111 protein-coding genes, 1 tRNA gene and 1 pseudogene (1 of these 113 running past the window's edge) are annotated in these 110984 nt (G+C 70.6%); 59 read left to right on the top strand and 54 right to left on the bottom strand.

Annotation, left to right across the window (positions count from 1 at the left end):
• The 3 genes from L107_RS03080 to L107_RS03070 all read left to right on the top strand — a co-directional run.
• Window positions 1-1286 carry the 3' portion of a copper-translocating P-type ATPase gene (locus L107_RS03080; RefSeq protein ID WP_159816397.1) on the top strand. It extends 817 nt beyond the left edge of the window, so only the last 1286 of its 2103 coding nucleotides appear in the window; its start codon lies off the left edge, out of view; it ends in the stop codon at window positions 1284-1286.
• Window positions 1283-1708, top strand: a complete 426-nt coding sequence (locus L107_RS03075) for a cupredoxin domain-containing protein (protein WP_159816396.1) — start codon at window positions 1283-1285, stop codon at window positions 1706-1708. The genes L107_RS03080 and L107_RS03075 overlap by 4 nt, the downstream gene beginning before the upstream one ends.
• A gap of 154 nt (window positions 1709-1862) precedes the next feature.
• On the top strand, window positions 1863-2888 hold the full coding sequence (locus L107_RS03070; protein ID WP_159816395.1) for a hypothetical protein: 1026 nt from the start codon (window positions 1863-1865) through the stop codon (window positions 2886-2888).
• 27 nt (window positions 2889-2915) lie between these two features.
• On the opposite strand, the gene L107_RS03065 is transcribed toward L107_RS03070, so the two are convergent.
• Entirely contained in the window at window positions 2916-3434 is a 519-nt protein-coding gene (locus L107_RS03065) for a hypothetical protein (protein WP_159816394.1), read from the bottom strand.
• Between the two features lie 60 nt (window positions 3435-3494).
• Window positions 3495-12017, bottom strand: a complete 8523-nt coding sequence (locus L107_RS03060; RefSeq protein ID WP_159816393.1) for a cadherin-like domain-containing protein — start codon at window positions 12015-12017, stop codon at window positions 3495-3497.
• Between the two features lie 632 nt (window positions 12018-12649).
• Here L107_RS03060 and L107_RS03055 point away from each other — a divergent pair.
• Window positions 12650-13816 (top strand): hypothetical protein, encoded by a 1167-nt coding sequence (locus L107_RS03055; protein WP_159816392.1) that lies wholly within the window; start codon window positions 12650-12652, stop codon window positions 13814-13816.
• 38 nt (window positions 13817-13854) lie between these two features.
• Here the strand turns inward: L107_RS03055 and L107_RS03050 are convergent, their stop codons facing one another.
• Genes L107_RS03050 through L107_RS03040 form a run of 3 tightly spaced genes read right to left on the bottom strand, consistent with a single transcriptional unit; the run spans window position 13855 to window position 16314 of the window.
• Window positions 13855-14526, bottom strand: a complete 672-nt coding sequence (locus L107_RS03050; RefSeq protein ID WP_236550475.1) for a DoxX family protein — start codon at window positions 14524-14526, stop codon at window positions 13855-13857.
• A 32-nt stretch (window positions 14527-14558) separates the two neighbouring features.
• Complete coding sequence (locus tag L107_RS03045) at window positions 14559-16154, bottom strand: FAD-binding domain-containing protein (protein WP_159816391.1); 1596 nt, start codon at window positions 16152-16154, stop codon at window positions 14559-14561.
• Between the two features lie 22 nt (window positions 16155-16176).
• A complete protein-coding gene (locus tag L107_RS03040) occupies window positions 16177-16314 on the bottom strand; it encodes a hypothetical protein (RefSeq protein ID WP_015108499.1) in 138 nt (45 codons plus the stop codon).
• Between the two features lie 200 nt (window positions 16315-16514).
• Here L107_RS03040 and L107_RS03035 point away from each other — a divergent pair, with 200 nt between their 5' ends.
• From L107_RS03035 to L107_RS03025, 3 genes are all read left to right on the top strand, one after another.
• A complete protein-coding gene (locus L107_RS03035; RefSeq protein ID WP_159816390.1) occupies window positions 16515-16787 on the top strand; it encodes a hypothetical protein in 273 nt (90 codons plus the stop codon).
• A gap of 61 nt (window positions 16788-16848) precedes the next feature.
• Entirely contained in the window at window positions 16849-16992 is a 144-nt protein-coding gene (locus L107_RS03030; RefSeq protein WP_015108497.1) for a chlorophyll a/b-binding protein, read from the top strand.
• 84 nt (window positions 16993-17076) lie between these two features.
• Window positions 17077-17856 (top strand): hypothetical protein, encoded by a 780-nt coding sequence (locus tag L107_RS03025; RefSeq protein WP_159816389.1) that lies wholly within the window; start codon window positions 17077-17079, stop codon window positions 17854-17856.
• A gap of 9 nt (window positions 17857-17865) precedes the next feature.
• On the opposite strand, the gene L107_RS03020 is transcribed toward L107_RS03025, so the two are convergent.
• From L107_RS03020 to L107_RS03010, 3 genes are all read right to left on the bottom strand, one after another.
• Window positions 17866-18048 carry a hypothetical protein gene (locus L107_RS03020; protein WP_236550474.1) on the bottom strand — a complete coding sequence of 61 codons (183 nt, stop codon included), beginning with the start codon at window positions 18046-18048 and terminating at the stop codon, window positions 17866-17868.
• Window positions 18049-18187: 139 nt separating this feature from the next.
• The gene (locus L107_RS03015) at window positions 18188-18781 is read right to left on the bottom strand and encodes a pyridoxamine 5'-phosphate oxidase (protein ID WP_159816388.1); all 594 of its coding nucleotides are present in this window, start codon (window positions 18779-18781) and stop codon (window positions 18188-18190) included.
• Window positions 18782-18790: 9 nt separating this feature from the next.
• A complete protein-coding gene (locus L107_RS03010; RefSeq protein WP_159816387.1) occupies window positions 18791-19444 on the bottom strand; it encodes a methyltransferase domain-containing protein in 654 nt (217 codons plus the stop codon).
• 133 nt (window positions 19445-19577) lie between these two features.
• Between L107_RS03010 and L107_RS03005 the strand changes: the two genes are divergently transcribed.
• A complete protein-coding gene (locus L107_RS03005; protein ID WP_159816386.1) occupies window positions 19578-19970 on the top strand; it encodes a VOC family protein in 393 nt (130 codons plus the stop codon).
• Here the strand turns inward: L107_RS03005 and L107_RS03000 are convergent.
• The 5 genes from L107_RS03000 to L107_RS02980 are packed head-to-tail and all read right to left on the bottom strand — an operon-like array spanning window position 19957 to window position 23790.
• On the bottom strand, window positions 19957-20832 hold the full coding sequence (locus L107_RS03000; protein WP_159816385.1) for a PfkB family carbohydrate kinase: 876 nt from the start codon (window positions 20830-20832) through the stop codon (window positions 19957-19959). The two genes, L107_RS03005 and L107_RS03000, sit on opposite strands and share 14 nt — an antisense overlap.
• The gene (locus tag L107_RS02995) at window positions 20833-21621 is read right to left on the bottom strand and encodes an ABC transporter permease (RefSeq protein WP_159816384.1); all 789 of its coding nucleotides are present in this window, start codon (window positions 21619-21621) and stop codon (window positions 20833-20835) included.
• Window positions 21621-22451: an ABC-2 family transporter protein gene (locus L107_RS02990; protein ID WP_159816383.1), complete on the bottom strand. Its 831-nt coding sequence runs from the start codon at window positions 22449-22451 to the stop codon at window positions 21621-21623. Before L107_RS02990 ends, L107_RS02995 begins: the two co-directional genes overlap by 1 nt.
• Entirely contained in the window at window positions 22448-23446 is a 999-nt protein-coding gene (locus L107_RS02985) for an ATP-binding cassette domain-containing protein (protein ID WP_236550473.1), read from the bottom strand. Before L107_RS02985 ends, L107_RS02990 begins: the two co-directional genes overlap by 4 nt.
• 59 nt (window positions 23447-23505) lie before the next feature.
• The gene (locus L107_RS02980) at window positions 23506-23790 is read right to left on the bottom strand and encodes a galactose oxidase (RefSeq protein WP_159816382.1); all 285 of its coding nucleotides are present in this window, start codon (window positions 23788-23790) and stop codon (window positions 23506-23508) included.
• Window positions 23791-23891: 101 nt separating this feature from the next.
• Between L107_RS02980 and L107_RS02975 the strand changes: the two genes are divergently transcribed.
• From L107_RS02975 to L107_RS02945, 7 genes are all read left to right on the top strand, one after another.
• Complete coding sequence (locus tag L107_RS02975) at window positions 23892-24899, top strand: transglutaminase family protein (protein ID WP_236550472.1); 1008 nt, start codon at window positions 23892-23894, stop codon at window positions 24897-24899.
• Window positions 24900-25566: 667 nt separating this feature from the next.
• Window positions 25567-26334: a phycobilisome rod-core linker polypeptide gene (locus tag L107_RS02970; protein ID WP_159816381.1), complete on the top strand. Its 768-nt coding sequence runs from the start codon at window positions 25567-25569 to the stop codon at window positions 26332-26334.
• Window positions 26335-26525: 191 nt separating this feature from the next.
• Window positions 26526-27482: an orange carotenoid-binding protein gene (locus L107_RS02965; protein ID WP_159816380.1), complete on the top strand. Its 957-nt coding sequence runs from the start codon at window positions 26526-26528 to the stop codon at window positions 27480-27482.
• 50 nt (window positions 27483-27532) lie between these two features.
• Complete coding sequence (locus L107_RS02960) at window positions 27533-28378, top strand: fatty acid desaturase (RefSeq protein ID WP_159816379.1); 846 nt, start codon at window positions 27533-27535, stop codon at window positions 28376-28378.
• Window positions 28379-28403: 25 nt separating this feature from the next.
• A complete protein-coding gene (locus L107_RS02955; RefSeq protein ID WP_159816378.1) occupies window positions 28404-28730 on the top strand; it encodes a hypothetical protein in 327 nt (108 codons plus the stop codon).
• A gap of 222 nt (window positions 28731-28952) precedes the next feature.
• Window positions 28953-29291, top strand: coding sequence for an RNA-binding protein (locus L107_RS02950; RefSeq protein ID WP_015108480.1), 339 nt, complete (start codon window positions 28953-28955; stop codon window positions 29289-29291).
• Between the two features lie 207 nt (window positions 29292-29498).
• Window positions 29499-29711, top strand: a complete 213-nt coding sequence (locus L107_RS02945; protein ID WP_159816377.1) for a hypothetical protein — start codon at window positions 29499-29501, stop codon at window positions 29709-29711.
• Here L107_RS02945 and L107_RS02940 read toward each other — a convergent pair.
• Window positions 29690-30583 (bottom strand): transglutaminase family protein, encoded by an 894-nt coding sequence (locus L107_RS02940; RefSeq protein WP_159816376.1) that lies wholly within the window; start codon window positions 30581-30583, stop codon window positions 29690-29692. The two genes, L107_RS02945 and L107_RS02940, sit on opposite strands and share 22 nt — an antisense overlap.
• A 3-nt stretch (window positions 30584-30586) precedes the next feature.
• Window positions 30587-30961, bottom strand: a complete 375-nt coding sequence (locus L107_RS02935) for a hypothetical protein (protein ID WP_159816375.1) — start codon at window positions 30959-30961, stop codon at window positions 30587-30589.
• 278 nt (window positions 30962-31239) lie between these two features.
• On the opposite strand from L107_RS02935, the gene L107_RS02930 reads away from it, so the two are divergent.
• A complete protein-coding gene (locus tag L107_RS02930) occupies window positions 31240-31707 on the top strand; it encodes a hypothetical protein (RefSeq protein ID WP_236550470.1) in 468 nt (155 codons plus the stop codon).
• On the top strand, window positions 31704-32648 hold the full coding sequence (locus tag L107_RS16870) for a hypothetical protein (RefSeq protein WP_159816373.1): 945 nt from the start codon (window positions 31704-31706) through the stop codon (window positions 32646-32648). The genes L107_RS02930 and L107_RS16870 overlap by 4 nt, the downstream gene beginning before the upstream one ends.
• 9 nt (window positions 32649-32657) lie before the next feature.
• Here L107_RS16870 and L107_RS02920 read toward each other — a convergent pair whose 3' ends face one another.
• Window positions 32658-33110: a hypothetical protein gene (locus L107_RS02920; protein ID WP_159816372.1), complete on the bottom strand. Its 453-nt coding sequence runs from the start codon at window positions 33108-33110 to the stop codon at window positions 32658-32660.
• 227 nt (window positions 33111-33337) lie between these two features.
• Between L107_RS02920 and L107_RS02915 the strand changes: the two genes are divergently transcribed.
• Window positions 33338-33562: a Nif11-like leader peptide family natural product precursor gene (locus L107_RS02915; RefSeq protein WP_159816371.1), complete on the top strand. Its 225-nt coding sequence runs from the start codon at window positions 33338-33340 to the stop codon at window positions 33560-33562.
• Here the strand turns inward: L107_RS02915 and L107_RS02910 are convergent.
• The 3 genes from L107_RS02910 to L107_RS02900 are packed head-to-tail and all read right to left on the bottom strand — an operon-like array spanning window position 33465 to window position 38943.
• A complete protein-coding gene (locus tag L107_RS02910; RefSeq protein ID WP_159816370.1) occupies window positions 33465-36362 on the bottom strand; it encodes a bifunctional acetate--CoA ligase family protein/GNAT family N-acetyltransferase in 2898 nt (965 codons plus the stop codon). The genes L107_RS02915 and L107_RS02910 overlap by 98 nt on opposite strands.
• On the bottom strand, window positions 36359-36805 hold the full coding sequence (locus L107_RS02905; protein ID WP_159816369.1) for a universal stress protein: 447 nt from the start codon (window positions 36803-36805) through the stop codon (window positions 36359-36361). The genes L107_RS02910 and L107_RS02905 overlap by 4 nt, the downstream gene beginning before the upstream one ends.
• 53 nt (window positions 36806-36858) lie before the next feature.
• On the bottom strand, window positions 36859-38943 hold the full coding sequence (locus L107_RS02900) for a cation:proton antiporter (RefSeq protein ID WP_159816368.1): 2085 nt from the start codon (window positions 38941-38943) through the stop codon (window positions 36859-36861).
• A gap of 127 nt (window positions 38944-39070) precedes the next feature.
• Here L107_RS02900 and L107_RS02895 point away from each other — a divergent pair, with 127 nt between their 5' ends.
• Entirely contained in the window at window positions 39071-40378 is a 1308-nt protein-coding gene (locus tag L107_RS02895; RefSeq protein WP_159816367.1) for a Rieske 2Fe-2S domain-containing protein, read from the top strand.
• 19 nt (window positions 40379-40397) lie between these two features.
• Here the strand turns inward: L107_RS02895 and L107_RS02890 are convergent, their stop codons facing one another.
• Window positions 40398-41048, bottom strand: coding sequence for a ParB-like protein (locus tag L107_RS02890; protein WP_159816366.1), 651 nt, complete (start codon window positions 41046-41048; stop codon window positions 40398-40400).
• 97 nt (window positions 41049-41145) lie between these two features.
• Between L107_RS02890 and L107_RS02885 the strand changes: the two genes are divergently transcribed.
• Complete coding sequence (locus L107_RS02885) at window positions 41146-42264, top strand: sirohydrochlorin chelatase (RefSeq protein WP_159816365.1); 1119 nt, start codon at window positions 41146-41148, stop codon at window positions 42262-42264.
• Between the two features lie 396 nt (window positions 42265-42660).
• Window positions 42661-42894, top strand: coding sequence for a DUF2811 domain-containing protein (locus tag L107_RS02880; RefSeq protein ID WP_106222696.1), 234 nt, complete (start codon window positions 42661-42663; stop codon window positions 42892-42894).
• 233 nt (window positions 42895-43127) lie between these two features.
• Here L107_RS02880 and L107_RS02875 read toward each other — a convergent pair whose 3' ends face one another.
• The 7 genes from L107_RS02875 to L107_RS02845 form a co-directional block, all read right to left on the bottom strand.
• Window positions 43128-44798: a GMC oxidoreductase gene (locus L107_RS02875; protein WP_159816364.1), complete on the bottom strand. Its 1671-nt coding sequence runs from the start codon at window positions 44796-44798 to the stop codon at window positions 43128-43130.
• Window positions 44799-44868: 70 nt separating this feature from the next.
• A complete protein-coding gene (locus L107_RS02870; protein ID WP_159816363.1) occupies window positions 44869-45570 on the bottom strand; it encodes a hypothetical protein in 702 nt (233 codons plus the stop codon).
• A 559-nt stretch (window positions 45571-46129) separates the two neighbouring features.
• A tRNA-Met gene (locus L107_RS02865) sits at window positions 46130-46206 on the bottom strand.
• Window positions 46207-46270: 64 nt separating this feature from the next.
• The gene (locus L107_RS02860) at window positions 46271-47254 is read right to left on the bottom strand and encodes an asparaginase (RefSeq protein WP_159816362.1); all 984 of its coding nucleotides are present in this window, start codon (window positions 47252-47254) and stop codon (window positions 46271-46273) included.
• Window positions 47255-47285: 31 nt separating this feature from the next.
• The gene (locus L107_RS02855; RefSeq protein WP_159816361.1) at window positions 47286-47804 is read right to left on the bottom strand and encodes a CGLD27 family protein; all 519 of its coding nucleotides are present in this window, start codon (window positions 47802-47804) and stop codon (window positions 47286-47288) included.
• Window positions 47805-47815: 11 nt separating this feature from the next.
• A complete protein-coding gene (gene rsfS / locus L107_RS02850; RefSeq protein ID WP_015108461.1) occupies window positions 47816-48202 on the bottom strand; it encodes a ribosome silencing factor in 387 nt (128 codons plus the stop codon).
• Window positions 48195-48830: a DUF3318 domain-containing protein gene (locus L107_RS02845; RefSeq protein ID WP_015108460.1), complete on the bottom strand. Its 636-nt coding sequence runs from the start codon at window positions 48828-48830 to the stop codon at window positions 48195-48197. Before L107_RS02845 ends, rsfS begins: the two co-directional genes overlap by 8 nt.
• A gap of 122 nt (window positions 48831-48952) precedes the next feature.
• On the opposite strand from L107_RS02845, the gene carB reads away from it, so the two are divergent.
• Window positions 48953-52276, top strand: a complete 3324-nt coding sequence (gene carB / locus L107_RS02840; protein WP_159816360.1) for a carbamoyl-phosphate synthase large subunit — start codon at window positions 48953-48955, stop codon at window positions 52274-52276.
• 22 nt (window positions 52277-52298) lie between these two features.
• Window positions 52299-52976: a DUF3386 domain-containing protein gene (locus tag L107_RS02835; protein ID WP_159816359.1), complete on the top strand. Its 678-nt coding sequence runs from the start codon at window positions 52299-52301 to the stop codon at window positions 52974-52976.
• A 12-nt stretch (window positions 52977-52988) separates the two neighbouring features.
• Here L107_RS02835 and L107_RS02830 read toward each other — a convergent pair whose 3' ends face one another.
• Both L107_RS02830 and L107_RS02825 read right to left on the bottom strand, forming a co-directional pair.
• Window positions 52989-53219, bottom strand: a complete 231-nt coding sequence (locus L107_RS02830) for a DUF6447 family protein (RefSeq protein ID WP_015108457.1) — start codon at window positions 53217-53219, stop codon at window positions 52989-52991.
• Between the two features lie 39 nt (window positions 53220-53258).
• Complete coding sequence (locus tag L107_RS02825) at window positions 53259-54998, bottom strand: ABC transporter ATP-binding protein (protein ID WP_159816358.1); 1740 nt, start codon at window positions 54996-54998, stop codon at window positions 53259-53261.
• A 40-nt stretch (window positions 54999-55038) separates the two neighbouring features.
• On the opposite strand from L107_RS02825, the gene L107_RS02820 reads away from it, so the two are divergent.
• The 3 genes from L107_RS02820 to folP are packed head-to-tail and all read left to right on the top strand — an operon-like array spanning window position 55039 to window position 56913.
• On the top strand, window positions 55039-55257 hold the full coding sequence (locus L107_RS02820; RefSeq protein WP_159816357.1) for an RNA-binding S4 domain-containing protein: 219 nt from the start codon (window positions 55039-55041) through the stop codon (window positions 55255-55257).
• 10 nt (window positions 55258-55267) lie between these two features.
• A complete protein-coding gene (tpiA, locus tag L107_RS02815) occupies window positions 55268-56029 on the top strand; it encodes a triose-phosphate isomerase (RefSeq protein WP_159816356.1) in 762 nt (253 codons plus the stop codon).
• A gap of 20 nt (window positions 56030-56049) precedes the next feature.
• Window positions 56050-56913, top strand: a complete 864-nt coding sequence (gene folP, locus L107_RS02810; protein ID WP_159816355.1) for a dihydropteroate synthase — start codon at window positions 56050-56052, stop codon at window positions 56911-56913.
• Between the two features lie 25 nt (window positions 56914-56938).
• Here the strand turns inward: folP and L107_RS02805 are convergent, their stop codons facing one another.
• On the bottom strand, window positions 56939-57220 hold the full coding sequence (locus tag L107_RS02805; protein ID WP_159816354.1) for a hypothetical protein: 282 nt from the start codon (window positions 57218-57220) through the stop codon (window positions 56939-56941).
• A gap of 149 nt (window positions 57221-57369) precedes the next feature.
• Here L107_RS02805 and L107_RS02800 point away from each other — a divergent pair, with 149 nt between their 5' ends.
• On the top strand, window positions 57370-57573 hold the full coding sequence (locus L107_RS02800; protein WP_159816353.1) for a hypothetical protein: 204 nt from the start codon (window positions 57370-57372) through the stop codon (window positions 57571-57573).
• Here the strand turns inward: L107_RS02800 and L107_RS02795 are convergent.
• Entirely contained in the window at window positions 57567-58058 is a 492-nt protein-coding gene (locus L107_RS02795; protein ID WP_106222708.1) for a LexA family transcriptional regulator, read from the bottom strand. The two genes, L107_RS02800 and L107_RS02795, sit on opposite strands and share 7 nt — an antisense overlap.
• Window positions 58059-58150: 92 nt before the next feature.
• Between L107_RS02795 and L107_RS02790 the strand changes: the two genes are divergently transcribed.
• The 8 genes from L107_RS02790 (at window position 58151) to L107_RS02755 (ending at window position 64073) form a co-directional block, all read left to right on the top strand.
• Window positions 58151-58681 (top strand): cupin domain-containing protein, encoded by a 531-nt coding sequence (locus L107_RS02790; RefSeq protein ID WP_159816352.1) that lies wholly within the window; start codon window positions 58151-58153, stop codon window positions 58679-58681.
• Between the two features lie 41 nt (window positions 58682-58722).
• A complete protein-coding gene (locus L107_RS16310) occupies window positions 58723-59067 on the top strand; it encodes a hypothetical protein (RefSeq protein WP_236550468.1) in 345 nt (114 codons plus the stop codon).
• 61 nt (window positions 59068-59128) lie between these two features.
• A complete protein-coding gene (locus L107_RS02780; protein WP_159816351.1) occupies window positions 59129-60256 on the top strand; it encodes a DUF4912 domain-containing protein in 1128 nt (375 codons plus the stop codon).
• Window positions 60256-60465, top strand: coding sequence for a hypothetical protein (locus L107_RS02775; protein WP_159816350.1), 210 nt, complete (start codon window positions 60256-60258; stop codon window positions 60463-60465). The genes L107_RS02780 and L107_RS02775 overlap by 1 nt, the downstream gene beginning before the upstream one ends.
• A gap of 197 nt (window positions 60466-60662) precedes the next feature.
• Entirely contained in the window at window positions 60663-62039 is a 1377-nt protein-coding gene (locus tag L107_RS02770) for a phospholipase D-like domain-containing protein (RefSeq protein ID WP_159816418.1), read from the top strand.
• A 17-nt stretch (window positions 62040-62056) separates the two neighbouring features.
• Window positions 62057-62329 carry a hypothetical protein gene (locus L107_RS02765; RefSeq protein WP_159816349.1) on the top strand — a complete coding sequence of 91 codons (273 nt, stop codon included), beginning with the start codon at window positions 62057-62059 and terminating at the stop codon, window positions 62327-62329.
• A 35-nt stretch (window positions 62330-62364) separates the two neighbouring features.
• Window positions 62365-63594, top strand: a complete 1230-nt coding sequence (locus L107_RS02760) for an FAD-dependent monooxygenase (protein ID WP_370515344.1) — start codon at window positions 62365-62367, stop codon at window positions 63592-63594.
• 14 nt (window positions 63595-63608) lie between these two features.
• Window positions 63609-64073 carry a hypothetical protein gene (locus tag L107_RS02755; protein WP_201295784.1) on the top strand — a complete coding sequence of 155 codons (465 nt, stop codon included), beginning with the start codon at window positions 63609-63611 and terminating at the stop codon, window positions 64071-64073.
• Here L107_RS02755 and L107_RS02750 read toward each other — a convergent pair.
• The gene (locus tag L107_RS02750) at window positions 64054-64296 is read right to left on the bottom strand and encodes a hypothetical protein (protein WP_159816348.1); all 243 of its coding nucleotides are present in this window, start codon (window positions 64294-64296) and stop codon (window positions 64054-64056) included. The two genes, L107_RS02755 and L107_RS02750, sit on opposite strands and share 20 nt — an antisense overlap.
• Window positions 64297-64308: 12 nt before the next feature.
• The gene (locus L107_RS02745) at window positions 64309-64740 is read right to left on the bottom strand and encodes a hypothetical protein (protein ID WP_159816347.1); all 432 of its coding nucleotides are present in this window, start codon (window positions 64738-64740) and stop codon (window positions 64309-64311) included.
• Window positions 64741-64876: 136 nt separating this feature from the next.
• Here L107_RS02745 and L107_RS02740 point away from each other — a divergent pair, with 136 nt between their 5' ends.
• Window positions 64877-66523 (top strand): alpha-D-glucose phosphate-specific phosphoglucomutase, encoded by a 1647-nt coding sequence (locus tag L107_RS02740; RefSeq protein WP_370515336.1) that lies wholly within the window; start codon window positions 64877-64879, stop codon window positions 66521-66523.
• Between the two features lie 13 nt (window positions 66524-66536).
• The gene (locus tag L107_RS02735) at window positions 66537-67892 is read left to right on the top strand and encodes a carbohydrate porin (protein ID WP_159816346.1); all 1356 of its coding nucleotides are present in this window, start codon (window positions 66537-66539) and stop codon (window positions 67890-67892) included.
• A gap of 42 nt (window positions 67893-67934) precedes the next feature.
• Here L107_RS02735 and gltS read toward each other — a convergent pair whose 3' ends face one another.
• From gltS to L107_RS02675, 12 genes are all read right to left on the bottom strand, one after another.
• Window positions 67935-69152 carry a sodium/glutamate symporter gene (gltS, locus tag L107_RS02730; RefSeq protein WP_159816345.1) on the bottom strand — a complete coding sequence of 406 codons (1218 nt, stop codon included), beginning with the start codon at window positions 69150-69152 and terminating at the stop codon, window positions 67935-67937.
• Between the two features lie 25 nt (window positions 69153-69177).
• Complete coding sequence (locus L107_RS02725) at window positions 69178-69675, bottom strand: hypothetical protein (protein ID WP_236550466.1); 498 nt, start codon at window positions 69673-69675, stop codon at window positions 69178-69180.
• A 41-nt stretch (window positions 69676-69716) separates the two neighbouring features.
• The gene (locus tag L107_RS02720) at window positions 69717-70727 is read right to left on the bottom strand and encodes an AI-2E family transporter (RefSeq protein ID WP_159816344.1); all 1011 of its coding nucleotides are present in this window, start codon (window positions 70725-70727) and stop codon (window positions 69717-69719) included.
• Between the two features lie 83 nt (window positions 70728-70810).
• On the bottom strand, window positions 70811-71797 hold the full coding sequence (glsA, locus tag L107_RS02715) for a glutaminase A (RefSeq protein WP_159816343.1): 987 nt from the start codon (window positions 71795-71797) through the stop codon (window positions 70811-70813).
• A gap of 57 nt (window positions 71798-71854) precedes the next feature.
• Complete coding sequence (locus tag L107_RS02710; RefSeq protein ID WP_236550465.1) at window positions 71855-72517, bottom strand: 20S proteasome subunit A/B; 663 nt, start codon at window positions 72515-72517, stop codon at window positions 71855-71857.
• A 208-nt stretch (window positions 72518-72725) separates the two neighbouring features.
• Complete coding sequence (locus tag L107_RS02705; protein ID WP_236550464.1) at window positions 72726-73679, bottom strand: LysM domain-containing protein; 954 nt, start codon at window positions 73677-73679, stop codon at window positions 72726-72728.
• A gap of 276 nt (window positions 73680-73955) precedes the next feature.
• Window positions 73956-74456, bottom strand: a complete 501-nt coding sequence (locus tag L107_RS02700; protein WP_159816340.1) for a hypothetical protein — start codon at window positions 74454-74456, stop codon at window positions 73956-73958.
• An 84-nt stretch (window positions 74457-74540) separates the two neighbouring features.
• Window positions 74541-77846 (bottom strand): efflux RND transporter permease subunit, encoded by a 3306-nt coding sequence (locus tag L107_RS02695; RefSeq protein ID WP_159816339.1) that lies wholly within the window; start codon window positions 77844-77846, stop codon window positions 74541-74543.
• Between the two features lie 6 nt (window positions 77847-77852).
• Window positions 77853-79016, bottom strand: coding sequence for an efflux RND transporter periplasmic adaptor subunit (locus tag L107_RS02690; protein WP_236550463.1), 1164 nt, complete (start codon window positions 79014-79016; stop codon window positions 77853-77855).
• A gap of 76 nt (window positions 79017-79092) precedes the next feature.
• The gene (locus L107_RS02685) at window positions 79093-79377 is read right to left on the bottom strand and encodes a hypothetical protein (RefSeq protein WP_106222971.1); all 285 of its coding nucleotides are present in this window, start codon (window positions 79375-79377) and stop codon (window positions 79093-79095) included.
• Complete coding sequence (locus L107_RS02680) at window positions 79377-82787, bottom strand: efflux RND transporter permease subunit (protein ID WP_159816337.1); 3411 nt, start codon at window positions 82785-82787, stop codon at window positions 79377-79379. Before L107_RS02680 ends, L107_RS02685 begins: the two co-directional genes overlap by 1 nt.
• A gap of 10 nt (window positions 82788-82797) precedes the next feature.
• A complete protein-coding gene (locus tag L107_RS02675) occupies window positions 82798-83964 on the bottom strand; it encodes an efflux RND transporter periplasmic adaptor subunit (RefSeq protein WP_236550462.1) in 1167 nt (388 codons plus the stop codon).
• Between the two features lie 54 nt (window positions 83965-84018).
• On the opposite strand from L107_RS02675, the gene L107_RS02670 reads away from it, so the two are divergent.
• Window positions 84019-86253: an AAA family ATPase gene (locus tag L107_RS02670; protein WP_159816336.1), complete on the top strand. Its 2235-nt coding sequence runs from the start codon at window positions 84019-84021 to the stop codon at window positions 86251-86253.
• Between the two features lie 63 nt (window positions 86254-86316).
• On the opposite strand, the gene L107_RS02665 is transcribed toward L107_RS02670, so the two are convergent.
• On the bottom strand, window positions 86317-87027 hold the full coding sequence (locus L107_RS02665) for an alpha/beta hydrolase (RefSeq protein ID WP_159816335.1): 711 nt from the start codon (window positions 87025-87027) through the stop codon (window positions 86317-86319).
• 186 nt (window positions 87028-87213) lie between these two features.
• Here L107_RS02665 and bcp point away from each other — a divergent pair, with 186 nt between their 5' ends.
• Window positions 87214-87681 (top strand): thioredoxin-dependent thiol peroxidase, encoded by a 468-nt coding sequence (bcp, locus tag L107_RS02660; protein ID WP_159816334.1) that lies wholly within the window; start codon window positions 87214-87216, stop codon window positions 87679-87681.
• On the opposite strand, the gene L107_RS02655 is transcribed toward bcp, so the two are convergent.
• Both L107_RS02655 and L107_RS02650 read right to left on the bottom strand, forming a co-directional pair.
• Window positions 87651-88415: a type III pantothenate kinase gene (locus L107_RS02655; protein ID WP_159816333.1), complete on the bottom strand. Its 765-nt coding sequence runs from the start codon at window positions 88413-88415 to the stop codon at window positions 87651-87653. The two genes, bcp and L107_RS02655, sit on opposite strands and share 31 nt — an antisense overlap.
• Window position 88416: 1 nt before the next feature.
• On the bottom strand, window positions 88417-89238 hold the full coding sequence (locus L107_RS02650; protein ID WP_159816332.1) for a phosphoadenylyl-sulfate reductase: 822 nt from the start codon (window positions 89236-89238) through the stop codon (window positions 88417-88419).
• A 51-nt stretch (window positions 89239-89289) separates the two neighbouring features.
• On the opposite strand from L107_RS02650, the gene L107_RS02645 reads away from it, so the two are divergent.
• From L107_RS02645 to L107_RS02620, 7 genes and pseudogenes are all read left to right on the top strand, one after another.
• Window positions 89290-90531, top strand: a complete 1242-nt coding sequence (locus tag L107_RS02645) for an NAD(P)/FAD-dependent oxidoreductase (RefSeq protein ID WP_159816331.1) — start codon at window positions 89290-89292, stop codon at window positions 90529-90531.
• Window positions 90528-91178 carry an HAD-IA family hydrolase gene (locus L107_RS02640; RefSeq protein WP_201295783.1) on the top strand — a complete coding sequence of 217 codons (651 nt, stop codon included), beginning with the start codon at window positions 90528-90530 and terminating at the stop codon, window positions 91176-91178. The genes L107_RS02645 and L107_RS02640 overlap by 4 nt, the downstream gene beginning before the upstream one ends.
• A gap of 347 nt (window positions 91179-91525) precedes the next feature.
• Window positions 91526-92794 (top strand): annotated as a pseudogene (gene hflX, locus L107_RS16510) (GTPase HflX); the annotation flags it as partial.
• Between the two features lie 81 nt (window positions 92795-92875).
• Window positions 92876-93511 carry a peroxiredoxin gene (locus L107_RS16505; protein WP_236550480.1) on the top strand — a complete coding sequence of 212 codons (636 nt, stop codon included), beginning with the start codon at window positions 92876-92878 and terminating at the stop codon, window positions 93509-93511.
• Window positions 93508-94887: a potassium transporter TrkG gene (locus L107_RS02630; RefSeq protein WP_159816328.1), complete on the top strand. Its 1380-nt coding sequence runs from the start codon at window positions 93508-93510 to the stop codon at window positions 94885-94887. The genes L107_RS16505 and L107_RS02630 overlap by 4 nt, the downstream gene beginning before the upstream one ends.
• 67 nt (window positions 94888-94954) lie before the next feature.
• A complete protein-coding gene (locus tag L107_RS02625; RefSeq protein ID WP_159816327.1) occupies window positions 94955-95659 on the top strand; it encodes a TrkA family potassium uptake protein in 705 nt (234 codons plus the stop codon).
• 20 nt (window positions 95660-95679) lie between these two features.
• A complete protein-coding gene (locus tag L107_RS02620; protein ID WP_159816413.1) occupies window positions 95680-96825 on the top strand; it encodes an anhydro-N-acetylmuramic acid kinase in 1146 nt (381 codons plus the stop codon).
• Here the strand turns inward: L107_RS02620 and L107_RS02615 are convergent.
• Entirely contained in the window at window positions 96814-97146 is a 333-nt protein-coding gene (locus tag L107_RS02615; RefSeq protein WP_159816326.1) for a hypothetical protein, read from the bottom strand. The two genes, L107_RS02620 and L107_RS02615, sit on opposite strands and share 12 nt — an antisense overlap.
• Before the next feature lie 223 nt (window positions 97147-97369).
• Between L107_RS02615 and L107_RS02610 the strand changes: the two genes are divergently transcribed.
• From L107_RS02610 to L107_RS02595, 5 genes are all read left to right on the top strand, one after another.
• A complete protein-coding gene (locus L107_RS02610; RefSeq protein ID WP_106222956.1) occupies window positions 97370-97678 on the top strand; it encodes a hypothetical protein in 309 nt (102 codons plus the stop codon).
• An 89-nt stretch (window positions 97679-97767) separates the two neighbouring features.
• Entirely contained in the window at window positions 97768-98034 is a 267-nt protein-coding gene (locus L107_RS02605; RefSeq protein ID WP_159816325.1) for a hypothetical protein, read from the top strand.
• Between the two features lie 241 nt (window positions 98035-98275).
• Entirely contained in the window at window positions 98276-100033 is a 1758-nt protein-coding gene (locus L107_RS02600) for an ABC-F family ATP-binding cassette domain-containing protein (protein WP_159816324.1), read from the top strand.
• 125 nt (window positions 100034-100158) lie between these two features.
• A complete protein-coding gene (locus tag L107_RS16305; RefSeq protein WP_181280224.1) occupies window positions 100159-100323 on the top strand; it encodes a hypothetical protein in 165 nt (54 codons plus the stop codon).
• A 233-nt stretch (window positions 100324-100556) separates the two neighbouring features.
• Complete coding sequence (locus L107_RS02595) at window positions 100557-100826, top strand: hypothetical protein (protein WP_159816323.1); 270 nt, start codon at window positions 100557-100559, stop codon at window positions 100824-100826.
• A 46-nt stretch (window positions 100827-100872) separates the two neighbouring features.
• Here L107_RS02595 and L107_RS02590 read toward each other — a convergent pair whose 3' ends face one another.
• Window positions 100873-102030 (bottom strand): trypsin-like peptidase domain-containing protein, encoded by a 1158-nt coding sequence (locus L107_RS02590; protein WP_159816322.1) that lies wholly within the window; start codon window positions 102028-102030, stop codon window positions 100873-100875.
• 252 nt (window positions 102031-102282) lie between these two features.
• Here L107_RS02590 and L107_RS02585 point away from each other — a divergent pair, with 252 nt between their 5' ends.
• From L107_RS02585 to hrpB, 3 genes are all read left to right on the top strand, one after another.
• Window positions 102283-102573, top strand: a complete 291-nt coding sequence (locus L107_RS02585; RefSeq protein WP_106222952.1) for a DUF2973 domain-containing protein — start codon at window positions 102283-102285, stop codon at window positions 102571-102573.
• Between the two features lie 64 nt (window positions 102574-102637).
• Window positions 102638-103021, top strand: coding sequence for a hypothetical protein (locus L107_RS02580; RefSeq protein WP_094586552.1), 384 nt, complete (start codon window positions 102638-102640; stop codon window positions 103019-103021).
• Window positions 103018-105603 (top strand): ATP-dependent helicase HrpB, encoded by a 2586-nt coding sequence (hrpB, locus tag L107_RS02575; protein ID WP_159816412.1) that lies wholly within the window; start codon window positions 103018-103020, stop codon window positions 105601-105603. The genes L107_RS02580 and hrpB overlap by 4 nt, the downstream gene beginning before the upstream one ends.
• A gap of 11 nt (window positions 105604-105614) precedes the next feature.
• On the opposite strand, the gene L107_RS02570 is transcribed toward hrpB, so the two are convergent.
• Complete coding sequence (locus tag L107_RS02570; RefSeq protein ID WP_236550461.1) at window positions 105615-106532, bottom strand: HAD family hydrolase; 918 nt, start codon at window positions 106530-106532, stop codon at window positions 105615-105617.
• A 111-nt stretch (window positions 106533-106643) separates the two neighbouring features.
• Here L107_RS02570 and L107_RS02565 point away from each other — a divergent pair, with 111 nt between their 5' ends.
• From L107_RS02565 to L107_RS02545, 5 genes are all read left to right on the top strand, one after another.
• The gene (locus L107_RS02565; RefSeq protein ID WP_015109196.1) at window positions 106644-106790 is read left to right on the top strand and encodes a chlorophyll a/b-binding protein; all 147 of its coding nucleotides are present in this window, start codon (window positions 106644-106646) and stop codon (window positions 106788-106790) included.
• A gap of 145 nt (window positions 106791-106935) precedes the next feature.
• Window positions 106936-107130 (top strand): hypothetical protein, encoded by a 195-nt coding sequence (locus L107_RS02560; protein ID WP_159816321.1) that lies wholly within the window; start codon window positions 106936-106938, stop codon window positions 107128-107130.
• Between the two features lie 4 nt (window positions 107131-107134).
• The gene (gene xseA, locus L107_RS02555) at window positions 107135-108325 is read left to right on the top strand and encodes an exodeoxyribonuclease VII large subunit (RefSeq protein WP_159816320.1); all 1191 of its coding nucleotides are present in this window, start codon (window positions 107135-107137) and stop codon (window positions 108323-108325) included.
• A 90-nt stretch (window positions 108326-108415) separates the two neighbouring features.
• Window positions 108416-108769 carry an exodeoxyribonuclease VII small subunit gene (gene xseB / locus L107_RS16500; protein ID WP_236550460.1) on the top strand — a complete coding sequence of 118 codons (354 nt, stop codon included), beginning with the start codon at window positions 108416-108418 and terminating at the stop codon, window positions 108767-108769.
• Window positions 108766-109173: a DUF2834 domain-containing protein gene (locus L107_RS02545; RefSeq protein ID WP_159816319.1), complete on the top strand. Its 408-nt coding sequence runs from the start codon at window positions 108766-108768 to the stop codon at window positions 109171-109173. Before xseB ends, L107_RS02545 begins: the two co-directional genes overlap by 4 nt.
• Before the next feature lie 3 nt (window positions 109174-109176).
• Here L107_RS02545 and L107_RS02540 read toward each other — a convergent pair whose 3' ends face one another.
• From L107_RS02540 to L107_RS02530, 3 genes are read right to left on the bottom strand one after another with little or no spacing between them, the layout of a single operon-like run.
• A complete protein-coding gene (locus L107_RS02540; protein WP_159816318.1) occupies window positions 109177-109599 on the bottom strand; it encodes a hypothetical protein in 423 nt (140 codons plus the stop codon).
• On the bottom strand, window positions 109599-109835 hold the full coding sequence (locus L107_RS02535) for a hypothetical protein (protein ID WP_015109202.1): 237 nt from the start codon (window positions 109833-109835) through the stop codon (window positions 109599-109601). Before L107_RS02535 ends, L107_RS02540 begins: the two co-directional genes overlap by 1 nt.
• Window positions 109836-109884: 49 nt before the next feature.
• Window positions 109885-110790 carry a YihY/virulence factor BrkB family protein gene (locus tag L107_RS02530; protein ID WP_159816317.1) on the bottom strand — a complete coding sequence of 302 codons (906 nt, stop codon included), beginning with the start codon at window positions 110788-110790 and terminating at the stop codon, window positions 109885-109887.
• Window positions 110791-110984 lie beyond the last annotated feature (194 nt).

Genomic DNA, 110984 nt, shown 5'->3' with positions numbered 1-110984 from the left:
TGCGCCAGGCCCAGAGCTCCCGCACCCGGGTGCAGCGCCTGGCGGATCAGGTGGTGGGCTGGTTCGTGCCGGTGGTCATCGCCATCGCCATCGCCACCTTCGTGGTCTGGTTCCTGGTCAGCGGCAACGTGGTGCTCTCGACGCTGTTTCTGGTCAGCGTCCTGGTGATCGCCTGCCCCTGCGCCCTGGGTCTGGCCACCCCCACGGCGATCATGGTGGCCTCCGGCAAGGGGGCCGAGAACGGCCTGATCTTCCGCAGCGCCGAGGCCCTGGAAACCGCCGGTGGGCTGCGCACCATCGTGCTCGACAAGACCGGCACCCTGACCATGGGCCAGCCGGAGGTGACCGACTTCGAGCGGCTCCACGGCGGCCGGCATCCTGCCCAAAGTCTCCTGGCCCTGGTGGCGGCCGTCGAGTCACGCTCGGAGCATCCCCTGGCCGAGGCGATCGTCGCCTACGCCTCGGGCCGCTGCGGCGACGGCGATCTCCCCACGGTGCAGTTCTTCGAGGCCAGGACGGGGTCCGGCGTGCTGGCCGGCGTGGCCGGCCAGGAGGTGCGGGTGGGCAGCCCCCGCTGGCTGCAGCGTTCGGGCCTGGACACCACCAGCCTGGATCCGGTGGTGGCGCGGCTGGAGCGGGCCGCCCGCAGCGTGGCGGCCGTGGCGGTGGACGGCCGAATCGAGGCCTGCTTCGGCATCGCCGATCCGATCAAGCCCGAGGCCCATGCCGTCGTCGCCGCCCTGCGGCGCCTGGGGCTCGAGGTGGTGCTGCTCAGTGGCGATGCCCGCCGCACCAGCGAGGTGGTGGCGGCCGATGTGGGCATCGTGCGGGTGATCGCCGAAGTGCGCCCCGGCGACAAGGCGGCGGTGGTGCAGCGGCTGCAGGAGCAGGGGCAGGGGCCGGTGGCGATGGTGGGGGACGGCCTCAATGACGCCCCGGCCCTGGCCCGGGCGGATGTGGGCATCGCCATGGGCACGGGCACCGATGTGGCCATTGCCGCCAGCGACATCACCGTGCTCTCGGGTCACCTCGGTGGCGTGCCGGCCGCGATCGAGCTCAGCCGCCGCACCATGGCCATCATCCGCCAGAACCTCTTCTTCGCCTTCGCCTACAACGTGGCGGGGATCCCGATCGCCGCCGGTCTGCTGTTCCCGCTCACCGGCTGGCTGCTGAACCCGATGCTGGCGGGGGCGGCCATGGCCTTCAGTTCGGTGTCGGTGGTGAGCAACGCCCTGCGGCTGCGTCGCTTCCGGCCCCGCCTGCGTCCCTCGGGGGCCGGGGCATGACACCCCACGAGGCGGCCGCCCCGCTCTGGCGCACGATCCCCCAGCCACTGGCCCTGCAGGTGCTGGTGGCGGCGGCCGGGCTGGCCCTGATCGCGGCGGAGCTGTGGTGGTTCCTTGGCCCCCATGGCGCCGGGGTGGCGGCCGACGAAGGGGAGCAGGGAATGCAGGAGATCACGATCACGGTCCAGGGCGGCTACCTGCCCTCCCGCATCCGGGTGAGGGCGGGCCGGCCGGTGCGCCTGCTGTTCCACCGCACCGATCCCAGCGGCTGCGTGGCCCGGGTGATCTTCCCGGATTTCCAGCGCAGCCTCGACCTGCCCCTGGGGGCCACCACCTGCATCGAACTGCGGCCCGAGCGGCCGGGCTCCTACCCGTTTCACTGCGGCATGGCCATGGTGCGCGGCAGCTTGGAGGCGGAGTGATGGGGAAAGATGGAGAGCGGCTTTCGAGCTGGCTTGTGATCACCAACCTTGACAATTCCTCTGCTTGGATGCTGCAGATGGCCAGATAAAAAGGGTTCGAAAGACCAATCCTGGTATCGTTGATTCCAAGGCCCATGAGCGAGTTGCAGGTTTGATGAGCAGACGTTTCAGCGCCCATCTCAGCCAGGCCTCCCTGCTGTTCGTCGCGCTGGCCGTGGTGGCGCCGCAGGCCCGGGCCCAGGGCAACCCCTGGGGAACGCCGACCCAGCAGACCCCGGTGCAGACCACGCCCTGGGGCGGTGGGGGCGGCTCCGGGGGGCCCGGTTACGGCCAGCCCGGCAACAGGGCCCTGTCCTTTCCGGTGCAGGGGGTGATCTGCGACAGCTCCGTGAGCGTCTGCTTCAACGCCAGCGGTGCGGCCCTGGCCGAAACGGAACGGGAATTCGGACGCCGGGCGCGCCGCACCCTGGAGAACAATCTGGTCAGCAATCCCATCGTCGACGTCACCTTCGCCGATGGTCGCTACTGCAATTTCAACCTGCGCGGCTGCTGGACGAACCGTCAGCGCACCCGCTTCGACCCCCGGCTGAACCCCTGGGTGTTCGGCGCCGCCGCCGGCACCCCGGGCGGCCAGGGCACGGTGATCGGCGGGGCCGGCTCCACCTGGGGGCCGGGCGGCGCCACGACCAACGGCCAGTTCCCCACCGCCGGCTTCCAGCCGCCCTTCACCCGCACCCGCCAGAGCGGTACCTGCCCCGGGACGAACGCCGGCATCTCCATCTACAACGGCACCTGCCGTTACGAGATCGTCCAGAACAACACCAACGGCTCCAAGACCCTGGCCTTCACCTTCGACAGGCTGCCGGCTTCCAACCCGCTGCGCACGCTCCGGTTCACCGCCCAGGGCAACGGTCCGTGGAGCATCCAGATGCCCAACGGCTCGGCGGCGGCCGTCCAGTCCAGGGTCAACGCCGACCAGTACCGCTCCGACATCCAGATGGGCTGGGGCGGCGTCTTCACTCTGGGCTTCCGCAGCACGACGACGGCCACCACCGCCCAGCTCAACCAGGCCCTCCAGCCCGTGGATGCCAATGGGCAGGTGGTCCAGGGCGGCGACAGCGAAGCCCTGGGGCAGGCCCTTGGCGGGCTGCTGCTGCAGCTGTTCGGCGGCGGCCGCTGAGTCAGGGGGCAGTGAGGGAGGGGCCGATCAGCCCGCGACCGGTCCCAGACCTTCGCCGCCGTCGCTGAAGAACCGGCGCAGGTTCACTCCGGCCTCGTGGGCGGCGATCGTCACCTGCAGCTTCTGCTCGGCGTCGAGGCCATCCCAGAAGGCATGGAACAGGTCGAGGGAGGCCTTGGCCGTGCCCACCGCCCCCAGCACGGCCATCGGTGCCGCCAGCCAGGGGAAGACCAGCAGCACCACCGAGAGCACGGCCCCCACGGCCACTCCGGTGCGGGCGGATTCCAGGCTCGTGGCCAGCACCAGCCGTACCTGGGTGAGCCGGTCGATCTCGCCCCGCCGGCGCAGCGCTTCGGTGCGCAGGGCGCTCAGCAGGGCCTGGTAGGTGGCGTAGAGCAGGACCCCGCCGACGGTGGATTCCGAAACGAATTCACCGCCGCTGACGGCGCCGCCGTTGCAGTTCAGATCCACCGAGGCCAGCCCCGCCAGGGGGGCCGCTTCCCAGCCGGCGCGGGGAATGCGGAAGGGATCGTGCTCGCGGGTCATGGCCATCGGGACGAATGGCTTCCAGCCTGCCGTGCACGCCGGCAGCGGCGCAATGGCGCCTCACCCCGAGAGTTGCGGCAGCTGGCCGGAAGTGGAGAACTGGTAGTTCCAGCTGCGGCTGGCATCGAAGGTCTGGTTGGTGAACAGATCGGTGTAGATGGCGTTCCAGTTGGAGATCCCCCCATCGCCCATGCCGATCGCCAGCACGTTCACGTTGCTGGCACCCGCCCTGGCGGCCACGGTGTCCAGGGTGCTGTTGAGGGAGGCCTGGGCCTGGGCCCAGATGTCGACACCCGCGGCCGTCGGCACCCGGATCGGGGTGCCGCTGCTGGTGTAACGCAGCCCCGAGCTGAGGATCGGATCCCCATCCAGCCATGAACTGGTGGGCAGGGCGACGTTGGTGCCGGTCCAGCCCTGGCCGAGGTCGGGGCGGTTGTCCCACCAGGGGCGCCGTTCGGGCCGGCCGTCGGTGATCATCGCCACCGACACGAGCGTGTCGAGGGCGACGTTGGGCAGCTCCTTCACGAGCAGCCGGTCGAGGGCCACCAGCGCCCCGAGCATCTCGGTGCCGCTGTAGCGGTTGCCGCTGGTGCCGGGGGCGGTGTAGGCATCAAGGCTGTTCGGGGCCGGCAAGCCTCGGGCGATCCAGTCGGGGCTGGTGGTGGCCCCGTAGGTGATGTCGGGGGTCTGGGTGAGCAACACATCCCGGGCCAGCAGCTCGCCGAAGTCGGGATTGCTGCCGCTGAACGTGATTTCGCTGTGGGTGACGAGATAGCCGAAATCGACGGTGTGGATCGTGATCGACCTGGCATTGGTGCTGCTGCCGTCGGTGGGGTCGTCCACCAGTTCGTAGTTGAGGATTTCGGAGGCGAGGGTCTGGCTGCTCGTCAGGTTGGTGTCATCCAGGAAGGGCTGGAAGGTGCTGCTGCCCTTGAGGGAATAGCCGTAGCCGGCGGCGGCCAGGGCCGATTTGAGGGTTTCGAAGGCCAGCCGGTTCTGGGCCTCGATCCTGGAGACGCCGCTGGGGTCGCTGCCCTTCATCGAGGTGGAGTTGTCGAGCAGCAGGTACAAGTCGACGTGCCGTGGTTCCGGCCTCGGGGGGGTGGGAGTGATGGCCAGATTGTCGTAATCGATGGTCACCGCGGCCGGGTTGCTGAGCGCGCCCTGCAGGTCCCTGATCGTGTACTGGATCGGGGTGGGATCGCCGATGAAGCCGCCCTGGGGGGTGAAGCTGATCTCCTGGGTGGCGATGTTGATGCTCCACGTGCCTTCCCCGGCCACCTGCAGCGCCTGGCCGGGCCCTGCGCTGCCCACGATCGTGATCGAAGCCGGATCCAGGGGGGAATCGGGGTCGCTGTCGTTGTCGGCGACCTTGACCGTCGCGGTGGTGCCGGCAGTGGGCCGGACGGGTCCGCCGAAGACGTCGTCGGTGGCCACCGGCGGATCGTTGACCGGCGTGACGGTGATCGAAAGGGTGGAGCTGTCGTTGGCACCGGAGCCGTCGGTGGCGACGTAGGAGATCAGGGGAACGGGGCCGTTGTAGTTGGCGGCTGGGGAGAAGCTGTAGGTGCCGTTGGCGGCAATGGTGAGGCTGCCGACACCAGCGATCGAGACCGGAGAGCCGAGGGGGAAGGGTCCGCTCTGTCCGGCGATGGAGAACGAAGCGATCGAGACCGGGCCATCGGGGCTGGTGGTGCCGGCCAGGAGGTTGCCGGTGGTGGTGCCGCTGTCCTCGGCGATGGAGAGGGTCTCGCTGGCGTCGCTGAAATCGTCGTTGACCGGGGTGACGGTGATGGAAAGGGTGGAGCTGTCGTTGAGACCGGAGCCGTCGGTGACGACGTAGGAGATCAGGGGAACCGGGCCGTTGTAGTTGGCGGCTGGGGAGAAGCTGTAGGTGCCGTTGGCGGCGATGGTGAGGCTGCCGACACCAGCGACCGAGACCGGAGAGCCGAGGGGGAAGGGGCCGCTCTGGCCGGCGATGGAGAACGATGCGATCAAGACCGGGCCATCGGGGCTGGTGGTGCCGGCCAGCAGATTGCCGGTGGCGGTGCCGCTGTCCTCGGCGATGGAGCGGGTTTCGTTGGCGTCGGTGAAATCGTCGTTGACCGGCGTCACCGTGATCAGGAATGTCTGGATGGCGCTGGTGTCGACGCCGCCATTGGCGGTGCCGCCGCTGTCGCGAAAGCGCACGGAAACGGTGGCCGTGCCGCTGGCGTTGGCCGCCGGTGTGTAGGTGAGTCGCCCGCTGGCGTCGATGGTGGGTTGGACACTGAACAGGGCGCTGTTGTTGTTGGTGACCAGGAAGTTCAGGGCCTGGCCGGCTTCATCGCTGCCGCCGCCGCGGCTCAGGCCCGTGGCCCAGCCGACCACGCTTTGGGCGCCGGCGTCCTCCAGCAGCACCTGATCCGCCCCCTTGCTGAAGGCCGGCACGTCGTTGACGGGGGTGACGGTGGTGGCCAGGGACGTGGGGTCGGAGTAGTGGCCGGTGGGCCCCAGCAAGGCCGTGAGGTTGGTGGCGGCGCTGAAGGCCAGGGGGGTGTCGGCGACGCGGAGGGTGAGGCCGCCCGGGGTGCCGTTGACATCCGGGCTGCTGGGGAGGAAGCGGAGCGAGGCGGAGGTGGGCAGCAGCAGCGCGGCGCTGTCGGAGGGGGAGCCGATGGTGACCCAGCCGGAGCCGGTGTTGAGGTTGTACTGCCAGACGCCCTGGGAGGCGGCGGCGGCATTGCCGGTGATGGCGATGCCCCCGAGGGCCGTGGCGGCATTGGCGCCGCCGGTGACGGCGCGCTGGTCGTCGGCCGCATCCCTGAAACCGAAGCCGAGGGCGGCGATGGTGGCGCCGGGCGGGTTGGGGTTGTCCTCGGTGGTGGCGGCGAGGCTGGCGGCGGTGGCCGTGGGCCGGTCGTTGATGTTGGTGACGCTGGTTCCGATGGTGCGGTTGACGGCGCTCCAGGCACCGGTGCCGGTGGTGCCGCCGGCCGTGGCGAGGTTGAAGGTGCTGGTGGCCGAAACGCTGGTGGTGAGGGGGGCGCTGGCATCAGCAAGACGCACCAGGAGGCGGCCGGGGGTGCCGTGGAAGTTGGCGGCAGGCAGGAAGCGGACCCGGCTGGCGGCGCTGAAGACGAGGGCGGCGCTGGTGGAGAGACCGGAGCTGGGGAGGTTGATCCAGTCGCCGGGGACGGCGGGGTTGGGCGTGGCGGAGGTGGAGATCTGCCAGACCCCCTGGGAGGCGGTGTAGCTCGTGGAGCCGACGACGGCGAGGAAGGAGAAGGGGGTGGCGGTGTTGCCGCCGCCGTTGGCGGTCTGGTTGTCGGTGCCGTCGGTGTAGCCGAAGCCCAGGCTGCTGAGGGTGGTGCCGGCGATGGCGCCGGCGGCGACGTCTTCCGAAATGGCAGGCAGGACGACGTTGGTGCTGGCGACGGGCTGGTCGTTGAGCGGCGTCACCGTCAGGGCCACGGTCTTCGTGTCCTGCCGGGCGCCGCCGCTGCCGGTGCTGCCCTGGTCGTTGACGGTGACGGTGAGCGTGGCGCTGCCGTGGAAGTTGGCGGTGGGGGTGTAGGTGAGCGAGGCCAGGGCCGCGTTGAGGTTGGCCTTGGTGCCGGTGACGGTCAGCGATCGTGTGCCGTAGTTCCCCGCCGTCACGGTCAACCCCGTGCGGCTGACCAGGTTGATGCTGCCGCGGTTGACGCTGAGGGTGAGTCGCTCGAGGGCGCCGAAGTCGTCGGGGTCGGTGAAGCTGATCAGGTTGGCGCCGCTGAAGGCGTTGGCGGAGCTGTCCTCGACCACGGTGCGGGTGGCCGGTACCGTCAGCACAGGCGCCTCGTTGGTGGCCGACACGTTCACCGTGAAGGACGCGACGCTGGTGTTGTTGCCGGTCACCCCCACGCCCTCGGCCCCGTTGTCGCTGTCGAAGGCGGTGGCGGTGATCGTCACCACCCGATCCACGTTCGGATTGGCCGGGGTGTAACGGAGGGTGGTCAGGGCCGCCTGCACCTGGGCACGGGTCCCGCGCAGCTGCAGGCTGGCTGTGCCGTTGCTGGTGAGGGTGGCGCCGTTGGCGTTCTGGATCAGCAGGGTGCCGTAGGCGCTGCCGGCGTCGGTGGCGCTCAGGGTCACCCGGATGTCATCGGTGGCTCCCTGGCTGGTGTCCCTGGTGTCCTGGACGGCGAAGCCGCTGCTGATGTCGATGAAGGTGCCGCTGGCGATCACGGTGTTGGCGGGAACCGCCAGCACCGGCGCATCATTCACCGGCGTGATGCGCACGCCGTTGTCGACGGTCACCCGGTTGCCCGCCGGCACATTGGCGTGGCCGAAATCGGTGAGGCTGGTGCGCAGATACAGGTTCCCCAGGCCACCACCGGCACCGTTGAAGTCGGGGGCCCCCGCAAAGCGCAGCAGGTTGAGGGCGGTCTGCACCGCGCCCAGCGGTCCGGTGAGGGTGACCGTGTTGGTGCCGTCGCCGCTGGCGGTGCTCAGGCCGGCGATGGCGCCCAGCAGCAGCCGCCCTTCGCTGGTGGCATTGGCCAGAACCGTTCGCGCCGCATCGCGGAACAGCTGCACCTGCACGGTCACGTTGCGACCGAAGCTGTCGGCATCGGCCAGCACGAAGCCGCCCAGGGTGACGCTGGCGTCCTCGTTGACGCTGAACAGCGTGGGATTGGTGATTGTGGGCAGATCGTTGAGGTTTGAGGCCGTCAGCGCGATGTCGCGGCTGATCCGGTTGCTGGCGGCGCCGATGGGCACCGGATGACCGGCTGCATCGTTCTGGTTCACCGGCCCACCATTGGCCCCCACCCCCAGGACGCCAGCGGCGCTGTAGAGGCGGTCGTCGACGCTGACCCGCAACGTGAGGCTGCTGGCATCCAGGTCGGCGCCGAAGGCCACCGTGAGGCTGGTGAGCACCGCATGGATTTCGCTGCGGGTGCCCTGCACCACCAGGCTGTTGCTGCCCTTGCCGCTCAGGAACGCCCGCGGCGAGGCGGGGTTGGCGGAGGTGAAGGAGATCAGCCCGGAGGGCACCACCGCATTGGCCCCATCGAGCAGCTGGGCCTCGATCCGCAGCAGATCGGTTTCACCGGCCACGATCGTGTCCAGGTCGCTGTCGGCCGCCTGCAGCAGCCCGGCGGTGGCCACCGCCACCGGGGTGGTGCCGCTGCCGAACACCTCCAGGGAGACCGGGGCGCTCAGGGTGGGCAGGTCGTTGGCCTGGGTGACGCTGATGACGTAGGTGCCAGGAACGTTGTTGGTGGCTCCGCTGATCGGGTTGTCTCCCCCGCCGTCGCTCACCGTGAAGCTGAAGGCGTCGCTGCTGGTTTCCGTGCCGTCGTGCAGGTAGCTGATCAGGTTGGCGTCGAGGTCGGCCTGGGTGAACACGCTGTTCAGGCCGAGGGCACGGCCGTTGAGGAACAGCCGTCCGTTGCTGGTGAGCGAAGTGATCCGGTACTGGCGCTGGACGGGACTGTTGTCGGAATCGCCGTACACCAGCCGCGGTTCGTTGCCGGCGCTGCCGTTGCTGCCCCTGATCACGCCGCGGGAGCCTTCCACCAGGCTCAGGGGTGCGTTCTCGCTGGCGAGCGGCGGATCGTTCAGGGGTGCGATCGTCAGCGGCACCCTCACCGGGGCGCCCGGGGCGTCGAAGCGGTCGAAGGGGGTGAAGCTGAAGCTGTCGGCCAGGTCCGCCGGTCCGTCGTTGCCGTTGTGGCGGTAGCGCAGACGGCCTGCCGCCAGCTGGCTCTGGCTGATGCGCAGCGTGGCGCGGTTGAGGCTGCCGCCGCTGCCATCAGCGATCACGGTCCAGGCGCCGCCGCCGCTGACGTCGAACTCCAGCACGCCATCGCCCGGCAGGGTGTCGATCCGCCGCCGTCGCTGGTCGGCCGTGTCGGCCTGGGAGAAGCTGCCCGGATCCCAGAGGGCATCGGCGCCGGGGTTGGGGTTGCCGGGCGCGCCGGCAGACACCTGCTGCCCCGAACCATCGACATCGGCGATGGTGATGTCGCGGCGATCCGCCGCTCCCAGCAGGGGCCCGGGGTTGGCACTGTTGAAGGTGAAGGTGCCCCCCTCCACCAGCAGGGTCGGGCTGGCACTGACGCTGCCGCTGGGGGCATCGTTGACGGGGCTGACCCGCAGGGCGAAGCGGAAATCACCGGCCCCGTCGCCGACCACGGCGCGGCCATCGCTGATGGTGAAGCGGAAGCCGGCGTCGAAAACCTCCCCACCGTCGTGCACGAAGGTGAGACGTCCTTTATCGATGTCGTCCTGGGTGAAACCGTCCAGGGCGCTGAGGGCGACACCGTTGAGCCGCAGGCTGCCGCCCGTCGGGGCGCCGGCGAGCCGGAACACCCGCTCGGTCGGGCTGCTGTCGCTGTCGCTGATGGCCAGATCCGTGGCCCGGATCGTCACCGTGGCGCCTTCGCTGCTGCGCAGCAGGTTGTTGGTGGCCAGGGTGGGGGCGGCATTAGGCGGCAGGGTGGCGGGGGCGTTGCCGCCGCCGCCGCTGGGGCTGCCCAGGGGATTGAGGTAGGTGAGGCTGAAGTTGATCCGGGTCAGCGGATCCCCCGGCAGGGGCTGGGGGGCGCTGTCGGTGTGGATGCCGCCGTCGCGGGTCTGGGTGAAGCCGCCGGGCAGCAGGCCGATGGCGCCGTCCTGCACCGTGAAGCTGAAGCCCGCCGTGGTGCCTGACGGGGTGCCGTTGACGAAGTTGAAGCGCAACCGGCCGGCGTCGATGTCTTCCTGGCTGAAGCTGCCGCCGCCCTGCAGGCCCACCCAGGCACCGCCGCGGAACACCTGCAGCTGCCCCCGGGCCGGCTCCGGAGCCGCCGTGAGGGTGTAGGTGAGGTTGGGGGTGAGGGAATCGGCGTCGCTGACCCTCAGGGCGGCGGCGGTGATGACCGTGCTGCCGGTGGGGGTGACGATCGGGTTGTTGACGCCGAGGGTGGGGTCGTCGTTGACCCGCTGGATCGCCAGGGTGATGAGGGCGTTGCTGCTCAGCACCCCGCCGGCCCCCTGGCCGCCGCCGTCGTCGCTGACGCGGACGCCGAAGCTCTCGTTCGGAGGAAAGCCGCCGTTGAGGTCGTTGCCGTCGTGGTCGTAGGTGAGCCCTGCCAGGGAGGGAAGGGTGAACGGCGCCGTGATCGGCGTGCCGTTGTAGCGGAGCGTGCCGCGCAGGGGCCGGGAGGTGATGACCACCGTGGGGGGCACGCCCGAGGCCTGGTCGGCGTCGCTGATGGTCAGGGTGATGGGCACCCCCTGCTGACCCTCGAAGACCGGAATCGAACCGCTGACGACGGGCGCCTGGTTGATGGGGGTCAGGGTGATCGGCACCGTGGCCGAGGGAATCCGGCCACCGGCCCCGTCATCGACGGACACGGTGAAGGCATCACCGCCACTGCCGGGGAGCCCGCCGGGCAGCACCTGGGAGCCGTCGTGGGTGTAGGTGAAGCTGCCGACGAAGCTGCTGGAGAAGGTGGAGCCCACCACCAGGGGATTGCCGTTGAGCTTCAGCTGGCCCTTGCCCGGCAGGGAGGTGATCCGGTAGATCACCTGCTCGGGCAGGTTGTCCCCATCGGCGAGCTGGAAGTTCGCGGCCGTGAAGGTGGACGTGCCGCCTTCCACCACCACCAGGGGGCTGGTGCTCAGGCTGGGGGCATCGTTGACCGGGGTGACCTGGATCGGCCCGGTGGAGAGGCTGATGGGGCCGTCGCCGTTGGTGAGGTCGGTGGCCGTCAGGGTGAGGCTGGGCGCCACCGCGGTATTGACGCTGTTGGCATCGGCCGCCGGTGTGAACAGGACACTGGCGATCGCCGCATTGATGGCGGCCAGGCTGCCTTCCAGCGTGAATTCGGCGCTGCCGTTGCTGCCGCTGGTGATCAGGGCGGCACTGGCCAGGGTGGTCGTGCCCCCGGTGGTGGCGATCCGCAGCCGCAGCGTGATCGGCGCCACACCGTTGTCGCTGTCGGCCACACGCAAGCCGGTGATCGCCAGGGGCGTGTCTTCGGCGGTGGTGCGGGTGCCCACGAAGCTGTCGTTCAGTACCGGGGCACTGGAAAACTCCGCCGCCAGCCAGCGGCCATCGATCAGGAGCCGGTGCTGGTCGTCGTCGGCCAGGATCGCCGCACGCTGCGCTTCCCCCAGGGGCGCACCGGTGACCAGGGCGGCGAACAGGGCGCCCTCATCTCCTCGCGCATCGAGGGGGCCGTTGAGCCACTGGTCGATGGCGTGACCCGCTTCCTCCAGCAGGACGCGCTGGATGGCCTCCACGGAGGTGGCCTGGTACAGCCAGTCGGCATTGATGTAGATCCTCGGCCGCCCCTTGGCATCTTCGGCGGTGTAGGCAGCACGGGCGCCCGGGAGCTCCCCGCCGCTGAGCCGTTCAACCGCCAGCTGAAGGCCTGGCCCCCGCAACACCCGAGCGAGGGCCATCAGCCGGGACTGGAACAGCTCAGGATCGCTGCCGGCGCTGGCAAACGCATCACTCAGCAGATCCGCATAGTCATCCTGAAGGGGCAGCTCTTCAAGGATTCTGTTGACGTTCGACAGGGCGCTGGTCCAGAGCTGCTCGATGTCTTCCGGCAGGGTCAGATCGAACAATTGTTGCGGCACGAACTGTCGATACAGGGCCTCGCCCCAGGCCGCAGCGGAACGACTGGCTTGACCCGAAAGTCCTGCCAGGAGCTCAATCCTGAGGATGTTCATGCCTTGATCTGGCCAACTGTTCGCGTCGTCGGGATCTTATTCCACCGACCTCTCTTGCCAGGACCGCGAACAGGAGATGGGCTGTTTCGATGTCACGGCGAAGTCCTAGAATTCGCTGGTCAAGAACATTAAAGCTGTTGTAGAAAATCTTTATAGCGCCCCAAGAAAACGCGTTTTCCGTCACGGCATACGGGGTTTATCGCTAGGAAACCGAAAACAAAAGTGTGACCAGTCCCTTGCTTCGGTGTCTCCCTGGCCTTGAATCCCCGGTCCCGCCGCCCGCCGCTTCCGCCCGAACTTCGAAGTCCATCGGTGGCCCCTTCTCCCTCCTTCCCTGCTTCGTTCTGACAGCGGCCGTCGCCATCGGCCCGGCCCGGGCGGCGACCTGCCCCGATGGAACCGAGGCGGAGTTCTGCCTGCCCCCCGTCACCCCGCTGCCCCCGACGCCTTCGCCGTCCACCCCGACGCCTTCGCCGTCCACCCCGACGCCTTCGCCGTCCACCCCGTCGCCTTCCCCGGCAGCCTCGGTGGCGCCGGCCCCCGCCGCGCCGGTCCTCCCCCTGCTGGTCGATGTCTACCGGCTCGATGCACGGTTGCTTCCCCTGGGGGTCGGCATGGGCTGGCGCAGCTTCAGCCGTGATCTGCTGGAGCCCCTGCCCCAGAAGGTGCGTGAGTCCTCCCCCCTGGCCGCCCCGGAGGCCGGGGGACCTTCCGCATCGGCCTTCCGCTTCAGTATTCAGCCGGGTGGCTACTTCGGTGCGCGGGACGGCTGGCGGTTCCAGGTGTTCGGCAATGGCTTCGGCGGTCCACTCCTGGGTGGTGTCGCCGGCGGCCCCTCATCGGCCGGCGGGGCCCAGACGGGTCTGCGTCTCGACTACGCCCTCGGCGATCTGGTGATCGGCGCCTTCGGTCGCTTCGGATCGCTTCAGGCGGAGGGTGGCGCTGTCCATGATGTCGGAGTCCCCTTCGAAGGCCGCACCGCCAACGGCACCCTGGCGGGTGGCGGAGTGCTGTTGCACCTCTCCAAACCCCGTTGGTTCGTCGGGGCCGCCCTGGGAGGCGATGCTCTGACGACCGACCAACCGTTCGGCATCAGCACCTCCAACGCTATCGGCGCCCGCTACAGCGAGGTCTCGGTCGGTGGCCGTGCTTTCCACGTGGCCACCCATGTCGGTGGCCGGATACGGCTGTCCGACCTTCAGGTCCTCGAGCCCAGTGCCCTGCTCACCCTGACCAGCCTCTCGCTGGGTGGTGCCACTGTCTTCGATGGGTTCACCAACCGCTTCTGGACCGTGCCCGCCTCCAGCAGCACCGTCGGCACCGCCGACATCGGCGTCACCTGGAGGGCCCCCCTTCCACAGGGAAGACATCTGCTCACGCCCTCCCTGCGCCTGAGCTGGCTGGGGGCAGGCTTCCTCGGCCAGGTCCCACCTAATGGGGTCACGGACGGAACCGCCCAGACCACCACGCTGCCCGCGGGCCCCATCAGCCAGAGGGGTGGACTGGGGCTGCAGGCGGGCCTGGCCTACACCCTGATGGACAACACCACCTTCTTCATCCGAGGCGGCGCCGGGTTCTATGGCGCCGGCACCGCCTGGGACGTCGGGGGCGGAGTGCAGCTGCGCTGGGGGGGAGCACCCCGGGTGTCCGCAGGCAGGGCCGGTGGATCAGAGCCATCCGCGGCCGATCTCTGAACGCTCCCAACGGACCTGGTACGGCGGCTGGAAGGCCCTCAGGCCCCTCCCCCCATCAGCCCATAGGACGAGGTCCCTTCCGCCGCGACGCCCTCGACACCGCGGAAATCGTTGGTGTCCTTCAGCAGCCCTGCGACGATGCCGGCATCGAACGAGTAGCGGCCCGGGCCGATCAGCAGCAGGGCCAGGCTGCCGCCCAGATAGAGCACCACCAGCTCCAGCACGTAGATGTTGAAACCACTGGTGAGGATGTGGTGGTACGCGGCCACGGCCATCGTGCCGGTGAGCGCCAGGGCCCCCAGGGGGGACAGCAGACCGAGAATCAGCAGCCAGCTGCCGAAGATTTCCGAATAGCCCGCCACGTGGGCAAGGACCAGGGGGAACGGCAGGTGCAGGGGGACCACATAGTTGGTGGCGAATGCCTGCGGGTCGGCCAGCTTGTCCTGGCCGTGGTGAATCATCATCGTCCCGATCGCCAGACGAAGGATCAGCAGACCGAGGTTGGCCAGGCGCCCCTCCCGCAGGACGTAGGCCTTCAGGGCCTGGCGAACCGTGGCGGCGATGGGGGTGGCGGGGGCCGGATCCGCACGCTCATCCATGGTGCTGGGGACGAGGGCGGCGGCCGTCGGACGGTTGAGGGCCAGCACCCACAGGGCGATGAAGCCGGTGAAGAAGCCCGCGAAGAGCTCGAGCAGGAGTGTGGTGGTCATGGCACCGGGAGATTTATGAAGATTCTGGCGATTCAGGTAAAGGAACGTGAAGCGCCCTCCAGGCCCAGCCCCAGGTCCAGGCTGAGCTGACCCTCGGCCACCGGCGGCTGCCGGCGACGGCGGCCGCCGCTGCTCCGCCTGCCGGAGGGGGGTAGGCCCGAGCGGCGCGAGCCGTGCCGTTCCTGGATCGCATCGGCGGCGGCGGCGAAGCCGGGCTGGCGGCGCAGGCCCCAGAGCCGTTCGCGGGCCTCCCTGGCGGCGGCGGCCACCTCCACGATCGGGGCCGGGTAGTCGTGGCCGATGCGGCAGCCGCTGGCGGCCTGGGTGGCCGGATCCATCCGCCAAGGCTCGTGGCGCCAGATCGCCGGCACCCCGGCCAGTTCCGGCAGCCAGCGCCCCAGAAACTCCCCCTCGGGGTCGTGGTCGCGGCCCTGCTTGATCGGGTTGTAGATCCGGATCGTGTTGATGCCCGTGGTGCCGCTCTGCATCTGGCACTGGCTCCAGTGGATGCCGGGTTCGTAGTCGACGAACTGGCGGGCCAGGTGCAGGCCGCTGTCGCGCCAGTCGATCCAGAGGTGATGGCTGGCGAACGACAGCAGCATCGCCCGCATGCGGAAGTTGATCCAGCCGCTGGCCCGCAGGGCGCGCATGCAGGCATCCACGAACGGCACCCCGGTGCGCCCCTCGCTCCAGGCCGCCAGCCGCCCGGGGTCGGTGACGCGCAGGTGGCGGGTGGCGGGGTGGAGCTCGAGGTTCTCGATCGAGGGCTCGCTCTCCAGTTTCTGGATGAAGTGGCAGTGCCAGTGGAGGCGCGACAGGAAGGCGTCCAGGCCCCGGGGCCAGCCCATGGCGACCTCGGCAGGCACCGTCGCCAGGGCCGCCCGCCGGGCCCGGGTGGCCTGGGTCACCTCCCCCATCGACAGGGTGCCCCAGGCCAGGTGGGGCGAGAGACGCGAGCAGCCCTCGAAGGCCGTCAGGGGACTGGAGAGCCGGCGGTGGTAGCTCCGGCCCCGCTGGTGCAGGAAGCTCTCCAGCAGCTCCAGGCCGGCCCGCCGCCCCCCCCGCTGCCGCGCCGGGCAGGGGTCCGCCGCCAGGCCCAGATCGGCGGCGGTGGGCGGTTCACGGGGGGCGATCCCCTCCAGGGGGGGCAGGGCGACCGGAGCCTCCAGCAGGGGCTCGGCCATGCGTTGCTCCCAGTCCCGGGCCCAGCCGCGGCGATCGCGGCGTCCCCGGGTCACCCCGAAGCTGGCGACTTCCCGCCAGGGGATCCCCCGTTCGCGGGCCCAGGCGGCCACCCGCCGGTCCCGGGCATAGGTCCAGAGGTTGCCGGTCTCCTGGTGGCTCCAGAGCCCAGCGACGCCATGGCGACGGTGGGCGGCCTCCAGCACGGCCACCACCTCACCGACGCGCACCACCAGGGGCTGGCCAAGGCTTGCCAGCCCCTGTTGGAGCTCCTGGAGCGCCTCCCGGCAGAAGCCCCACTGCCGGGCCGAGCTGTCCGGTTGCCGCCACAGCTCCGGCTCGACCACGTAGAGGGGCAGCACCGGTCCGCGCCGGGCCGCCTCCACCAGGGGGCGGTGGTCGGCGAGGCGCAGATCGCGCTTGAACCAGACCACCTGAAGCGCCATCACCGCAGCCCAGGACTCCGCATCAGCGTTTCGGCAGGTCGCTGGGCCGCAGCACCACCACCACCACGCCCACGACCACCATCACGATCAGCACCGCCGCCCCGGCCAGGGGCAGCACCGTTTCCGTCTCCATCCGCCCGCCCGCCGACTGCCTCCCCATCCTGGTGGGGCCACCGGGGCAGCGCGGGCAAAAAAAAGGACGGGTCAGCCAGACCCGCCCCGAAGAACGTCTTAAGAAATGTAAAGGTTTTGCCATGTCGGTCGCGAGCGGGCCGCCAGCCGCTTCCTCCGGGCCTTTCCGTCGCGGTCCGCGGTTGCCCGGAAGCCGCGCCACAATCTTCATGTTCCGTTACATCAGCCATGACGGTCGGCGAGCTTTACCTCGAATCCCTGTCCACTGGCGTCATCACCCCCGCCGAACTGTCCTGGCTCACCCATGGCCAGGACCGATTCTCCCGGCTGGAGGAGGCCACGGCCCTGCGGCTGGGTCGCCTGCTTGACCAGGGGGACATCCAGCTCGGCTGTCGCCTGGCCCCCACGGCCGACCCCTCCGAAGCCATCGCCTCGCCGGCCCCGGCCGCCGGGGTGCTGGAGGAGTGGATCGAGCCCCTGGGTCGCCGACGGCATCGTTGACGACAGTCACAACGCTTCACGATCGTTTACACTCCCTTCAAGTTTCGCAACGAACCCACCCATGTCTGACTCCACCACCCGCTTCGGCTTCGTCGCCTTCGCTGAAACCTGGAACGGCCGCCTGGCCATGCTCGGTTTCGTGATCGGCCTCGGCACCGAAATCCTCACCGGCCAGGGCATCCTTGCCCAGATCGGCCTCGGCTGAGTCCGGCTCCTGCCTTCGTCCACATCGGCCCGGGTGGTTCTGCCATCCGGGCTTTGATGTCTGCGGCGTTCCCCCCGCTTCCCCATGGCGCACGCTCTCGTCTTCGTACTGGCTCCCGAGGGAGACCTTCCCGGTGACGGCGCCGCCTGGGAGGACCTCCTGGCGGCCCAGCGTCTCGGCATCCGCAGCGGCATTGCCCTGCGCATGTTCCGGGTGCCCGCCGAGACGTCCGTCAACCTGGACGACCTGGTGAGCGCCGGCCAGGCCAACGTCAGTGGCGCCGACCCCTTCGTGCCCCTGCGCCCCTCCCCCTGCCCCGAGGACCCGTCGGTCCCGCCCGCAGATCCGGCTCCGGCGCGGCGGCTGATCTGCGATGCGGTGGTGCCCCATCTCGAGCCCCGCGCCCTCTGGCTGGGCGCCTATGAGCTCAGCGGCCCGGAGCGGCCGCCGAGCGGAGGCCATCCGGCCGAGGCCTTGGCGATCGCCTTGGTCCGCTGTCTCGATCAGTTTTCCCTGAAGGAAGCGGACAACGAGACCTGCTGGTTCTACCCCACGGAGAACGGCGACTATCTCTGCTGGGAAAACCAGCGCGCCCTCGAGCTCCCCCCCGGCTACCCCGCCGATGCCTGCCTGCAGGAGGGGCCGGTCCCCTATCAGCGCAGCGACCTGCAGCTGCTCTGGTCCCTGATGGCCGACGACCAGGCTCTGACCTGTGTCGGACTCACCTATCAGAAGCGCCGCATCGAATGGCCGGTGGCCGCCAGTGATCCGGAACCCTTCGCCACCTGGACCGCGTTCCAGGTGGATGCCATGGCCGATGACACCTACCGGGAGATGGCGAACATCACCGTCTTCCCGGCCTGAGCGGCGGCCTCAGCCGGCCTGTTCGTAGAGCTTCTCCAGCCGCTCGCGGCTGAGGTCGACGTAGAGCACCTCCTCTCCCTGGGCGGGTGCTTCCGGGTGCCGCTGCCGTGGTGAGGGGGTGGAGGCGGCGCTGCGCAGGTTCTGGGTCATCAGGGCGAAGGCCCCGCCGGCGATCACTGCGAAGCTCACCATGTAAACGATGGGAAACAGGGCATCCAGCATGGGTCGCTCGCTTTTTCCCACCATAATGTAACGATCTGTTAACCGTGGCTGCCGCGGAGGCGCCGCAAGCCCATGTCCTCAGCGGAAGGACTCCCCTCCGCGCACCGGTTCAGGGGTTCAGCCACTCCTCCTGCCAGCCGTTGTCGGCGCGCCAGCGGCGGCGCCGGTGCGGGTGACCGCTCAGCTCCAGCAGCTCCACCCGCTGCAGCCGTACCCGCAGCAGCTCGAAGTGCTCCGGCCGCGTGGCCTCCTCCCCCAGTTCCCGGGGGAACGGCCCCTCGCTCTGGAGGGGTTCCCCCGGCGCCGGCCAGCCCCACAGGGCCCGGCCCCGGGGGGTGAGGGCCTGCCAGTGGAAGGTCAGGGCCCGTTGCTCCTCGTCGCCAGCGAGCGGCAGCCGGTGGCCCCTGAGCCGGAACTGGCTGCGCGCCCTGGGCAGCAGCCAGCAGAGCTCCAGGGGGGCTGTCCCGGTGAGTTCACCGCTCTTGGCGCTGCGGCGGTCGGTGAGCAGGTCGAGGCAGGCGGCCCCGGCCCAGCAGCGGAACACCAGGGTGCGCACCCGCGGGGTGCCGTCCGCCGCCACGGACGCCAGCTGCAACCAGCGGGCCTGGGGGGAGCGGCCCTGCCGCTCCAGGGCGCCGCGCACCAGGGCCCGCCAGGGGGGCAGCGGTTCCCCAGGGGTCGGCGACGGGAGGGATTCCGGCATCGGCAGGATCTAAGGGGTCGGTTTTTCGGCCACCACGGCGAAGAAGGGATCCCCCTGCCCCCCCAGCCAGCCCATGGGTCCCTCGGCCCGGGTCGGCTCGGCGATCAGCTGCGGCGCCGGCCAGCCCTGGGCCTGCAGCACCCGGCTCACATAGGCCAGATGGTCCCGATCGCTGCCGTCGGTCCAGACCTGGGGAGCCTTCTGGAAGAACATCCGGTTCGAGAAGGCCACGATCACCTGGCCGCCGGGGCGGACCACCCGCAGCAGTTCGGCCGCCACCGGCTCGGGGCGCTGCAGGTACTGCCAGCCCGCCACCATCAGCACCGCATCCACGCTGGCGTCCGCCAGGGGCAGGCGCTGGTCCTGGTTGAGGTTCTGCAGCCAGTGGCGGTCGAGGCGGGGATTGGCGGCCAGTTCGGCCGCGTTGAGGCCATGGCCGATCACCTCTTCATAGGTGATGTCCTCCGGCAGGTGACTCACCCAGCTGCTCATCAGATCCAGCACCACCGCGCAGGGGGGGATCCGCTCCCGGTAGAGCGCCGTCAGCCGGCGGCGGAAGGCAGCGTCGAGGTGCTGCACGAAGCGGGGTTCGGCATAGAACAGGGTGTCATCGGAGCTGTCCAGCTTGCGCCGCTCCGCCTCGTTCAGCACCAACACCGCCATGGTTCCCGGGAGCCCGTTCTGCCGCCATGGTGGCGAGCCACGGCACCGGAGTGAGAGCGCCGGCCAGACTCCGTCGGTGATGGGGGGTCCCCTGCCCCCACGATCCGCCGTGCCCGTGGCGGTTGCTCCTGCCATGACCTCCGCCGTCCCGTCGTCCTTCCTGGTGCTGGCCGCCGATGACCCCGGGCGGCTGGCCGCCTTCTACGGCGCCCTGCTGGAGACGGAGCCCCTGCGGGGATTCAGCTCCAGCCACTGGCGTCTGCTGGGGCCGGGGGATGGCCGGCTGGAGATCTACGCCCCCTCCCGGCGGCGTCCCCGCCCCCGCGGAGAGGGCCGGCTGGCCCTCTGTTTCTCCCGCCCGGCGGCTGAGGCTCCCCCCCTGCAGGTGCTCCACGACTGGATCGCCGTGGTGCTGGCCCTGGGGGCGGTGCCGGTGGAGCCGCCGCGTCAGGAACCCTTCGGGGCCGAGGCCTGGCTGGCCGATCCGGAGGGCAACCGCCTGCTGCTGCTGGTCAGCGGCGGCTGAGCTGGAGCTGGCTGGCGTAGGGCCCACGGCCGTCGAGGCAGGCGGTGCCGCAGTGGGCGCCGAGGCTGATCGCCTGCCGCAGGTCCCAGCCGGCGGCCAGGGCCGTGGTGACCCCGGCGGCGAAGCTGTCGCCGGCGCCGTAGGCATCCCGCACCGGCCCCGGGCGATCCACGGCGGCATAGCGGCCGCCGGGAACCAGCATCCCGCCCCGCTCGGCCTCGGTGCCGATGTAGAGCGAGGGGGCCGGCTCCAGATCCCCCGGCCGGTAGGCCTCGCCGGGGTCGGTGGCACTGCCGATCAGGGCGTCGAGGGTCACACCCGCCTCCTGCAGGGTCGGCAGCCGGACCCTCGGGGTGGCGGCCAGCACCCGGGCCCGCCGCGCCAGCTTCAGGCCGACGGCATCGGTGGCGGTGACGAACACCCCGTCGGTCTGAGCCAGCCGCTGCCACGGCAGCCCATCGGCGGCGGTGGGCATCAGCCGCTCGCCGATCACCGTGATCGTGCGCTCGCCGCCGGCGTCGATGAAGGTGATCCCCCGCCGTGTCGCGCCCTCCCGCCAGGCGATGTGCAGCTCCAGCCCCAGGGCCTCGAGCTCCTCGGCCGCCCGGCGCCCGAGGGCGTCGTCACCCAGGGCGGTGAAGAAGGGAACCTGCTCTCCCGTGAGACGGGCCATCTGCACGGCCACGACGGCACCGCCACCGGCGGGACGTTCACAGAAATCCTCGGCATGGAGGATCTCGCCGGCCGCCGGCAGATGGTCCACGCCGATGAAGCTCACCATCTCCACATGGCCCACCACCGCCAGGGCCAGCGGGGGCAGGGCCGGCAGCGCCGCCAGGGGCAGGGGGACGAGGGGCCCCATTCAGCTGGAGGCGGAGGTGTAGAAGCGCAGGGCGAACTGCCAGAAGCGCCGGCTCACCAGCACCGAAGCGATGGCCACCGCGCCGCCGGCCAGCAGCCAGGGACCGGAGGCCCGCCCCAGGATCGCCTCGGCCGGCACCGTGGTGAGGAAGGCCACCGGCACGATGAAGGTGAAGAAGGCCCGCAGGCCCGCCGGGAAGGCGCTCACCGGAAAGCGGCCCGCCACCAGCACGCTGCGCAGCACCTCGGTGGCATTCCAGATCTTCACGAACCAGATGCTGCTGGCCGCCAGCACGAACCAGAGGCTGTACAGGATCATCAGGCTGGCCACCAGCATCAGGGCCGCGCCCAGCAGGGTGAGGGGAGCCGGGGTGGCGCCGGCCTTCCAGGCGGCGTAGCCGATCAGGGCAGCCCCCAGGGCGATGCCGGGCAGCCCCCAGGGGGAGAAGGTGCGGGCAGAGAGCCAGAACTGGCTGTCGATCGGCTTGAGCAGGACGAAATCCAGGCTGCCGGTGCGGACGTGGGCCACGATCGTGCTGAGATTCGGCTGCAGCAGGGTGCTGGTGATCCCCTCCAGCAGGGTGTAGACCCCCAGCACCACCAGGGCCCCCTCCCAGCTCCAGCCCCCCAGGGACTGGCCGCGCCCGTAGAACAGCGACAGCACGAAGATGCTGCCCACCAGATTGCCGGCCGTGGCCACAAGCTCGATCAGGAAATTGGCCTGGTACTCCAGTTCGGCCGTCAGCGAGGCGATCCAGAACACCCGCAGGGTGGTGAGATAGCGGCCCATCACGCCCCCATGGCCGAATAGTGGCGCAGGCCCCGCCGCCACAGCAGCAGGTTGATCGGCAGCAGCAGGGCGGCCCAGGCGGCCATGGCCGCAAAGCTCTGGAGCACCGGCACGGGCTCACCGGCCAGGATCCTCGCAGGCACATCCACCATGTAGGGAAAGGGCGTCCAGAAGGCGAAGGTCCGCACACCCTCGGGATAGAGGGCCAGGGGCGCCACCAGGCCGGACAGATACAGGTAGGGCAGATAGAGGAGGCGCTCCAGGGCGCTGGCCTTCTCACTCCAGAAGCACACCATCGTCAGCGTGAACTGCATCAGGAAGCGCAGGGCGAAGGCCGCCAGGGTGGCCAGCAACGTCAGCAGCAGCGAGGGCAGCGAGGGCCACCAGAAGGCGGCGGGATAGAGGAGGAAGAACAGCCCCACCAGCAGCGCCACGAAGGGGAGTCGGGTGGCCTGCTCCGAGAGGTGGGCGGCCACGTAGCGCCACACCGGGGGCAGGGGCTGGAGCAGATAAGGGGACAGGCGGCCGTTGAGGTTGTCCTCCTCGAAGGTGTACATCACCCAGACGATCGTGAACTGACGCACCACGAACGCCGACAGGAAGTAGCGGGCCAGCTGCAGGGAGCTCATCCCCAGCCCGCCGCCGGCATCGACGGCGCTCCACAGGCCCAGCATGATGAAGGGCAGCACCCCCGAGAGCGCCCACAGCACGATCTCGGCCCGGTACTCGAGCATGTAGGCGTACTGGCTGGAGAGCAGCACGGCGGCAAGGCGGCGGGCGTGGGCCAGCCGCAGGCCCAGGGGGCGGCGCGGGCCAGGAACCTCCCTCATGCCAGGGCCCCCTGGTGGAACAGTCGGCCGATGATGTCCTCGATCGGTGGGTCGGACACCGACAGGTCGACCACGGCCAGATCGGCCAGCAGCCGTCCCACCTGCTCGGTGAGCCGCTCCCGCGGGATCAGCAGCCGCACCTCCCGGCCCTCGATGGCCTCCACCTCTCCGTAGCTGGCGAAGGCCTCGGCCCCCATGGGCGCATGCAGCTCCAGCCGCACCTCCCGGCAGGGCGCCAGCCGCTGGGTGAGGGTCTCGAGACTGCCGTCGTAGAAGAGGCGACCCTCGTGGATCAGCAGCACCCTGGGGCACAGGGCGGTGATGTCGGCCATGTAATGGCTGGTGAGCAGCACGGTGGCGCCGAAGCGGCGGTTGTAGTCGGCCAGAAAGGAGCGCACCCGGGCCTGGGCGTTCACATCCAGCCCCAGGGTGGGTTCGTCCAGGAACAGCACCGAAGGGCGGTGCAGCAGGGCCGCCAGCAGTTCCGCCTTCATCCGCTGGCCGAGGGAGAGCTTGCGCACCGGCCGGCGCAGTTCGTCCCCCAGTTCGAGCATCTCCGCCAGCTCGGTGATGCGGCGGCGGCTTTCCGCCGGCGGAATGCCGTAGACGGCGGCATTGACCCGCAGGGAATCGAGGGGGGGCAGATCCCAGATCAGCTGCTGCTTCTGGCCCATCACCAGGGTAATCTGACCCAGAAACGCCGCCTCGCGGCGGTGGGGCTGGCAGCCGGCCACCTCCACCGTGCCGGCGGTGGGGTGGATCAGCCCCGTGAGCATCTTGAGGGTGGTGGTCTTGCCGGCGCCGTTGGCCCCCAGGAAGCCGACGAACTCGCCCGGCTCGATGGCGAAACTGACGTCCTGCACGGCCGCGATCAGGCGCTCGCGGCGATTCAGGAAGTGACGCAGGGTGCCGGCCAGTCCGGGTTGCTTGTCGGCCACCCGGTAGGTCTTGCCGAGGCCCTGCGCGCGGACGATGGCCAGGCGGTCGGGGGCCATGCGGAGGGGGCGGGCAGGGCTCACCCTATCGAGGGCCCCGCCTCCTCCGGAGGATGGCGTCAGGCGGCCTCCGGGCACCAGCCGGAGCTCCGCTGCCGCGGCTCGAGCCAGCTTGGACAGCGCTGGGTGAGATGGTCGCCGTGGCAGATCAGGGCCTGATGCCACTGGCAGCTCAGCAGGGGGACGTCGTCGGCGCCGGCGTGGTGACGGAACCACTGGCAGGTGAGGCAGACCTGCCGGCTGCGGCTGGGGAGCAGGTGCTCGGGCCCCAGATAGGGCCAGGCGTCGCGGTGAGGAGCAGGCTGCGGTGCGGGATCTGGAGCGGGGGCTGGGCAGGAGGCCATGGCCGCGGGAAAAGTACATCCGTACTAGCAGGAATCGGTCCTGGCGGCCAGCGCCGGCGCGGGGGTGCGATTGTGCAGGGGCTGCGGCGCTGGGCGCCGCCGTGGCGCCGCAGTTCTCCCGCGCCGGCGCCGCCGTTCCGCTGCTGTTTCCTCCCCGGCGACGTCGCCACGGCCAGCGCACCGATCCGGGCCACCGATCCCGGCGGGGAGTGCCGCCACGGAACCCCGCCCGGGGGGCGACAATCGACCGCTGGGGCCGCCCCGTTCGCCACGCCTCCTCCATGCTGATCCGGCTCGGTTGCGAACTGACCCTCTCCTGCTGGGCGCCGACGCCGGTGCTGGCCCTGGTCCATCCCCATGGCAGCCGCCTGGACGACCGCCGCGGTCCCGAGCGGCTGCGGCTGAGCCCCGACCGGATCGCCGAGGTGCTCACCGATGCCGACGGCAACCGGGCCTGCCGCTTCGTGGCCTCCACCGGCAGCACCACCCTGGGATTCGAAGTGGTGGTGGCCGACCCCGGCCTGCCCGATCCGGTGGCGCCGGAGGTGGGGGAGTGCCCGGTGGGGGCCCTGCCGATCGTGACCTACCCCTACCTCAACCCCAGCCGTTACTGCGACACCGATCGCCTCGCCCAGGTCGCCTGGGGGCGCTTCGGTGGGGTCCGGCCCGGCTGGTCGCGGGTGCAGGCCATCTGCGACTGGGTGCACGAGCAGCTCCGCTTCGACTACGGCGCCGCCCGCAGCGACAAGACCGCCCACGACGCCCTGCGGGAGGGGCGCGGCGTCTGCCGCGATTTCGCCCATCTGGCCATCAGCCTCTGCCGCTGCCTCAACATTCCCGCCCGCTACTGCACCGGCTACCTGGGTTACACGGGCACCGCGCCCCTGCCCGAACCGGTGGACTACTCGGCCTGGTTCGAGGCGTTCCTCGAGGATCGCTGGCATGTCTTCGACCCCCGCCACAACCGGCCCCGCATCGGGCGGGTGCTGATCGCCCGGGGTCGGGATGCGGCGGATGTGCCCTTCCTGCGCTCCTTCGGCGACCACCAGCTCACGGGCTTCCGCGTCATCACCGAGGAGCTGGCCGATCCCGGGCCGCCCCGCCCCTGACCGCGGCGGCGCCGATCCGGCGGGGTCCGGTCGGCGGCCAAGTGTGGAGAATTCATGCGCTGGGCCAGCCTGGTGGGCTTCGGGGGCAGAATCCCCTGAGCTCAGGCGCCATCGAGCCCGTCGAACGGTTCCTGATCGCAACCCCTGACAACAGCCGGCCGGGGTCGCCTTCTGCCCCCGCAGCCCCTGGGGCCCGTCGATGGGGTCAGGGTTGGTGTCCCTGTTCAGCCTGACCACTTCAGCCTTGGGGTTGGCTCCCTGACTCCCGCGGATGAACCAATGGGTTTACGGATCGATGAAGCCACGTTTCTGGAGCGAGCCCGGTCCCGATTCGGCGGGAAATATGATTATTCACAGATCAACTACAAGAGCTACCGCAGCCCCGTCAAGATTCGTTGCCTGGAGCATCCTGTCCGGGAGATTGTGATCACACCGGAACGCCATCTCCAGACCACAGGCGGTTGCAAGTACTGCCTCAGAAACTATCGGAACCAGACCCTCGAGCGGGTCCTGAGGTTGGACTGCGAGCCCACCGAGCGCCCCGCGCCCCTGCGGGGATCTCCTGTGGCGGCCCCGAAAAGTAAAGCTGTGTGAGGGATCCGGCCGCTCGCCCAAGGCCACTTTTGTTCACGGTTATCTTTCCGGGTCATTCACTCTGAATCCCTCCATGGCCCTTCCTCTGCTCGCCGCCCGACCCTCGAGCCTCAATGCCAGGGTGCCGAGTTTCGCGATCGCCAGTGAGGAATCCCCCCGCCAGGCCGTCGCCACCCTGGAGACCCGCAAGGCCTCGGGAGACCGCCTCAGCCTCGATGTCCAGATCGAGCAGGCCTATCGCCAGATCTTCTTTCACGCCTTCAAGGTGGATCGTGAAGTGGTGCTGGAATCCCAGTTGCGCAGCGGACAGATCACCATGAGGGATTTCATCCGTGGTCTGCTGCTGTCCCGGCGATTCCGTGAAGGTTTCTATGAATGCAACAGCAACTATCGTCTGGTTGAACAGCTGGTGGGCAGGGTGCTGGGGCGGCCCGTGTATGGCGACCAGGAACGGATCCGCTACTCGATCCTGATCGCCGAGCACGGGCTCGTGGCCCTGGTCGATGCCCTGCTCGATTCGCCCGAGTATCTCGAGGCCTTCGGTTACGACACCGTTCCCTACCAGCGCTCGCGGGTGCTGCCCGGGCGGGCCCTGGGGGAGCGGCCCTTCAACCAGCAGGCACCCCGCTACGACGGCCGTTGGCGTGACGTCATCGCCAGCAGGGCTCCCCGCGGCTCCAGCCCCTGGTCCCCCGGCACGCCCCGCCCCGCCTGGCTCGGGGAGCAGCCCTCGCCCCTGGCCCGCCAGATCTGGCAGGGACTGGTCACCGCCGGTGGCTTCGCCATCACCGGGCTGGTGCTCTGGACGGCGGCCGCCATGCTCAGCACCGGGGCGCCCTGAGCGTCGCCCTCCGGGAGGGATCACCGGAGCGTTCCTTTCCGCAGCGCGGCGAGTTGGATGGATGTCTTGCTTGCTGTGCTGACGGACACAAAATCGTGCTTCCCTTGGTGTCAGACGGTGGCGGCACCCTCGCCGCCACCGCCATGCATTAGGATTTGTAAAGATTTCTTGACCTTCCGGAGGTGCCTGTCATGTTCACGCTCGAAAAAGCGACCCAGATCTTTCCGGACACCCTTTCGGCTGACGTGGTGCCGGCCCTCACCGCCCGCTTCAGCCTCCTGAGCGCCGAGGACCAGCTGGCCCTGATCTGGTTCGCCTACCTCGAGATGGGCAAGACCATCACCATCGCCGCCCCCGGCGCGGCCCGCATGCAGTTCGCCGAGCCGGTGCTCAACCGGATCAAGGCGATGAGCTTCGCCGAACAGAGCCAGGTGATGGTCGACCTGGCCAACCGCTCGGACACCGAGATCTGCCGCACCTACGCCATCTGGTCGGTCAACATCAAGCTCGGCTTCTGGTACCGCCTGGGTGAGTGGATGGAGGAGGGCATCGTCGCCCCCATCCCCGAGGGCTACCAGCTCTCCGCCAACGCCGCTGCGGTTCTGTCCTCCCTCAAGGGCATCGACGCAGGGCAGCAGATCACCGTGCTGCGCAACTTCGTCGTCGACATGGGCTTCGACCCCAGCAAGGTGGATGGCAGCGAGCGCATCGCCGAGCCGATCGTGCTGCCGACGGCGCCCGAGCAGCGCACCAAGGTCTCGATCGCCGGCGTCGACAACGCCACGATCCTCTCCTACATGGATCTGCTCAATGCCAACGACTTCGACCAGCTGATCCAGCTGTTCCTCCCCGATGGCGCCCTGCAGCCCCCCTTCCAGCGGCCCATCGTCGGTACTGACGCGATCCTGCGCTTCTTCCGCGAGGACTGCCAGAACCTCAAGCTGCTGCCCGAAACCGGCGTGAGCGAGCCCTCCGATGGCGGGTTCACCCAGATCAAGGTGACCGGAAAGGTGCAGACCCCCTGGTTCGGGGCTGGCGTCGGCATGAACGTGGCCTGGCGTTTCCTGCTCGATCCCGAGAACAAGATCTATTTCGTGGCGATCGACCTGCTGGCCTCCCCCGCCGAACTGCTCAAGTTCGCCCGCTGAGCCGTTCGTCCACTGCCCCCGCGCCGGCGGGTCCCATGACCGGGGAGGCGATGGCCTCTCCGGTCGCTCGTCCATGGGGGGGCACCGGTCTGCTGCTCGGCACCGGCATCTTCGCGGCCTGGCTGGCCACCCTGGTGCTGGCCCTGCTGGCCGATCCCTCGGGCTGGACGCCGGTGACGCTTGCGCTGGTCGTTGCCCTGCGCACGTACCTGCAGACGGGCCTGTTCATCCTCGGCCACGATGCGATGCACCGCACCCTGGTGCCCGGCCGTTCCCGGCTCAATGATGGACTGGGACGGCTGGCCCTGCTCCTCTACGCCGGTCTTCCCTATGGCCGCTGCCGCCGTCACCATCTGCGCCATCACCGGGTCCCCGGCAGCCGCCGCGACCCCGATTTCCGGCGGGCCAGCGGGGATGGGGCCCTGCGCTGGTACGCACGGTTCATGGGCAACTATCTGTCCCTTGGGCAGCTGGTGCTGCTGCTGGCCAGCTGGCTGGCCGTGGGCGGAGGCCTGATGCTGCTGGAACCCGGACGGGCTCTGGCGGTCCCCACCTTCTGGGTGCTGCCGCTGGTTCTCAGTTCGTTCCAGCTGTTTCTGTTCGGCACCTATCTTCCCCACCGCGGTGAGGGATGCACGGCGTCCGGGCGCCATGCCGTCCGGACGTTGGGGTATCCCCACCTGCTCTCGCTGCTCGCCTGTTATCACTTCGGGTACCACCGGGAGCACCACGCCCAGCCGACGGTGCCCTGGTTCCGACTGCCGGAGTTGCGGCAGCGGCTGTCCGATCGTCACCTCCCAGGTCACGGCCACGGTGATCACCAGGATGATGACCAGGGAGGCGGGCCTGGTCTCGGCCCCGGGGACGGCTCGCGAACGCTCCGGCCCGGGCGTTAAGGTCCGAATTCAGCTGTTGAGACCCATGGTGAGTGCGGTGCTGGAGTGGACGGATCAGGAGCAGCAGGTGGCACGCCGCGCCTTCGACAAGGCCCACTCCAGAGCCGCCATCGGCATCATCCGGGCCGTCCAGGCCCATGCCGACCGCATGGATTCCGTGGAGGACTGCTGGAAACTGCATGACTTCCTCAGTATTCAGCGCCATGAGATCGAAGGACGTTTTGATTTCCGCCTCCCTGGCCTGCTGTTCGTCTTTGCCAGCCTGGTGAAGGATGGCCTGCTGCAGGTCGAGGAACTGGAAGGACTCGAGCGGGACAAGCTCAACAAGATCGCGGCGATGTCCCGCATGTGAGGGGAGCGCTGCAGATCTGCTGCACCCCACGGGCGGGAGGCCAGTCACCGTCGCCCTGGTGCCGGTGCAAGCCTTTCCAGGTGGTTCTCCCGAACCGGGCCCCCCGGGGTCGGGGGCCGCGGGGGCTGTAGGGTAAGGAAGATTCCAAGATTTCTCTCCAGCAAGCTCATCACTTTCGAAAAGGGCTGTCGAAGGATCGGTTCATAGTTTTTTTTCAGGTTCATGACCATTTACATCGGAAATCTTTCCTTCGACGCCGAAGTGGAAGACGTGAAGAATCTTTTCGCACAGTACGGCGAACTTCGCCAGTGCACCCTGCCCCTTGATCGCGACACGGGTCGCAAGCGCGGTTTCGCGTTCGTCGAGATGACCAACGACGCCGACGAGACCAAGGCCATCGATGATCTCCAGGATGTCGAGTGGATGGGCCGCAGCATCCGGGTGAACAAGGCCGAGCCTCGCACCGGCGGCGGCGGTGGCGGTGGTCGCTCCGGTGGTGGCGGCGGTTACGGCGGTGGTGGCGGCGGCTATGGCGGCGGCGGTGGCCGCAGCCGCTACTGAGTCATCCCCGGCTGATCGGCCCCTTGCGGGGGGCCATTCCTTGCACCGCTCCCGGTTCTCCGGGGGCGGTTTTCTGTTTTCCGGGGTGGTTCCTGGCCCGTTCGTTCCCCCGCCCGCCGCCGCCGCCCCGTGTGGGGAGTCCGGCACGGATCGAAAGACACTCTGCTGCTGGGGCCGCTTGGGGTGGTCGGGGAGCAGATTGGGCCCATGAGTGATGCAAGCCCTCGCGGCCGTTACCGGGTCCGACCCGCTGACCAGAACGAGACCACCGTGCCCAGCGAGGTGACCGGCCCCACCTTCGACCACCGCGACGAGGCCGAGCGGTACGCCCAGAACCTGGTGCTCACCCACCAGGCGCCGGTGGTGGTCGAGAAGCTGGCGCCTGCCGGCTGCTGGCTTCAGCTCGGGATCATCGGCTGAGGCGGAACCCCCAGCGCCCCGAGCTCCTCGGCGGCCTGCAGACGGATCAGGTAGGCCAGGCTGGAGCCCACACCGGTGCCGCGGTAGCGACCGCTGACCGGCGCCGCCAGGTGATGATCGGGCGCGGCAGCCAGGATCACGTGGCCGTCGGCCACCGCCAGACCCAGGCTGGGGTCGAAGCCCCTCCACCCGCCTCCGGGCAGGTAGACCTCCGCCCAGGCGTGCAGTTCGTGCTCGCTCACCTCGGGGGGATGGTGCATGGAATAGCCGCTGACGAACCGGGCCGCCAGTCCCTGGCTGCGGCAGGCCGCCACGAAGAGCATGGCGGTGTCCCGGCAGGCTCCGGTGCGTGTGCGCAGGGTCTCGGCCGCATCGGTGGGTTCCCCTTCCAGCCGGCCGACATGGTGAAACCCGTGGTGGATCCCATCGGCGAGGGCGCTGAGGAAGGCGGTGGCCGACCGGTCGACACCGTCGGCGATGGCCTGGGCCCAGTCGCGCACGCTGGAGTCGGTCCGATCCTGCAGGCAGCCCGCCAGGGAGCAGGCCTCCGCCTCCGGGTAGGTCACCGGCAGCTGCTGGGCCCCACGGTGGGTCACGATCCAGTCGAAGGGGTTGCTGCGCAGGGTCTCCACCAGCATGTCCACCGTGATCGTGAGCTGGTCGCGCTCCTGCTGGAACCAGGCCACCATCGCGTCGGTGCCATCGGGCTCCAGCACCCGGCTCAGGCCCGCTGGAGCCTCCTCCAGCCGCAGGTGGTGCTCCAGGATCCTCTGGCTGCCGTCCTGCCGGGGGGTGAGCCGCAGGGCCATCGGCTCCAGAAAGACGGGCCGCTCGTAGGTGTAGCTGAGACGGTGGTGGATGCGGAAGAACATCGCTCAGCCCATGGCCTCGCGCAGGACGTCCTGGAGGTCGTCATCGATGACGTAGGCGTGCAGCGGCTCGGTGTCCAGGTCCTCGACGAGGGGGAAGAAGCGGACCGAAAACCAGGCCTCGAACAGTTCCAGGCTGCGGGGGTGGGGCCAGCGGCTGCGGTCGCGGCACCAGAGGTCGAGCTCGGCGGCGAAGATGTCCCCGTAGCTGTCGAGCAGGCGGTCCTGGGCCTCCAGCTCGCTGTCGTAGGTGGGGATCAGGTAGAGGCTGTGGTCCTCCCCCAGCCCTTCCATGTCCTCCCGGGTCCAGAAGGGCCGGGTCCAGTCCACCATCGGCTGCCGGGGGGCCACCGCGATCGCGCAGCGGTTGAGAACGGCCATCGATGGGTTGTCTGTGGCTGCTTCAACGCTAGCGAGGTCGGGCCTGGCGAGCAGCGACCATCGATCGGGCATCGATCCGGCCTCCGCCAGGTATCGATGGTTGCCAGTCCCGACCCCCCATGGCCACGATGTGTTCATCGCTACCCAGCCATCGGCGCCTGCCGCTGCCCGCCCGTCCCATGCCTCTCCGCCGGAACCGCCTTCGCCCCAGCGCCCACCCCACAGGCCGCCGAGCCCGGTGCCCGATCCCCGCGGGGGTCAACCCTGCGGCCGGCCTGATGGCCGCAGGGCTGCTGGCTGCGGCGCCGGCGAGCCTGGCCCAGCAGGATCCCGCCGCCACGGTGCTCTACAGGCTGGCGACCCAGTGCGCGCTGAAGGGCGCGGCCCCTGTGCCCTGCACCGTGGAGGCGGTGGACAGCGGCGGCGCCACCCTCTACCGCCATCGCATCGGCACCGGCGTCGAAACCGTCCGCATCACCTCGGAGCCGGTGACCATGGCGATCTGGGCCCATGACGCCCGCAGCTGGCGGCCCCTGCGGGGGGCCTCGGCCCGTTTCTCCACCAACACGGTCTGCTTCAACGGCCAGGACCTCTGCGTGGTCAACCCCAACTACCTCAACAGCGTCCGGCAGGATCGCGCCAACACCCGCCTCCAGGGCCGTGATCTGGTGATGGTGCATTTCGGCTCCGACGGCCGGGTGGACGCCAGCTGCTACGACGACGCCTGCGCCCTGTTGCTGAAATGAAGAACCTCAGCGGACTCGCCCTGTTGATGGCCGGAGTGATCGCCTCCCCGGTCGGGGCTGGCCTGGCCCGGGAGCTGTCCTCCCCCCACGGCGGTGAGTTGATCGCCCGCGGCGGCGGCGGTGGCGCCCGCGGCGGTGGTGGCGCCCGGATGGGCGGCGGTGGCGGCGCCAGGGTTGGGGGTGGCGGCGGCGGTGGCCTCGGTCGGGCCGGTGGTGGCGGATCCCTGGGCCGCAGCGGCTTCCAGGGATCCGGCGGGGCCGGCGGACTGAACCGGGGCGTCACCCGGCCCGCCGGAGGCTGGAGCAGCGGCGTCGCCGGCGGTGGCCTGGGCGGCCCCTCGTTGAATCGTCCTGCGGCCCGCCCCGGCGGCGTGGTCGGCAACCCGGGCCTCAACAGGCCCACCGGAACCGGAACCCTCAACCGCAATGTCAACCCCAACCTGAACCGCAACGTCAACGTCAACCGCAACATCAACCGCAGCGTCAACGTCAACCGCAACTGGAACCGCGCCGTCAACGTCAACGCCATCGGCGTGCGGCCCGGCTGGGCCCGTCCGGGCTGGGGCGTGGCCCGGCCCTGGAACCACGGCTGGTACGGCGGCTGGGCCACCCCGTCCTGGGGCTGGTGGGGGGCCAGCGCCGTCGCCTGGGGGGTGGGTGCCCTGGCGACGGCCGCGATCATCAACAGCGCGGTGGATGCGGCGGTGGCCAGCAACCAGACCGTGATCGTGGTGCCCAACACCCAGTACCAGCTGCTGTTCGGCACGGTCCAGCCGACCGGCACCAGCACGGTGGCCTTTGATGTCAGCGCCAACGGCAGCGTCTACCAGCTGTCGGCCGACTGTCAGTCGGGGCTGCTGAACGGCCAGGTGCCGGGCAATGCCCAGGAAGCGGAACTCCTCAATGCCGCCTGTCAGGTGGCCTTCGGGACCGCTTCCTGAGCCGGGGGCTCACCAGGGCAGGGGGGCCCGCTGGGCGCCGATGCTGCAGCCCATCTGCTGGCCCAGCAGGGCCCCGAGCGGCACGGCCCAGGTGCGGCCGTCCTGGCGGGAGGCGGCGTAGCCCAGGCCACCGCCGATGATGCCGCCCACCAGCCGGCCCACGTTGCAGCGCTGGGCCGTCTGGGCCTGGATGTAGTCGGGGGCCACCGGCAGGTTGGCCCGGTAGCGGTCGACGTCATAGTCGGCCCGGTAGCCGCCGCCGTAGCCGTCGCCGTAGGAGGAGGGGCTGGGCAGGGTCGGCACGGGGTAGGGAACGCGGCGGCTGTCGACCTGACGGGTGGCGCCGGACGGGCCCCAGGGACCGGCCCAGGCCTCCAGGGGAGCGGCGAGGAGGGCCAGGACGCCGGTGGTGCCCAGCAGGCCCGCGACGCGGCGGGATGCCTGGCGAAGGACGGTGTTCATGGTGTTCGCGTTGTGAGGAGCGACCCCTGAGGTGGGGCTGACATCAATCAAGCGAAGCGATGTGACCGATCCATGAACGGCTGGCGGCCGATATCGGACAGGATGCGACTCCGGCCCCAGCCAGGGCCTCTGCCCCTGCTGGCGGTGTCCAGTGCATCGCTTGCTGTACGACCCCTGGCCGGATCGCCACGCCGTTGCCAGCGTGACCGGGAGGGTGGGAGAACCCGATGAGCTGGAGTGAACTGGAACGCTTCGTCGATGAGGCCGAGACGGATGAGGTCATCCGCCGCGGGTTGCGCCATTGCCGCTCCGGCCCGGAGCTGATCCTGGCCGCCCGCCGGCTGGGTTACCACGTCACGCGGGTGGATCTGCAGCGGGCCTGGCAGCTGCACCGGCTGGGGAGGGAGCCCCGGCCCGTTCCGGCAGGGCAGCGGCCGGCTCCAGGAGGCTGATCTCGGCGTGCACGCACTCGGCCGTGGGCCGGAGCTGGAAGCCCAGCTTCCGGCAGACGTGCTGCATGCCCCGGTTCTCGTGCAGGATTTCGGCGCTGATCCGCTCCAGTCCCTCCTGGCGGCCGATCTCCAGCAGCAGACCCAGCAGGGCGGTGCCCAGCCCCTGCCGCTGCCACGGATCGGCGATCAGCATGGCGAACTCGGCCGCGTTCTCGTCGTGGATCCGGCTGAGCCGGCCCACCCCCAGCAGCTCGGCCGCCGCCCCGTGCTCCCCCGCCCGCTCCGCCACCAGGGCCATTTCCCGATCGTAATCGGTGAAGCAGATGCGGGTGAGCCGCTCGTGGGCGATCCGATGGCCCAGGGTCATCAGATGGAAGTAGCGGAAGTAGACGCTCTGCTCCGAGAGGGTGCGATGGAACGCCACCACCAGGGGTTCGTCCTCCGGCCGGATCGGCCGCAGGGTCACCGCTGAGCCGCCGGGCAGGCGCCAGTCGCGGACGTAGGCGCTGGGGTAGGGCCGGATCGCCGGCCGGGGGGTGAAGCAGCTGGCTCCGGAGGAGGCCTGCAGCAGCACGCGGGCGTCGAGGGCCACCAGGGCGCCGTCCCCGCCCCCCGGCGCCACCCGCAGCGGATTGATGTCGAGTTCGAGGATGGAGGGGTGCTCCAGCACCAGCCGGCTCAGGCGCACCAGCAGCCGTTCGAGCGCCGCCAGATCCACCGGCGGTCGTCCGCGCACCCCCTGCAGCGCCCCATAGATCCGGGTGCGCTCCATCAGCCGCCGGGCCAGGGTGGTGTTCAGCGGCGGCAGGGCCACGGCACTGTCCTGGAACACCTCCACCAGCAGGCCGCCGGTGCCGAACAGGATCACCGGTCCGAACTGGGGATCGATGCTGCTGCCGACGATCAGTTCGTAGGTCCCGGTCAGGTCCAGCATCGGCTGGACGGTCACCCCGCCGAAGGCGCTCGCCCCGTGCCGGCCGACGATCGCGCTCTCCATGGTCCGGTAGGCCCGGGCGACCGCCTCCCCGTCGGGCAGGTTCAGCTGCACTCCGCCGACGTCGCTCTTGTGGGTGAGCTCGGCGGAGAGCAGCTTCACCACCACCGGGTAGCCCATGGCCTCGGCGGCGGCGCTGGCCGCCTCGGCGCTGAGGGCCATGTGGGTGGGGACCGTGGGAATGCCGTAGGCCGCCAGCACCTGCTTGGCTTCCCATTCGTTGAGCAGGGTCCGCCCTTCGGCCTGCACTGCGGCCAGCAGCTCCTCCACCCGCCGGCGGTCGACGTGGGGCTCGTCGGCACCGGCCGCCACCGCGGCGTCCGTGGTGGCAGCCGGCTCCATTGCCGGCACCAGGGCCGGCGTCTCGTAGAGGGCGCGCAGGTTGTCGCTGTAGCGCCACATGGCATCGAACAGCCGCACGGCCGCGTCCGGGTAGCGGTAGGTGGCGATGCCGGCGGCATTGAGCAGGCGTTCCCCCGGCTCCACGTCCCGGCCCCCCATCCAGCTGGCCAGCAGGGGCTTGGTGGTGGTGGCCGCCAGGGCCACCAGCCGTTCGGCCGTGGCGGTCGGGTCGGTCATGGCCTGGGGGGTGAGCACCACCAGCAGCCCGTCGCTGTTGGGGTTCTCCAGGGCCAGACGGATGGCCCGCCCGTAGCGCTCCGGATCGGCGTCCCCGAGGATGTCGATCGGGTTGGCCCGGCTCCAGTGCTGCGGCAGCACGGCATCGAGGGCCGTCAGGGTCGCCTCCGGCAGCCTGGCCAGGGTGCCGCCGTGGCGCACCAGGGCGTCGGTGGCGATCACGCCCGGCCCGCCTGCGTTGGTGAGGATCGTCAGCCGCGGCCCCAGGGGACGGCGGCGCTGCTTGGAGAGCACCTCGGCCAGGTCGAAGAGGTCGGCGATGCTGTCCACCCGCAGCACGCCGCAGCGCCGGAAGGCGGCATCGAGCACGGCGTCGCTGCCGGTGAGCGCGCCGGTGTGGGAGGCCGCCGCCTGGGCCGCCTCCGCCGTGCGCCCGGCCTTGATCACCACGATCGGCTTGGTGAGGGCCACCTCCCGCGCCGCCGAGAGGAACGAGCGGGGATCCCCGATCGACTCCATGTAGATGACGATGCTGTGGGTGTCCGGGTCGTCGCCCAGGTAGGTGATCAGATCCCCCCAGTCGACATCGAGCATCGAGCCCATCGAGACGAAGGCGCTGAAGCCCACGTTCTCCTGCAGGCTCCAGTCGAGGACCGCGGTGCAGATCGCCCCCGACTGGCTCAGGAAGCCCACATGGCCGGGGCGGGCGACGGTGCCGGCGAAGGTGGCGTTGAGGCCGGTGCGGGGATTCATCAGCCCCAGGCAGTTGGGGCCCACCAGCCGCATGCCGCTGCGGCGCAGGCCATCGCGGATGCGGGCCTCCAGGGCGATGCCCTCGGCGCCGATCTCCCGGAAGCCCGCCGAGAGCACGATCACGCCCTTCACCCCCGCCGCCGCGCAGGCCTCGATCAGGGCCGGCACCGTGGCGGCCGGGGTGGCGATCACCGCCAGATCCACCGGCTCGGGCACCTCCGCCACCGTGGCGTAGGCCCGGATCCCCAGCACGCTGGCCCGCTTCGGATTGACGGGGTAGACGGTGCCGCCGAAGGGATGGCTGATCAGGTTCCAGAGCACGCCCCGGCCGACGCTGCCCGGCCGGTCGGAGGCCCCGATCACCGCCACGCTGCGGGGGGAGAACAGCGCCGCCAGCGGCTGGTGCTGGGAGCGCAGGATGTCGTAGGCCCGGTCAGAGGCGCCGTCGCCCCCCGCGGAGGCGAGTGCACTCATCGGTACACCAGGACCGGACAGGGGGACTGGACCAGCACCCGCTGGGTCTCGCTGCCGATCAGCATCCCCACCAGGCCGCGGCGGCCGTGGGAGGCCATCAGGATCAGATCGCACCCCAGCCGGGTGGCGGCCTCGACGATGGCCTGGTGGGGCAGGTCGCTCATCACCTTCTCGCCGGTGGCGCTGACGCCGGCCTGCGTCGCCACCGCCAGGGACTCCTCCAGGATCCGCTCCACGTCCTTGCGGCTGGCACTCATCAGGGCCTCCATCGTGGTGGCATCGAGCATCTCGCCGAGCCCCACCACCTGCACCGGCACGCTGGCCTGGGCATGGAAGAAGGTGATGCGGGCCCCCAGGGCCGCGGCCAGGGCCACGGCATGGTGCACGGCCTGCATCGAGAGCTCGGAGCCGTCGCTGGGAACCAGGAGGTGGCGGTAGGGCATGGGAGCTGGGGGTCTCCCCTCTGTCTACTCACGGCCCCTGATCAGTGCAGGGGTCAGTGGAGTGGATCGCTGATCACCAGAACCGAGCAGGCCAGCCGTCGCAGCAGCCCGGTGGCCTGGTCGCTGGCGGGAATCGGCAGGCCCTCCACCAGGCGCCGCAGGGAGCGCAGGATCACCAGATCGTGGCTCTCGCTGCTGCGCTCGATCGCCTCGGCCACGTTCGGGTCGGCCAGGAGCTCCACCGCCACCGGGACGGTCCCACCGGTCCCGGGGGGTGAAGGAATCCAGGCCTGGAGCTGGCGGTTCAGCCGCTCCCGCTCCGCCTGGGGCAGCCAGGGCTCGTGCACGTGCAGCAGGGTGATGGCGGCCCCCTCCCCGGGCGGGCGGGCGCTCAGCAGCCGCTCCGCCAGCTGGAACTGCTCCAGGGCCCCGGCGGAGAGGTCCTTCACCGGCACGAGCAGCCGCCGGAATCCGGCCGGATCCTCCCCCAGCCGGGCCATCACCACCGGGCAGTGGGCCTGGCGGCAGATCGCGGCCACCAGATCGCCGAACAGCCAGCGTCCCAGGCCGGGGCCCCTCGCCACTCCGACCAGCACCAGATCGGCGCCCTGCTCCAGAGCCGCCCGGGCGATGCCTCCCGGGATGTCGTTGTCGACCCGCAGCAGGGAGCGGCTGGGCACCCCCGCCGCCGCCGTGCGGGCATCGGCCCGCTCCAGCCGCTGCCGCCCCTCCGCCAGGGCCCGGTGCACCACGGGGGGATGGGGGCCGCGGCCCGCCCCGGCCTGGCGGGGGGACACCACCGCCAGGGGCAGCACCAGGCCCTGGCGGCCCGCCTCGCCGTCGATCAGACGGCCGGCCAGGGCCAGCAGGAACCCCTCGCTGCGGGCGTCGCTGACGGGCACCAGCACCCGCAGGGCCCGTCGCACCAGGGCCAGCTGGCCGCTCTCCTGCAGGCTGAGCTCCCGGGAGCGGCGGCTGGCCATCCGGGTCATCGCCACCGTGGTCAGGATCGGCCCCAGGGTCGCCGTCACCACCATCAGGGCCAGCACACTGTTGAGCATCCGCTCATCCAGCAGGCCCTGGCGGAACCCCACGTAGGTGGCGGCCAGGGTGGCCGCCACCTGGGGGATCGACAGCGACCACAGGGTGAGCATCTGGGGCCCGTCGTAGCGGTACAGCAGACCCGACCACCAGGAGGCCAGCCCCTTGCTGGCGATCAGGGACAGGATCAGGGCGACGGCGAAGGCCGAGCCCGTCATGGTGCTCAGGAACACCGGCACATCGAGCAACAGGCCCAGATCGATGAAGAACAGGGGGATGAACAGGCTTGCCCCCACCACCACCACCTGCTCCTTGACGCGGCCGTCCGGCAGTACGCCGTTCACGGCCAGGCCGGCGAGGAAGGCACCGACGATCTTCTCCACACCGGCCAGTTCCGCGCCCACCGCCGCCAGGAACAGGGCCAGCAGCACCGCCACGAACAGGCGGCTGTCGCCATCGACGCTGCGGCGGATCAGCCCCCGGCCCAGCCAGCGGATCAGCAGCAGCACGGCGGCGGCATAGACGGCCACCTTGAGCAGCAGCCCCACCACCCCTTCGGTGCTCAGCTGGCCCTGCCCCAGGCTGACGCACAGGGCCAGCACCACCAGGGCGGCGATGTCGGTGAAGATCGTGCCGCCGATCGCCACCGTGACGCACTCCTCCCGCATGGCGCCGAAGCTGCGCACGATCGGGTACCCCAGGGGGGTGTGGGAGGCCAGGATCGAGCCGATCAGCACGGCGCTCACGGCCGGGTAGCCGTAGAAGAACCCCAGCACCGTGCCGGCCAGCATCGGCAGGGTGAAGGTGAGCAGTCCGAAGCGGAAGGAACGGGCCCGGATGCGCTGGAACTCCCCCAGGTCGATCTCCAGACCGGCGATGAACAGCAGGTAGATCACCCCCACATCCGAGAGCAGCCGCACGGTCTCGCTGGTCGACACGAGCCAGCCCAGGCCGTGGGGACCGATCGCCACCCCCGCCGCCAGCAGCCCCACCAGATCGGGCAGCCGCAGCGGCCGCACCAGGGGGGGCACCACCACGCTCAGCACCAGCAGCAGGGCGAAGATCGCCAGGGGATTGCCAGCCAGGAAGGTGCCCACGGGGATCGGGAGGGACGGCAGGGTGGTCCTCCAGGCCTTCCTAGGAGCGCCGCCAGCGGCGGTCCCCTCCGCGCCTCGTCTCGTAACGGGCCCGCACCTGTCCGCGCCCCCCACCAGAATCGGCACCATGACGCAGTCCGCCTGGCGCCAGCACTGGTATCCGGTCGCCTACCTGCGGGATCTCGATCCCGCCAGGCCCACCGCCTTCACCCTCCTGGGCGAGGACCTGGTCCTCTGGTGGGACCGGGCCGGCCAGCTCTGGCGCGCCTTCGCCGATGTCTGCCCGCACCGGCTGGTGCCCCTGAGCCAGGGGCGCATCAACGCCGGTGGCGAGCTGGAATGCCCCTACCACGGCTGGAGTTTCGCCGGTGACGGCCACTGCACCGCCATTCCCCAGGCCGAGCCGGGGGCGAGCCCCAGCGCCGTGCGCTCCCGCTGCCGGGCCTACGCCGCCGCCGAGGCCCAGGGCCTGCTGTTCGTCTTCGCCGGTGAGGCGGCCGAGGCTGCGGCGGTGCCCCTGCCCCTGGTGCCCGTGCTGGAGGAGCCGGGCTGGTTCGTGCAGGACACCTTCCGGGACCTGCCGATGGATGCCCTCACCCTGCTGGAGAACGTGCTCGATGTGAGCCACGTCCCCTTCACCCACCACCGCACGGTGGGCAAGCGGGAGAATGCCGCCCCGGTGGTGGCGACGATCACCGGCTCCGGTCCGGAAGGGTTCACGGCCCTGTGGGAGGAAGGCCCCCGCAAGGGCAAGCTCGGCAGCCAGCACACCACCTTCGCCGCCCCCGGGCTGATGTGGCACGACCTCACGGCCCCCGGCTTCGCCCGCATCCTCACGGTGGTCTACGCGACGCCGATCCGCCGCGGGGAGTGCCGCCTGTTCGCCCGCTTCCCGTTCCAGTTCCAGTCACGGCTGCCTCCCCTGCTGCTGGGCCTGCGGCCCCGGTGGCTGCAGCACATCGCCAACCACACTGTGCTGGAGGACGACCAGGTGTTCCTGCACTGGCAGGAGCGGGTGCTGGAGCAGCGGGGCCGCAGCGGCGGGGCCGAGCGGGCGTTCTTTCTGGCCACGGTCGCCGATGTCTACGTGAAGGCCCTGCACGACTGGGTCAACGACCACGACGGCGACCCCTTCCCCGGCCAGGCCCTGCCCCCCCGGCTCGATCGGGCGGCCCTGATGGACCGCTGGACCAGCCACGGCCAGCACTGCGCCTCCTGCCGCGGCGCCCTGCAGGGACTGCGGCGCTGGCGGCCGCTGGTGCAGGCCATTCCCTGGCTGGCCCTGCTGGCGATCGCCTGGTGGCGGACGCCCCCGGTGCTGGTCACGGGGCTGCTGCTGGCGGTGGCCGCGGTGCTGCTGGCCCGGCGCTTCGATCGCTGGGAACGGCTGCTGCTGGCCGGGGACGGCGAACCGCCCCGCAACAGGCCCGACTGAGCAGGCCGGACCTGCCGATTCAGCCTTTCCAGCCGGCCAGGTGGGACGCGGCCCTGGAGCGCACCAGGGATCGGGCGGCCGCCAGGGCCGGGGCCAGATTGGCCGAGCTGAAGGGGGGCAGGGGGCGGCTGCGCAGCCAGGCTCCCCAGCGGAATTCGTGGAAGGGGATCAGGGGGGCAGGATCGATCATCCCCTCCTTCTTCAGCCGCCAGACCAGGGAGCGGTAGGGGTCGTCCTGCAGCTCGGGCAGGCGCTGCGGCAGGGCCGTGGGCACCAACGGTCCGTGGCCGCGGCCGTCATAGAGGTACAGCCAGCCCCGGGCCTGCAGTTCGGCGAGCACCGCCTCGGGCGGATCGGCCGGCCGATCGAGCACCAGGTAGCCGTAGGCCATGGCGCCGGGATCCAGCTCGATGAGCCCCCGCAGGCGGTGGTGGCGGTCGACCATCCAGAGCGCGTCGCCCGCTCCGCGCACGAGGGGAACGGGTTTGCCGCGCAGGTAGCGCAGGCGCTGCTCCGCCGTCTCCAGGGAGAAGTCCTGCTGGCGGCTGCGCACCTCGGCCAGGCCCACGCACATCTGGGTGGGCCGCAGATCGGCGATGGCGACGCTGAGCAGGTCCGCCTTCGGACCCGGAGGGGGCAGGGGCCGGTAGGGGGGCAGGTGCAGGCTCATGGGTGCCGGTGGCTGAACCCCATCCTGACCGCTCCGCGACGGACCTCACCGCCGACGTTCAGCCCCGGGAATAGGGTCAGGCCAGCCACGGATGTTCATGAGCACCGCCCCTGACCGAGCCATCGCTCCGGAGGGACCCCACGGCCCGATCGGGGTGCTGGTCTGTGGCCACGGCAGCCGCAACCGTCTGGCGGTGGCCGAATTCGCCTCCCTGGCCCATCAGCTCCAGCACCACCTCGCCCCGGTGCCCGTGGACCACGGCTATCTGGAGTTCGCCCGGCCGATCCTGCGCGACGGCCTGGACGCCCTGCGCCAGCGCGGCGTGCGGCACGTGCTGGCCGTGCCGGCGATGCTGTTCGCCGCCGGCCACGCCAAGAACGACATCCCCTCGGTGCTCAACACCTACGCCGCCGAGACCGGGCTGCGCATCGACTATGGCCGGGAGCTGGGGGTGGACCTCAAGATGATCCAGGCCGCGGCCGCCCGCATCCGCGCCGCCCTCGAGAGCGCCGACGCCGATGCCCTCGCGGCCGGTCGCAGCCCCGTGCCGCTGCACGACACCCTGCTGGCCGTGGTGGGGCGTGGCTCCTCCGATCCGGACGCCAACTCCAACGTGGCCAAGGTGACCCGGATGCTGGTGGAGGGCTTCGGCTTCGGCTGGGGGGAGACCCTCTATTCCGGGGTCACCTTTCCCCTGGTGGAGCCGGGCCTGCGCCAGGCCGTCAAGCTCGGCTTCCGGCGCATCGTCGTCTTCCCGTACTTCCTGTTCTCCGGCGTGCTGGTGAGCCGGATCCGTCAGCACAGCGAGCGGGTGGCCGCCGACCATCCCGGGCTGGAGCTGGTCCAGGCCGGCTACCTGGGCGACCATCCCCAGGTGCTGGACACCTTCCGGGAGCGGGTCGCCGAGGTGCTGGGGGGCGATGTGGCCATGAACTGCTCGCTCTGCAAGTACCGGGCCCAGGTGCTCGGCTTCGAGCGGGAGGTGGGGGCGCCCCAGCACAGCCACCACCACCACGTCGAGGGGCTGGTGGAGAGCTGCACCCTCTGCGAGCGGGAATGCACCGGGGCCTGTCAGCCCGATGGCGTGCCCGTGCCGCTGGGGGGCACGGGGTCTGGCCATGGCCACGGCCAGGAGGGCCATCACCACCACCACCCCGTCTATCCCCACGCCGACCATCCGCTGGGCCCCCGTACCCTGCGGCGGTCGACCGACTGACCCGCGGAGCGGCCAGGCCAGGGGCGCCGTCCTCGCCGGTCTCATCTCTCTCTGGGTCCAGAGAGACTGAGTTCTGATCACTTGTTCCGATGGTTCGGGGGTTTCCCCCATCGCGGTCACGTTTTCCCCCGATTTGCGGCGCTTTTCCACAGATCTCGGCCTTCCGGCCGCTTCAGGGCGTCAGGGCTGGGGAAAGTCATGGATGGCTTGGAACAGCCTTGACAGGGTCCGCCGCCGGCGGTCCGCAGCTCCCGTGTTCTGCAACACCTTGCCGGCAGCCCAGCCGGGGCCGCGAGTCTCATCCCCTGTGCCCGACGGGGCCTCGCCACCACCGGTTTTTGACGCCGGCCATCCCCTGTGGCGTACTTGGAGCGAACTCAGTGGAATCCCAGCAGCATGGCCATGGATCCTGAGCACCCGGGGTGCGGCGGCGAAGAGGCGAGTGTGAGCCTGGAAGCCGAGGTGCCTGAGGTGCTCTACGCCGGCATGCGCGAGTTCATCGACGCCCATCCGCACTGGGACCAGTACAGCGTCATCACCTCCGCCCTGGCCGGCTTCCTGTTCCAGAACGGCTGCCAGGAGCCCGTGGTCTCCCAGCACTACCTCGACGGCCTGTTCCAGAAGCCCTGACCCGGGGGCTGAGGCCTGGGCAGGCCATGCGCATCGAAGGGGCCGGGCGGACGTCCGGGCCAGGCCGACAGCGGGCCAAAAAAAAGCGAGGGTGCCAACCCCCGCCGATGGTTTTCTCCCTTGCCCGACCCTTTGGAGGTCGCCCCGTCATTGTGCGCATGGGGGGCCGCCAAGATTGTGGTGATCGACACCAGCTGTGCCCTGCTGTGACGGCTCCCTGACCGGACCGCCCTTCAGTGGCGCCGCATCCCGGCGGCGGCGGCGGCGCAGGCCCGCCAGGTGATCGCCATTTCCGTGAGGGTGGGGCTCTGCCAGCCGGCGCTCGGCCAGCAGGCCCCATCGGTGACCAGCACATTGGCGGCCCCCCAGCAGCGGTTCCAGGGGTCGACGACCCCCTCCTCGGGGCGCTCGGCCATGCGGGCTCCCCCCAGTTCGTGGATGTAGTAACCCGGCGGCGGCGGCTCCGGACGCACCGCCAGGCTGTTGCGGATCAGGGGTTCCAGCACCGGCACCACGAACAGCTCCTCGATCGGCCGGATCCGGCCCCCCGCCGCGGCCACCACCGCCGCCATGCGCGCCTGCATGTGGTCCACCATCGCCGCCTCGTTCGCTCCCCAGCGGCAGTCGATGTGGGGGATGGGCAGGTCCCAGGCGTCGGTGCGGGAACCATCCAGGCTCACCCGGTTCCCCGCCCGGGGCAGCACCTCCCCATGGCCGATCAGGAAGCCCACCGCCTCGCCGGGACGGCGCCGCAGCAGGGCGGGGGGATCGAAGCGCTGCAGGGCGGCCCAGATGCCGTAGCCGCGCAGGAAGGCCTCCGAGCTGCCTTCGTCGAGGTTCACGGTGTTGGGGATGAAGCAGCTGCCGGCTCCGGAGAGCTCGGCGGGTTCGGGGGGGGCCGCAATCGCGGGGATCGAGAAGAAGCGGCTGGTGGAGATGTGGTCCATCAGGTAGCGGCCCAGGCTGCCGGAGGGGTCGCTGAGGCCGCCGCTGCGCACGGCGTCGCTCGAGTGCAGCAGCAGCCGCACCGTTTCGATCGTGGAGGCGCAGAGCACCACCAGGGGGGCGGCGAGGCGCTCCCGCCGGCCGCTGGCCCCGTCCACCAGCACCACCGCCTCGGCCCGCCGCCCGCTCCGGTCCATCTCCAGATGGCTCACCACCGCGCCGCTGCGCAGCTGCACCCGGCCCGTCGCCAGGGCCCGGGCCAGGCTGCGGCCCTGGGCGCTGGAGGGGGGCCAGGGTTCCTCCGGGGTGGGCCGGTGCAGCCGGAAGCCGCGGGAGTGGATCAGGGGCAGCCCCAGCTCGCGACCGATCGCCGTCTGCAGGTGTTCCTCCCCCGGCGTGAAGGGCAGGGGCGGCCGGTACCGCCCGTCCGGCAGCTGGGGAAGGCCGTCCCGCTGGCCGTGCACCCCCAGCAGGGTCTCGAGCCGGTCATAGAAGGGCGCCAGCTCGGCGGTGCCGATCGGCCAGGCGGGGCCATGGCCGTCCCGCCGGCCCGCCTGGAACTCCGCCTCCGAGAGGCGAAGGGTGATGCCCCCCCAGGTGAGGCTCTTGCCGCCCACCTGGCGCCCCCGGGTCCAGAGGAAGGGAGCGTCCGGTGGTGTGCTGTAGGGGTTCTGCCGTTCGTCGACGAACAGCTCGGGGTTGTGCTTCCAGAAGCCCGGATGGTGCCGCTGCAGGCGCTGGCGGCCGCTGCTCAGGTGGGCGAGACGGCGCAGGCTGTTGAGCGGTTCGCTGCCCAGGGCCCGACGGGCGGAGAGGTCCGGCCCCGCCTCGAGCACCAGCACCCGCAGCCCCGCCTCCGCCAGCACCATGGCGGCCACCGACCCATTGGCCCCCGCCCCTACCACCACCGCGTCCCAGGGGATCTCGCTGCCGGCAGGGGTGGATGGGGCGGCGGACATCGGCAGGCGAACCGGTCCCGGCATCATGCAGGAGCGGCCGGTGAGCCTCCGCCCCCCGGGGGCACCGGTGTCAGCCGTTGAGCAGGTGGCGGATCACCCGCGGGTTGGCCCGCAGTGATCTGGCCAGCAGGGAGAAGCCGGACTCCCTGCCCTGGTGGGTGCGACAGCTGTGGAGCACCGTGGCCGACGCCAGGATCATCAGATCCAGCAGGGTGTGCACGTTCGTCTCGTGGCGATCCAGATCATTGCTGAAGTGCAGGGGCCGGCCACCGGTATCCGGAACCCCGTGGACGACGATCAGCCGGTCCTGCCAGAAGTCCCGCGCATACTCCAGACAACGATGGTCATCGGTGCAGACGATGACCCTGTGGGATGGGAGGACCTGGATGGTCCGGAAGAAGGACACGTAGTCGGTGGTCAGATCCGTGTTCCGAATGTGGATCGCCTCGTAGGTCCCCAGTTCGCCCAGGCGTCTTCGGATCTTGGCCTGCAGCTCAGGAAGAAAGCGCAGATGGCGGAGAGCCTTGATCGCGTCGAGCCCGCCGCCGCACTGGTCGTGGACCAGAATCTCCTCGGGATGGCTGCAGCTGAAATCGAAGGACAGGGGCTCCTGCGTCTTTTTGTCGACGAAATTGTTGATCGTCCGGCTGTAGGCGGCCTCGTAGGTGTCAAGGCGACCCTGGAGGCAGGCCGGCAGGCAGGAGCGGCCGGAGAGAGCCTGGGGAGGCCAGCCGAAATCGAAATGGCCATCGGTCCGAAACCAGTGGCTCATGCAGTCGTGCCACCCCGAACGTCGCGTGTCGACCCACAGGTCTCTGTCGTGGATGAGGCAATAGAGACGACACCGATGGATCTGACAGAGGATGTCATTGAGCCCGCCACGGGGTCGGCAGAGCAGCAACTTGCGATGGCGATCTCTCCAAGGTCGACGCAGGATGACCTGGGCAATGGCATCCTTTATCTTGTATCTGTAAGGGATACGCATGCCGGCATTCCCGTGCCTGCAAGTTAGCAGCCGTGGCTGTTGCCAGCCATCCCGATGGCGGCATGGCCTGATCGTCGTGGAGCCTCACAGCAGTCTGTCCTTCTCGTCGTCCGTGCTGATCGCCGAACGTTCTGACCGCCGTAATGCCTGACCAGCGAAAGCCTGAGCAGGGGAATGCCTGCGTCTGGGACAGCGGCACGGTGGGGGCGCTGGCCGAGGCCGTCCATCCCCCGGGGCGCCTGCCTCAGGTCAGACCCCGGGACGCCGACAACGACAGAGCTAAAACAAATCCCCCCAGCCAAGGACTGGGGGGCTGCTGGGAAACCCTTGGGGGGGTCACCGGAGTTGGTGGCGGGGAGGAGATTTGAACTCCTGACCTTCGGGTTATGAGCCCGACGAGCTACCAGACTGCTCTACCCCGCGTTGCACACGTGGTCGGCGGATGTCCGCGTCGCACCTGTGAATTGTATCAGTCGATGCCCCCGCCTCAGGGGCGGGCCCCGTCGAAGCGCAGCTCGCCGATCACCTCCAGGCGCAGGTGGTCGGCCGGTGCCAGATAGCGCTGGCGCAGCTCCACCAGGGTGGTGGGGGTGAGCCACTCAAGCTGCTCCAGCAGGTGCAGGGCCACCGCCTGCTTGGCCCGCCGGGCCCCGTCGTCCACCTTGATGGCCACCCCCATGCCCTCGCCCACCCGGCTGAGGCACTGGATGCCTTCGGCGCCCCCCTTGCTCAGCACCTGGCCGTGGGCCAGGCGCATCAGCTCGGTGTCGAACTGCCCGTCCCCGGCGATCAGATCCGGGTGGGCGAGCATCGCCCGGCTGAGCCGCTCCAGGTCGGCCTGCTCCCCGCTGCCGAGGTGGGCGAACAGCAGGGCCATCTGGGCCAGCTGCAGCTGCAGGGTGGGGGCGCCGCAGTCGTCGCGGGCGCTGATCAGTTCGGCCCCCGGCAGCCCCAGCAGCTCACCGACCCGCTTGAGGACCGCCTGCTGCAGGGGATGGTCGGCCTGGAGGTAGCCCTCAAGCGGCCAGTGCATCTGCCGGCAGGCGGCCAGGAAGGCCGCGTGCTTGCCCGAGCAGTTGTGCTCCAGGGGACTGCTGGCGCCGGCGGGAGTGGGGCACTGGAGGTCCTCGGTGTCGAGTTCCGCACCCCAGAGCAGCTTGAACGCCTCCCGGGCATGCAGGGCGGTGCCGGCATGGGAGGCGCAGGCGATCGCCAGGCCCCGTTCGCCGGCCCCCATCCGGTCGGCGGCGCCGCTGCCCACGAACACGGTGGCCTGGAAGGGCTTGAGGGCGGAGCGCACGAAGCTCAGCTGCTGGGGGTCGCCGGCGCGCATCAGCACCCGGCCCCGCTGGTCGCAGACCACCGCGTGCACCCGGTGCCGCGACTCGACGATGCCGTTGCGCAGCAGGCGGACCTCCAGGGGGGGGATGCCGGGGCGGCCCGGGCCGGCGAAGCTGGAGGACAGGGTCATGGGGGAGGAAGCGGATCCGCGGAGGCCGACCTCAGAGAGCCTGGCAGAGCCCCGACCCGAGCAGCATCAGGGTGATGGCGATGGCGACCGCCTGGCGCAGGCGGGTCAGCACCGGCTGCACCTGGTGGCGGGCCACCAGCAGATCCTGCTGGCGCCAGGTGATCGGCTTCTCCCACACCTGGCCGTCGTACCAGCCCGATTCCTCGTACTCCACCCGCTCCGAGACCAGTCGCTTCCGCACGTAGGTCCAGCCGAGCCACTGGCGCAGCAGCAGCACCATGGGCAGCAGCACGGCGGCGGTGGCCGCGGCGATCACCAGCCGGACGGGCTCATGGCGGAGCGTCAGGCTGCCGCTGGCCACCAGCAGGGCCGGGGGGAAGGAAAGCAGCCAGGCGAGCCCCAGGGCCCGCCACAGTCCCGCCGGGCCATGGGCGGGCCAGTGGAAGAACCAGGAGCGGCTGAGCTGGTCGTACTCCTGCAGCGGCCGCTGGGCCGGCGGCACCGGGCAGGGGGTGTCCTGGCTGGGCAGGCTCGGAACGCCGGCGGCCATCGCTGCGCCCCTCAGCCGCCGACCGGGCCGGCGCCGCCCACCTCGAGGGGGGCACCGACGTAGCGCTCCTGCTCGCCGTGGCCCCAGAAGGACTCGAGGTCGTAGTAACTGCGCTCCTGGGGGGTGAGCACGTGCACGATCAGTTCGCCGTAATCCAGCAGCACCCAGCGGCCCTCGCTCTGGCCCTCGCGCCGCAGGGGCAGGCGGGCGGCGTCGGTTTCCAGCCGGTCTTCGACGGAGCGGGCGATGGCCCGCACCTGCACGTCGCTGAGGCCGCTGCAGATCACGAACCAGTCGGCCAGGGAGGACACCTCATCGACCCGGATCAGGCGGATGTCGACGGCCTTGCGGTCGTCGCAGGCTTCGGCGGCCAGCAGGGCCAGGTCGCGGCTATCCATAGACATTCTCGCTGGTGACCGACTGGCGGGAGCCCTGCTGCTGGGCCATTTCGGCCCGGGCCTTGCCGGCGCTCTTGCGCAGGGCCTCGAGGCGGTCCTCGTAGAAGGTGCGGCGGCGCTTCTTGCGGGTCTGCTCCACCAGCTCCTTGAGGGCGCCCCCCAGGCTCTTGTAGGCGTTGGGCAGGCTATAGCCGAAGCGGCAGGCCAGATCGATGGCCCGCTCGTCGGCGAGGATGGCGTCCTGGAGTCGCTTCTCGGAGTTGTTCTTGAGGTAGAGGCGGTAGCCGGCGAAGCCTGAGAGCCCCAGGGCCATCACCAGCAGCAGGCCGTCCTGCACCCACAGCTCGCCGATGGCACCGCCCAGGCCGATGGCCAGGGCGGCCATCTCCCAGCCGTCCCGGGGGATGGCGTCGTTCTGGATGCGGCCCACTTCGTGCCAGAAGAGCAGGTTGCGGTGATCCAGGGCGAGGGCGTCCCATTTCTCCAGATCCACCTGGATCTCCACCTCATCGCGGCCGATCTCCTCGATGGTGATCAGGGGCGGATCGACGGAGGCGGCCGCTTCCACGAACACCCAGCTCTGCATCTCAGGGGGCAGCAACCCCTTCAGGCGCTGGAGTTCGCTCATCGGCGGCGTCTCGGGCGAAGGTATCTCATCAGATTAGCGATTGCCTGCGGTGGAAGCGGCGCCGGCAGGCCGGTCGGGACGGCGACCGTGAGAGGCTGGGCGGGTTTGCCCGACCACGCCCTATGCCCCGCCGCACGGATCTGAGGCGCATCCTGCTGCTGGGGTCGGGACCGATCGTGATCGGCCAGGCCTGCGAGTTCGACTATTCCGGCACCCAGGCCTGCAAGGCCCTGCGGGCCGAGGGCTACGAGGTGGTGCTGGTGAATTCCAACCCCGCCTCGATCATGACCGACCCGGACCTGGCGGATCGCACCTACATCGAGCCCCTGACCCCCGAGGTGGTGGCCCGGGTGATCGAGGTCGAGCGGCCCGATGCCCTGCTGCCCACCATGGGCGGCCAGACCGCCCTCAACCTGGCCGTCGCCCTGGCGGAGAACGGCACCCTGGAGACCTACGGGGTCGAGCTGATCGGTGCCGATCTGGCGGCGATCCGCAAGGCGGAGGACCGGCTGCTGTTCAAGGAGGCGATGGCCCGCATCGGCGTGGCCGTCTGTCCGTCCGGGATCGCCAACGACCTGGAGGAGGCGGTCCGGGTGGGCGATGCGATCGGCACCTACCCGCGCATCATCCGCCCGGCCTTCACCCTGGGGGGATCGGGCGGCGGCATCGCCTACAACCCGGAGGAATTCCAGGCCTTCTGCAAGAGCGGCCTGGAGGCCAGCCCCGTCTCCCAGATCCTGATCGAGCAATCGCTGCTGGGCTGGAAGGAGTTCGAGCTGGAGGTGATGCGCGACACCGCCGACAACGTGGTGATCGTCTGCTCGATCGAAAACCTCGACCCGATGGGGGTCCACACCGGTGATTCGATCACCGTCGCCCCCGCCCAGACCCTCACCGACCGGGAGTACCAGCGGCTGCGCGACCAGTCGATCGCCATCATCCGCGAGATCGGCGTCGACACCGGCGGCAGCAACATCCAGTTCGCCATCAATCCCGCCAACGGGGATGTGGTGGTGATCGAGATGAACCCCCGGGTCAGTCGCAGCTCGGCCCTGGCCAGCAAGGCCACCGGCTTCCCGATCGCCAAGATCGCCGCCCGGCTGGCGGTGGGCTACACGCTCGACGAGATCGTCAACGACATCACCGGGGCCACGCCGGCCTGTTTCGAGCCGACGATCGACTACGTCGTCACCAAGATCCCCCGCTTCGCCTTCGAGAAGTTCCGCGGTTCCCCGGCCGTGCTCACCACCTCGATGAAGTCGGTGGGGGAGGCCATGGCCATCGGCCGCAGCTTCGAGGAATCCTTCCAGAAGGCCCTGCGCTCCCTGGAGACGGGCCATGCGGGCTGGGGCTGCGACCGTCCCGATCCCCCCCAGGATCCGGCGGACCTGGAGCGGCAGCTGCGCATCCCCTCCCCGGACCGGATCCATGCGGTGCGCGCCGCCATGGTGGCCGGTCGCAGCGACGACGAGATCCACCGGCTCAGCGCCATCGACCCCTGGTTCCTGGCCAAGCTGCGCCGCATCCTGACGGTGGAAACCACCCGGCTGCGGGGCCGTTCCCTGGAGGCCATCGACGCCGGAGCCCTCCTGGAGCTCAAGCAGACCGGCTTCTCCGACCGCCAGATCGCCTGGGCCACCGGCAGCGACGAACTCACGGTGCGCCGCCGGCGCCAGGCCCTGGGGGTGCGGGCCGTGTTCAAGACGGTCGACACCTGCGCCGCCGAATTCGCCTCCTCCACGCCGTACCACTACGCCACCTACGAGCGGCCCCTGGAGCGGCTCGAAGCCGATGGCTCCCTCACCCTGCTGGCGCCCGAGGACGAGGTGACCCCCGAAACCCGCCGCAAGGTGATGATCCTGGGGGGTGGGCCCAACCGCATCGGCCAGGGCATCGAGTTCGACTACTGCTGCTGCCACGCCTCCTTCGCCCTGCGGCAGGCCGGGTTCGCCACCGTGATGGTGAACAGCAACCCGGAGACGGTCTCCACCGACTACGACACCAGCGATCGCCTGTACTTCGAGCCCCTCACCCTGGAGGACGTGCTCAATGTCATCGAGGCGGAGAAACCCGAGGGGGTGATCGTCCAGTTCGGCGGCCAGACGCCCCTGAAGCTGGCGATCCCCCTGCTGCGCTGGCTGGAGAGCGAGGAGGGCCGCGCCACCGGCACCCGCCTCTGGGGCACCTCGCCCGAATCGATCGACCGGGCCGAGGACCGGGAGCAGTTCGAGGCGATCCTGCGGCGCCTGGAGATCCGCCAGCCCCGCAACGGCCTGGCCCGCAACGACGGCGAGGCCCGGGCGGTGGCGGCGGCCGTCGGCTACCCCGTCGTGGTGCGCCCCAGCTACGTGCTGGGCGGCCGGGCGATGGAGGTGGTCTTCGACGAGGAGGAGCTGAACCGCTACATGGTGGAGGCGGTGCAGGTGGAGCCCGACCATCCGGTGCTGATCGACCAGTACCTGGAGAACGCCATCGAGGTGGACGTCGACGCCCTCTGCGACAGGGAGGGGACGGTGGTGATCGGCGGCCTGATGGAGCACATCGAGCCGGCCGGCATCCACTCGGGCGACTCGGCCTGCGCCCTGCCCTCGGTGTCCCTGGGGCCCGAGGCCCTGGCCACGATCCGCCGCTGGAGCACGGAGCTGGCCCTGGCGCTGGAGGTGCGCGGCCTGATCAACCTCCAGTTCGCCGTGCAGAACGACGGCGCCGGCAACGAAACGGTGTTCATCATCGAGGCCAACCCGCGGGCGTCCCGCACCGTCCCCTTCGTGGCCAAGGCCACCGGCGTGCCCCTGGCCAAGATCGCCAGCCAGCTGATGGCCGGCCGCACCCTGACGGAGCTGGGTCTGCTGGCGGAGCCGCGGCCGCCGCGGCAGACCGTGAAGGAGGCGGTGCTGCCCTTCAAGCGCTTCCCCGGCGCCGACACCCTGCTGGGGCCGGAGATGCGCTCCACCGGCGAGGTGATGGGGATCGCCGCCAGCTTCGGCCTGGCCTACGCCAAGGCCGAACTCGCCGCCGGTGAACCCCTGCCCACCAGCGGCAGCGTGTTCCTCTCCACCCACGACCGCGACAAGCCCGCCCTGGTGCCGGTGGCCCGCGCCCTGCTGGCGGCGGGATTCACCCTCACCGCCACCAACGGCACCGCCGCGATGCTCAGCCAGGCCGGCCTGGCGGTGGAGCCGGTGCTCAAGGTGCACGAGGGCCGGCCCAACATCGAGGATGCGATCCGCTCCGGCCTGGTCCAGCTGGTGGTCAACACACCGGTGGGTCGCCAGGCCGCCCACGACGACCGCTACCTGCGCCTGGCCGCCCTCGACTACGCCGTGCCCACCGTCACCACCATGGCGGCGGCGAGGGCGGCGGTGGAGGCCATCGCCGCCCTGCAGCAGCAGCAGCAGGTGGAGGTGGCGGCCCTGCAGGACATCCACCCGCCCTGGGTAGGGTGAGCGCCCGATCGCCCGTGACCCCGTGACCAGCACCCTGGCCGCCCAGCCCATCGCCCCCGGCACCGACCTGCGCGAGGCCTTCCGCGCCGCCTACGAGAACCGCTACACCTGGGAGCCGGGCTTCGGCGGCTATGGCGGCCGCTGCGTCTGGGAGCAGGACGACCGGCGCTTCGAGGGCACCTTCCAGGTGGGCGCCGACCTCAAGGCGACGGTGGAGGGCATCGCCGACGAGGAGGTGCACAAGGCGGTCGCCTCCCAGCTGTGGGAGGTGGCGATCCACCGGGTGCGGCGCCCCTTCGAGCAGACCCACGGCGCCAACACCTTCACCGCCGGCGGGACCGATGCGGTGGGAACCGAGGTGATCATGGGCGGGAAGGCCGAGGGGGACCGCTACCGCATCAAGGACAACGTGGTGACGATGGTGCACCGCCACATCCACGGCACCGTGGTGACGATCTTCACCGAGAGCGTCACCGACACCGGCAGCGGCTACCTCAGCCACACCTACACGAGCCGCTACAGCGACCCCGCCACCGGCGAGGCCCGCGGCGGCACCAGCCGGTTCACCGACACCTTCGTGCCCCTGGCGGGCGAGGGCCCCTGGGTGCTGAGCGAGCGGGTGGTGGAGACGGAGGCCCATGGCGCCACGCCGGCCGGCCGCCAGGTGTTCCGCTTCGAGGATCTGGCGCCCCTGGGCTGATCCCCGGCGGCCTCAGGCCGGCTCCTCCAGGGTGGGGATGCCCTGGAGGCGCTCGTTCAGCTGCATGGCCATGGCCTGGCGGCCCACCGCCAGCACCTTGAGGGTGTCTTCGTGCATGCGCAGCTGGGCATCGGCCACCTGCATCCCCCGCACCATCTCCTTGACGTCATCGGGCAGGCCGTTGAGGTCGTAACGCTTGCCTTCGAAGGTCAGCACGGGGGGCTGCTGGCTGGGGGTCTGCAAGGCTCTGGACTCGGTGCGAATTCAGCCTAGGTGGCGGGCTCAGGCCTCCAGGCGGATGAACTGGCGTTCGCAGAGCTCGCGGTAGCGGCCGCCGCTGGCCATCAGTTCATCGTGGCTGCCCTGCTGGACGATGCGGCCGCCGTCGAGCACCACGATCAGATCGGCCTCCTGCACGGTGGCGAGGCGGTGGGCGATCACCAGCACGGTGCGGCCGGCCATGGCCTGCTGCAGGCCCTGCTGCACGGCCTCCTCGGCCTCCGCGTCCAGGGCGCTGGTGGCCTCATCCAGCAGCATCACCGCCGGGTTGCCCAGCACGGCCCGGGCGATCGCCAGCCGCTGCAGCTGGCCGCCGGAGAAGTTGCTGCCCCGCTCCTCGAGGCGGCTGTCGTAGCCGCCCGGCAGGTTTTCGATGAAGTCGGCCGCATTGGCCAGCCGGGCCGCCTGGCGGATCTGATCGGCCGTGGCGGGACGGCCGAAAGCGATCGCCTCGGCCACCGTGCCGGAGAAGACGCTGCTCTGCTGGGGCACCAGGGCCACGGCCCGGCGCAGATCCCGGGCCCGCAGGTCGGCCAGGTTCTGGCCATCGAGCAGCACCCGGCCGCTCTGGGCGGTGTTGAAGCGCAGCAGCAGGGAGAACAGGGTGCTCTTACCGGCGCCGGAGGGCCCCACCAGGGCCACCACCTGGCCCGGACGGATGTGGAGATCCAGCTGGCGCAGCACCGGACTGCCGCTCTGGTAGCCGAAGCTCACCCCGTCCAGCACCAGCTCCCCGGACACGGTTCCCAGGGGCCTGGCCCCGGGGTGGTCGGGCGGTTCCACCGGCTCGTTCTCGATCGCCCGCAGCCGCCGCAGCGAGGCCTGGCCCTGCTGGAACTCGTTGAAGTTGGTGGTGAGATGGGAGATCGGATCGATCAGCATCAGCAGGGCGGCCACGTAGCTGCTGAAGCCCTGGCTGTCGAGGCCGCCGGCCTTGATCCGGGCCGCCCCGATCAGCAGCACCGAGAGGATTCCGGCCGCTTCGATGAAGCCCACCACCGGATGCTGCAGCGCCAGCAGCTCCAGGGTGCGGTAGCGGGCGCGGCGGTGCAGGTCGATCTCGGTGTCGAAGCGCTCCTGCAGCCAGGGTTCGGCGGCGAAGGCCCGCACCAGGGGCAGGCCGCCGATCGCTTCACCCAGCAGGGCCGCCAGGTCGCTCACCTGCTTCTGGCTGCGCTCGGCGGCGGTCATCACCCGCGCCCCGAAGGCGCTCACCATCAGCGCCACCAGCGGCGCCAGCAGCAGGGTGGCCAGGGCCAGGGGCCAGTCGAGCCAGATCATGTAGCCCAGCACCACCACCAACTGCAGGGCGCTGGGGGTGGTGTCCTGGATCGTCTTGTAGATCACCTCCCCGACCCGGTCGGCGTCCTCGGTGAGCCGGTAGGTGAGATCGCCGGCGGAGAGTTTCTCCAGGGCGCCGAAGTCGAGCCGCTGCAGGCGGGCGAACAGCTGGCGGCGCAGCTCCTGGCTGACCCGCGGGGCCGGGCCCGCCAGCAGGGTGTCCTGGCCGAACTGGGCGATCTTCTGGACCAGGAACACCGCCAGGGCCGCCGCCACGCTGCGCAGCACCTTGCTGAAGTCGCCGGCGCCGATGGCCGGGATCAGCTGGCCGGCCAGCCAGGCCAGCAGGGGCCAGCAGCCCACGAACACCAGCATGCACAACCCCCCGAGCAGCAGGGGGCGCCGGTGGGGCTTCAGCAGCGGCCAGAGCCTGCGGAAGCCGGCCGGCGAGGGTGCAAGCATCGACGAACCCTATCAGCGCTCTCCGGGCGCCCCCCCGACGGTGAAGCTGGATCAGTTCCTCAAATGGCAGGGCCTCGTCGGCACCGGCGGCGAGGCCAAGCAGCGCATTCAGCGGGGGGACGTGAGCGTGAACGGTGCCATCGAGACCCGGCGCGGCCGCCAGCTGGCTCCCGGGGATGCGGTGGCCATCGACGGCCGCGAGGTGCTGATGCTCTCCCCGCGGCTGGAGCGCGGGGGAGACGGCGGCCCCACGCCTTAACCTGCCTCGAATGTCGCTGCCGGGAGACCACGTGCGCAAGGCCGTCATCGCAGGCAACTGGAAGATGCACATGACCTGCGCCGAGGCGCGGGCGTTTGCGGCCAGCTTCCGGCCCCTGATCGCCGATCTGCCCGACGACCGTGAGGTGGTGCTGGCCCCCCCGTTCACGGCGATCCCCACCCTCTGCCGTCACCTGGCCGGGGCCGGTGTCGCCATCGCCGGCCAGAACGTGCACTGGGAGGAGAGCGGCGCCTACACCGGCATGATCTCGGCGCCGATGCTGCTCGAGCACGGCGTCACCCACGCGATCGTGGGCCACAGCGAGCCCCGCAAGTACTTCAGCGAAACCGACGAGCAGATCAACCTGCGGGCCCGCACGGCCCAGAAGTCGGGGCTGATCCCGATCCTCTGCGTGGGCGAGAGCGACGACCAGCGCGAGGCCCGCGAGACCGAGCGGGTGATCCACCGCCAGGTGGAGCAGGGGCTGGAGGGCATCGATCCCCTGCGCCTGATCGTGGCCTACGAGCCCATCTGGGCCATCGGCACCGGCAAGACCTGCGCCGCCGAGGAGGCCAACCGCATCTGCGGCCTGATCCGCGGCTGGGTGGGCCATCCCGAGGTGGTCGTGCAGTACGGCGGTTCGGTCAACCCCGCCACCATCGACCTGCTGATGGCCCAGAGCGAGATCGACGGGGTGCTGGTGGGGGGCGCCTCCCTCGATCCGGTCAGCTTCGCCCGCATCGCCAACTATCAGGTGCCGGTGGCGGCCTGAGCCCCCGCCTCCCGTTCGCCGTGAGTCCCGCCGGCCCCGTCGCCGTCCCGCCCGGTTTCCGCTGGGGGGGGCGCACCCTGGTGATGGGGGTTCTCAACCTCACCCCCGATTCCTTCAGCGACGGGGGCCTTTACGAGACCCCCGACGCGGCCCTGCGCCAGGCCCGGCGGCTGCACCGCCAGGGGGCCGACCTGCTCGACCTGGGCGGCCAGAGCACCCGCCCCGGGGCGGCCGAGATCGATGCGGAAGCCGAGAAGGCCCGGGTGCTGCCCGCCCTGGGGCGGATCCTGGCCGCCCTGCCGCCCCCGGAGGCCGGCGGCCCCCTGCTTTCGATCGACACCTTCCGCGCCCCGGTGGCCGAAGCCGCCCTGGCGGCCGGAGCCCACTGGATCAACGATGTCAGCGCCGGCCGCCGCGATCCCGACCTGCTGGCGGTGGTGGCGGCCGCGGACTGCCCCTGCGTGCTGATGCACAGCCGCGGCGACAGCCGCACCATGGACGGCCTGGCCCGCTACGGCGACGTGGTCGCCGAGGTGCGGCAGGAGCTGCTGCGGGTCACCGACCGGGCCCTGGCGGCGGGAGTGCGTCCCGAGCGGATCCTCTGGGATCCGGGGCTGGGCTTCGCCAAGACCACCGCCCACAACCTCGCCCTGCTGCGGGGCCTGGCCCTGCTGCGGGCCGAGGGGTTCCCCCTGCTGGTGGGGCCCTCCCGCAAGCGCTTCATCGGCGAGGTGCTGGCCGAGCCCCGCCCCCGGGCCCGCCTCTGGGGCACCGCGGCGGTCTGCGGCCAGGCCATCGCCGCCGGGGCCGATGTGCTGCGGGTGCACGATGTCGGGCCGATCGTGCAGACGGCCCGCATGGCCGATGCCCTCTGGCGCGCCTGACCCGTCCGGCCGATCCGGCGTTCTGTCAGGCCGGCGGTTCCTCCTGGCGTCCCGTCAGCAGGGTCTGCACCATCAGCCGCAGGGTCGCCCGGTTGCCGCCGGCGGCCCGCCAGCTCTCCAGCCACTGGAGCAGGGGGGAGGGGCTGCCCCCGTCGCCGCCCTGCTGGCCGATGCCCAGCCGTTCCAGGAAGGCGCTGGCATCATCCAGGCAGGAGCCCCCTTCGCCGAAGCCGTCCAGGAGCGGATCGAGGGCCGCCAGCAGGGTCTCCAGTTCGGCGGTGCTCAGCTCCGGCAGGGGCTCGATCATCGAGGCAGGTCACGGCGGCGTTGCCGCCCACCGACCCAGCATGACGCCTGGACGGCCCGTTTCCGCCGTTCCGGTGCGGCCGGTCGTCGCCGGCGCCCCTAGGCTGGCCCCAGCACAGCGCCGCAGCTGCTCCCACCCTGGCTCCCACCGTGCTGAAACTCTGCCTGCAGGTGCTCGTCTGCGTCACCATCGCCCTGCGCTGCATGGTGATCTTCGGCCACCTGCGCAAGCTCTGGATGGCGGATGGACTGGCCGGCGAGTTCCGCCGGGAGCTGCGCCGCCGCGGCCTGCTGATGACCCCGCCCGCCCTGCCCGTCGATCCGCGCGCCCTGCCCCGCCGCAGCGATCAGTGACGCCGGGAGGGGGCACCCGCCAGGTGATGCACGGCGTGGATCACGACCCCCCACAGCTCGGCGCCACCGCCGTCGCTTCCCTCCGCGCCACCCCCCTCGTCGCCGGTGAGCCGCAGGGGCGGACTGGTGCCGTCGCTGGCCACCAGCCACAGCGCACCGCCGCGCCGGGCCAGCCGGCGCAGCAGGAAGGCGCCGGCATGCACCGCCACCACCACCATGCCGGGCCGGGGATCGACGCTGCGGTCGATCACCAGCAGGTCGCCGTCGACGATGCCGTCGCCCCGCATGGCATCGCCGCTGACGCGCATGAAGAAGGTGGACAGCGGGCGGGGGATCAGCTCCAGATTGAGGTCGATGCGGGCCTCCACGTAGTCGTCGGCGGGGCTGGGGAAACCGGCGCTGACCGCCTCCGTGGCCAGCAGGCAGAAGAGGGCCTCCGCCCCCTCCCGCAGGGGCAGCGGTGACTGGAGAGGCAGGGGACGCATCGGCCCGGACATGAAAGGCAGTACGGATGTTCTACTCCGATGGGCCGTCGCCGCGGGATCATCGGCAGCAGCCCTCTCGCGCCCGCCCGGCCATGCGTTCCACTCCGGAGGCGCTGATCGCCCGCTTCGACCTGCGGCCCCACCCGGAGGGGGGCTGGTACCGGGAGCTGCACCGCTCACCCGGCCAGGTGCACCGGGCCGGGGACGGCCGGCAGCGCGCCGGACTCACGGTGATCGCCTTCCTGCTGATGGAGGGCCAGCTCAGCCGCTGGCACCAGGTGGCGGGGGCGGATGAGGTCTGGCATCACGCCGGCGGCGACCCCCTCGACCTCTGGCGGCTGCCGCCGCAGGGCGGCACGGCCGAGCGGCTGTGGCTGGGTCCGCTCGGCGCCACGGACGCCGCCGCTGCCACGGCCGGTGACGCCGCCGCTGCGGTGGGGGATCCGGGCGCCGGGCCCCTGCAGATCGTGCCGGCGCTCTGGTGGCAGGCGGCCCGCAGCCGGGGGCGGTGGAGTCTGGTGCACTGCTGCGTGGGGCCGGGCTTCGCGTTCGAGGACTTCCGTCTGATGGCCGATCTGCCGCCGGGCGAGCGGCCCGCCGGCGCCGATCCGACGCTGCTCTAGGTCATTCCGTCACCATGGGGGCCTGATGGATCGGGTGAGGGATGGGCTGTCCGAGGTGCGGCAGTTGGGCCGTGCGGGCCGACCGCAGCCTGGCGGGTCGCATGGTCTGTGCCCGTTGCGGAGAGCCGCTCGGCATCGGCAGGGCCCGCCGGGCCGCCGATGGCACCCGCCGGCGTGGACAGGGGGGGCGCAGCGCCCTGGTCCTGCCGCGTCGCTGGCGCCTCTGGCTGCTGGTGGGGGGACTGCTGGCGGTCTCGGCCGTGCTGGCGTCCGTGCCGGAACGCCCGACCCGGCCCTCGGAGCGGCGCGCCGAACCCATGCGGGGGGTGGTGCTGCTGCCGCCGCCGGCGGATCCGGCCCGCTCCGGGGGTGTTGCGATCCGCTGACAGGACTGATCCCGCCCAGATCCCATCGGCGATCATGGCTTGTAACGATTCTTGAAATAGCATGGCCAGGACCAACCCGTTCGCGAACCTGGCCAGCCTCAGCATGCGCCAGCTGCGCGAGCTCGCCAGAACCCTGGGGATCCAGCGCTACAGCGCCCAGGACAGGGATGCGCTGGCCGAGTCCATCGCCGATCGCTCCGGTGAGGGCGTCGAAACGGTGGCGGCGGCGGTGACGCCCGCGGCCGATCCGAGGCCGGTCGCCGCCATCGAGGCCGAGATGGCCCCGGCGCCGCGGCCGGCGGCCGAAACCCGCGTCGTCTTCCTGCCCCGCGATCCCCAGTGGGCCTACGTCTTCTGGGACATCTCCGAGGACGACCGTTCCGACGCCCTCCACGCCGGCGCCTCCCAGCTCTGCCTGCGCGTCGCCGACGTCACCGGCCTGGCCGGCGGCTCCTCCCATCCCCACACGCTCCAGGAGGTGGTGGTCGACAGCCATGCCACCGAGTGGTACCTCCCGGTCCCCCTCTCCGACCGCGACTACCGGGTCGAGCTCGGCTACCGCAAGGGTGGTGGCGGCGGCTGGATCTCCCTGGCCTTCTCCTCCGTCGCCCGGGTGCCCTCCCTGCATCCCTCCGAGCAGATCCTCGACCAGTTCGTCCCCTTCTCCCTCGACGCCTTCCCCTCCGCCTCCGCCAGCCTGCCCACCCCCGCCGAGGCGGTGGATTCCGGCCTGCACGAGCGGCTCTACCAGAGCGCCACCAGCCAGTGGCGCCGCCTGGGCCGCGGTTCGGAGGCCTTCCACGAGATCGATGCCACCGCCGGCCTCGAAAGTGGCGGTGCGTTCTCCGCCTCCGGCGCCGGCCCCTGGGCCTCGGGCCGCAGCGCCTCCGGCATCGGTGGGGTGGGCTCCCGTCAGCGCTCCTTCTGGCTGGTGGCCGATGCCGAGCTGATCGTCTACGGCGCCACCGATCCGGCGGCCCGCCTCAGCATCGGCGGTGAGGAGGTGCCCCTCTCGGCCGACGGCACCTTCCGGGTGCAGGTGCCCTTCCGCGACGGCCAGCAGCTCTACCCGATCGAGGCCCTGGCGGCCGATGGCGAGCAGAAGCGCAGCATCACCATGGAGTTCCGCCGTTCCACGCCGGAAGACAACAGCAACCCCGCCAGCCAGGCGGTGGCCGAGTGGTTCTGATGGAGCCCACCGCCACCGGCTCCAACCGCAGCCTGCTCAAGGTGGTGGTCGCCCTCACCCCCGTGGCCGGCTCGATCCTGTTTCCGCTGGTGGTGCCGATCCTGATGCTGCGGGTCAGCATCTCGGCCGGGGTGATCGCCGCGGTGCTGATCGGCACCCTCTGGTTCGCCGCCATGCTGCGCACCTCGGAGATGCCCGGCCACCACTGAGGTCCCGGCGGGCAGGCCGAACGCCCCTGGCGAGCCGGCAAAGCCCTGTCCCCCGCCGGGAAGGCTGAAGCAGCGGAACCCGCCGCCCCCTCCAGCCCGTGGACCCTCTCGCGCTCCTTCGCCTGCTGCGGCGCGCCCAGCACCTCTGGCCCGCCCATCGCCTCCGGCCGGCCCGGCGGCCCCTGATCGCCCTGGGAGTGGCCGGCCTGCTCGGGGGCTGCGGCCCGGCGCCGGCGGCCCTGAGCGGCGGCGCCCCCCGGGCCCTGCCCCTGCCGCCGGGCATCCGGGTGGCCTTCAACCACCGCGGCGACAGCCGCTACCGCAGCCCGGTCAGCGGCCAGTGGCGCCAGGGGGATGACCTCGAAGCCCTGCTGCTCGAAAGCATCCGCGAGGCCCGCCTTGAGATCCTGGTGGCGGTGCAGGAGCTTTCCCTGCCGGCAGTGGCGGAGGCCCTGGCGGAACGCCACCGCCGCGGGGTGCGGGTGCGGGTGGTGCTGGAGAACCTCTACAGCGCCCCCTGGAGCCAGCAGCATCCGGTGGATCTGCCGCCCCACCAGCGCCAGCGCCAGCAGCAGCTGGCCGCCCTGGGCCAGGGGGACGCCGTCGCCGTGCTGCAGCGGGCCGGCGTTCCCCTGCTCGATGACACCGCCGACGGCAGCCGCGGCAGCGGCCTGATGCACCACAAGTTCCTGGTGGTCGACGGCCGGGTGGTGGTGACCGGCTCGGCCAACTTCAGCCCCTCCTGCATCCACGGCGATGCCGGCGCACCGGCCACCCGCGGCAACGTCAATCACCTGCTGCGCTTTGACAGCCCCGCCCTGGCCGGGGTGTTCGCCGCCGAATTCGCCCGGCTCTGGGGCGATGGCCCCGGCGGCCGGCCCGACAGTCGCTTCGGCATCGCCAAGGAGGGCGGACCGGCCCAGGTGGTCGATGTGGCCGGCACGCCGGTGGAGGTGCTGTTCGCCCCCCACCGCCGCCGCGACCCCAACCACGGCCTGGCCTGGCTCGAAACCCGGCTGGCCGGTGCCGGGCAGCGCCTCGACCTGGCCCTGTTCGTGTTTTCGGGCCAGAACCTGGCCGACCGCCTCCAGGAGCTGCATGGCCGCGGCGTGAGGATGCGGCTGCTGGCGGATCCGGGCTTCGCCAACCGGGCCTTCAGCGAAACCCTCGACCTGCTCGGCGTGACCCTGCCCGACCAGGACTGCCGCATCGAAGCGGACAACCGGGCCTGGAGCACGCCCCTTGAAGGGGTGGGCACGCCCCGGCTGGCGCCCGGCGACAAGCTGCACCACAAGTTCGCCGTCATCGACCGCCGGGATGTGATCACCGGCAGCTTCAACTGGAGTCCGAGTGCCGCCTTCCAGAACGACGAGACCCTGCTGCTGATCCGCTCCCCCCTGCTGGCCCGCCACTTCGAGGCGGAGATCGACCGCCTCTGGCGCGGAGCCGAACTCGGCATCGGCCGCCGGCTCGCCCTCCGCCTGGCGCAGGGGCGGCGCAGCTGCGGCAGCGGCCGGCAGCGCCCGTCGGTCGCCGGCGGGGCGGTGATGGCGGCGCCGTCTACGATTCGGTAACGCATAGCACACGATTCATGGACCCGGCGTCCAGCTCCGTCTCCACCCCCAGCTCCGTCTCCAGCTCCCGCGAAGTCACCCCGCGCCTGGACGCCATCAACCTGATGCTGCGGGACCTGCACACCCGCCACGACGAGATCCGCCACCGGGCCGCCTTCCGGGGTTGCACCAGCGAGCTGCTGACCCTGCAGCAGGAGCTGGTGGACTACCTGCTCAGCAAGAAGCACTCCCTGCAGGGGGCGGAGACTGCCAGCCCCGAGGAGGGCCTCAACTACAACTCCTTCACCTGAGCACCTCCGCCGCAGCCCCCACCGCACGGGTGCTGGTGGTGGGGGCCGGCCCCGCCGGAGCCAGCCTGGCCCTGCTGCTGGCCCGCCGCGGCCTCCGGGTCGACCTGATCGATGGGACGGGGACCGGCCGTGGCGGCCGGCCCTTCCGCGGCGAGGGGCTGATGCCCAGCGGCCTGGCGGCCCTGGCCGCCATGGGCCTCGAGCCGCTGCCGACGGCGGTGCGACGGCGCCCCCTGACGGCCTGGAGCTTCTTCCTCGATGGCCAGGCCCTGTTCGAGGCGGCCGAGCCCATGGGAAGCGCCGTCCCCTGCACCCTGATCGACCAGGACTCCCTGATCGCCGAACTGCTGGAGCAGGCGGGCCGCCAGCCGGGCTTCCGCTTCCACCCGGGCCAGGCCGCCAGCGATCTCCTGCGGCGGGACGGCCGCGTCGCCGGGGTGCGCCTGACGGACGGCACCGCCCTGGAGGCGGCGCTGGTGGTGGCCTGTGACGGCCGGGATTCCCTGCTGCGCCGCAGGGGCGGCCTGGCGCTGGAGAGCGCCCCCAGCCCCCTCGACGTGCTCTGGTTCCGGCTGGAGGGCCCGGGGGCCGATGGGGTGCTCGATTGGCTGGCTGGCCGCTTCGTGACGGTGGTGGGCGCCTCCGGCAGCTATGCCCTGTTCCCCTCGGCCCGCGGCGGCGTCCAGCTGGGCTGGGCGGTCGCGCCGGAGCCGCCATCGGCGCCCGCCCCGGCCGGCCCCGGCGCCTGGGCGGAGCGCTGGGCCGCCGACGCCCCGAAGGTCCTGGCCGGGCTGCTGCGGCAGCTGCCGGCGGCGGCCGTCCAGGGACCGGTGCGGCTGCCGGTGCGCGTGGGGCTCTGCCCCCGCTGGCAGCGGCCCGGCCTGCTGCTGCTCGGGGATGCCGCCCACCCGATGAGTCCGCTGCGGGCCCAGGGAATCAACATGGCGCTGCGCGATGCCCTGGTGGCCGCCAGGCACCTGGGGCCCGCCCTGCTGGAGGGAGAGCCCGCGGCCATCGACGCCGCCGCAGCGGCGGTCGTCGCCGAACGGCAACCGGAGATCCGGCGGATCCAGGCGCTGCAGGATGAGGAAGCCCGGCGGGCCGAGCTGCTGCGGCGCCGGCACCGCCTGCGGGGCCTGCTGGCCCGCACCGCCCGCTGGAGCGGCCCGCTGCTGGCCCGCCGCTGGCGGGCCTCCCAGCGGCCGCTGCGCGACGGCACCACCGCCATCACCAGGGATCCCGGGGCGGCGGCCATGATTGGGTGACCTCCCCCACCACCATGAGCCGGTCCCCTCGCGCCACCACCCCGGCCCCCCGTCGCCTCGCAGCGTCCCTGCCGCACCTGGCCCTGCTGGCGAGCCTGCCCCTGGCGGGGGCGTCACCGCTGCTGGCCGCGCCGGAGCCGCCCCCCTTTCCCCCCTCCTCCGAGTTCCGCTCCCTGCAGCTGATCACCCTGGCCTGCAGCCGAGAGAACACCGCCGAACCCTGCGACCAGGCCCGCAGCCTGGCCAACCCCCTGCTCGACCATCCGCGCCTGCCCGCCAGCTGCAAGGACGTGCTCTGGACGATCCGTCAGCGCTCGGTGGTGGCGGCCAGCAACAGCTTCGAGCGGCGCGAACCGATCGACCGCGCCGCCCGCAGCCTCACGGCCGTCTGCCGCCTGCAGCTGCCGGTGGCCAAACCGGCGGAGAATGCCGCCCCCAGGCAGGGGGGCCTGAACCTGATCAATCCCAATCAAAACTGAAGCGCTGACCGGGCAGCAGCCGCTGCAGCTCCTGGGCCAGCTCCGCCATCAGCTGCCGGCTCATCTGGGGGTGGTCGCGGAGCTCCTTGACCAGAGCCGCCACATCGTCGCTGGTGAGCCCGTGGCTGCTGATCCTGGCCTCGACGCGGTGGCGGAACTGCTCCAGCAGCAGGACCTGCTCGGCCGACAGGGGGCCGTCATCCGAGGGGTGATGAACCTCCATGGTGGCGCGGGGTCAGGGTTGGGGGAGGGCGGGCTCGGGGCTGCCGGAGGCCGACGCCCGGGTGGCGCCGCCATCGATCAGCGCCAGCAGCTGGGTCGCCGTATCCCGCATGAAGGCCAGGCTCATGGGGGTGACGACGGCGGCCTTGTCGGCAAGCTGGCAGAGGGGATTGCGCTCCCCCTGGGACTCACAGCTGCTGGAGAGCCCCAGCAAGGCATTGGTGAGCTTGCCCCGCAGGCAGGTCTCCGCACCCGCACCGGCCAGCACCGCCTCGGCGGCGGTGTGGGTGCGGCTCACCGCTTCGGCATAGGGCAGGGCCTTCGGGGCCCCCATGACCGCGCTCCGCACCGAGGTCTGGCTGAACACCACCACCCCGGCGGTGGCGGCGACGCAGGCGGCACCAGCGGCCAGATGCATGAGGGAGGGAAGCGACCGAAGCGCCATGGGGTGGCCGGCAAGGTGGATCCAGGCTAGCCAGGCCCGTCGCCCCGGCCATCAGGCGCCGGAGCACCCACCAGGCCGGGGCCGCCCGAATCGGCGGGGGTAGCTTGGGGCTCCCCCGAGCACCAGGACGCCGGCCATGGCGATGACGACCGAGCTGCGTCAGGTGGCGCTGGAGCGACCCTTCGACGACCAGAAGCCCGGCACCTCCGGCCTGCGCAAGAGCACCCGCCAGTTCCAGACCCCCCACTATCTGGAGAGCTTCATCGAGGCCTCCCTGCGGGTGGTGCCGGGCATCGCCGGTGGCACCCTGGTGGTCGGCGGCGACGGCCGCTGGGGCAACCTCGCGGCGATCAGCGTCATCGCCCGCATGGCGGCGGCCCATGGCGTCAGCCGCCTGATCACCACCACCGGCGGCATCCTGTCCACCCCGGCCGCCTCCCACCTGATCCGCAGCCACGGCGCCGTGGCCGGGATCATACTCTCGGCCAGCCACAACCCCGGCGGCCTCGACGGCGACTTCGGCGTCAAGATCAACGGCGCCAACGGCGGTCCGGCCCCGGAATCGGTCACCGATGCCATCCATGCCGCCACCCTCTGCCTGGAGGGCTACCGCATCCTCGACGCCGACCCCCTGAACCTGGAGGTCCCGGGAACGGCGACCATCGGCGCCATGGCGGTGGAGGTGATCGACGGCGTCGAGGATTACGTGGCGCTGATGCAGAAGCTGTTCGACTTCGACCGCATCGCCGCCCTGCTGCGGGGCGACTTCCGCGTCGCCTTCGACGCCATGCATGCGGTCACCGGCCCCTACGCCAGCCGCCTGTTCGAGGGGCTGCTGGGGGCGCCGGCCGGCACGGTGCGCAACGGTGTGCCGCTCGCGGACTTCGGCGGCGGCCACCCCGACCCCAACCTCACCTATGCCCGCGAGCTGGCCGACCTGCTGCTGGCCGGCGGCGCCCACGACTTCGGCGCCGCCTGCGACGGCGACGGCGACCGCAACATGATCCTGGGGCGGCACTGCTTCGTGAATCCCAGCGACAGCCTGGCCGTGCTCACCGCCAACGCCACCCTGGCCCCCGGCTACGGGGACGGTCTGGTCGGCGTGGCCCGCTCGATGCCCACCAGCGCCGCCGCCGACGTGGTGGCTGCCGAGCTGGGCATCCCCTGCTTCGAGACCCCGACGGGCTGGAAGTTCTTCGGCAACCTGCTCGATGCCGGCCGGATCACCCTCTGCGGCGAGGAGAGCTTCGGCACCGGCAGCAACCACATCCGCGAGAAGGACGGCCTCTGGGCGGTGCTGTTCTGGCTGCAGATCCTGGCGGTGCGCGGCTGCTCGGTGGCGGAGGTGATGGCGGGCCACTGGAGCCGCTTCGGCCGCCATTACTACTCCCGCCACGACTACGAGGCCGTGGCCAGCGACGCCGCCCATGGCCTCTACCACCGGGTCTCCGGGATGCTCGCAGGCCTGCCCGGCCAGGCCTTCGCCGGCCGCACGATCCGCGCCGCCGACGATTTCGGCTACACCGACCCGGTGGACGGCTCGATCAGCAAGGGCCAGGGCCTGCGGGTGCTGCTCGACGACGGCAGCCGGGTGGTGCTGCGGCTCTCGGGCACCGGCACCAAGGGCGCCACCCTGCGGGTCTACCTGGAGAGCTACGTGCCCCCCAGCGGCGCCCTCGACCTCAACCCCCAGCGGGCCCTCAAGGATCTGATCGACGCCATCGACGCCCTGGCGGAGATCCGCCAGCGCACCGGCATGGATCGCCCCACCGTGATCACCTGAGCGGCCGGGCCCGGTGAAGCCCCCCGGCGCCGCCGCTGTCGGCCTGGCGGCCGCCACGATCGGCTGCTCACCCGCCGTGCTGCGGGCCGAGGGGCTGCCGGAGCGGCCCCACGCCAGCGTCGAAGCGATGGAGGCCACCCGCTTCGCCCCCACCACCAGGGTCGACCTGCAGATCAACGCCGTTCTGGGCGCCCTGCAATCCACCGGCAGTGCGGTGGACAGCGCCAGCAACAGCGCTGATGGGGCGCCGCTGCTGAACGGGGTCAGCCTCAACCACGAGGCCCGCCTCACCATCGACACCAGCTTCACGGGCCAGGACCTGTTCCGGATCCGCCTGCGCACGGGTGATTTCGCCCCCTCCGGCTTCTTCTCCAACCCGCCCACCCCCCTGAGCCGCCTGGATGTGGCCTTCCAGGAACCGGCCTGCGGCGCCGGGGAGGAGGCGTGCTCCGGCCGGTTGGTGAGCATCAACCGGGCCTATCTGCAGGTGCCCCTGGGCCCGGAGATCCGCCTCAGCGCCGGGCCCCGGATCATGCAGCTCGACATGCTCCCCGTCTGGCCGAGCGTCTACAACCAGTCCCCCATCCTCGATCTGTTCCAGTACGCCGGTTCACCGGGCACCTACGGCAAACGGCTCGGGGGCGGCTTCGGGATCTGGTGGCAGCCCCGCGGCGACCTGCGGGGGCTGAGCCTGGGCTACGCCTACGTGGCCGGCCGGGCCGGGGGCTCCCCCCAGGGGGCCGGCCTGTTCGGCGCGGCCTCCTCCCGGACCAGCACCGTGCAGCTGGCCCTGAGCCGGCCCCAGTGGAACATCACCGGTGCCTGGACCCTCAGCGGTCCCCAGGTGCGGCTCCGGGGGACGCCCCTGGCCAGCCAGCTGGCGGCGGGCGCCGGCGAGGGCAGCCTGGGATCCTGGTCGCTGGCGGGCTACTGGCAGCCCCGCGCCTCCGGATGGCTGCCTTCGATCAGCGCCGGCTGGGGGCAGGACACGTTCCGCTTCGGCTCCTTCCCGGTGGCAGGCCTGTCGGGGGTGCGCAGCCGCTCCTGGTACACCGGGCTGATCTGGAGCGATGTGCTGGGGGTGGGCAACAGCCTGGGCTTCGCCATCGGCTCCCCCGCCCACGTCAGCGCGATCCAGAGCCCAGGCAAGGGCAACCTCGACGACCGGGGCCTGGCCATGGAGCTCTTCTACCGGATCCAGATCAGTGACGATCTCTCGGTGACGCCGGCGGTGTTCTGGCTGAGCCGGCCGCGCGGGGCCCTCACCGGCAGCGCCACACTCTCCGAGGCCCTGCTGTTTCCCGCCGCCTCGGGGGAGGCCAGCCTGAGCGTGTGGGCCGCCCTGATCCGCACGACGCTGCGCTTCTGAGACCTTCGGGTGCGAGCCCGGTCCACTGCGGCCGCGGCGGGATCAGCCGAACCAGTTGAGGAAGCGCTGGATCACCACGGCGTTGCTGATGTCCACGAAGAAGCCCGACACCAGCGGCACGATGATGAAGGCCCGGTGGGCGGGACCGTAGGTCTGGGCCACCGCTGACATGTTGGCCATCGCCGTGGGGGTGGCCCCCAGGGAAATGCCCCCGAAGCCGGCGCAGATGACGGCGGCCTCGTAATCCCGTCCCATCACCTTGAACACCACGAACAGGGCGAACAGGAAGGACACCACGAACTGGGCGGCCAGGATGGCCAGGATCGGGCCCGCGAGGGAGGCGATGGTCCAGAGCTGCAGGCTCATCAGCGACATCGTCAGGAAGATGCCCAGGGAGATCTCCGAGACGATGGCCAGCGAGCGGGGGGCGGCCAGGCAGCGGATCGGCAGCAGGCGCGGCACGGTGTTGGTGAGGAAGATGGCCGCGAACAGGCAGCAGACGAACAGGGGCAGGTTGCTGCCGGCCGCCCGCAGGGCTTCATGCAGCAGCTCCCCCAGGCCCAGGCTCACGTTGAGCCAGAAGAGGGTGCCCAGCAGGCTGAAGTAGGTCACCGGCTCTCGGGCCCCGTCCGGGGTGTCGCCCTCCACGGAGGAGGAGGCGGTGTCAGGGCCTGCGCCCCGGGCCTGCGGTGTCTTGAGACGATGGCGGCGGATCAGGATCCGGGCGATGGGCCCGCCCATCAGCGAAGCCAGCACCAGACCGAAGGTGGCGCAGGCGATGCCGATCTCGAGGGCATTGCTGATGCCGTGGCTTTCGGCGAAACGCGGCGCCCAGGCGATCGCGGTGCCATGGCCCCCCAGCAGGGACACCGACCCGCCCAGCAGGCCCACCAGGGGATTGAGCCCCAGCAGCGCCGCCATGCCGATCCCGGTGAGGTTCTGCAGCACCATGTAGGTCACGGTGGTGCCCACCAGGATCAGCAGGGGCCAGCCCCCGGAGAGCAGGGTCTTGATGTCGGCATTGAGGCCGATGGCCGCAAAGAAATAGAGCAGCAGGAAATCCCGCGTCTGCAGATTGAAGCCGATCTCCGTGCCATTGATGGCATGGATCAGGGCCAGCAGCAGACAGACGAGCAGGCCACTGGTGACCGGCTCGGGAATGTTGAATTCCCGCAGGAAAGCCACCTTGCGGTTCAGCCAGCGACCGATCGCCAGCACCACGATGGCGATGTTGAACGTCGCGAAGCTCTCGAACTGCATGGGTTGCGGGAGTCAGGGGAAGGCTTCAGGTGCAGCCCTGAACGGAGATCCGATAGCTGAACCCGAGGGCCGCCGGTGTGGTGGAGGAACCCACCCGGAAGTTCATCAACCGGGTACGCTTGCCCGGAACGGCCTGGAAGGGCCCGAACATCCGGCCCGTGCCGGGCTCGAACGTGGGTGTCTCATTGATCACCTGCAGGCTGCTGCCGTCGGTGAAGACCATGAAACCGGACACCGGGAAGCTGGCGCGCTCCGTGGAGGCCGATGTGAAGAAGAAGCGATAACTGCGGAAATCGCGATCGACAACGAAGTCGGTGTTCCAGTTGGTGCGGCCCACGAGCCGGTCCGGCCCGATCCGCTTCGACACCACCGGATTGCCGCCACCGCCGAGCGGCATCAGGAAGCGGCAGCCGGCCTGGGCGGCGGGCACGCCGGTCGCGGCCATGGTCAGGGCGGAGAGCAGAACGGGGGTGATCGCGCGAATCGCCGTCATGGAGCGTTCAGACCAGGCCAGGCCCCGCATCATGACAGCCGGCCCCTGGCATCGACAGGGACGGGACCGCTTCACCCCAGTTCGTCGCTGCCGGCGAGTCGATCCGGGGCCCCCGGCTGCTGGCGTTCCGACTGGATCCAGAGGGCCACCATCCCGGCGATGGGAATCGAGAGAAAAATCCCCAGCAGGCCAGCGACCCGCTGCCCGATGAACAGCGACAGGAAAAGGATCACGGGATTGAGCTCCATCGCCCGGCCCATCACCCTGGGGCGGACGATGTTGTCCTGAATCTGGCCGAAGAGCAGGGCCGCAATGAACGCCCGCAGCGCGATTTCCCCTCCCTGGGAAGCCAGCACCATCACGGAGATCAGGATGATGCCCAGGGTGGCCCCGATCCCTGGGATGACATCAAGCACGCCCATGGTCACCGCCAGAATCAGGCTGTATTTCACCCCAAGAAAAGGGAACACAACAGCGATCGAGACCATGAGAAACACCATCAGCAGCAACTGGCCGCGGATGAAGCCGACAACACTCTGGCGAAAGATCAAGGCAAAGCGTTCGCGATGGACCTCCGGAATCAGGTTCAGAAACCCCCGCCAGAGCTTCTCTCCATCGATCAGCATGTACAGGCTGATCACCGCTCCGAAGATCGTCGTGAACACCCCGGAAAAGACGTTCTGGAGCAGTCCCAGCCCCGTCACCAGCCCCTGCTGCAGGAGGCTGGTCACCCGTTCCAGTCCATAGCGCTCCAGATAGGCCTGCAACGGCGTGAGGTCCTGCTGCCGGAGGGTGCCCTGGAGATCCAGCAGCAGGCCCTGGCCCTGGTTGAGCACCTGCAGTCCGATTCCGGTGATCAGGCCCACCAGGAGCAACAGGGCGACCAGGCAGACGGCGGCGATCGCCCAGCCCCGCGGCAGCACCCGGCTGAGCCAGCCCACGGGCACATTGAGCAGCGCCGCGACGATGGCCGCCACGGTGAAGACCGCGATCGTGCCCGAGAAATAGTTGAAGATCACCACCGTGACCCCGATGCAGGCCACCAGGAGCAGGTAGCGCACCAGCTGGGGGGTTTGGAACATCCGCTGGCAGGCCCCCGCTGGTGGCTGGATGCTAGGCGTCACGCCTCTGGTGGCGATCGGCGCGGCCTGCCGTCAGTGGCTGGTCAGTGGCTGGTCTCCGGCCGGGAAGCGAACAGATTGAGGCCCAGCCGCTCGGAGAGGAAACGGGCCGTGAGCTGGCCGCGCACACTGTTGCCCGCCTCATCGAGGGGCGGCGCATAGGTGGCCAGCCCCCCCTTGCCGGGCGCCACGGTGATCATGCCGCCGGCCACGCCGCTCTTGCCCGGCAGGCCGGTGGCGTAAAGCCAGTCGCCGGAGGTCTCGTACAGCCCCGCCGTGACCATCACCGCCAGCACGTGCTGGCAGTGGATGGCCTCGATCACCTGCTCCCCGGTGACCGGCTGGCGGCCGCCGTTGGCCAGGGTCGCGGCCATCACCGCCAGGTCGGCGGCGGTGACGCTGAGGGAACACTGGCGGGTGTACAGCTCGGTGGCCTCGTCCGGATCCCACCAGATGCGGTCATGGTCACTGAGGAGCGTCGCCAGACCGGCGTTGCGGCGATTGGTGGCCAGCTCCGACGCGCAGACCTCGGCATCGATCTCCAGCCGCCGGCCGGCGAAGCGGGAGAAGCCGTCCTGGATGAAGGCCCACTTCGCCTCACTGCTGGCGCCCGGCGCCAGGCTGGTGGCGGCGATCGCCCCGGCGTTCACCATCGGATTGGAGAGGCCGTCGCCGCTGCGCTCCACCGCCAGCACGGAATTGAAGGGCAGGCCGGTGCTGTTGACGCCGAGCTTCTCGCGGGCCTCCTCCTCGCCGATCGCCTGGCAGATCAGGGCGAACAGGAACGGCTTGGAGATGCTCTGGATGCTGAAGGGCACCCGGGCCTCCCCCGCCTCGAACAACGCCCCGCCGCAGCTGGACACGCAGAGGCCGAAGTGGGCCGGATCCGCCGAGGCCAGCGCCGGGATGTAGTCGGCCACCTGGCCGTCGCGGACCGGTGCGAAGCGGTGATGGGCCTCCGCCACCAGCTCCTGCACCACCTCCGCGGTGGGCAGGTGACCGTTGGACACCCATTCGGACACGGACCACATGGTGGGAGACGGGGTGGAGGGTGAGAGGTTCCGCGGAGGGGCCGGGGGATCGCGCGATCAGTCCGGCGACGTCCGCTCCCAGGGGAAGCTGGGCAGGCGATGCAGCGCTTCCCGCTGGGCATCGCTCCAGGTCTCGACCATCGCGGCCAGCTCAGGCGCCTCGGGGTCGAAGGTCATGCGGTGGGTCACCACCAGGGCGTCGGCGGGAAGGATGGCCAGCTCGAACGGGGGGCCCACGGTGAGATTGGAGCGCTGGGTGAGCACCTCCGAGATCAGGCACAGCCGGGCGGCATCCTCGAGGGAGAGGTTGGTGTGGCCCACGTTGTCGAGCGGAGGCTTTCCATACTTCGTCTCCCCGATCTGCAGGTACGGCGTTTCCCGGGTGGCCTTGATGGCGTTGCCCTCGGCATAGACCAGATACAGCCCATGGGCCTCCCCGGCGATCTGGCCCCCCAGAAGGAAGGAGGCCCCGGCACTGGCCCCGGCCTTCTGCAGCGCAGGGCCGTTCTCCTGCTGCACCGCCACACTCACCCGGCCGATGTAGGCGGCCGCCTCGAACAGGTAATCGCAGGAGCGCAGCGTCTTGCCGTTCGAGCTGGAGTCCTCGGCAGGTAAGTCGAGATCCCGATGGATCCAGTTGACCACGGCCTGGGTGGTGGCCAGATTGCCGGCAGCGAGCAAGACGAACAGCCGGTCGGAGGCCGGCTGAAAAACGAACATCTTGCTGTAGCTTGAAATATAATCAACTCCTGCATTCGTGCGGGAGTCGGAGACCATCACCAGGCCTTTCTCCAGCCAGTAGCCGATGCAGTACGTCACTCCGTTCGGCCGCAAAAAACGTCTCGTGAGGCTAGCCCACGGTCAGGAAATCAACTGCCCGGAAGTGACCGGGATCACCGCGTGCCAGCCCCCTTGGTGGAACCGGCCCTCAGGGGGCGGCGGGAGGTGCCGTGGATGGGGCGGTGGGGTCGCTGACGTTGGCGCAGAGATCGAGAACGATCTGCTGACCCAGCGACCGCCCCAGCGGCACCGACCAGGGCTCCCAGGCCCCGTTCACCAGCCAGGCCTGGCGGAGGCTGCTGCAGTGCACTGCCACCGCCGTCGCCTGGGCCCGGGTGGGACCCACGTCCGCCTGGGTGGGTTGCACCAGGGTGACCCGCACCCCGCCGGGATGGAGTTTCCAGCCGCCCCAGTCAACGAGGGTGTTGCCATAGAAGCGCCAGCGGACCGCCTCGCCCGGCCTCTGCGCCCCCGGTGCAGGGGGGGCGGTGGGCGCTGGAGGTGTCACGGCCGGCGGCGTGGTCGGTGCCGGGGCCGGGGAGGTGGTGGCCGGGGGCGTGGCAGGGGATGCCGGCTTCGCGGTGGGGGCCGGTTTGGCGGCGGCCGCTGGCTTCGCCGTGGCCGCTGGCTTCGCCGTGGCCGCTGGTTTGGCGGTGGGCTTGGCGGCGGCCGCTGGCTTCGCCGTGGGCTTGGGAGCGGATGCCGGAGGGAGCTTCAGCCAGGCACCCACCTTGAGCTGGTCGGGCTTGAGCCCAGGGTTGGCCTTGAGAACATCCGCCACGGTGGTCCGATGGCGGGCCGCCAGGAGCGCCAGGGTGTCTCCGGCACGCACCTGCACGAGGCCCTTGGCCTGGGGCAGTTTCAGCTGCTGGCCGATCTGCAGCTCCTCGGGCTTGGTGATCCCGTTCAGACGGATCAACTCCTGCACCCTCACCCCATAGCGGGCGGCGATGGCCTCCAGCGTGTCGCCCTGAACAACCTTGACGGTGCGCGCCGGCGGGGCCGTCTGGCTGAAGGCTCCGGGGCTGAAGCTGAGACCGGTGAAGGAGAGAAAAAGGGCGGCAAGAGCAGCCCCGGTCGCCGATGCCTGTCGACCCACCATCCCCTCACTTCCTGAATCTGCAAGCTATCAGAAACGGACGCCAGCCCGGAGTCGGCCCATGCCGGAGCCTGCCGATCGTCATCCGAACCGTTGCACGCAACCTCGCAACATTTCATCAAGCAGGGATACAACAACCCCGCGACGAAAGGGCCCTCCGCCGATCGGTGCCATCGCTTCGGCACCGCCGTGACCGGCGCCAGGGAACGCCCAGCAGCGAAGGCGGGGATGAAGCCACCGGCCTCAGCCGCGGAGACGCCACGGTGCACTCCCCGGACGTCACGGTGCCGCCGCCGCCAGCAGAAAGGGGGGAGCGGCCGCCGGCAACAGGGCGATCACCGGCGCTCGCCGTTGCCGGCGGGCGGCGCCATCGAGGAGGGCGGCCAGGGCCAGGGCTCCGTCGATGACGACCAGGACGGCCCAGACCAGCAGCAGCACCAGTTCGGCCAGCACGGTCCTCTCCCTGGCCGCAGGGGTTGGCACCGGCTTCGAAGGTTCCGCTTCCAGAAGCTCCGCTTTCGGAGGCTCCGTCGTGGCGGTCACCGTGACGGCGGGCTCGCCGGCCTCGACCTCCGGTGCGCGCGTGGCCATCGCTGCTGCGACAGGCAAGGCCGTCGCCTCCGGCACGGCGGGCACGGCGGCCCTCGCCGGCTCGGCTCTGGGCAGAAACAGCAGGGCCGTGGGGGGCTCGCCCGGCACGGGCCAGGGCGGGCGGGTGGGCCGCCGGCCCCTGGTCTTCGCCTGCTGCTCCCGCAGCCGTTCGGCAAGCGTCGGCAGCATGGGATGGCTCCTCAATCTCCTGTAACGATCCTCACGGCCTCGCCCGGCCACCGCAATGGAGCCGGCGGAGCGCTGCACGTTTCGTTACATCGAGCCGCTGGGCTGGTCGCCGGCGGCGGCCAGGTCGGCCTCCCCAGGGTCGGACTCGCCGAACCAGCGGGCCTCCAACGCCTTGACCACCACATAGAACGGCGGCACCACCCCCAGCGACAGCACCGTGGCCACCAGCAGGCCGCCGAAGATCACCGTCCCCAGGGACTGCTGGCTGTTGGCGCCTGCCGTGGTGGCCACCACCAGGGGCAGGAAGCCGGCCAGGGCGGCGATGGCCGTCATCAGGATCGGCCGCAGCCGGGACTCCGCCGAGGCGATGGCGGCTTCGGCGGCGGTCATGCCCTCCTTCATGTGCTGTTCGGCCACCTCGACGATCAGGATGCCGTTCTTGGCCGCCAGCCCGATCAGGGTCACCAGACCCACCTGGGCATAGATGTTGAGGTCGATCGAGCGCAGGGCCAGGAACACCAGGGCACCGAGCATGGCCAGGGGCACGGTCATCAGGATGATCACCGGCGTCACGTAGCTCTCGTACTGGGCCGAGAGCACCAGGTAGACCACCAGGATCCCGAGGCCGAACACCAGCACGCTGGCGTTGCCCGCCGACAGCTGCAGGGCCGCCAGGCCGGTGAAGGCATAGCCGATGTTGTTGAAGTCCTGGGCACGGAACAGATCCTGGATCAGGGTCAGGGCCTGCCCGGAACTCTTGCCGACCGCCTCGGCCCCCTGGATCAGGATGGTGCGGTAGAGGTTGAAGTGGCTGATCACCGGCGGCGCGCTGGTGAGTTCGGCGGTGGCGAACTCCGACACCTGAACCAGCTTGTCGTCGTTGCTGCGCACGTAGAAACTGAGGACATCCTCCAGGGATTTGCGGTTCTCGGCCGCCGCCTGCACGTAGATGTTCCTGACCTGGCCGCTCTCGTAGGTGAGCCCCGAGTAGTTGCTGCCGGCCAGCACGGCGATGGTCTGCATCGCCTGCTGGAAATCGACGTTGAGGGCCCCGAGGATCGAGCGGTCGATCTTGAGGCCGAACGCCGGGGCGCTGGGGATGAACTGGGTGTAGAGGGTGGAGAAGCCGCCGCTGGCCGTGCCGGCCTGGATCAGCTGCTTGGCCTGGTCATCGAGCTGGTTGAAGGTGAAGGCCCCGTTGCTGAGGTCGTTGAACTGGAAGTAGAAGCCCCCCTGGGCGGAGAACCCCGGGATGGCCGGCGGCTGGGCCGCCACCGCCATGCCGGAGCTGATCTGGCTGAGCTTGGCGTTGAGCCGGTTGACGATCGCCGGGGCCTTCTGGTCGGCCCGGCTGCGCTCCTCGAGCGGCTTGAGGCCGAAGAAGAAAACCCCCTGATCCGGGCTGGCGCCGTTGAAGCCATAGCCGCTCACCACCGAACCGGCGATGATCTCTTCCTCGGCATTCAGCACCTTGGCCACCTCCAGGGCGGTGCCCTGGGTCTGGCTGAGGGAGGCGCCGTTCTGGAGCTGGAAGATGCCCATGCCGTAGCCCTGGTCCTCCTCGGGGATGAAGGCGGAGGGCAGGGCGGTGAAGGCGAACAGGGTGAGGGCGATGCCACCGCCCAGACCCACCAGGATCCAGCGGCGCCGGGCGATCAGGGCCCCCACCAGAGAGGCATAGCCGCGCTCCAGGCGCGTGAAGAAGGCGTTGAAGCGGGTGAAGATCCAGACCAGATTGGCGCCGGCCAGCACACCGCCGACCACACCGATCCCATAGGTGATGCTGCCGAAGGAGGCGGCACTGAAGCGTCCGAAGGCCAGACCCACCACCACCCCGCCGATGATGCCCACCACGCGTCCTGGCGGCGCTGATTTCTGGCTCCGCAGCAGCAGGGCCGAGAGCATCGGGGAGAAGGTGAGGGCGTTGAAGGCGGAGATGGCGATCGAGAAGGCGATGGTGAGGGCGAACTGGCGGTAGATGATGCCGATGCCGCCGGGGTAGAAGGCCACCGGCACGAACACCGCCATCAGCACAAGGGCGGTGGCCACCAGGGCGCCGAACAGCTCCCCCATGCATTCCATGGCCGCCTGGCGGGGACGCATCCCCTTCTCCAGGTTCTTCTCCACCGCCTCGATCACCACGATGGCGTCATCCACCACCAGGCCGGTGGCCAGCACCAGGCCCAGCAAGGTGAGCTGGTTGATCGAGAAACCGAAGATCTTCACGAAGGCGAAGGTGCCGATCAGGGAGATGGGAATCGCCAGACTGGGCACCACCGTGGCCCGCCAGTCCTGCAGGAACAGGAACAGGATCAGCAGCACCAGCACGATGGCCAGGCCGAGGGCATCCACCACCCCCTCCACGGCCGACTCGATGAACTGGCCGATGTTATAGATCTCGAACACCTTGACGCCGGGGGGGACGCTCTGGGTGAACTGGTTCATCACCTGCACCACCTGATTCGAGACATCAAGGGCGTTGCTCTCGGGGGTCTGGAAGACGGCGACCGTGATCGAGGGGTGGCCTTCGATGCTCACCGCCTGCTGGGCGAAGGTGTTGGTGCCGTAGGTGGCTTCGCCGACATCCTTGAGACGCAGCAGGTTGCCGGTGGAGGTGCGGCCGACGATCAGATTGTTGAGCTCCTCGACGGACACCAGATTGCCGTTGTTCTCCACCAGGATCGGGTAGGCGAACTTCTGGTTGCCCGCGGCCGGCGGACCGCCCACCAGGCCACCGATGGCGACGCTGTTCTGGCTGGCCACCGCGTTGACCACCTGATCGGCGGTGAGGTTGTTGGCGGAGAGCTTGTTGGCATCGACGAACAGCCAGAAGGCCGGATTGCTGCCCCCCAGCAGGTTGACGGTGGCCACCCCCGGCACCCGCTCCAGCTGGAAGTAGAGATTCTGATAGATCAGGCCGTTGAGGTAGGAGGCATCGAACTGGCCTTCCGTCGATGTCACCTGATAGGCCAGCAGGATCGACGGGGTGCTCTGCATCACCGAAACCCCGGTGGCCTGCACCTGCTGGGGCAACTGGGGCATCGCCAGGGAGACGCGGTTCTGCACGTTCACCTGGTCGATGTTGATATCCGTCCCTTCGTTGAAGAAGACCTGAATCGTGCTCGTCCCCGACATATTGCTGGTGGAGGAAATGTAATTCGCTCCTGGGACGCCGTTGATCTGCTGCTCGATCGGGTTGGTCACCGCCTGCTCGGTGACCAGGGAATTGGCGCCCCCGTAGTTGGAGGTGACCTGGATCAGGGGTGGGGCGATATTGGGAAGATTCTCGATCGACAGCGTGGGGATGGCGATCAGGCCCACCAGCACGATCAGGATGCTGCAGACGGTCGTCAGAACCGGCCGCTTGATGAAGTTATCGGAGAACGACATCGCAGTTCAGCTCGCCGCCGGGGCTGCGGCCGGGGCCGCCGCCGGGGCCGGGGCCCGCCGCACCGGCATGCCGGAGCGCAGCAGGGCCGTGTTGCTCACCACCACCTCATCCCCCTTGGCGAGGCCGGAGAGCACCGGGTAGGCGTTGTTCTGCAGCTTGCCCAGCTTCACCGCCGTCTGGACCACCACCGGCGTGGTGCCGGGCAGCTTCTCCAGCTTCTGCTTCTGGGCCGGCAGCAGCTGGTCCGAGGCCTTGATCTGGGGCAGGACCGTGGAGAGGGGCAGCACCCGGTACACGAAGGGCTGCTGGGCCTGCATCATCACCGCCTCCACCGGCACCGCCAGCTGGTCGCTGCTGCCGGTGATGATGCGGTTGCGCACGTACTGGCCGGTCTTCAGCACCCCCGTGAGATTGGGAAATTCCGCCTTCACCAGCACCGTGTTCGGCTGGCCCGAGGACTGGGTGGCATTGGCGAAGTAGGGGGAGACGAACACCACCCGGCCCACCCCCCGCACCGGAGGATTGCCCTGGCTCTCCACCTGCACCGGCTGACCGATCTTCACCTGGCTGGACTGGGTGGCCGGCACATCCATTAGGGTCCAGAGGGATGAGTTGTTGACGATGCCCGTGATCGCCTGGCCCTGGCGCACGTAATCCCCCAGCTTGACCGAATCGAGGTTGCCGATCTGCCCGTCGATGGGGGCGGTGACGAACTTGTAGCCCAAGGTGGCGGCGCTGGAGCGGGCCTGGTCGCGGCTCTGGATCGCCTGGGTGATGTAGAAATCCCGGTCCTTGGTCGAGACGGCCCCCTGCTCGTTGAGGAAGACGTAGCGCTCGGCATTGACGCGATCCTTGATCGCCTCGGCCCGGTCGGAATCGAGGGTGGCCGACTCCTGCACGTTGTCGAGCACCAGGATCGGCTGGCCCGCCTTCACCTGCTGGCCCTCCCGGGCCAGGATCCGCACCACCCGCCCGTCGGACTGGGGCCGCATCACCACGTTGGAGGTGGACTCGATGGTGCTGATGGTCTCGATGCCCGGCGTGAAGCGGAACTCCCCCACCGTCACCGTCTGGACCACCAGGGGCGGCCTGGCCTCAGGGGCGGCGGAACCGCAGGCGGCCAGCAGCCACGTCAGGGGAAGGAGAGAGGGGAGAGCCTGCCAGCGCACCGGACCGGGGTCATACCTCCGCAAGGTACCGGAAAAGGCCCGTCCGCCCCACTGGTCCGGAGCGCCATGCGGCCCCTCAGGGGCGGGGGCCGGGCTTGCCGCCCCGGCCGTGGTGCCGGTGGTAGTCCGGCTCCGGGTTGGATTCCTGCAGCTGGCGCACCGCTTCCACCGCCATGCCGGCCACCACACCGAAGCCGCCGAGCACCACGGTGCTCCAGAACAGGGCCTGGGGCGTGACCCGCAGGGGGGTGTGGGCCACGATGGAGCGCAGGAACTGGGCGATGGCCAGACCCACCAGACCGGTGAGCATGCCGGCGCAGAGCACCCGGCGGCCGCTCAGCGGTGGGCAGGGGGTCGGCATCAGGACCCCAGGCCCGGGGTGGCTTCGGCCTCGACGGGTGGCGATCCGGCGGTGAGCTGCTTCATGACGACGTAGAACACGGGCACCACGAACAGGGACAGCACCGTGGCCACGGCCAGGCCCCCGAACACCACCGTACCCAGGGACGCCTGGCTGCGGGCACCGGCGCCGCTGGCCAGCACCAGGGGCAGGAAGCCGAACAGGGAGGAGATGGCGGTCATCAGGATCGGCCGGAACCGGGACTGGGCCGAAGCCCGCGCCGCCTCCAGCGCGGAGGCTCCCTCCTGCATGCGCTGGTTGGCGAGATCGACGATGAGGATGCCGTTCTTGGCCGCCAGACCGATCAGCATCACCAGGCCCACCTGGGCGTAGATGTTGAGCACCTCACCCCGCAGGGCCAGGAAGGCCAGGGCCCCGAGCATGGCCGTCGGCACGGTCATCAGGATGATCAGGGGGTCGCTGTAGCTCTCGTACTGGGCCGAGAGCACCAGGTAGACCGTGAGGATCCCGAGGGCGAAGATCACGATCGCCAGGGCTCCGGCCTTCACCTCCTCCCGCGAAATGCCGGTCCAGTCGTAGCCGACACCTGTGGTGGAGAGGTTGTCGAAGATGTCCTGGATGTCCTTGATGGCCTGGCCGGAGCTGCGGCCCGGCAGGGCGGAGCCCTCCACCTTGATCGAGCGGAACAGGTTGAAGCGGGGAATCACCGACGGCCCCGTGGTCGACTCGACCGTGATGAACTCCGACAGGGGAATCTGGTCGCCGTTGGCATTGGGCACATACAGCGACTTCAGCTGATCCGGATCGGCGCGGTAACGCTCGTCGGCCTGCACGAAGATGCGGCGGACCCGGCCGGCATCGAAGGTGTCATTGACATAGAAGGAGCCGATGTTGAAGCTGAACGTCTGCATCGCCGTGCCGTAGTCGACGCCGAGGGCCGCCATCCGGTCACGGTCGACGAGGATCTGCAGCTGGGGGGCCTCGGGCGAGAACTGGGTGAACACCCTGTCGAACAGACCGCTCTGGTTGGCCTGGCTGACCAGCTGGGTGGCCGCCGCGAAGAAATCGGCCGAGGAGAGGGCACCGCCACTGCGGTTGAGCATCTGCATCTCGAAACCCGCGCCGGTGCCGTAGCCGGGGATGGCGGGGGGTTCGACCACGATGATCCGTGCCTCCTGGATCACCGAGAGCTTGCGGTTCAGCCGCTGGGTGATGGCCGCCACCGACTGCTCATCGGAGGTCCGATCGTCCCAGTTGCGGGTGCCGAAGAAGAACAGGCCCCGGTTGGGGGCGTTGCCATCGAGGCTGGCACCGCTGAACACCGCCGCCGTGGTGATGTCCTTCTCGCTGCGCAGGATCTCGGCCACCCGCTGGTTGATGCGGCGTGTCGTCTCCAGGGAGGCGCCGTCGGGGGCCTGGACGATGCCGATGGCGTAGCCCTGGTCTTCGACCGGAACGAAGCCCGTCGGGATCGAGGTGAAGGCGAACCCGGTGAGCACGATGCCACCGGCCAGCAGGACCATGATCAGCCGGCGCTTGCCCAGCACCCAGGCCAGCCCGGCGTGGTAGCGCCGTTCGACGCCGGCATAGAGAACGTTGAAGCGGCGGAAGATGAACGGGGCGCCCCAGCCGAGCAGGCCGCCGATCAGCGTGTAGATCAGCACCTCCAGCGGGCTGTTCAGCTTTCCGAGCATCACGGCCGCGACGGCACCGCCGATGGCGAACGGCAGCCGCAGCGGCAGGCCGGTGAGCAGGTGCAGGCCATAGCCGATCGCCGCGGCCAGGGCCAGCACGCCGAGGGCCACCAGGATGCCGCCGCCGCTGGCCAGCAGCCCGTACACGAAGCCGATGAAGACACCGGAGATCGCATAGGTCCGCCGGCTGGGGGGCTCACCCTCCCGGGCCAGCAGCAGGGCCGAGAGCATCGGCGAGAAGGTGAGGGCGTTGAAGGTGGAGATCAGGATCGAGAAGATGATCGTCGCGGCGAACTGCTTGTAGATCGTCCCGGTGGCCCCGGGGAAGAACAGCACCGGCACGAACACCGCGAACAGCACCAGGGAGGTGGCGATCACCGCCCCGAACAGCTCGTCCATGGTGGACTTGGCGCTCTCCAGGGCGGTGAGACCGGAGGCTTTCTTGGTGGAGGTGTCCTCGATCACGGTGATGGCGTCATCCACCACCAGACCCGTGGCCAGCACCAGGCCGAACAGGGTGAGCTGGTTGAGGGTGAAGCCGAAGGCCTTCACGAACAGGAAGGTGCCCACCAGGGCCACCGGAATGGCGATGGCCGGCACCAGGGTGGCCTTCCAGTTCTGCAGAAACAGGAACAGGATCAGCACCACCAGCACCACCGCCTCCCGCAGGGCGGTGGTGACTTCGTCGATCGAGGCTTCGACAAACTCGGTGTTGTCGTAGATCTTCTGGATCGTCATGCCGACCGGCATGGTGGCTGCGAACTCCTTGATCACCTCCTCCACACCACTGGAGACATCGAGGGCATTGCTGCCGGTGAGCTGGTAGACGGCCATGCCCACCGAGGGAACACCGCGCAGGTCGGTGGCCTCGATGTCGAAGGATTCACCCCCCAGCGTCACCCGCCCCACGTCCCGCAGACGCACCAGGCCGCCGTCGGCGGTGGAGCGCAGGATCATCGAGCCGAACTCCTCGGTGTTGCGCAACCGCCCCTGCAGCTGCACGGTGAGGGTGAACTGCTGGCCCTCGGGGGAGGGGGCACCGCCGATGCGGCCCACGGGCACCAGCCGGTTCTGGCTGCGCAGAGCCGCGACCACATCGGCGGCGGAGAGCTTGTTGGCCGCCAGGCGATTCGGATCCAGCCAGAGGCGGAAGGCCAGCTGCCGGTTGCCGAAATAGGTGAGTTCCCCGACACCGGGCACGCGGCGGACCGCATCGGTGAGGTTCTGATCGAGCAGGCCGCTGATCGTCTCGAGGCTGAACTGGTTGTTCGGATCCTCGCTGGTGAAGTTGTAGACGAGCAGGATCGAGTTGGAGGCCTTGTTCACCGTGATGCCGGACTGGCGCACCTCCTCCGGCAGGCTCGGCTGGGCCAGGGACACCCGGTTCTGGACGTTCACCTGGTTGATGTCACCGTCGCTGCCGCTGGCGAAGGTGACGGAGATGGAGCTGGAGCCATCGGCCGCACTGGTGGAGGTGATGAACTCCATGTTCTGCACCCCGTTGATCTGCTGCTCGAGCACGCTGGTGACGCCCTGCTCGACACTGACCGCGTCGGCGCCCACATACCGGGAGGTGACCCTCACCGTGGGCGGGGCGATGTCCGGCAGGCTCTCGATCGGCAGCAGCGGGATCGCGATCAGGCCGGCGATCACGATCAGCAGGCTGCACACCGTGGTGAGCACCGGCCTGAGGATGAACGTGTTCGAAGGGGACATCAGGCGGGGCTCAGTTCACCTTGACGGGCGCGCCGTTGCGGAGGTTGATCAGGTTGGTGGTGATGACGCGGGTGCCGGGCTGGAGGCCCTTGAGCACCGGATAACGGTTGTTCTGGAGCGGGCCCAGCTGCACGGGGGTCTGCAGGGCGAAGCTGGTGCCGGCGGGGAGCTTCCGGGCCACCGCCAGGTCGGCACGGCCGGGGCGCCGCTCCAGATCGGCCAGGCTGCCCACCTCGTAGACGAAGCTCTGGCCGGAGATCTGGGTGACGGCCGCGAAAGGAACCGACAGCTCCTGGCGGCTGTCGAGCACCAGCCGGGTGCGGGTGCGCAAGCCGGTGCGCAGCACCCCGCCGGGATTGGCGAATTCGGCCTTGGCCAGCAGGGACTGGGTGCCGGCCACCACGCCCGGATCGAGGGAGCCCACGACCCCCTGGGCCATCGGCTTGTTGGTGGCCGGATCCATGAGGATCACCGCCTGTCCCACCCGCAGGCGACTGGAGAACACCGCCGGCACATCCACGCGGGCCATCAGCCGGTCGTTGCGGATGATCGTGGTGAAGGGGTCGCCGGCGGCGATCACATCCCCCAGCTTCACCTGCACGTCGCCGACGGTGCCGGCGATGGGAGCCTTGAGGTCGCGGAAGGCCAGATCGGCCCGGCGCGCCACCAGGTCCTGCCGTGAGGAGAGGTACCGCTGGCGGAACTCATCCCGCTGGAAGGCGCTGGCGGCCCCCTGCCGCACCAGGTATTCGTAGCGCTCGTAGTTGAGCTTGTTGGTCTGGACCTCCGCCTCCAGGCGGGACACATCGGCGCGGGCCTGGGCCTGGTCGAGCACCAGCAGGATCTGGCCGGCGGCCACCTTGTCGCCCTGGCCGACGAGCAGCCGCTCGATCCGCCCACCGGCCTGGGCCGCCAGGCGCACCTCCTCGATGGCCTCGAGGGTGCTGACCGTGTCGACGTTGTCGGTGAAGGGGGCCAGGGTGGCCGGCTCGGCGCGCACCGCGAGCGGCGGCCGTGCGGGGGGAGCCTCTGCCTGGCAGGCCCCCAGCAGGGTGGCGCCCAGCAGGGCGGCGGCGGCCGCCGGAAGGGTGGTGCCGGAGCGTCGCAGGCGTCCTGTGGGTGCCCCGGGAAGAGGCGGCCTGCTCGGATGGCCGATCACGGGTTCAGCGACGGACAAGGCTTCCGCCAGACCGTACCGCTCCGGAGGCTCTCCCGGCGAGATGATGGGGCGGTGAGTGATCTGTTCTGGCATCAGGGCGAGCAGGCCAGGCGCAGGATCGCCCCGCTGGCGGATCGATTGCGGCCGCGCAGCCTCGACGACTTCGTCGGCCAGGCGGCGATCCTGGGCCCGGGGCGGCTGCTGCGTCGCGCCATCGCCGCCGACCGGGTCGGCAACCTGATCCTGCACGGCCCCCCCGGCACCGGAAAGACGACGCTGGCGCGGATCATCGCCGGCAGCACCCGGGCCCACTTCAGCAGCCTCAACGCCGTGCTGGCCGGCGTCAAGGACCTGCGCACCGAGGTGGACGCCGCCAGACAGCGGCTGGAGCACCACGGCCTGCGCACGATCCTGTTCATCGATGAGGTGCACCGCTTCAACAGCGCCCAGCAGGACGCCCTGCTGCCCTGGGTGGAGAACGGCACCGTCACCCTGATCGGCGCCACCACCGAAAACCCCTACTTCGAGGTCAACAAGGCCCTGGTCAGCCGCTCCCGCCTGTTCCGCCTCCAGCCCCTGGAGCCGGAGGACCTGCGCCTGCTGCTGGAGCGGGCCCTGGCCGATCCCGAGCACGGCTACGGCCAGCGCCGCGTCGCACTGGCCGAGGAGGCGGCCGCCCATCTCCTGGACGTGGCGGGGGGCGATGCCCGCAGCCTGCTCAACGCCCTCGAACTGGCGGTGGAGACCACCGAAGCCGACGCCGACGGAGTGATCCGCATCGACCTGGCCATCGCCGAGGAATCGATCCAGCAGCGGGCGGTGCTCTACGACAAACAGGGCGATGCCCACTTCGACACCATCAGCGCCTTCATCAAGTCGATCCGGGGCTCCGACCCCGATGCGGCCCTGTTCTGGCTGGCGCGGATGGTGGAGGCCGGCGAGAACCCGCGTTTCATCCTGCGGCGCCTGCTGATCTCCGCCGGCGAGGACATCGGCCTGGCCGATCCCCAGGCCATGGTGGTGGTGGAGGCCTGCGCCGCGGCCTTCGACCGGGTGGGGCTGCCGGAGGGGCTCTACCCCCTGGCCCACGCCACCCTCTACCTGGCCGGCACCGAGAAGAGCAACAGCAGCCTCGGCTTCTTCGATGCCGTCAAGGCGGTGCGCGAGGCCCGGCGCCAGCAGGTGCCTGCCCATCTGCGCGACGCCAACCGCGATGGCCAGGCCTTCGGCGACGGGGTGGGCTACCGCTATCCCCACGCCTATGCCGACCACTGGGTGGCCCAGCAGTACCTGCCGCGGGCCCTGCAGGGGGAGGTGTTCTGGCAGCCGGGGGCCCTGGGCTGGGAAGGGGGGCTGCGCCAACGGCTGCAGCAGCGGCGGGCCGCCCAGCTGGCCGCCGCGGCCGAAACGGCCGCCGACGATCGGGGCGACCTGCTCAGCAGCAGCCCGGACGACCCCCTGCTCAACCGCTGGCTGCAGCGCCAGGCCGGGGCGGAGGGCGAACGGCTCGACCGCCTGCGCCGCCGGTTCTGGGAGGACGCCGCCATCGGCCGCCTCGACCGGGTGCTGGTGCTGGAGGCCCACTCCCTGCTCTGGGCCCTGGATCCGCTCGAAGCGACCAGCGAGGGTGAGGTGGTGCTGGCCACGCCATCGGCGGCGGTGCACGATCGCCTCCAGGCCCAGCTACAGCTGCTGGATCAGCTGCGGCGCCCCCGCCTGCTGGCCGCGGCACCGGAGACGCCCGAGCCCCTGCAGGCCCTGCTGGAGCCATGGCCCCGGGGGGAGGGGCGCTTCGAATGGATCGCGGCCCGCCAGCCCTGGCGGAGCTGCACCGCCGAGCAGCGGCGGGCCTGGCTGGAGCTGCTCACGGCCCTGGCGGCCCCCGGCGCCGGGCTCCGCCTGCTGTTCACCCGACCCCTGCTGGGGCCGGCGGGCAGCCTGCGCGCCCATCTCGGCGGCAGCGATGCCGGCGACGCCCGGGACGCCCTCGAGACCGCAGCCTCCCGGGAACAGGAGTGGCGGGCGGGGGAGGGGGAGCTGGCCGAGAGGGTGCAGGAGAGCCTTGAAGCCCTGGGATGGAGCGTGCAGCGCCGCTTCTGGGAGGAGGCGCTCGACCTTCCCCTGGGAGACGCCGTGCTGGAGCGCTGGTTCGGCCGCCAGGCGAGTTACCGCGGGCATCTGGCCGTCGTGCTGCCGGCCCCTGACCTGCGGCGCCTGGAAGCCCTGTTCCGGCAGCGGCGCGGGGCCGCCCTACCCCAGCCCCTGGGGCACACCCTGCTGGTGGCCCGACGCGGCCCTGAGCCATGAAAAAAGCCCCGGCACAGGGCCGGGGCGTCCGTTGGGATGGGGGAGAACGTCTCCCCCGATGGCTCACCAGAGGCCGCGGACCGGCTCCTGCATCATCGGAGCGGGAGCAGCGGGGGTCTCGCGGACCATGGCGACGGGGTCGGCCATCTGGTTGGCCTGGATGCAGGCGGGCAGGAAGACGTACCAGGAGAGCAGGGAGGTGCACTGGGCGGTACCGGGTGCACAACGACCCTCGGCACAGATGTTCTGCGCACCGGTGTAGGTGTTGCAGAAATCAGCCAGACGGAAGTCGGTGGGCAGGGCCTTCATGATGCCGGCCGAGGAGATCGAACCATCCTTGGCATCGGAGATGATCGCCGACCGCAGAGCCTGAACCGCATAGGTGTTCATGCTGTAGTACGGGAAGTAGCTGTTGGTGGCGTTCTTCAGGAACTTCACGCCCGCATCGGAGTACAGGAAGCGGGACACCCCCACCAGATTGACGGCGTAGGTCTTGGTCATGCCCGACTTGACTTCGTCGGACGTCCAGCCGGAGCGGGCCAGACCGCCTTCCAGACCGCGGTCGGTGATGTCACCGGAGTCGAGGAAGGTGTCAAAGGCGGACTGGTGGGTGGACCACACGGCACCACCGGTGTTCCAGCGGACAGGCAGATCGTTGTCCACGGCCGCGGAAGCGGGAAGCACGGAGGCCGTGACGGCCGTTCCCACAAAGAGACCGGCGAGAATTCTCTTGAACACGGGAGGCGATGTTGACTTCGCTATCAACCTAGGCATTGGAGGTGATTCTGCCTACATCTCGTGTGCAGTTTCTTTGCCTCTCCACACAGAACGGAAAGCGGCACCCCCTGCCGGGGCCCGGGCGTGTGGGACCCGGGGGCTGCGGTGGGACCCGACGGGAGGCCCCATCCAGGAGCTTGCCCCTAGGGTGAAATGGTTGTCATTCGACCCAAGGTTCGACCCATGGCCCTGCAGGTGGGAGATCCAGCCCCCGACTTCACCCTCCCCGACCAGAGCGGTGAAGCCGTGTCCCTCGCCGCGCTGCGGGGCCAGCGGGTGGTGATCTACTTCTATCCGAAGGACGACACGCCAGGCTGCACAAAGGAGGCCTGCAACTTCCGCGACCGCTGGAGCGCCTTCGAATCCCACGGCATCCGGGTGCTGGGGATCAGCAAGGACGGAGCGGCCAGCCACGGCAAGTTCGTCGCCAAGTACGACCTGCCCTTCACCCTGCTGACCGACGCCGAGCCCTGTCCCGTGGCCGAGGCCTACGGAAGCTATGGACTGAAGAAGTTCATGGGCAAGGAGTACATGGGCATGATGCGCCACACCTTCGTCGTCGACGCCGACGGCAAGCTGGAGCGCATCTATCTCAAGGTGAAGGCCGAGGAGATGGCCGATCAGATCCTCACGGATCTGGGCCTGGGCTGAGCCGCGCCCTCCGGCCCAGCCGGACGCAGGGCCACCAGGGCCTCCAGACAGAGCTCGGGGTGGTGCCTCAGTGCGTTCCCCCCCAGCTCCGGCCAGCGCCGCAGCAGCGGCATCAGGGTCGGCCCGTCACCGCCGGTGAGCACGATCGGGCAGTCGCGCGCCCCGATCCTGGCCTGGCGGCCCGCCTCCCGCACCGCCGCCGCCAGCCCCTCCAGCACCCCCCGCTGCATGGCCGCCGCCGTGGCCAGCGGCCAGTCCTCCCCGCCGGCCTCCGGGGCCCCGTCCAGGCTGGGCAGCGCCGCGGTCCCCGCCCCCATGGCCGTCAGCTGCAGGGCGGCCCCCGCCATCAGCCGGCCGCCGGCGAAGCGGCCCTGCCCGTCCACCCGGGTGAGGCTCAGCACCGTGCCGGCATCGGCCACCAGCACCGGGCCGCCCACCAGCCGGTGCGCCCACCAGCCCGCCAGGGCCCGGTCGATGCCGAGCCAGGGGGGGGATCCGGCCAGGGGGACATCGTCAAGCTTCAGACGCGCTGCGTCGCTCAGGGCGGCCTCCGGGGGCACCGGGCCCACCGCCGCCCAGGCCAGGGGCGGCTCCACCGCCGAGGCCGGCGACGGCAGGTGGACAAACCGGAGGCCCGCCCCGGAAGAGCCGCCGCCGCCGTTGTCCCCGTCGGTCACGGCCCAGTGCCAGCGGCTGTTGCCGATCAGCAGCCAGCGGGGCTGGCGCCCCGCCACCTCAGATGCCCTCGCCCATCAGGCCGGGGAGGTGGATGCCGCACTCCTGCTGCAGGCCGCCGAAGCGGGTGGCCCGGCCGTTCGTGGTGCCGTCGTCAGGGGCGCTGGTGTGCCAGTCGCCGACGGTGGAATAGCCCTGCTCGAACAGGGGGTGCTGGGGCAGCTCGTGCTCCTGCATGTAATAGAAGACATCGCGGCGGCTCCAGGCGAGCAGGGGCCGCAGCGACCAGCGCTGGCGGACCGGATCCAGGCAGTGCATGGCGCCGCGGTGGTCGGTCTGGCCCGCCCGCACCCCGCTGGCCCAGCAGTGCACCTGCAGCTGCTCCAGGCCCCGGTCGAGGGGTTCGACCTTGCGGATGCGGTTGTAGGCGCGCATGTCCTCCGGCGTCCCCGTCTCCCAGAGCCGGCCGTGCAGGGCCTCCATCCGGGCCGGGCTCAGGTCGGCCTGCAGCACGTGCAGATCCAGCTTGAGGCGATCGCAGAGTTCGTCGGCGTAGCGGTAGGTCTCGGGCGGCAGGTAGCCGGTGTCGACCCAGAGCACCGGGATCGCCGGCCAGGCCCCGGAGCCGTCGAGGGCGCTGACCATGTGCAGCATCACCGCCGACTGGATGCCGAAGCTGGTGGTGACGGCGAAATGGCCGGCGAAGGCCTCCTGGGCCCAGCGCATCCGCCCGATCGCATCGAGGGGCTCCAGGCCGGCCCGGGCGGCGTCGAGATCGATGGCGGCGCCATGGCGATCGCGGGGCAGTGCCTGGAGAGCGGCATTCCGGTCTGCCGCACCCCCCGCGGGGCTGGTGGACGCCGTGAGAGGGAAGGACACCATCCACCCATCATCGCCCTTCGGCGGTCCGGTCGATGTGGTTAGGGTGACGCCATGCAAGGGCACCCGAATCCGGCCCACCATCCGGTCCCGAACAACGTGCAGAACAACGTTGTCATCGTCGGGGGGGGCTTCGGCGGCCTGTACACCGCCCTGGCCCTGGCCCAGCGGAAGCACCACCCCCCCGTCCTGCTCATCGAGCCGAACGACCGCTTCCTGTTCCTGCCCCTCCTCTACGAGCTCCTCAGCGGCGAACTGCGCCGCTGGGAGATCGCCCCTCGCTACGACGGCCTGCTGGCTGGCCGTGGCCTGGCCTGGCTGCAGGACCGGGTGGAGCGGATCGACACCGACGGCCACCGGCTCCACACCGCAGGGGGCCGCACCATTGCCTACGGCCGCCTCGTGCTTGCCACGGGCGCCGAGAGCAACACCTTCGCGGTGCCGGGGGTCGATCGCCACAGCCTGGGCTTCCGCAGCCTGGCCGATGTGGAGCGGCTCCAGCGCCTCGTGGCCGACCTCCGACAGCAGCCCAGACCCCTGCAGCGCATCGCCGTGGTGGGCGCCGGGCCCACCGGGGTGGAGCTGGCCTGCAAGCTCGCCGACATGGTCCAGGGCAGCGCCGTGATCGAACTGATCGAGCAGGGCCCCCAGCTGCTGCCCCAGGCCAGGGCCTTCAACCGGGAGCAGGCCGCCCTGGCCCTGCAACGCCGCGATGTGCGGCTGCGGACCCGCACCCAGGTGGAGGCGGTGGAGGCCGAGGCGATCACGCTGCGCTGCCATCCGGACGGGGACAGCCCTGCCCACGCCGAGACCCTGGCCGTGCGGGCGGTGGTCTGGACCGCCGGGCTGAGCTTCCGTGCCCCCCGGATCGACCCCGCTCCCGCCTGCGACAGCCGCGGCCGTCTGCTCTGCGGGCCCGATCTGCGCCTGCGGGAGCACCTGAATCTCTTCGTGGCCGGCGATCTGGCCGCCCCGGTGGACCCGCAGGACACGGCCGGCGAGGGCCCCGGCCCCACCGCCCCCTCCACGGCCCAGGTGGCCTTCCAGCAGGCCCCGGTGCTGGCCGCCAACCTGATCCGCTCCCTGGCGGGCGAACCACTTGAACCCTTCCACTGGAACGATCTGGGCGAGATGATGAGCCTTGGGGTCGGCGAAGCCAGCCTCACCGCCGCGGGCGTCACCCTGGCCGGGCCGGCCGCCTACCAGCTGCGGCGCCTCGCCTACCTCACCCGCCTGCCGGGCCGGTCCCATCAGTGGCGGGTGGCCGCTGGGTGGCTGGCCGACTGGACACCATGACAACGGCCCCCGCCCCGGCGCCCCCCTGGCCCCGGCCCCGCGGCCTGCTGCTCGATGCCATGGGCACCCTGATCGGGCTGCGGGCCTCGGTCGGGGCCACCTATGCCGCCGTGGCCGCCGAGCACGGCATCGACGCCGCCCCGGCGGCCATCGACCGGGCCTTTCCGGGCGTGCTGCGGCAGGCCCCGCCCCTGGCCTTCCCCGGGCTGGAGGGCGATCGCCTGCTGGAGGCCGAACGCCGCTGGTGGGGCGAGCGCATCGATGCCGTGCTGGGCACCGCCGCCCCGGCGGCCCTGCACCACGCCCTGTTCGATCGCTTCGCCGACCCCTGCCTGTGGCGCGTCTACCCCGATGTGCCGGCGGTGCTGCGCCGCTGGCACGGAGCGGGGCTGCGCCTGGCCGTGGTCAGCAACTTCGACCGTCGCCTGCAGCCGCTGCTGGAGGGCCTGGGACTGGCCGATCTGTTCGAGACGGTGGTGGTCTCCAGCAGCGCCGGGGCCGCCAAGCCGTCGCCCCAGCCCTTCCGGATCGCCCTGGAGTCCCTGGGTCTGAGCGCCGCCCAGGTCTGGCACGTGGGCGACAGCCCGGAGGATGGGGCCGGGGCCCGGGCCGCCGGGGTGCGCTGTCTGCTGGTGCGGCGTCCTTGAGGCAGGGGGTGCTGGCCGGCAGGACGGCGGGTCTGCGGCCCGCCGAGCGCCGGCGTCTGGAGCAGATCTGTCACCGCCGCCACCCCGCCGATGCGGTGGCGGACCTGCTCACCCTGCAGCGCCTGGCGGCCGAGGGCCGGGGCCTGGAGCTGCCCCTCACCCTGGTGGTGGACGGGCGCGGCCTCTGCCGGCTGCTGTGGGTGGGGGAGCTGGAGCACGCCGCTCGCCTGCTGGAGAAGCTGCCCGGCCCCTCCCGGCGCCAGGGTCACCACCTGCGCCTGCTCACCTGCGCCGGCGCCGGCCGCCAGGCCCAGCTGCAGCCCACTGCCCAGGAGGCGGTGGTGGGGATGGACCTGGCCCCGGAGCTGTGGCTGCGCTTCGGCCCGCAGCCGGAGGCCGGCGGTCGTTGGCCGGCGGCCATCCACATCCCGGCCGCCAGCGGCGACCGCGCCTGGCAGGGCGTTCTGGAGGGGGACCTGGCCGACCTGTGTTGCCATGATCCCGCCACCCTCGTCGGCGAGGGGGCGCCGGCCGCGGCGGCACCCGCCCCGACCCCGGAGGGCCCCGAACGGGTGCTGCTGCTGGTGCAGACCAGCGGCGACAGGTCCCTGAGCGACCGGCGCATCGCCGAACTGGAGGGGCTGGTGCGCAGCGCCGGTGCCGTGCCAGTGGGGCGGGTGGAGCAGCGCCGCCAGGGGCCCGTCACCCGGAACCCCTGGGGGGAGGGCAAGCTGCGGGAGGCGGCCCTGGAGGCCCGCCGGGTCGGCGCCAGCCTGGTGGTGGCCGACCGGGAACTGACGCCGGCCCAGGCCCGGGACATGGAGAGCCTGCTCGACCTGCCGGTGAGCGACCGCAGTGAGCTGATCCTCGACATCTTTGCCCAGCGGGCCGCCAGCGGCGCCGGACGGCTGCAGGTGGAGCTGGCCCAGCTGCGCTACCGCCTGCCGCGGCTCACCGGCCGGGGCCTGAGCCTGTCGCGACAGGGGGGCGGCATCGGCACCCGGGGCCCGGGCGAGACCCAGCTGGAGAAGGACCGGCGCGCCATCGCCCGCCGCATCGAACGGCTGCAGCGGGAGGTGCGGCGGCTGGGGGACCACCGGGCCCGGCTGCGCCAGGGGCGGCGCGATCTGCCCAGGGTGGCCCTGGTGGGTTACACCAACGCGGGCAAGAGCTCCCTGCTCAACGCCCTCACCGGCGCCAGCGGAGACCAGGCGGTGCTGGCCGAGGACAAGCTCTTCGCCACCCTCGATCCCACCACCCGCCGGATCGGACGGGGGGCGGCCGGGGGCGGCCCGCCGCTGCTGGTCACCGACACGGTGGGCTTCATCCGGGAGCTGCCGCCCCAGCTGATGGAGGCCTTCCGCTCCACCTTCGAGGAGGCCCTCGACGCCGATGGCCTGCTGATCGTGGTGGACCTGGCCGATCCGGCCTGGCCCGAGCAGCTCGCCACCGTCCGCACCATCCTCGATTCCCTGAAGGCCACCATGCCCCGACGGGTGATCGGCAACCAGATCGACCGCTGCGCCAGCGGCGAGCTGGAGCGGGCCAGGGCCCTGGAGCCGGGCATGCTGTTCGTCTCGGCCACGGCCGACCTGGGCCTGCAGCACCTGCGCCAGGAGCTCCAGTCCTGGACCGCCGCGGCCACGGCCGACGGCCCCGCTGCTGTGCCAGCATCGGCCGGCGCCAATTTCTCTCCCATGACCCTGCAACTGGGCGACACCGTTCCCGATTTCACTCAGGAGTCCCAGCTCGGCCCGATCAACCTCTACGACTTCGCCGGCGACAGCTGGGTGGTGCTCTTCTCCCATCCCGCCGACTACACCCCCGTCTGCACCACCGAACTGGGTGAGGTCTCGCGGCTGCGGGCCGAATGGGAGAAGCGGAATGTCAAGACGATCGCCCTGAGCGTCGATTCCGCCGAGAGCCACAAGGGCTGGATCGGCGACATCAACGAAACCCAGAACACCACGGTCGATTATCCGATCCTCGCCGACAGCGACAAGAAGGTGAGCAGCCTCTACGGCATGATTCACCCCAACTCCCTCAGCAACCTCACGGTGCGCTCGGTGTTCATCATCGACCCCAGCAAGAAGCTGCGTCTGCAGATCACCTATCCCGCCAGCACCGGCCGCAACTTCGATGAGATCCTGCGGGTGATCGATTCGCTGCAGCTCACCGACCACCACCAGGTGGCGACCCCGGTGAACTGGAAGGAGGGTGATGACTGCGTTGTGGTGCCCTCGATCCCCACCGAGGAGGCCCGGGCGAAGTTTCCCAAGGGTGTCACCGAGATCCGTCCCTACCTGCGGATGACCCCCCAGCCGAACAAATGATTCGACGGCAGGGTTGGCGGCACAGGCTGACGGTGCCGCAGTTCACGGTGGTCACCGGCGTGCTGGTGATCACCTTCGGCACTCTGCTGCTGGCCAGTCCGCTCTGCTCCAGCGATGAGGTGGGCCTCTGGGAGGCCCTCTTCACCGTCACCTCGGCGATCACCGTCACCGGCCTGTCGATCATCGACGTGGGGGCCGAACTCACCTTTGCCGGCCAGGTGGCCCTGGCCGGGCTGATCCTCACCGGGGGTCTGGGTCTGATGGCGATCACCACCTTCCTCCAGGGCTTCGTCCAGGGGCGTTCCGGGCTGCGCCAGCGCCTCGACAAGGGCCGCGCCCTCGACGATTTCGGGGTGGGCGGCATCGGCCCCACCCTCAACCAGATTCTCCTGATCGCCGGGATCGTCATCGGCATCGGCACGCTGACGCTCTACAACTTCGGCTTCACCGACATTCCCGACAAGGGCCAGCGGCTCTGGGCCTCCCTGTTCCACTGCATCAGCGCCTACAACAACGCCGGCTTCGGTCTGTGGCGCGACAGCCTGGTCGGTTACCGCAGCCAGCCGGTCGTCAATGGGGTGATCGGCCTGCTGATCGTGATGGGCGGCATCGGCTGGCGGGTCACCAACGACATCTGGGTGAACCGTTTCCGGCTGGCCCGCATCCGCCGTCTCAGCCTCCACACCCGCCTCGTCATCCGCACCACGATCGCGCTGATCGTGCTGGGGGCGGTGGGCCTGCTGTTCACCGAGCACTTCGCCACCGAGGGGATGGTGGAGCAGCTGGGTTTCTGGGACAAGCTCCAGGTGACGATCTTCCAGTCGATCACCACCCGCACCGCCGGCTTCAACACCGTGCCGCTGTCCCTGGAGACGATCTCCGATTCGGGACTGCTGCTGATGATCATGCTGATGTTCATCGGTGCCAGCCCCGGCGGCACCGGCGGCGGCATCAAGACCACCACCTTCGCGGCCCTGATCGCCGCCACCCGCTCCACCCTGCGCGGCCACGACCAGGTGGTGGTCCGCAACAGGGAGATCCCCCTGAAGGTGATCCTCAAGGCGGTGGGCGTCACCCTGGGCTCAGGTCTGTTCATCCTGCTGATGGCCCTGTTGCTGGGGCTCGGCAACACCACCGCCGGCACCCCCGGGAGCGAGGCCTTCAGCTTCCTGGAGAAGCTGTTCACCTGCGTCTCCGCCTTCGGCACCGTGGGCCTTGATGTCGGCGTGACCAGTCAGCTCAACCGCTGGGGCCAGCTGGTGCTGATGGTGGGCATGTTCGTGGGCCGGATCGGTATCCTCCTGATGCTCTCGGCCGTCTACGGCAGCCGGCCCCAGAATCGGGTGGGCTTCCCCCGCGAGGAGCTCTACATCTGAGGCCGGTTTCCTTCGATCCGCGCCCCATGCCCCCTGGCCACGTCGTCCCCATGAAACCCTCGTCCTCATGAATCAGTGGTGGCAGTGGCAGGGGAGCGAGACCGACACCTCCAACAGCTACGCCGTGATCGGCGTCGGCCGCTTCGGCAGTGCCGTGTGCAAGGAGCTCCTGCGCCATGGGGCCGAGGTGCTGGCGATCGACAACAGCCAGCGGGCCATCGATGAGCTGCGCCAGATGGATCCGGCCCTGGAGGCCCGCGTCGTGGACTGCACCGATGAGGAGGCCCTGAGGGCCGCCGGCGCCCTCGACGTGGGCACGGTGGTGGTGGCGATCAGCGAACCGATCGGCGCCAGCATCACGGCCACCCTGATCGTCAAGGACGGCGAGGGCAGCCGGGTCCGGCAGGTGATCGCCCGGGCCACCAGCGATCTGCACGAGAAGATGCTGCGGCGCGTCGGCGCCGACAAGGTGGTCTTCCCCTCGAAGATGCAGGGGACCCGCCTGGGCATGGAGCTGGTCCGCCCCAACCTGCTGGAACGGCTGCGGCTCGACGACCGCAACAGCATCGAGGAGATCAAGGTGCCCGGCTCCTTCGTCGGCCAGTCGCTGCGGGATCTGAACCTGCGCAAGAACTACAACGTCAGCGTGCTGGCGGCGGGCCCCGCCAACCAGCTCACGGTCAACCCGCCCGCCTCCCATGTGCTCAACGCCTCCGAGCTGCTGGTGGTGATGGGCAGCAGCGAGGCCCTCGAGGCCCTGCCTTCCCACTGATTGCCTTGCGAAGCACAGCCATGCGGGTGCTGGGGCTGATGAGCGGCACCAGCGCCGACGGCGTCGATGCGGTGCTGGTGAGCCTGAAGGGTCGCCCGGCCCGGCCGTCCTGGCGCATCCTCGCCAGTGCCCACACCCCCTACCCGGCCGGGTTGCGCCAGCGGCTCGTGGCCGTCGGTCAGGGGGTTGCCCAGAACGCCGCCGCCCTGCTGGACCTGGCCGAGGAGCTCACCGAGCACCAGGCCCTGGCCGCCCGCGCCTGCGATCCTGAGGGCCGGGCCGAACTGGTGGGTTGCCACGGCCAGACCCTCTGGCACCGCCCGCCGGAAGAGGACCGCCGCGGGGCCAGCTGGCAGCTGCTGCAGGGACCGCTGCTGGCGGAGCTGCTGGGAACGCCGGTGGTGTTCGACTTCCGCAGCATCGATCTGGCCCTGGGCGGCCATGGCGCCCCCCTGGTGCCGGCCACCGATGCCGCCCTGCTGGGCAGGATCGGCGGCTGGCGGGCCCTGCTCAACCTGGGGGGCATCGCCAACCTCACCCTGCTGCCTCCCCCCACCGGTCCTGATCGGCAGGCGCCGGTGCTGGGCTGGGACTGCGGCCCGGCCAACACGCTCCTGGACCTGGCGGTGGCCCGCTTCAGCGGCGGTCGCCTGGGCTTCGATGCCAATGGGGCCTGGGCGCGGCGGGGCCGCATCGACGAGTGGCGGCTGCAGCAGTGGCTCCGGGAGCCCTACGTTCAGGCCGCGCCGCCCAAGTCCACCGGCCGGGAGCTGTTCGGGGCCGCCGACCTGGAGCGGCGCCTGGCCGAGCTCGGCGACGGGGTGGATCCGGCCGACGCCCTGGCCACCCTGACGGCCTTCAGTGCGGCGGTGGTGGCCCAGGACCTGGCCCGCCCCCCCCGACCCCGTCCCCTGGAACTGCTGGTGGCCGGCGGAGGCACCCGCAACAGCTTCCTGATGGAGCAGCTGCGGCGGCGCTGCCACGGCACCGCGGTGCTGCCCCTGGCCACCCAGGGCATCGCCGACGAACAACGGGAGGCCCTGGCCTTCGCCCTGCTGGCCTGGTGGCGGCACTGCGGCCATCCGGGGTCCCTGCCCTCGGTCACCGGGGCCCGGCGACCCGCCGTGCTGGGGGTGATGGCCCTGCCGCCCCCGTCAGGGGGATGAGGGGGGCTGGCGCAGGCGCAGTCGGCGCGGTGCCCCCCGCAGCCGCCGGGTGCCGGCCTGCTCCTGCTGCTCGAGCTCGCGGCGGAAGCGGTCGGCGGCGACGGCGGGCCCGAGCGGATAGGGGGGCGCGGCCGGTTCGGGAGGCCGCTGCCGCTCCAGCCGTTCCACCCCCTGCTGGATGAGCACCTTGGCCATGTTGCTGACCGTGCGCGACTCGCTCTCCGCCAGGGCGGCCAGCCGGGCGCAGAGCTCCTCCGGCAGGACGACCTGGATCCGCGGCGACTTGGGCTTGCCGCTGGAGGAGGTCTGACGGGTGGGCACGGTGCCTCTGGGTGGGGGCCGAAGAGAGGGTGCCGCTGGGATCCGGCGGGATAGGAAAAAGTGTACAGTGACCGTCATGGGTAGTATCCAAAAGTAGGGTTGTGGACCTTCCCGCCCCCGCGGGATCCCCTTCAACCAGACCCCTCACCCAGACCCAGGCCCAGCCGTTCCACGCCCCCGTCCCCACCCCGTCCCCTCCGACGGCCCACCGGCCGCTTCCGCCATGGCCCGCTCCACCCAGTCCCGTCCGACCGGTTCCGAGACACCCCTGCAGCCCAAGACCCGCCAGAGCCGGCGGCGCAGCACGGCGGAACGCAGCGATGTGCTGGTGTCGGCCGTGATCAGCACCTACCTGCTCACCCACCTGCACCATGTGCTGCAGCGGGCCGAGTTCGGTGCCCAGCAGGAGGGGCGCCAGTCCCTGGCCGCCAACTACGCCCAGCTGCGCAAGGTGCTCTGCCTCGATGCCCGCAGCATGGAGGACGCCTCCGCCAGCGGGGCCGAGGAGGACACCAGTCCGCGCGCCGCATGATCCGCCGCGCAGCGTCCCTCACGAACCACCCACCAGGGGCTGCGCCCACGGCCCCGCGCCCATAAGGTCAGGGAAGAATCCCGGCCAGGATGACCAGCAACGCCACCGACCACGCCACTGGCAACACCACTGGCAACGCAGCGGAGCTCTACGGACGCATCAGCAACGACGTGGAGCTCACCCAGTCACTGTTCCGCCAGGCCCTGCAGGACCCCAGCGGCGCCCTGGGCAGGATCGTCGCCCTCGGCGAGCAGGAGGGCCTGCCGGTCAGCCCGGAGGAGGTGAAGGCCCATCTGGCCGGCCTCGATGACGGGGCCACCAAGCAGTGGCTGATCAAGGCCCGGGGCGGACTCTGAGGCCGGGGAGCGGAGGCCCTCCTGCGGCGGGCGGCGGGGTTGTTCCCGACGCTGGGATCCCCCGCCCTGGGCCCAGCTGAAGAACAGCCAGTAGCTCGTCAGCGCCAGGCCCGCCGCCACCACCAGGGCGGCGATCTGCTCAAGGCGCTTGATCATCCTGACGACGCGACCGGACCCGTTCGACAGTCTGCAGGACGCCCCGACAGGGGATGATGCGCTCACCGCGACCGCCTTCCGCTCCGTGCTGCGCCTCGAACGCATCGGCAAGATCTATCCCACCGGTGAGGTGCTCAAGGACATCACCTGGGAGGTGAAGGCCGGGGACCGGATCGGCCTGGTGGGGGTCAACGGGGCCGGCAAATCCACCCAGATGCGCATCATCGCCGGGCTGGAGGAGCCGACCAGCGGCCAGGTGGTCCGCCAGGGGGATCCCCGCATCGCCTACCTGCAGCAGGAGTTCGACGTCGACCCCGCCCGCAGCGTCCGCCAGGAACTGTTCCAGGCCTTCGGGGAGGCGGCCCGGGTGCTCAACCGCCAGCGCCAGGTGGAGGACGCCATGGCCAGCGAGGAGGCCGCCGCCGATCCGGCCCTGCTCGATCGCCTGATCGACGAGCTCGGCCAGCTGCAGAGCCGTTTCGAGGCCCTGCACGGCTACGAACTCGATGCCCGCATCGACAAGCTGCTGCCCAGCATCGGCTTCACGCCGGAGTCGGCCGAGCGGGCGGTGGGCGACTACTCGGGGGGCTGGCAGATGCGCATCGCCCTGGGCAAGATCCTGCTGCAGGAGCCGGATCTGCTGCTTCTCGACGAACCGACCAACCACCTCGACGTCGAAACGATCCAGTGGCTGGAGACCTACCTGGTGGATCAGACGGTTCCCCTGGTGGTGATCAGCCACGACCGGGCCTTCCTCGACCGGGTCTGCAACCAGATCGTCGAGACCGAACGCGGCGTCTCCCGCACCTACCTGGGCAACTACAGCCAGCACCTCGAGCAGAAGGCCCTGGAGCGGGAGGCCGGCCAGGCGGCCTTCGAGCGCCAGCAGAAGGAACTGAGCGCCCAGCAGGCCTACATCGACCGCTTCCGGGCCAGCGCCACCCGCAGCACCCAGGCCAAGAGCCGCGAGAAGCTGCTGGAGAAGGTGGAGCGGATCGAGGCGCCGCTGGAATCGGTGGGCGGGCCGCGGTTCTCCTTCCCCCCCGCCCCCCGCTCCGGCCGGGTGGTGGCCTCGATCGAGAACCTCACCCACGGCTACGACGACCAGATCCTGTTCCTGGGGGCGAATCTGGAGGTGGAGCGCGGCGACCGCATCGCTTTCGTGGGCCCCAACGGCGCCGGCAAGTCCACCCTGCTGCGGCTGGTGATGGGCTACGAGGTGCCCCTCGAGGGCCAGGCCGGCCTGGGGGAACACCATGTGGTGGCGGGTTACTTCGAGCAGAACCAGGCCGAAGCCCTGGATCTGGCCAAGACGGTGATCGACACCCTGTTCGAGGCCGTTCCCGACTGGACCCAGACCCAGGTGCGCTCCCTGCTGGGCAGCTTCGGCTTCAGCAACGACACCGTGTTCAAGCCGGTGGCGAAACTGAGCGGCGGGGAGAAGGCGCGGCTGGCCCTGGCCCTGATGCTGCTCACCCCGTGCAACCTGCTGGTGCTCGATGAGCCCACCAACCACCTCGACATCCCCGCCAAGCAGATGCTCGAAGAGGCGTTGATGGCCTACGAGGGCGCGGCCCTGCTGGTTTCCCACGACCGCTTCTTCATCGGCCGGGTGGCCAACCGGATCGTCGAGGTGCGCGATGGGGAGCTGGTCCTCTATCGCGGTGACTACGCCTATTACCAGGAGAAGAAACGGGAGGAGGCGCTGGAGAACAAGCGGCTGGAGGAGGAGCGCCGCCTCGCCGCCAGGCGGGAGGAACAGCGGCAGAAGCAGAAGGCCAAGGCCGCCGGCAAGGCAGGCGGGACGTCCGGGGGGAAAGCGGCGGGGAAGGCCGGCCGCTGACCCGGCGCCCTCATCGGCGCGGCGCAAAATACAACTTCATGGTTGCCTAGGCAGGAAGACTCATTTCTCTGGTGTGGTCGTTTCTGTGTGCATAGGCTGACAGGGTCACCCATCCAGGAGCAGCGATGACCATCCAGAACGTCGTCACCGACGGTTGGACTGCGGAGCGAGAAGAGACCTCCGGCACCAGCGATGCCATGGAGGTGTACTTCGAGTGCATCACCACCTGCTCCCTGGAGGACGGTGAGTGCGTCACCCGCTGTGTGGAAGAGCTGCGCGAGCGCCACTGACGCAGCAGGGGCTCGGGGGCAGGCCCTCTCGGGCCAGGGGGGCCACAGGTCGGGGCCGGGACGGGCGTCCTCCGTAGCGCCCTTCCCGGCCCTGCGCCAGAGGGACCGGGCCAGAAGCAGGGGTTGAGCGGATTTCCTGACCATGGCCTAGGCCCTGTAACAGCCGCTACGTGGCATCTTGAAACAGTTCGTAGCTTTGGGCCGGTCAGAAACGCCCCATCGCACAGCCCACCATGTCCGAACCCCTCGCCCTCAGCCTCGGTCAGAAATTCGAGCTGGAGCGGATGACCCGGGCCATCGACGCCACGGGCGATCCCCAGGTTCTGCGGGGTCTGGCCAAACAGCTGCTGCAGGCCTGGCAGAGCCAGAAGGCGGCCACCCAGTGGGTCATGCGCCAGCAGCTGGGGTCTCCCGCCCGCTTCGGCGCCGAGCTCACCATGGACGCCGGCCTGCTTGACGCGCTCCGTCCCGACAGCGGCAAGGGGGGCATGGATGTTCTCTGAGAGCCGAGCTCGGACCTTCTGTTGAGGGCGAGCCCGGGCCCCCTCCTCATCCCTGACGCAGCAGGGCCATGTCGCCAGGGATGAGCCGCAGGTTGACCGTCGCCCCCTGACGGTTCACCGTCAGATTGAGAGTCCCCCCGACCCCGGCCCGCTCGACGGCGTTGATCACCTGGGACGGGTCCCTCACCGCGGCTCCCTGGGCCGCGACGATCACGTCACCGGTCCTGAGACCGCCCCGATCCGCCGGTCCGTTGGGCTGAACAGAAACCACCACCGCTCCCTGGGAAACGCCGGAGCCGCTTCCCGCCCGCACCTCATCGAGCCCCACGCCGATCATGGGGTGGGTGGCCCGGCCGGTGGCCACCAGTTGATCGACGATGCCGCGGGCACGGTTGATCGGAATGGCGAAGCCCAGGCCGGCCCCAGGCCCCGAGCGCACCAGGGTGTTGATTCCCACCACCTCGCCGTCGGCGTTCAGCAGCGGCCCACCGGAGTTGCCCGGGTTGATGGCCGCGTCGGTCTGGATCAGATCCAGCCGCTTGTCGGTGATGCCGAGCTTGCTGGCGTTGCGGTTGAGGCTGCTGATGATCCCCAGGGTGACGGTGTTGTCGAGGCCGAAGGGGTTCCCCACCGCGATCGCCCAGTCGCCCACCTGCAGAGCATCGGAGTTGCCCAGGGGAGCCACCGGCCAGGGGCCCGCCCCCACCAGCCGCACCACCGCGAGGTCGGTGAGCTTGTCGAGACCCACGACCCGCCCCTCGTAGCGCCGGCCGTTCTCGAGACCCACGGTCACCCGGTCGATCTGGTCCACCACGTGGGCGTTGGTGAGCACCAGCCCGTCGGACTGCAGGATCACCCCGCTCCCTTGGCCCCGTTCGGTGCGGCGGGAGGGGGCCCCCTGCTGGGGAATGCCGAAGAACTGACGGAACAGGGGGTCGTTCAGCAGACCCCGGGGCAGGCCGCCGGTGGCGGCCGACTGCACGGTGCGTTCGGTGTCGATGGTGACCACCGCCGGGCCCGCCCGACGGATCGCCGCCGCCACGAAGGATTGCCGCCCGAGCACGGCCGCGGCGGGCTGGGCCAGTCCGGGGGACGTGAGGGTCGGGCTGACGAGGGCCGTGGTGGCCGTGACCGTGGCGGTGGCCGCCGCCGTGACCGTGGCCAGCCCGGCGGCGGCCGCGGCAAGAACGCGGGAGGGACGCATCGTGAAGAAGCTCAGATGGAAAAACCGTAGGCAAGTCCCCGGGAACGAGAAAGGGGAGGCAAACCGGCCTGACCGGCTATACTTTGTAAAGTTTTTTATCGGGTCATGGACACAAGCCGCCTGCTGCTTGCCTTTCTCGCCTTCGGAGCCGCCTGCACCTCCCTCTGGGCCTGGATGCTCGCCACCACCACCGCTCCGTCAGACGGGTGATGATGGGGGGAAGTCCGCGGACTGCGGGGTTCCCATCGCGCCATGACCTCCCTCCTCTCGCAGATCTTCCCGATCGTCTACGGGGCCTGTTTCCTCGTGCTGCTGTGGCAGGCGTTCCGGGTCATGGGGCAGGGGTTCCGCGCCATTCCCCGTCCCGGCGATGCGGGAGCCGCCTCCACGGAGCGCGGTGGCCCGGTCGGTGATCGCACCGGTCGCCTCACCATCCACCCGGAACTCCTGGACGCGGACGGCCAGCTCACCCAGGAGGACCTGCTGACGGTGCGTTTCAGCGGCGACAACGAACAGCCCGCTTTCCCCACCGATCCCAACTGAGCGCAGCCGGCCGGCCGCTGAATAGGCTCCCTGAGGTGAATGCGCCGACCGGCGGAGATCGATGGTGGATCAGAGAACGCGAATCGTGGCGGCTGTGCTCGGGGCACTGAAGCTGCCGCCACGGTTTCGACTCAAGATGGTGAAGGACGACCCCATCCGGCTCGAGCTCAGCCTGACGCCGTCCTACGGCAAGGACCCGATCCTGGTCGGCATCGTCGAATCCCAGGACCTGGTGGCCCGGCGCGACCGGGAGGGTCGCATTCCCCGTGATCTCCAGGGCACCTGGGACTGGACGGTGCGCCATGGCAAGGTCACCACGGGCGGCTGGAACCCGTACCTGAAGGAGGCCCTCCAGACCATGTTCGAGACCGGCCTGCCGGCGATCGTCTACGAGGAAACCACCGGAGAGGCTTACCACCCGGTGGATGGCCTCCGCCACGTGCGCTGAACCCGCCCCTGCCCATCGACGGTCGCCTCGCGGACATCACCGCGGCCCTCGGGCCCGGGGCCACCCTCCTGCTCCAGGCCGAACCCGGCGCCGGCAAGACCACCCGGGTCCCCCTCGCCCTGCTGGAGAGCCTCGGCCCGGAGGGCCGCCTGCTGCTGCTGGAGCCAAGGCGACTGGCGGCCCGGAATGCCGCCCAGCGCCTCGCCACCGGCCTCGGCGAACCTGTCGGCGGGCGCGTGGGCTACAGCGTGCGGCTGGAGTCGCGCACCTCGGCGGCCACCCGGCTGGAGGTGGTCACCGCGGGGCTGTTTCTACGCCGGCTCCAGGCCGATCCCGCCCTCGACGGGGTGGCCTGCGTCATCTTCGACGAATTCCATGAGCGCCAGGCCGAGGCGGATCTGGCCCTGGCCCTGGTGCGTCAGGCCCGCAGCCTGCTGCGTCCCGAGCTGCGCCTGCTGGTGATGTCCGCCACCCTCGATCTGGCGCCCCTGGCCGCCCGGCTGGATGGGGCCAGCGTGATCAGCTGCGAGGGCCGCAGCCATCCGGTGGCGGTGGCCTACCAGCCGCCGCGGCCGGACGAGCGGCTGGAGCGCCAGGTGCTGCGGGCGCTGGAAGGCCACTGGCTGGCCGAACCCGAGCCCAGGGGCACCGCGCTGGTGTTCCTGCCGGGCACCGGGGAGCTGGAGACGGCACGGCGGGCCATCGAGGCCACCCCCTGGGGCCAGGGGCTGGAGGTGGCCCTCCTGCACGGCCAGCTGCCGCTGGCGGCCCAGGGCCAGGCGATCGCGGCCCCCCGGGGGGGGATGGGGAAGGTGGTGCTGGCCACGTCGGTGGCGGAAAGCTCGCTCACGATCGCGGCGGTGACCCTGGTCATCGACAGCGGTCTGAGTCGACGCAGCCGCTTCGACCCTGCCACGGGCATGGATGGGCTGGTCACCCAGCCCGCGAGCCAGGCCAGTGCCGAGCAACGACGGGGTCGGGCCGGCCGGCTGGGGCCCGGGCGATGTGTACGGCTCTGGTCGCCGGCGGAGCAGCAGCGACGGCCCGCCTTCGATCCACCGGAGCTGCTCGAGGTGGATCCCCTGCCGATCGCCCTGCAGCTGGCGGAATGGGGCGGCGCGGAGGACGACGGCCTGCCCTGGCTCACCGCGCCCCCCCGCCGGCCCCTGGAGGAGGCCCGCGGCCTGCTGCGGCAGCTGGGGGCCGTCGATGGCCAGGGACGCATCACCGGCCACGGGCGGGCCATGGCCCGGCTGGGCCTGCATCCGCGCCTGGCCCACATGCTGCTGCGGGCCGCCGACAGGGGCTGGGAGTCCCTCGCCACGGCGGTGGCCGTGCTGCTCAGCGAGCGCGATCCCCTCGATCGCCGCGAGGCCGGCAGCGATCTGATGCGGCGCCTCGACTGGCTGCTGCGCCGCCCCGGGCCGGAGGGGAGCGGGCCGTCGGCGGGCCGGGGCCCCTGGGGCAGCCTCCAGGCCCAGCTGCTGCGCCAGCTCCGCCAGGGGTCGGCCGCGTCGAACCCGGCGCTGGTCGACGGCGGCAGATCGCGCGGTGGCGCCCGCGACGATCCCCGGGACGGACCTGACGACGTCCGTGCCGCCCAGCTGCTGGCCTGGGCCTACCCGGAGCGGCTGGCCCTGGGCCGGGGTCGGGGCGATGGGCACTTCCTGATGCGGAGCGGTCGTGGCGCCGTGCTGCCCCCGGGGGATCCCCTCGCCGCCGCCGACGCCCTGGCGATCGCCAGCGTCGACGGCCAGGGGCAGGAGGCCCGGGTGCGGCTGGCGGTGGCCCTCTCCCGCAGCGGCCTGGAGGAGCTGGTGGCCGGGGAGATCGAGGAGGTGACCGAAGCCCGCTGGGATGGCACCGACCAGCGGGTGCGCTGCGAGCGTCTGCGGCGCAGCGGGGCGCTGGTGCTGGAGCGCCGCCCCTGGCCGGACGCCAGCGGCGAGCTGGTGGAGCGGGCCCTGCTGGAGGGCCTCGAACGGGTGGGACTGGAGGTGCTCCCCTGGTGCCGCACCAGCCGCCAGCTGCAGCAGCGCCTGATGCTGGCCCACCGGCACCTGGGGGCGCCCTGGCCCGACCGATCGCCGGAACGGCTCGGGCAGGACCCGGGGGCCTGGCTGGGGCCCCACCTCGGCGGCCTGCGCACTCTCCAGGACCTGCAGCAGCTCGACCTGGCGGAGATCCTCTGGGGGGATCTGGACTGGTCCCTGCGCCGGGAGCTGGATCGGCTGCTGCCCCTCAGCCAGCCGGTGCCCTCCGGCCGCCGGGTGCCGCTGGACTACGGCAGCGGCACGCCGGTGCTGGCCGTGAAGCTGCAGGAGATGTTCGGCTGTGTTGAAGGGCCGACGGTGCTGGACGGCCGGCTGGCGGTGCGGGTGGAGCTGCTGTCACCGGCAGGGCGCCCGGCGGCGGTGACCAGCGACCTGGCCGGCTTCTGGAGCCAGGGCTACGCCGAGGTGCGCCGCGAGCTGCGCGGCCGCTACCCCCGCCACCCCTGGCCCGAGGATCCCCGCCAGGGCGTTGCCAGCGCCCGCACCAAGGCGGGCCTGGCGCGGGAAGCGCGCGGGGAGCGTCGCTGAGGGGGCCCTCCCTAGGGCAGACCGTCAAGCAGATGGCCGAAGCCGAAGTGGCGCAGGCCTTCCAGGATGCCCAGGCAGCCATGGGCGCGGGCACGGTAGGTGCAGGCGAGCCCCGGCAGGGCCCGCACCAGGCCGGGCTCGGCATTGCCCACCATGACGCTCTGCAGGCCGGTCTCGAACATGGCCAGATCGTTGAGGGAATCCCCGGCGGTAACCACCCGGGCGGGCTCCAGCTCCAGCCACTCCAGCAGGCCCAGCAGGGTGCTGCCCTTGTTGACGCCGGCCGGCAGCACGTCGAGGTACTTGTCGCCGGACACCAGGCAATCCACCCCGTGGGCCTCGATGGCCGCCAGCCGACTGGTGTCCAGCCGCAGGGGGTCGATGCCGTAGGCCAGGCGCCGGTCGGTGCTGAGGGGCTCGGGTGACAGCCCCGGCACCAGCGCCAGCAGGGGCAGCACCTTCTCCGCCCGGCCCCGCCAGAGGGCCTCGATCGGCTCCAGGGCCTGCGGCAGGGGGGTGAGGCTGGCACCGCAGGCCACGGTGCAGCCCACATCGCCGATCACCAGGTGGGGGGGATGGAGTCCCAGGGCGGCCTCCGAAGCCAGCAGCCGGGCGACGGAGCGCAGGTCCCGGCCGGTGCTGAACACCTGCAGCACCCGGTGGCGCTGGGAGGCCAGCCAGCGGTAGAGCCGGCGGCGGGTCGGCACGGTCCCCTCCAGCAGGGTGCCGTCGAGGTCGGTGACCAGCACGAGTTCGCTCTGCCTGGGCAGGGGCGCGGCGAGATGGTCCTGGAGGCGTGCCCGGGGCGCCCGCCGTTGGTCCTCCAGTCCGGGCCCCCAGACGGTGCCGGGGCCGGTGCCGGGGCCGGGGCCGGGGCCGGGGCCGGCATCCGCGCCCGAGGCCTGCCCCGGCAGAGGCCTCAGTGCCATGGCCAGGCCCGGCTGTCAACCGTGCAACCCACACCCGCCTTTGTAGCCCTTGCCACTGTCAAGTCCACTCCATGTTTCGTTACAGTCAGGACTTCACCAAGGGTTCCTTCCATGTCTGACGCTTCCCAGCCCCGCTTCGGCTTCGTCAACTTCGCCGAAACCTGGAACGGCCGCCTGGCCATGATGGGCTTCGTGATCGGCCTGGCGACCGAAATTCTCACCGGCCAAGGCATTCTGGCCCAGGTCGGCCTCGGCTGAAGCCCGGCTGTCCCCCCCAGGCACCATCGCCCCTGGAACCCGTCCAAGGGGCAGGCCGCCGGCCCATCCGGCGGCTTTTTTTGTGGGCCCGTGGCCTGCACCGGGCGGTTCTAGGTTGGATTTCTCGCCAGGCAGCGCCCCCCCGATGGCCCCTTCCGCCACCGCCCCCCGCTTCTATGTGGGCAACCGTCGCGACGGCGCCAGGCTCCTCAGCAGCGCCCTGGTGATCGCCGGAGCCGGGCTGGTGCGCTTCGACCATCCCCTGGGCCGGGCCGTGGCCCTGGTGGCCGGCCTGCTCAGTCTCTACTGGTGGCTCTGCTACCGCCAGCTCAAGCACTGAATCCATGCTCACGGTCCCTGGCAGCAGTGCGTCCCCCCGCCAGCACGACGGCATCCCCCGCTACACGGTCGCCGAGCTCAACCAGGCCATCGGCGCCCTGCTGGAGAGGGGTTTCGCCCCACGCTTCCTGCTGGAGGCCACCGTGGGGCGCCCCCAGCAGAAAAAGGGCCATCTCTGGCTGACCCTCCTCGACGGCCAGGCCAGCGTCCAGGGGGTGATCTGGTCCTCCCAGCTGCAGAAGCTCAGCTTCATGCCCCAGGAGGGGGATGGGGTGGTGGTGGTCGGCAAGCTCAACTTCTGGGCGGCGCGGGCCAGCCTCACGGTGCAGGTGCTGGATGTGCGCCCCAGCCTCACCACCGTCCTGCGCCAGTTCGAGCAGGTGCGCAGCCGGCTGGAGCCGGAGGGGCTCTTCGACCCCGAGCGAAAGCGGCCGCTGCCCCGCTGGCCCCGACGCATCGCCCTGCTCACCAGCGTGCCCAGCGCCGCCCTGGCCGACATGCTGCGCACCGCCAGGGAGCGCTGGCCCGCCACCGACCTGCTGGTGGTGCCGATCCCGGTGCAGGGGAGCGTGGAAGCCCAGATCGTGGGTGTCATCGAGAGCCTGGGCGCCCAGGCCGACCACCTCGGTATCGAAGCCCTCGTCCTGGCCCGCGGCGGTGGCAGCCGGGAGGATCTGGCCGTCTTCGACGGGGAGTCCCTGGCCCGCTGCCTGGCGGCCTGTCGCCGGCCCGTCATCTGCGGCATCGGCCACGAAGATGACGTGACCATCGCCGATCTGGTGGCCGACTATCGGGCGGCCACGCCCACGGCAGCCCTGGTCGCCCTGCTGCCGGATCGCAGCCAGGTGATCCGGGCCCTGCAGCAGGAGCGCGGCCACCTGCAACGGACCCTGGCACTGCGCGTCGAATCGGCCCGTCAACGGCTGAGCGCAAGGCAGGAGCAGCTGCACCTGCTCCACCCCACCCGTCTGCTGAGCCAGCGGCGCCAGTGGCTGGACCAGCGACGACAGCTGCTGCAGGCGCTCTCGCCTCGGCATCTCCTGGCCAGGGGCTTCAGCTTACTTCGGGATGGCGATGGTCGCCTGCTGCGCTCGGTGAGCCAGGTGCGGCCAGGGGCAGCCATCACCGCCGAGCTGGCGGATGGTCGGATGGCCCTGCAGGTGCAGGCCATCGAGCCGGACGGGCCTGGTCCCTGACCCCTGGCCCTGGACAGCGCCCCAGCGTCCTTTTCTGCCATCTGCCCGTCGTTCCGGCTGGCTCCCTCCGTTTCCGTCTTGCCCACTCCCATGGCCAAACCCTCCCCCCGAGCCGGCGCCTCCGCCAAAGCCACGGACCATCTCTCCAGCCAGGACGCCGATGGCGCTCGGACCGCGGGAACCCAAGGGCACGGGGCGGACGGGGAACGGGACGGCAGCGACATGGCCCAGGAGCTCAGCTTCCGTGAAGCCCAGACGGCTCTCGAGCTCTGCCTGGCCCAGCTGCAGGACCAGGATCTGGATGTGGAGGCGATGGCCGGTCTCTACCGCCGGGCCCTGGCCTATGCCGAACGCTGCGAGGCGGTGCTGGCCCGGGTGGAGCAGCAGGTGATGCAATGGGATCCCGGCCAGCCGGATCTGGCCCCCACGCCCTACACCCCATGAGTGACGACCCCACGTCCAGCCGCAGCGGCCCCGGCGGCCTCAGCTGGATGGCCTGGATCTATCTGCTGCTGGCCGTCGCCGGTGGGGTGCTCCCCTGGCTGGCCAATCTGGAGTTCATCCGCAGCGCAGGCTCGGCCTTCGATCTGGGATTGTTCATCCGCCAGGCCAACGCCAATCCAGCCGCCCGCTCCCTCTCCAGCGATCTGGCGATCGGGGCAACGGCCGTCACGATCTGGATGGTGCGCGAGAGCCGTCGTCTCGGCATGCGGGGGCTGGGCTGGGTGCTGCTGAGCTGCGTGACGATCGCCTTCGCGTTCGGGGCGCCCCTGTTCCTGCATCTGCGCGAACGTCGGCTGTTGGAGCTGGCCCGTCTCAGCCCGGCCGCGCCGGAGACGGCTGGTTAGGGTTCAGGACCCATCACCCTGGCGACCGCCCGTATCGCCGCTGGACGTGGCCTCCACATCGACGGCGTCGACCGTGATGGTCACGTCACGGGCATCGATCTCGGCAGGGGAGCGGGGTCCCCAGAAGATCGAACCGGACGGCTCCCCCGGCGCCGATGCAGGGGTATCGCCAGCGGTGAAGGGACTGCCGCAGGCCGGGCAGACGTCGGTGCCGAGGCTGGCGAAGCCGCAGCTGGGACAGGTGCGCAGGCGGCGCCGAAGCAGCTGCCAGCCGATCAGGGCGGCTCCTCCCGCCAGCAGGGGCAGGAGCAGCAGGGTGAGGGTGAGTCCGCCGATGACGTCAAGCAGCAGGCGACCGGCGGAGGTGGGGATCAAGAGCAGCGCCGCCGCCACGCCGATCCACAGCCAGGGGATGCGCCGTTCCATCAGCGCTGGAAGCGTGGATCGTTCTCGATCCAGCGCTCCAGGGCCGCCAGCCCCTCGAGGCCAGCCCAGCCGAGCAGCAGGGCCGCCACGAGCCAGGCCGCCAGCAGGCCCAGGCCCACGAGCAGCGGAATCAACGCCAGGGTGGTGAGACCGATCAGCACGACCGCGCCCACCGCCATCGAGACCAGCGCCAGGCTGGCCGGCAGAGGGGGGATCCGGAGGGCAGGCTTGGCCAAGGGTCCATCCAATCAGACCCTTCCATCCTGACCCGAAACGGGCCGATCCTCAGCGGGGCAGAGGTGTCGATGGCCCCCCAGCCGCCCCGCCGGATAGCACCACACTGAAGCACTGGCCGAAGTAGAGCACGGCACCCACCAGCCAGACCCAGAGCGTCAGCAGCAGCACGCCCCCCACCACCCCGTAGGCCTGGAAGCGAGAGCCGAGGGCGAGCAGGCTCCTGCCCAGCAGCAGGTTGGAGAGGGTGAGGCTGCCGCTCACCAGCAGGGCGCCAGGAATGAGAGGGCGGAAGGGGATCCGGCGCGACGGCAGCATCCAGAGGAACAGGAGGGTGGCGCCGAAGCCGATCAGCAGGGAGACGAGCAGATCCAGCCCGAAGGACAGGGAGCTCAGCCGCAGCAGGGGGCCGGGCAGGAAGGCCTGCAGCTGGTCATGGAAGCCCCTGGAGCCGAACAGGCGCACCGTGCTGAAGAGCTGGTCGACCACGAGGAGCAGGCCGACGAACAGCAGCAGCACCAGGGCCTTCAGCCGCAGGGCCAGAAACCGGCGCACATGCTCCTGCCAGCGCAGGTGGTCGAACCCGAAGGGGCGATTCCACCAGAGCCGATCGGCCCCGCGCTGGAGCGTGAGATAGATGTTGCTGGCGCTGAGGGCCAGAAGCACCAGGCCGAGGATGCCGGCGCCGAATCCCTGGTTGGTGAACCGTCGCAGGGTGGCCTCGAAGCCCGGCAGGGCGGACGCGGGCAGCACCTGGCCGACGAGCACGATCAGCCGATCGAAACGCTCCACGTCCCTGCCGAGAAGCCGCGAGGCCACCGACAGCGCGATCAGCAGGGCCGGGAAGAACGACTGCAGCGTGTGGTATGCGAAAGCAGCGCTCAAGTCCACGCAGTCCGCCCGCAGCCACAACAGATAGGCCTTCCAGAACGGACGGAGGCGACGACGCCACTTCACGACAGACCGATCATCAAGGGTGGGAGCTGCAGCATTCCCGCATCCTGGCCTGCCCGGAGTCTTGTCTGCCCGGAGCCTTGTCTGCCCGGAGCCTTGTCTGGCCGGAGCCACCCGCCTACACAGCCGTCCGCTGCCCGGGGCTGTCGGATGCCCGGGGCGTCTCCCCAGGTCGGGCCCGCGTGCTGGCCAAGGTG

The organism is Cyanobium sp. Copco_Reservoir_LC18 (genome assembly GCF_009834675.1).
Taxonomy (GTDB): Bacteria; Cyanobacteriota; Cyanobacteriia; order PCC-6307; family Cyanobiaceae; genus Cyanobium; species Cyanobium minutissimum.
Note: the sequence above shows the minus strand (reverse complement) of the source record. Positions and strands in the feature narration are given on the sequence as shown.

Coding starts and splice junctions, on each gene's coding strand:
- L107_RS02905 (WP_159816369.1), bottom strand. CDS start 36,805: ATGCCCTACCGCCACCTCCTGGTTCCCAGCGACGGCTCCGAGCTCTCG.
- tpiA (WP_159816356.1), top strand. CDS start 55,268: ATGTCGCTGCCGGGAGACCACGTGCGCAAGGCCGTCATCGCAGGCAAC.
- L107_RS02560 (WP_159816321.1), top strand. CDS start 106,936: ATGGCCCCTTCCGCCACCGCCCCCCGCTTCTATGTGGGCAACCGTCGC.
- L107_RS02665 (WP_159816335.1), bottom strand. CDS start 87,027: ATGCCTAGGTTGATAGCGAAGTCAACATCGCCTCCCGTGTTCAAGAGA.
- L107_RS02705 (WP_236550464.1), bottom strand. CDS start 73,679: ATGGTGGGTCGACAGGCATCGGCGACCGGGGCTGCTCTTGCCGCCCTT.
- L107_RS02805 (WP_159816354.1), bottom strand. CDS start 57,220: ATGATCGAGCCCCTGCCGGAGCTGAGCACCGCCGAACTGGAGACCCTG.
- glsA (WP_159816343.1), bottom strand. CDS start 71,797: ATGTGGTCCGTGTCCGAATGGGTGTCCAACGGTCACCTGCCCACCGCG.
- L107_RS02565 (WP_015109196.1), top strand. CDS start 106,644: ATGTCTGACGCTTCCCAGCCCCGCTTCGGCTTCGTCAACTTCGCCGAA.
- L107_RS02610 (WP_106222956.1), top strand. CDS start 97,370: ATGGCCCGCTCCACCCAGTCCCGTCCGACCGGTTCCGAGACACCCCTG.
- L107_RS03000 (WP_159816385.1), bottom strand. CDS start 20,832: ATGGGGCCCCTCGTCCCCCTGCCCCTGGCGGCGCTGCCGGCCCTGCCC.
- L107_RS02625 (WP_159816327.1), top strand. CDS start 94,955: ATGAATCAGTGGTGGCAGTGGCAGGGGAGCGAGACCGACACCTCCAAC.
- L107_RS02740 (WP_370515336.1), top strand. CDS start 64,877: ATGGCGATGACGACCGAGCTGCGTCAGGTGGCGCTGGAGCGACCCTTC.
- L107_RS02940 (WP_159816376.1), bottom strand. CDS start 30,583: ATGTTCTTCCGCATCCACCACCGTCTCAGCTACACCTACGAGCGGCCC.
- L107_RS02915 (WP_159816371.1), top strand. CDS start 33,338: ATGAGCTGGAGTGAACTGGAACGCTTCGTCGATGAGGCCGAGACGGAT.
- L107_RS03005 (WP_159816386.1), top strand. CDS start 19,578: ATGACCTCCGCCGTCCCGTCGTCCTTCCTGGTGCTGGCCGCCGATGAC.
- L107_RS02595 (WP_159816323.1), top strand. CDS start 100,557: ATGTCCGAACCCCTCGCCCTCAGCCTCGGTCAGAAATTCGAGCTGGAG.
- L107_RS02750 (WP_159816348.1), bottom strand. CDS start 64,296: ATGGAGGTTCATCACCCCTCGGATGACGGCCCCCTGTCGGCCGAGCAG.
- L107_RS03010 (WP_159816387.1), bottom strand. CDS start 19,444: ATGGCGGTGTTGGTGCTGAACGAGGCGGAGCGGCGCAAGCTGGACAGC.
- L107_RS02640 (WP_201295783.1), top strand. CDS start 90,528: ATGACAACGGCCCCCGCCCCGGCGCCCCCCTGGCCCCGGCCCCGCGGC.
- L107_RS02880 (WP_106222696.1), top strand. CDS start 42,661: ATGGCCATGGATCCTGAGCACCCGGGGTGCGGCGGCGAAGAGGCGAGT.
- L107_RS02920 (WP_159816372.1), bottom strand. CDS start 33,110: ATGAACACCGTCCTTCGCCAGGCATCCCGCCGCGTCGCGGGCCTGCTG.
- L107_RS02585 (WP_106222952.1), top strand. CDS start 102,283: ATGACCTCCCTCCTCTCGCAGATCTTCCCGATCGTCTACGGGGCCTGT.
- L107_RS03030 (WP_015108497.1), top strand. CDS start 16,849: ATGTCTGACTCCACCACCCGCTTCGGCTTCGTCGCCTTCGCTGAAACC.
- L107_RS03050 (WP_236550475.1), bottom strand. CDS start 14,526: ATGACCACCACACTCCTGCTCGAGCTCTTCGCGGGCTTCTTCACCGGC.
- L107_RS02720 (WP_159816344.1), bottom strand. CDS start 70,727: ATGTTCCAAACCCCCCAGCTGGTGCGCTACCTGCTCCTGGTGGCCTGC.
- L107_RS02745 (WP_159816347.1), bottom strand. CDS start 64,740: ATGGCGCTTCGGTCGCTTCCCTCCCTCATGCATCTGGCCGCTGGTGCC.
- L107_RS02965 (WP_159816380.1), top strand. CDS start 26,526: ATGTTCACGCTCGAAAAAGCGACCCAGATCTTTCCGGACACCCTTTCG.
- L107_RS02590 (WP_159816322.1), bottom strand. CDS start 102,030: ATGCGTCCCTCCCGCGTTCTTGCCGCGGCCGCCGCCGGGCTGGCCACG.
- xseA (WP_159816320.1), top strand. CDS start 107,135: ATGCTCACGGTCCCTGGCAGCAGTGCGTCCCCCCGCCAGCACGACGGC.
- L107_RS02765 (WP_159816349.1), top strand. CDS start 62,057: ATGGACCCGGCGTCCAGCTCCGTCTCCACCCCCAGCTCCGTCTCCAGC.
- L107_RS02895 (WP_159816367.1), top strand. CDS start 39,071: ATGACGCAGTCCGCCTGGCGCCAGCACTGGTATCCGGTCGCCTACCTG.
- L107_RS03025 (WP_159816389.1), top strand. CDS start 17,077: ATGGCGCACGCTCTCGTCTTCGTACTGGCTCCCGAGGGAGACCTTCCC.
- L107_RS02755 (WP_201295784.1), top strand. CDS start 63,609: ATGAGCCGGTCCCCTCGCGCCACCACCCCGGCCCCCCGTCGCCTCGCA.
- L107_RS16870 (WP_159816373.1), top strand. CDS start 31,704: ATGAAGAACCTCAGCGGACTCGCCCTGTTGATGGCCGGAGTGATCGCC.
- L107_RS03075 (WP_159816396.1), top strand. CDS start 1,283: ATGACACCCCACGAGGCGGCCGCCCCGCTCTGGCGCACGATCCCCCAG.
- L107_RS02790 (WP_159816352.1), top strand. CDS start 58,151: ATGCGTTCCACTCCGGAGGCGCTGATCGCCCGCTTCGACCTGCGGCCC.
- L107_RS02545 (WP_159816319.1), top strand. CDS start 108,766: ATGAGTGACGACCCCACGTCCAGCCGCAGCGGCCCCGGCGGCCTCAGC.
- gltS (WP_159816345.1), bottom strand. CDS start 69,152: ATGCAGTTCGAGAGCTTCGCGACGTTCAACATCGCCATCGTGGTGCTG.
- L107_RS02930 (WP_236550470.1), top strand. CDS start 31,240: ATGGCCGCAGGGCTGCTGGCTGCGGCGCCGGCGAGCCTGGCCCAGCAG.
- L107_RS03020 (WP_236550474.1), bottom strand. CDS start 18,048: ATGGTGAGCTTCGCAGTGATCGCCGGCGGGGCCTTCGCCCTGATGACC.
- L107_RS02985 (WP_236550473.1), bottom strand. CDS start 23,446: ATGGCCCCCGACCGCCTGGCCATCGTCCGCGCGCAGGGCCTCGGCAAG.
- L107_RS02935 (WP_159816375.1), bottom strand. CDS start 30,961: ATGGCCGTTCTCAACCGCTGCGCGATCGCGGTGGCCCCCCGGCAGCCG.
- L107_RS02700 (WP_159816340.1), bottom strand. CDS start 74,456: ATGCTGCCGACGCTTGCCGAACGGCTGCGGGAGCAGCAGGCGAAGACC.
- L107_RS03035 (WP_159816390.1), top strand. CDS start 16,515: ATGACGGTCGGCGAGCTTTACCTCGAATCCCTGTCCACTGGCGTCATC.
- L107_RS02870 (WP_159816363.1), bottom strand. CDS start 45,570: ATGAGCCACTGGTTTCGGACCGATGGCCATTTCGATTTCGGCTGGCCT.
- L107_RS02650 (WP_159816332.1), bottom strand. CDS start 89,238: ATGGTGTCCTTCCCTCTCACGGCGTCCACCAGCCCCGCGGGGGGTGCG.
- L107_RS02780 (WP_159816351.1), top strand. CDS start 59,129: ATGGCCAGGACCAACCCGTTCGCGAACCTGGCCAGCCTCAGCATGCGC.
- L107_RS02570 (WP_236550461.1), bottom strand. CDS start 106,532: ATGGCACTGAGGCCTCTGCCGGGGCAGGCCTCGGGCGCGGATGCCGGC.
- L107_RS03070 (WP_159816395.1), top strand. CDS start 1,863: ATGAGCAGACGTTTCAGCGCCCATCTCAGCCAGGCCTCCCTGCTGTTC.
- L107_RS02980 (WP_159816382.1), bottom strand. CDS start 23,790: ATGGCCTCCTGCCCAGCCCCCGCTCCAGATCCCGCACCGCAGCCTGCT.
- L107_RS02970 (WP_159816381.1), top strand. CDS start 25,567: ATGGCCCTTCCTCTGCTCGCCGCCCGACCCTCGAGCCTCAATGCCAGG.
- L107_RS02945 (WP_159816377.1), top strand. CDS start 29,499: ATGAGTGATGCAAGCCCTCGCGGCCGTTACCGGGTCCGACCCGCTGAC.
- L107_RS02990 (WP_159816383.1), bottom strand. CDS start 22,451: ATGAGGGAGGTTCCTGGCCCGCGCCGCCCCCTGGGCCTGCGGCTGGCC.
- L107_RS02825 (WP_159816358.1), bottom strand. CDS start 54,998: ATGCTTGCACCCTCGCCGGCCGGCTTCCGCAGGCTCTGGCCGCTGCTG.
- L107_RS02710 (WP_236550465.1), bottom strand. CDS start 72,517: ATGTTCGTTTTTCAGCCGGCCTCCGACCGGCTGTTCGTCTTGCTCGCT.
- L107_RS16305 (WP_181280224.1), top strand. CDS start 100,159: ATGACCATCCAGAACGTCGTCACCGACGGTTGGACTGCGGAGCGAGAA.
- L107_RS02875 (WP_159816364.1), bottom strand. CDS start 44,798: ATGTCCGCCGCCCCATCCACCCCTGCCGGCAGCGAGATCCCCTGGGAC.
- L107_RS02540 (WP_159816318.1), bottom strand. CDS start 109,599: ATGGAACGGCGCATCCCCTGGCTGTGGATCGGCGTGGCGGCGGCGCTG.
- L107_RS02845 (WP_015108460.1), bottom strand. CDS start 48,830: ATGAGCGAACTCCAGCGCCTGAAGGGGTTGCTGCCCCCTGAGATGCAG.
- L107_RS02605 (WP_159816325.1), top strand. CDS start 97,768: ATGACCAGCAACGCCACCGACCACGCCACTGGCAACACCACTGGCAAC.
- L107_RS02885 (WP_159816365.1), top strand. CDS start 41,146: ATGAGCACCGCCCCTGACCGAGCCATCGCTCCGGAGGGACCCCACGGC.
- L107_RS02645 (WP_159816331.1), top strand. CDS start 89,290: ATGCAAGGGCACCCGAATCCGGCCCACCATCCGGTCCCGAACAACGTG.
- L107_RS02855 (WP_159816361.1), bottom strand. CDS start 47,804: ATGGCCGCCGGCGTTCCGAGCCTGCCCAGCCAGGACACCCCCTGCCCG.
- carB (WP_159816360.1), top strand. CDS start 48,953: ATGCCCCGCCGCACGGATCTGAGGCGCATCCTGCTGCTGGGGTCGGGA.
- L107_RS02775 (WP_159816350.1), top strand. CDS start 60,256: ATGGAGCCCACCGCCACCGGCTCCAACCGCAGCCTGCTCAAGGTGGTG.
- L107_RS03045 (WP_159816391.1), bottom strand. CDS start 16,154: ATGGCGCTTCAGGTGGTCTGGTTCAAGCGCGATCTGCGCCTCGCCGAC.
- bcp (WP_159816334.1), top strand. CDS start 87,214: ATGGCCCTGCAGGTGGGAGATCCAGCCCCCGACTTCACCCTCCCCGAC.
- L107_RS03065 (WP_159816394.1), bottom strand. CDS start 3,434: ATGACCCGCGAGCACGATCCCTTCCGCATTCCCCGCGCCGGCTGGGAA.
- rsfS (WP_015108461.1), bottom strand. CDS start 48,202: ATGGATAGCCGCGACCTGGCCCTGCTGGCCGCCGAAGCCTGCGACGAC.
- L107_RS02955 (WP_159816378.1), top strand. CDS start 28,404: ATGGTGAGTGCGGTGCTGGAGTGGACGGATCAGGAGCAGCAGGTGGCA.
- L107_RS03015 (WP_159816388.1), bottom strand. CDS start 18,781: ATGCCGGAATCCCTCCCGTCGCCGACCCCTGGGGAACCGCTGCCCCCC.
- L107_RS02680 (WP_159816337.1), bottom strand. CDS start 82,787: ATGTCCCCTTCGAACACGTTCATCCTCAGGCCGGTGCTCACCACGGTG.
- L107_RS02960 (WP_159816379.1), top strand. CDS start 27,533: ATGGCCTCTCCGGTCGCTCGTCCATGGGGGGGCACCGGTCTGCTGCTC.
- L107_RS02685 (WP_106222971.1), bottom strand. CDS start 79,377: ATGCCGACCCCCTGCCCACCGCTGAGCGGCCGCCGGGTGCTCTGCGCC.
- L107_RS16505 (WP_236550480.1), top strand. CDS start 92,876: ATGACCCTGCAACTGGGCGACACCGTTCCCGATTTCACTCAGGAGTCC.
- L107_RS16310 (WP_236550468.1), top strand. CDS start 58,723: ATGGGCTGTCCGAGGTGCGGCAGTTGGGCCGTGCGGGCCGACCGCAGC.
- L107_RS02860 (WP_159816362.1), bottom strand. CDS start 47,254: ATGACCCTGTCCTCCAGCTTCGCCGGCCCGGGCCGCCCCGGCATCCCC.
- L107_RS02725 (WP_236550466.1), bottom strand. CDS start 69,675: ATGCGGGGCCTGGCCTGGTCTGAACGCTCCATGACGGCGATTCGCGCG.
- L107_RS02795 (WP_106222708.1), bottom strand. CDS start 58,058: ATGCGTCCCCTGCCTCTCCAGTCACCGCTGCCCCTGCGGGAGGGGGCG.
- L107_RS02910 (WP_159816370.1), bottom strand. CDS start 36,362: ATGAGTGCACTCGCCTCCGCGGGGGGCGACGGCGCCTCTGACCGGGCC.
- L107_RS02630 (WP_159816328.1), top strand. CDS start 93,508: ATGATTCGACGGCAGGGTTGGCGGCACAGGCTGACGGTGCCGCAGTTC.
- L107_RS02695 (WP_159816339.1), bottom strand. CDS start 77,846: ATGTCGTTCTCCGATAACTTCATCAAGCGGCCGGTTCTGACGACCGTC.
- L107_RS03040 (WP_015108499.1), bottom strand. CDS start 16,314: ATGGGGAGGCAGTCGGCGGGCGGGCGGATGGAGACGGAAACGGTGCTG.
- xseB (WP_236550460.1), top strand. CDS start 108,416: ATGGCCAAACCCTCCCCCCGAGCCGGCGCCTCCGCCAAAGCCACGGAC.
- L107_RS02890 (WP_159816366.1), bottom strand. CDS start 41,048: ATGAGCCTGCACCTGCCCCCCTACCGGCCCCTGCCCCCTCCGGGTCCG.
- L107_RS02950 (WP_015108480.1), top strand. CDS start 28,953: ATGACCATTTACATCGGAAATCTTTCCTTCGACGCCGAAGTGGAAGAC.
- L107_RS02995 (WP_159816384.1), bottom strand. CDS start 21,621: ATGGGCCGCTATCTCACCACCCTGCGGGTGTTCTGGATCGCCTCGCTG.
- L107_RS02620 (WP_159816413.1), top strand. CDS start 95,680: ATGCGGGTGCTGGGGCTGATGAGCGGCACCAGCGCCGACGGCGTCGAT.